The sequence below is a fragment of the Streptomyces sp. NPDC026377 genome, from assembly GCF_055567715.1.
In genome coordinates this window covers 109746-223238 of record NZ_JBVHPV010000003.1, presented here as the reverse complement: position 1 = coordinate 223238, position 113493 = coordinate 109746, and the positions used below count along the sequence as shown (strand labels likewise).

103 protein-coding genes and 1 pseudogene (2 of these 104 running past the window's edge) are annotated in these 113493 nt (G+C 72.1%); 44 read left to right on the top strand and 60 right to left on the bottom strand.

Going from position 1 to position 113493, the window contains the following annotated elements; genetic code table 11:
- From ACZ4MU_RS08695 to gap, 5 genes are all read left to right on the top strand, one after another.
- Positions 1-801, top strand: partial view of a serine/threonine-protein kinase gene (locus ACZ4MU_RS08695; RefSeq protein WP_467872754.1) — the 3' portion only. 654 nt of this gene lie to the left of the window's left edge; only the last 801 of its 1455 coding nucleotides appear in the window; its start codon lies beyond the left edge, outside the window; its stop codon occupies positions 799-801.
- Between the two features lie 82 nt (positions 802-883).
- Positions 884-1306: a DUF6003 family protein gene (locus ACZ4MU_RS08690; RefSeq protein ID WP_467872752.1), complete on the top strand. Its 423-nt coding sequence runs from the start codon at positions 884-886 to the stop codon at positions 1304-1306.
- Positions 1307-1484: 178 nt separating this feature from the next.
- Positions 1485-2294 carry an SDR family oxidoreductase gene (locus ACZ4MU_RS08685; RefSeq protein ID WP_467872749.1) on the top strand — a complete coding sequence of 270 codons (810 nt, stop codon included), beginning with the start codon at positions 1485-1487 and terminating at the stop codon, positions 2292-2294.
- A 194-nt stretch (positions 2295-2488) separates the two neighbouring features.
- The gene (locus ACZ4MU_RS08680; protein ID WP_467872746.1) at positions 2489-3448 is read left to right on the top strand and encodes a GlxA family transcriptional regulator; all 960 of its coding nucleotides are present in this window, start codon (positions 2489-2491) and stop codon (positions 3446-3448) included.
- A gap of 145 nt (positions 3449-3593) precedes the next feature.
- Entirely contained in the window at positions 3594-4592 is a 999-nt protein-coding gene (gene gap, locus ACZ4MU_RS08675; RefSeq protein ID WP_467872743.1) for a type I glyceraldehyde-3-phosphate dehydrogenase, read from the top strand.
- A gap of 161 nt (positions 4593-4753) precedes the next feature.
- Here gap and ACZ4MU_RS08670 read toward each other — a convergent pair whose 3' ends face one another.
- The 3 genes from ACZ4MU_RS08670 to ctaD form a co-directional block, all read right to left on the bottom strand.
- Positions 4754-5341 (bottom strand): hemerythrin domain-containing protein, encoded by a 588-nt coding sequence (locus ACZ4MU_RS08670; RefSeq protein ID WP_467872741.1) that lies wholly within the window; start codon positions 5339-5341, stop codon positions 4754-4756.
- Positions 5342-5351: 10 nt separating this feature from the next.
- A complete protein-coding gene (locus ACZ4MU_RS08665; protein WP_467872739.1) occupies positions 5352-6551 on the bottom strand; it encodes a hypothetical protein in 1200 nt (399 codons plus the stop codon).
- Positions 6552-6662: 111 nt separating this feature from the next.
- Entirely contained in the window at positions 6663-8387 is a 1725-nt protein-coding gene (gene ctaD / locus ACZ4MU_RS08660) for an aa3-type cytochrome oxidase subunit I (protein ID WP_467872737.1), read from the bottom strand.
- Between the two features lie 283 nt (positions 8388-8670).
- On the opposite strand from ctaD, the gene ACZ4MU_RS08655 reads away from it, so the two are divergent.
- Positions 8671-9144, top strand: coding sequence for a DUF1360 domain-containing protein (locus ACZ4MU_RS08655; protein ID WP_467872734.1), 474 nt, complete (start codon positions 8671-8673; stop codon positions 9142-9144).
- A 64-nt stretch (positions 9145-9208) separates the two neighbouring features.
- Here the strand turns inward: ACZ4MU_RS08655 and ACZ4MU_RS08650 are convergent, their stop codons facing one another.
- A complete protein-coding gene (locus ACZ4MU_RS08650; protein ID WP_467872731.1) occupies positions 9209-9667 on the bottom strand; it encodes a DUF6098 family protein in 459 nt (152 codons plus the stop codon).
- Between the two features lie 20 nt (positions 9668-9687).
- The gene (locus tag ACZ4MU_RS08645; protein ID WP_467872728.1) at positions 9688-9915 is read right to left on the bottom strand and encodes a DUF5133 domain-containing protein; all 228 of its coding nucleotides are present in this window, start codon (positions 9913-9915) and stop codon (positions 9688-9690) included.
- Between the two features lie 284 nt (positions 9916-10199).
- On the opposite strand from ACZ4MU_RS08645, the gene ACZ4MU_RS08640 reads away from it, so the two are divergent.
- From ACZ4MU_RS08640 to ACZ4MU_RS08620, 5 genes are all read left to right on the top strand, one after another.
- A complete protein-coding gene (locus tag ACZ4MU_RS08640; protein ID WP_467872726.1) occupies positions 10200-10652 on the top strand; it encodes an SRPBCC family protein in 453 nt (150 codons plus the stop codon).
- Positions 10645-12234, top strand: coding sequence for a phytoene desaturase family protein (locus ACZ4MU_RS08635; RefSeq protein ID WP_467872723.1), 1590 nt, complete (start codon positions 10645-10647; stop codon positions 12232-12234). The genes ACZ4MU_RS08640 and ACZ4MU_RS08635 overlap by 8 nt, the downstream gene beginning before the upstream one ends.
- 114 nt (positions 12235-12348) lie before the next feature.
- Positions 12349-12723, top strand: coding sequence for a PadR family transcriptional regulator (locus ACZ4MU_RS08630; RefSeq protein ID WP_467872721.1), 375 nt, complete (start codon positions 12349-12351; stop codon positions 12721-12723).
- The gene (locus tag ACZ4MU_RS08625; protein WP_467872718.1) at positions 12720-13778 is read left to right on the top strand and encodes a hypothetical protein; all 1059 of its coding nucleotides are present in this window, start codon (positions 12720-12722) and stop codon (positions 13776-13778) included. Before ACZ4MU_RS08630 ends, ACZ4MU_RS08625 begins: the two co-directional genes overlap by 4 nt.
- Before the next feature lie 124 nt (positions 13779-13902).
- The gene (locus ACZ4MU_RS08620; RefSeq protein WP_467872715.1) at positions 13903-14430 is read left to right on the top strand and encodes a phospholipase A2; all 528 of its coding nucleotides are present in this window, start codon (positions 13903-13905) and stop codon (positions 14428-14430) included.
- A 60-nt stretch (positions 14431-14490) separates the two neighbouring features.
- Here ACZ4MU_RS08620 and ACZ4MU_RS08615 read toward each other — a convergent pair whose 3' ends face one another.
- The 21 genes from ACZ4MU_RS08615 to ACZ4MU_RS08515 form a co-directional block, all read right to left on the bottom strand.
- Positions 14491-18099 carry a glycosyltransferase gene (locus ACZ4MU_RS08615; protein ID WP_467872713.1) on the bottom strand — a complete coding sequence of 1203 codons (3609 nt, stop codon included), beginning with the start codon at positions 18097-18099 and terminating at the stop codon, positions 14491-14493.
- Between the two features lie 239 nt (positions 18100-18338).
- A complete protein-coding gene (locus ACZ4MU_RS08610; protein WP_467872711.1) occupies positions 18339-18953 on the bottom strand; it encodes a dihydrofolate reductase family protein in 615 nt (204 codons plus the stop codon).
- A 127-nt stretch (positions 18954-19080) separates the two neighbouring features.
- On the bottom strand, positions 19081-19452 hold the full coding sequence (locus ACZ4MU_RS08605) for a phosphopantetheine-binding protein (RefSeq protein ID WP_467872709.1): 372 nt from the start codon (positions 19450-19452) through the stop codon (positions 19081-19083).
- A gap of 232 nt (positions 19453-19684) precedes the next feature.
- Positions 19685-22954 (bottom strand): amino acid adenylation domain-containing protein, encoded by a 3270-nt coding sequence (locus tag ACZ4MU_RS08600; protein WP_467872706.1) that lies wholly within the window; start codon positions 22952-22954, stop codon positions 19685-19687.
- The gene (locus ACZ4MU_RS08595; protein ID WP_467872704.1) at positions 22951-23997 is read right to left on the bottom strand and encodes an alcohol dehydrogenase catalytic domain-containing protein; all 1047 of its coding nucleotides are present in this window, start codon (positions 23995-23997) and stop codon (positions 22951-22953) included. The genes ACZ4MU_RS08600 and ACZ4MU_RS08595 overlap by 4 nt, the downstream gene beginning before the upstream one ends.
- Complete coding sequence (locus tag ACZ4MU_RS08590) at positions 23994-25364, bottom strand: condensation domain-containing protein (RefSeq protein WP_467872701.1); 1371 nt, start codon at positions 25362-25364, stop codon at positions 23994-23996. The genes ACZ4MU_RS08595 and ACZ4MU_RS08590 overlap by 4 nt, the downstream gene beginning before the upstream one ends.
- On the bottom strand, positions 25361-26176 hold the full coding sequence (locus tag ACZ4MU_RS08585; protein WP_467872699.1) for a class I SAM-dependent methyltransferase: 816 nt from the start codon (positions 26174-26176) through the stop codon (positions 25361-25363). Before ACZ4MU_RS08585 ends, ACZ4MU_RS08590 begins: the two co-directional genes overlap by 4 nt.
- Positions 26177-26183: 7 nt before the next feature.
- Positions 26184-27047: an amidohydrolase family protein gene (locus tag ACZ4MU_RS08580; RefSeq protein WP_467872697.1), complete on the bottom strand. Its 864-nt coding sequence runs from the start codon at positions 27045-27047 to the stop codon at positions 26184-26186.
- On the bottom strand, positions 27044-28957 hold the full coding sequence (locus ACZ4MU_RS08575) for a beta-galactosidase trimerization domain-containing protein (protein ID WP_467872694.1): 1914 nt from the start codon (positions 28955-28957) through the stop codon (positions 27044-27046). Before ACZ4MU_RS08575 ends, ACZ4MU_RS08580 begins: the two co-directional genes overlap by 4 nt.
- The gene (locus tag ACZ4MU_RS08570; RefSeq protein ID WP_467872692.1) at positions 28939-30090 is read right to left on the bottom strand and encodes a DegT/DnrJ/EryC1/StrS family aminotransferase; all 1152 of its coding nucleotides are present in this window, start codon (positions 30088-30090) and stop codon (positions 28939-28941) included. The genes ACZ4MU_RS08575 and ACZ4MU_RS08570 overlap by 19 nt, the downstream gene beginning before the upstream one ends.
- Positions 30087-30845, bottom strand: a complete 759-nt coding sequence (locus tag ACZ4MU_RS08565) for a nucleotidyltransferase family protein (RefSeq protein ID WP_467872689.1) — start codon at positions 30843-30845, stop codon at positions 30087-30089. The genes ACZ4MU_RS08570 and ACZ4MU_RS08565 overlap by 4 nt, the downstream gene beginning before the upstream one ends.
- Positions 30846-30859: 14 nt before the next feature.
- Positions 30860-31924 carry a glycosyltransferase family 4 protein gene (locus ACZ4MU_RS08560; RefSeq protein WP_467872687.1) on the bottom strand — a complete coding sequence of 355 codons (1065 nt, stop codon included), beginning with the start codon at positions 31922-31924 and terminating at the stop codon, positions 30860-30862.
- Positions 31921-32913, bottom strand: coding sequence for an NAD-dependent epimerase/dehydratase family protein (locus tag ACZ4MU_RS08555; RefSeq protein ID WP_467872685.1), 993 nt, complete (start codon positions 32911-32913; stop codon positions 31921-31923). The genes ACZ4MU_RS08560 and ACZ4MU_RS08555 overlap by 4 nt, the downstream gene beginning before the upstream one ends.
- Positions 32906-34219: a nucleotide sugar dehydrogenase gene (locus tag ACZ4MU_RS08550; protein ID WP_467872683.1), complete on the bottom strand. Its 1314-nt coding sequence runs from the start codon at positions 34217-34219 to the stop codon at positions 32906-32908. The genes ACZ4MU_RS08555 and ACZ4MU_RS08550 overlap by 8 nt, the downstream gene beginning before the upstream one ends.
- A 47-nt stretch (positions 34220-34266) precedes the next feature.
- The gene (locus ACZ4MU_RS08545) at positions 34267-35400 is read right to left on the bottom strand and encodes a hypothetical protein (RefSeq protein WP_467872681.1); all 1134 of its coding nucleotides are present in this window, start codon (positions 35398-35400) and stop codon (positions 34267-34269) included.
- 23 nt (positions 35401-35423) lie between these two features.
- Positions 35424-36215, bottom strand: a complete 792-nt coding sequence (locus ACZ4MU_RS08540) for a creatininase family protein (protein ID WP_467872679.1) — start codon at positions 36213-36215, stop codon at positions 35424-35426.
- Positions 36178-37137, bottom strand: a complete 960-nt coding sequence (locus tag ACZ4MU_RS08535) for an alpha-hydroxy-acid oxidizing protein (RefSeq protein WP_467872676.1) — start codon at positions 37135-37137, stop codon at positions 36178-36180. The genes ACZ4MU_RS08540 and ACZ4MU_RS08535 overlap by 38 nt, the downstream gene beginning before the upstream one ends.
- Positions 37134-37682 carry a nucleoside 2-deoxyribosyltransferase gene (locus ACZ4MU_RS08530; protein WP_467872673.1) on the bottom strand — a complete coding sequence of 183 codons (549 nt, stop codon included), beginning with the start codon at positions 37680-37682 and terminating at the stop codon, positions 37134-37136. Before ACZ4MU_RS08530 ends, ACZ4MU_RS08535 begins: the two co-directional genes overlap by 4 nt.
- On the bottom strand, positions 37679-39085 hold the full coding sequence (locus tag ACZ4MU_RS08525) for an aldehyde dehydrogenase family protein (protein WP_467872672.1): 1407 nt from the start codon (positions 39083-39085) through the stop codon (positions 37679-37681). The genes ACZ4MU_RS08530 and ACZ4MU_RS08525 overlap by 4 nt, the downstream gene beginning before the upstream one ends.
- Positions 39086-39219: 134 nt before the next feature.
- Positions 39220-40656, bottom strand: a complete 1437-nt coding sequence (locus ACZ4MU_RS08520; protein ID WP_467872670.1) for a condensation domain-containing protein — start codon at positions 40654-40656, stop codon at positions 39220-39222.
- Positions 40657-40848: 192 nt separating this feature from the next.
- Complete coding sequence (locus ACZ4MU_RS08515; RefSeq protein WP_467872668.1) at positions 40849-41676, bottom strand: LuxR C-terminal-related transcriptional regulator; 828 nt, start codon at positions 41674-41676, stop codon at positions 40849-40851.
- 593 nt (positions 41677-42269) lie between these two features.
- Here ACZ4MU_RS08515 and ACZ4MU_RS08510 point away from each other — a divergent pair.
- The 4 genes from ACZ4MU_RS08510 to ACZ4MU_RS08495 all read left to right on the top strand — a co-directional run bounded on the left by ACZ4MU_RS08510 (position 42270) and on the right by ACZ4MU_RS08495 (position 48187).
- Complete coding sequence (locus ACZ4MU_RS08510) at positions 42270-44141, top strand: ABC transporter ATP-binding protein (protein WP_467872666.1); 1872 nt, start codon at positions 42270-42272, stop codon at positions 44139-44141.
- Positions 44141-46021 (top strand): ABC transporter ATP-binding protein, encoded by a 1881-nt coding sequence (locus tag ACZ4MU_RS08505; RefSeq protein ID WP_467872663.1) that lies wholly within the window; start codon positions 44141-44143, stop codon positions 46019-46021. Before ACZ4MU_RS08510 ends, ACZ4MU_RS08505 begins: the two co-directional genes overlap by 1 nt.
- Entirely contained in the window at positions 46005-47558 is a 1554-nt protein-coding gene (locus ACZ4MU_RS08500; RefSeq protein ID WP_467872661.1) for a class I adenylate-forming enzyme family protein, read from the top strand. Before ACZ4MU_RS08505 ends, ACZ4MU_RS08500 begins: the two co-directional genes overlap by 17 nt.
- A 128-nt stretch (positions 47559-47686) precedes the next feature.
- Positions 47687-48187 carry a VOC family protein gene (locus ACZ4MU_RS08495; RefSeq protein ID WP_467872658.1) on the top strand — a complete coding sequence of 167 codons (501 nt, stop codon included), beginning with the start codon at positions 47687-47689 and terminating at the stop codon, positions 48185-48187.
- A gap of 51 nt (positions 48188-48238) precedes the next feature.
- Here ACZ4MU_RS08495 and ACZ4MU_RS08490 read toward each other — a convergent pair whose 3' ends face one another.
- From ACZ4MU_RS08490 to ACZ4MU_RS08480, 3 genes and pseudogenes are all read right to left on the bottom strand, one after another.
- Positions 48239-48667, bottom strand: a complete 429-nt coding sequence (locus ACZ4MU_RS08490; protein WP_467872656.1) for a DUF3592 domain-containing protein — start codon at positions 48665-48667, stop codon at positions 48239-48241.
- A 114-nt stretch (positions 48668-48781) separates the two neighbouring features.
- Complete coding sequence (locus ACZ4MU_RS08485) at positions 48782-49696, bottom strand: phosphotransferase (RefSeq protein WP_467873580.1); 915 nt, start codon at positions 49694-49696, stop codon at positions 48782-48784.
- 150 nt (positions 49697-49846) lie between these two features.
- Positions 49847-50217: pseudogene (locus ACZ4MU_RS08480) on the bottom strand (rhomboid family intramembrane serine protease); the annotation flags it as partial.
- Between ACZ4MU_RS08480 and ACZ4MU_RS08475 the strand changes: the two are divergent.
- From ACZ4MU_RS08475 to ACZ4MU_RS08460, 4 genes are all read left to right on the top strand, one after another.
- Complete coding sequence (locus ACZ4MU_RS08475; RefSeq protein WP_467873609.1) at positions 50128-50520, top strand: hypothetical protein; 393 nt, start codon at positions 50128-50130, stop codon at positions 50518-50520. The pseudogene ACZ4MU_RS08480 and the gene ACZ4MU_RS08475 sit on opposite strands and share 90 nt — an antisense overlap.
- A 290-nt stretch (positions 50521-50810) precedes the next feature.
- Positions 50811-51335, top strand: a complete 525-nt coding sequence (locus tag ACZ4MU_RS08470) for a hypothetical protein (protein ID WP_467872654.1) — start codon at positions 50811-50813, stop codon at positions 51333-51335.
- Between the two features lie 643 nt (positions 51336-51978).
- Entirely contained in the window at positions 51979-52503 is a 525-nt protein-coding gene (locus tag ACZ4MU_RS08465) for a SigE family RNA polymerase sigma factor (RefSeq protein ID WP_467872652.1), read from the top strand.
- Complete coding sequence (locus ACZ4MU_RS08460) at positions 52503-53318, top strand: hypothetical protein (RefSeq protein ID WP_467872651.1); 816 nt, start codon at positions 52503-52505, stop codon at positions 53316-53318. Before ACZ4MU_RS08465 ends, ACZ4MU_RS08460 begins: the two co-directional genes overlap by 1 nt.
- A gap of 105 nt (positions 53319-53423) precedes the next feature.
- Here the strand turns inward: ACZ4MU_RS08460 and ACZ4MU_RS08455 are convergent, their stop codons facing one another.
- The 3 genes from ACZ4MU_RS08455 to ACZ4MU_RS08445 form a co-directional block, all read right to left on the bottom strand.
- Positions 53424-55478 carry a pectinesterase family protein gene (locus tag ACZ4MU_RS08455; RefSeq protein ID WP_467872648.1) on the bottom strand — a complete coding sequence of 685 codons (2055 nt, stop codon included), beginning with the start codon at positions 55476-55478 and terminating at the stop codon, positions 53424-53426.
- A gap of 128 nt (positions 55479-55606) precedes the next feature.
- Positions 55607-57061, bottom strand: a complete 1455-nt coding sequence (locus ACZ4MU_RS08450; RefSeq protein WP_467872646.1) for an amidase — start codon at positions 57059-57061, stop codon at positions 55607-55609.
- Positions 57062-57141: 80 nt separating this feature from the next.
- Complete coding sequence (locus ACZ4MU_RS08445) at positions 57142-57915, bottom strand: polysaccharide deacetylase family protein (RefSeq protein ID WP_467872644.1); 774 nt, start codon at positions 57913-57915, stop codon at positions 57142-57144.
- Between the two features lie 457 nt (positions 57916-58372).
- Between ACZ4MU_RS08445 and ACZ4MU_RS08440 the strand changes: the two genes are divergently transcribed.
- Positions 58373-60022, top strand: a complete 1650-nt coding sequence (locus tag ACZ4MU_RS08440) for a PP2C family protein-serine/threonine phosphatase (protein WP_467872641.1) — start codon at positions 58373-58375, stop codon at positions 60020-60022.
- A 39-nt stretch (positions 60023-60061) separates the two neighbouring features.
- Here ACZ4MU_RS08440 and ACZ4MU_RS08435 read toward each other — a convergent pair whose 3' ends face one another.
- Entirely contained in the window at positions 60062-61090 is a 1029-nt protein-coding gene (locus ACZ4MU_RS08435) for a C40 family peptidase (RefSeq protein ID WP_467872639.1), read from the bottom strand.
- 349 nt (positions 61091-61439) lie between these two features.
- On the opposite strand from ACZ4MU_RS08435, the gene ACZ4MU_RS08430 reads away from it, so the two are divergent.
- On the top strand, positions 61440-61811 hold the full coding sequence (locus ACZ4MU_RS08430; protein WP_467872637.1) for a hypothetical protein: 372 nt from the start codon (positions 61440-61442) through the stop codon (positions 61809-61811).
- On the opposite strand, the gene ACZ4MU_RS08425 is transcribed toward ACZ4MU_RS08430, so the two are convergent.
- From ACZ4MU_RS08425 to ACZ4MU_RS08410, 4 genes are all read right to left on the bottom strand, one after another.
- Positions 61808-62080, bottom strand: a complete 273-nt coding sequence (locus ACZ4MU_RS08425; protein WP_467872634.1) for a hypothetical protein — start codon at positions 62078-62080, stop codon at positions 61808-61810. The genes ACZ4MU_RS08430 and ACZ4MU_RS08425 overlap by 4 nt on opposite strands.
- Positions 62080-62313 carry a hypothetical protein gene (locus ACZ4MU_RS08420; RefSeq protein ID WP_467872631.1) on the bottom strand — a complete coding sequence of 78 codons (234 nt, stop codon included), beginning with the start codon at positions 62311-62313 and terminating at the stop codon, positions 62080-62082. Before ACZ4MU_RS08420 ends, ACZ4MU_RS08425 begins: the two co-directional genes overlap by 1 nt.
- Positions 62314-62594: 281 nt before the next feature.
- Positions 62595-63536 (bottom strand): class A beta-lactamase, encoded by a 942-nt coding sequence (gene bla / locus ACZ4MU_RS08415; protein WP_467872629.1) that lies wholly within the window; start codon positions 63534-63536, stop codon positions 62595-62597.
- A 179-nt stretch (positions 63537-63715) separates the two neighbouring features.
- On the bottom strand, positions 63716-64579 hold the full coding sequence (locus tag ACZ4MU_RS08410) for a LysR family transcriptional regulator (protein ID WP_467872627.1): 864 nt from the start codon (positions 64577-64579) through the stop codon (positions 63716-63718).
- Positions 64580-64740: 161 nt separating this feature from the next.
- Here ACZ4MU_RS08410 and ACZ4MU_RS08405 point away from each other — a divergent pair, with 161 nt between their 5' ends.
- Positions 64741-65340 (top strand): short chain dehydrogenase, encoded by a 600-nt coding sequence (locus ACZ4MU_RS08405; protein WP_467872624.1) that lies wholly within the window; start codon positions 64741-64743, stop codon positions 65338-65340.
- 104 nt (positions 65341-65444) lie between these two features.
- On the opposite strand, the gene ACZ4MU_RS08400 is transcribed toward ACZ4MU_RS08405, so the two are convergent.
- The gene (locus tag ACZ4MU_RS08400) at positions 65445-65759 is read right to left on the bottom strand and encodes a hypothetical protein (protein WP_467872621.1); all 315 of its coding nucleotides are present in this window, start codon (positions 65757-65759) and stop codon (positions 65445-65447) included.
- A gap of 200 nt (positions 65760-65959) precedes the next feature.
- Between ACZ4MU_RS08400 and ACZ4MU_RS08395 the strand changes: the two genes are divergently transcribed.
- A complete protein-coding gene (locus ACZ4MU_RS08395) occupies positions 65960-67819 on the top strand; it encodes a tetratricopeptide repeat protein (RefSeq protein WP_467872619.1) in 1860 nt (619 codons plus the stop codon).
- Between the two features lie 16 nt (positions 67820-67835).
- Here ACZ4MU_RS08395 and lanL read toward each other — a convergent pair whose 3' ends face one another.
- Positions 67836-70598 (bottom strand): class IV lanthionine synthetase LanL, encoded by a 2763-nt coding sequence (gene lanL, locus ACZ4MU_RS08390; protein WP_467872616.1) that lies wholly within the window; start codon positions 70596-70598, stop codon positions 67836-67838.
- A 13-nt stretch (positions 70599-70611) separates the two neighbouring features.
- Entirely contained in the window at positions 70612-70773 is a 162-nt protein-coding gene (locus ACZ4MU_RS08385; RefSeq protein ID WP_467872614.1) for an SflA family class IV lanthipeptide, read from the bottom strand.
- Between the two features lie 189 nt (positions 70774-70962).
- On the opposite strand from ACZ4MU_RS08385, the gene ACZ4MU_RS08380 reads away from it, so the two are divergent.
- Positions 70963-72276: an MFS transporter gene (locus ACZ4MU_RS08380; protein ID WP_467872612.1), complete on the top strand. Its 1314-nt coding sequence runs from the start codon at positions 70963-70965 to the stop codon at positions 72274-72276.
- A 24-nt stretch (positions 72277-72300) separates the two neighbouring features.
- Here ACZ4MU_RS08380 and ACZ4MU_RS08375 read toward each other — a convergent pair whose 3' ends face one another.
- Positions 72301-72846 (bottom strand): GNAT family N-acetyltransferase, encoded by a 546-nt coding sequence (locus ACZ4MU_RS08375; RefSeq protein ID WP_467873578.1) that lies wholly within the window; start codon positions 72844-72846, stop codon positions 72301-72303.
- Positions 72847-73027: 181 nt separating this feature from the next.
- Between ACZ4MU_RS08375 and ACZ4MU_RS08370 the strand changes: the two genes are divergently transcribed.
- Complete coding sequence (locus ACZ4MU_RS08370; RefSeq protein WP_467872610.1) at positions 73028-73927, top strand: NAD-dependent protein deacetylase; 900 nt, start codon at positions 73028-73030, stop codon at positions 73925-73927.
- A 173-nt stretch (positions 73928-74100) separates the two neighbouring features.
- Here the strand turns inward: ACZ4MU_RS08370 and ACZ4MU_RS08365 are convergent, their stop codons facing one another.
- Positions 74101-74841: a VOC family protein gene (locus ACZ4MU_RS08365; RefSeq protein WP_467872608.1), complete on the bottom strand. Its 741-nt coding sequence runs from the start codon at positions 74839-74841 to the stop codon at positions 74101-74103.
- Positions 74842-74990: 149 nt separating this feature from the next.
- A complete protein-coding gene (locus ACZ4MU_RS08360) occupies positions 74991-75221 on the bottom strand; it encodes a hypothetical protein (protein WP_467872606.1) in 231 nt (76 codons plus the stop codon).
- 162 nt (positions 75222-75383) lie between these two features.
- Between ACZ4MU_RS08360 and ACZ4MU_RS08355 the strand changes: the two genes are divergently transcribed.
- A complete protein-coding gene (locus ACZ4MU_RS08355) occupies positions 75384-75608 on the top strand; it encodes a hypothetical protein (RefSeq protein ID WP_467872603.1) in 225 nt (74 codons plus the stop codon).
- Positions 75609-75737: 129 nt separating this feature from the next.
- On the opposite strand, the gene ACZ4MU_RS08350 is transcribed toward ACZ4MU_RS08355, so the two are convergent.
- The 6 genes from ACZ4MU_RS08350 to ACZ4MU_RS08325 form a co-directional block, all read right to left on the bottom strand.
- Positions 75738-76154 (bottom strand): hypothetical protein, encoded by a 417-nt coding sequence (locus ACZ4MU_RS08350; RefSeq protein WP_467872601.1) that lies wholly within the window; start codon positions 76152-76154, stop codon positions 75738-75740.
- A 268-nt stretch (positions 76155-76422) separates the two neighbouring features.
- Positions 76423-78948, bottom strand: coding sequence for a collagenase (locus ACZ4MU_RS08345; RefSeq protein WP_467872599.1), 2526 nt, complete (start codon positions 78946-78948; stop codon positions 76423-76425).
- A gap of 404 nt (positions 78949-79352) precedes the next feature.
- Positions 79353-79913, bottom strand: coding sequence for a CGNR zinc finger domain-containing protein (locus tag ACZ4MU_RS08340; protein WP_467872597.1), 561 nt, complete (start codon positions 79911-79913; stop codon positions 79353-79355).
- Positions 79914-79977: 64 nt separating this feature from the next.
- Entirely contained in the window at positions 79978-80172 is a 195-nt protein-coding gene (locus tag ACZ4MU_RS08335; protein WP_467872595.1) for a hypothetical protein, read from the bottom strand.
- A gap of 169 nt (positions 80173-80341) precedes the next feature.
- Complete coding sequence (locus ACZ4MU_RS08330; protein WP_467872593.1) at positions 80342-81148, bottom strand: VOC family protein; 807 nt, start codon at positions 81146-81148, stop codon at positions 80342-80344.
- A 237-nt stretch (positions 81149-81385) separates the two neighbouring features.
- Positions 81386-82318: a hypothetical protein gene (locus tag ACZ4MU_RS08325; protein ID WP_365102194.1), complete on the bottom strand. Its 933-nt coding sequence runs from the start codon at positions 82316-82318 to the stop codon at positions 81386-81388.
- A gap of 283 nt (positions 82319-82601) precedes the next feature.
- On the opposite strand from ACZ4MU_RS08325, the gene ACZ4MU_RS08320 reads away from it, so the two are divergent.
- Positions 82602-84740 (top strand): M4 family metallopeptidase, encoded by a 2139-nt coding sequence (locus ACZ4MU_RS08320; protein WP_467872591.1) that lies wholly within the window; start codon positions 82602-82604, stop codon positions 84738-84740.
- Between the two features lie 227 nt (positions 84741-84967).
- The gene (locus tag ACZ4MU_RS08315; RefSeq protein WP_467872589.1) at positions 84968-85627 is read left to right on the top strand and encodes an anthrone oxygenase family protein; all 660 of its coding nucleotides are present in this window, start codon (positions 84968-84970) and stop codon (positions 85625-85627) included.
- A gap of 80 nt (positions 85628-85707) precedes the next feature.
- Here the strand turns inward: ACZ4MU_RS08315 and ACZ4MU_RS08310 are convergent, their stop codons facing one another.
- Together ACZ4MU_RS08310 and ACZ4MU_RS08305 are read right to left on the bottom strand one after the other, a co-directional pair.
- Positions 85708-86748 carry a vWA domain-containing protein gene (locus tag ACZ4MU_RS08310; protein WP_467872586.1) on the bottom strand — a complete coding sequence of 347 codons (1041 nt, stop codon included), beginning with the start codon at positions 86746-86748 and terminating at the stop codon, positions 85708-85710.
- A 92-nt stretch (positions 86749-86840) separates the two neighbouring features.
- Positions 86841-88631 (bottom strand): sugar-binding protein, encoded by a 1791-nt coding sequence (locus tag ACZ4MU_RS08305; protein ID WP_467872584.1) that lies wholly within the window; start codon positions 88629-88631, stop codon positions 86841-86843.
- A 270-nt stretch (positions 88632-88901) separates the two neighbouring features.
- On the opposite strand from ACZ4MU_RS08305, the gene ACZ4MU_RS08300 reads away from it, so the two are divergent.
- A complete protein-coding gene (locus tag ACZ4MU_RS08300) occupies positions 88902-89549 on the top strand; it encodes a class I SAM-dependent DNA methyltransferase (protein WP_467872582.1) in 648 nt (215 codons plus the stop codon).
- A 46-nt stretch (positions 89550-89595) separates the two neighbouring features.
- On the opposite strand, the gene ACZ4MU_RS08295 is transcribed toward ACZ4MU_RS08300, so the two are convergent.
- Both ACZ4MU_RS08295 and pgfA read right to left on the bottom strand, forming a co-directional pair.
- The gene (locus tag ACZ4MU_RS08295; RefSeq protein ID WP_467872579.1) at positions 89596-90933 is read right to left on the bottom strand and encodes a (2,3-dihydroxybenzoyl)adenylate synthase; all 1338 of its coding nucleotides are present in this window, start codon (positions 90931-90933) and stop codon (positions 89596-89598) included.
- A 363-nt stretch (positions 90934-91296) separates the two neighbouring features.
- Entirely contained in the window at positions 91297-92301 is a 1005-nt protein-coding gene (gene pgfA, locus ACZ4MU_RS08290) for a cell envelope lipid trafficking protein PgfA (protein ID WP_467872577.1), read from the bottom strand.
- A 189-nt stretch (positions 92302-92490) separates the two neighbouring features.
- Between pgfA and ACZ4MU_RS08285 the strand changes: the two genes are divergently transcribed.
- From ACZ4MU_RS08285 to ACZ4MU_RS08250, 8 genes are all read left to right on the top strand, one after another.
- Positions 92491-92655 (top strand): hypothetical protein, encoded by a 165-nt coding sequence (locus ACZ4MU_RS08285; RefSeq protein ID WP_467872574.1) that lies wholly within the window; start codon positions 92491-92493, stop codon positions 92653-92655.
- Between the two features lie 47 nt (positions 92656-92702).
- Positions 92703-93875 (top strand): PucR family transcriptional regulator, encoded by a 1173-nt coding sequence (locus tag ACZ4MU_RS08280; protein WP_467872572.1) that lies wholly within the window; start codon positions 92703-92705, stop codon positions 93873-93875.
- A 102-nt stretch (positions 93876-93977) separates the two neighbouring features.
- On the top strand, positions 93978-95018 hold the full coding sequence (locus ACZ4MU_RS08275) for a YihY/virulence factor BrkB family protein (protein WP_467872570.1): 1041 nt from the start codon (positions 93978-93980) through the stop codon (positions 95016-95018).
- A gap of 522 nt (positions 95019-95540) precedes the next feature.
- Entirely contained in the window at positions 95541-95651 is a 111-nt protein-coding gene (locus ACZ4MU_RS08270; RefSeq protein ID WP_467872567.1) for a keywimysin-related RiPP, read from the top strand.
- A 27-nt stretch (positions 95652-95678) separates the two neighbouring features.
- The gene (locus ACZ4MU_RS08265) at positions 95679-97535 is read left to right on the top strand and encodes a lasso peptide isopeptide bond-forming cyclase (protein ID WP_467872564.1); all 1857 of its coding nucleotides are present in this window, start codon (positions 95679-95681) and stop codon (positions 97533-97535) included.
- 25 nt (positions 97536-97560) lie between these two features.
- Positions 97561-97815 (top strand): lasso peptide biosynthesis PqqD family chaperone, encoded by a 255-nt coding sequence (locus tag ACZ4MU_RS08260; RefSeq protein WP_467872561.1) that lies wholly within the window; start codon positions 97561-97563, stop codon positions 97813-97815.
- Positions 97812-98246, top strand: coding sequence for a lasso peptide biosynthesis B2 protein (locus tag ACZ4MU_RS08255; protein WP_467872559.1), 435 nt, complete (start codon positions 97812-97814; stop codon positions 98244-98246). The genes ACZ4MU_RS08260 and ACZ4MU_RS08255 overlap by 4 nt, the downstream gene beginning before the upstream one ends.
- Positions 98243-100195, top strand: coding sequence for an ABC transporter ATP-binding protein (locus ACZ4MU_RS08250; RefSeq protein WP_467872557.1), 1953 nt, complete (start codon positions 98243-98245; stop codon positions 100193-100195). Before ACZ4MU_RS08255 ends, ACZ4MU_RS08250 begins: the two co-directional genes overlap by 4 nt.
- A gap of 14 nt (positions 100196-100209) precedes the next feature.
- Here ACZ4MU_RS08250 and ligD read toward each other — a convergent pair whose 3' ends face one another.
- Both ligD and ACZ4MU_RS08240 read right to left on the bottom strand, forming a co-directional pair.
- A complete protein-coding gene (gene ligD / locus ACZ4MU_RS08245; RefSeq protein ID WP_467872555.1) occupies positions 100210-101121 on the bottom strand; it encodes a non-homologous end-joining DNA ligase in 912 nt (303 codons plus the stop codon).
- Positions 101122-101188: 67 nt separating this feature from the next.
- A complete protein-coding gene (locus ACZ4MU_RS08240) occupies positions 101189-101896 on the bottom strand; it encodes a DNA polymerase ligase N-terminal domain-containing protein (protein ID WP_467872552.1) in 708 nt (235 codons plus the stop codon).
- A gap of 414 nt (positions 101897-102310) precedes the next feature.
- Here ACZ4MU_RS08240 and ACZ4MU_RS08235 point away from each other — a divergent pair, with 414 nt between their 5' ends.
- From ACZ4MU_RS08235 to ACZ4MU_RS08220, 4 genes are all read left to right on the top strand, one after another.
- Complete coding sequence (locus ACZ4MU_RS08235; protein ID WP_467872550.1) at positions 102311-103816, top strand: extracellular catalytic domain type 2 short-chain-length polyhydroxyalkanoate depolymerase; 1506 nt, start codon at positions 102311-102313, stop codon at positions 103814-103816.
- A gap of 112 nt (positions 103817-103928) precedes the next feature.
- Positions 103929-105203, top strand: a complete 1275-nt coding sequence (locus ACZ4MU_RS08230) for a MalY/PatB family protein (RefSeq protein WP_467872548.1) — start codon at positions 103929-103931, stop codon at positions 105201-105203.
- Positions 105204-105294: 91 nt separating this feature from the next.
- On the top strand, positions 105295-106227 hold the full coding sequence (locus tag ACZ4MU_RS08225) for an aminoglycoside phosphotransferase family protein (RefSeq protein ID WP_467872545.1): 933 nt from the start codon (positions 105295-105297) through the stop codon (positions 106225-106227).
- Positions 106228-106255: 28 nt separating this feature from the next.
- A complete protein-coding gene (locus ACZ4MU_RS08220) occupies positions 106256-106459 on the top strand; it encodes a hypothetical protein (protein WP_467872543.1) in 204 nt (67 codons plus the stop codon).
- 56 nt (positions 106460-106515) lie between these two features.
- Here ACZ4MU_RS08220 and ACZ4MU_RS08215 read toward each other — a convergent pair whose 3' ends face one another.
- A complete protein-coding gene (locus tag ACZ4MU_RS08215) occupies positions 106516-107424 on the bottom strand; it encodes a hypothetical protein (RefSeq protein ID WP_467872540.1) in 909 nt (302 codons plus the stop codon).
- Between the two features lie 456 nt (positions 107425-107880).
- Here ACZ4MU_RS08215 and ACZ4MU_RS08210 point away from each other — a divergent pair, with 456 nt between their 5' ends.
- A complete protein-coding gene (locus tag ACZ4MU_RS08210) occupies positions 107881-108627 on the top strand; it encodes a class I SAM-dependent methyltransferase (RefSeq protein WP_467872537.1) in 747 nt (248 codons plus the stop codon).
- Between the two features lie 89 nt (positions 108628-108716).
- Here ACZ4MU_RS08210 and ACZ4MU_RS08205 read toward each other — a convergent pair whose 3' ends face one another.
- A complete protein-coding gene (locus ACZ4MU_RS08205; protein ID WP_467873576.1) occupies positions 108717-109118 on the bottom strand; it encodes a discoidin domain-containing protein in 402 nt (133 codons plus the stop codon).
- Here ACZ4MU_RS08205 and ACZ4MU_RS08200 point away from each other — a divergent pair.
- Together ACZ4MU_RS08200 and ACZ4MU_RS08195 are read left to right on the top strand one after the other, a co-directional pair.
- Positions 109002-109490, top strand: a complete 489-nt coding sequence (locus tag ACZ4MU_RS08200) for an ROK family protein (RefSeq protein ID WP_467873574.1) — start codon at positions 109002-109004, stop codon at positions 109488-109490. The genes ACZ4MU_RS08205 and ACZ4MU_RS08200 overlap by 117 nt on opposite strands.
- A gap of 106 nt (positions 109491-109596) precedes the next feature.
- Entirely contained in the window at positions 109597-110067 is a 471-nt protein-coding gene (locus ACZ4MU_RS08195; RefSeq protein ID WP_467872534.1) for a hypothetical protein, read from the top strand.
- Positions 110068-110215: 148 nt separating this feature from the next.
- Here ACZ4MU_RS08195 and ACZ4MU_RS08190 read toward each other — a convergent pair whose 3' ends face one another.
- The 3 genes from ACZ4MU_RS08190 to ACZ4MU_RS08180 all read right to left on the bottom strand — a co-directional run.
- On the bottom strand, positions 110216-111628 hold the full coding sequence (locus ACZ4MU_RS08190) for a family 2B encapsulin nanocompartment shell protein (protein WP_467872532.1): 1413 nt from the start codon (positions 111626-111628) through the stop codon (positions 110216-110218).
- 336 nt (positions 111629-111964) lie between these two features.
- Entirely contained in the window at positions 111965-112864 is a 900-nt protein-coding gene (locus ACZ4MU_RS08185; protein WP_467872530.1) for a methyltransferase domain-containing protein, read from the bottom strand.
- A gap of 319 nt (positions 112865-113183) precedes the next feature.
- On the bottom strand, positions 113184-113493 hold the end of the coding sequence (locus tag ACZ4MU_RS08180; RefSeq protein ID WP_467872527.1) for a MerR family transcriptional regulator. 641 nt of this gene lie beyond the right edge of the window; only the last 310 of its 951 coding nucleotides appear in the window; the start codon falls outside the window, past its right edge; its stop codon occupies positions 113184-113186.

The window sequence follows — 113493 nt, the reverse complement described above, 5'->3', positions numbered from 1 at the left end:
CGGTGGCACGAGCCGCTCGCGGAGCGCGGCATCCAGATGCGTCCCAGCGCCGACATCTGGGCGCTCGGCATCGTCGTCCACGAGGTGTTCGCCCAGGGTTCCTATCCCTTCCCCGGCGCCACACCGACGGCGCGCGGCGCGGCCGTTCAGGAGTACGCCGAGGGCCGCGCGGCGTTACGGATGGACGGTGCCCTGCCCGGCTTCTGGCGGGACCTCGCCGCCGACTGCCTCGCCCCCACCCACGCGGAGCGCGCCCCGCACACCGCCGAAAGCCTCCTCGAACGCATCCGGGCGCATACCGCCGACGGCGGCACCGGGCCCTCCCGCACCGCACTCCCCCGCCGGTCCAGCGCCAGGCGCCGTCTGCGCCGAACCGTCCTGCTCGCCGTCGCCGGATGCGCGGCGGCGGGCGCCGCGCTCTGGGCGTACGCGGCGGGCGGCAACGGATCCGGCCAAGGGACCGCCCACGTACGGGTGTTCAACGCCGAGCGGGGCTGCCAGGAGCGTTCGGACCGCGAACGCCAGTGCAGCCTGGGCCTGGCGATCGACCCGCTGCGGCCCTACACCGCCGGCAACGTCGTGCCCACCCGGGTGTGGCACGGTGATGTCCTCGCCGCGGAATGCCAGTTGCCGCGGGGCCTGCCCGTCATCGACGAGGAGGACCTGAGCTCCACCCTCTGGTTCCGCGTCCGCCTGCCGAGCACCGGGACCGCAGCGGCGCGGCCCGTCACCGCGTGGCTGCCCGCCGTCCGTACGAAGGACCGCCCCTCTCTCCCCCACTGCCCCGCGCCCACACGGTGAGGACCATGGCGGCAAAGAGGCGGACACCACGGGGCGTAGCATCGTGCGAGGTTGTGTCCGTTAGAGAAAGCGATTGCCCCCGATGGCCGACGACGCCTACCTCTTCCTCCTTCCCGAGCGGCACCCCCGGCTGGGGGCCGCCCTGGCCTCCGTCGGAGAGCTCGAATGCTCACAGACGCCGGCCGTCCACGGCTGGCTCCAGGCGCACGGGGTCTCCGCCTCGTCCGAACACGTCCGGATCCTGCCCGCCGGGGCTGAGGGGTTCATCCCGGAGGAAGCCGAACGCCTGCCGGTGCCACTGAGCGAGGAGGAGACCGTACGGGTGCAGCAGGAGTGCGCGCCCCAGTCCGTCACGGAGCTGGAGAGCGAACTGCTGGAGTTCCGTGAGACGACCGAGGACTGGGAGGCACTCGTCCACCGGGCCCTGACCGCGGGCGTGCCGGCCGCGCGCGTCGCTCAGCTCACCGGGCTCGATCCACGGGACATCGCGCATCTGACCGTGTGACGTCTCGAGAAAGCGCTTCGCCCCGGTAGGCGCTGCACGCCCGCCGGGGCGCCGTGCCGACGTGCGACGGCCCGGCCCCGCCCTTCGACACCGTGCCGCGTTTGCCCCGTATGCCTGCCGGGTACAGCGATGCATCACGTGAGAAGTGAGGCCGAAGCACGACCACGAGGAGATCCGGATGTCCGCCCCCACCCCGACCGCTTCCAAGACCGCCCTGGTGACCGGATCCGACTCCGGGATCGGCCGCGCCACGGCCGTCCGCCTGGCCGAGGCGGGTCTGGATGTCGCCATCACCTGGCACAGTGACGAGAAGGGCGCCCAGGAGACCGCCGAGGAGGTCCGTGCCACGGGCCGCCGGGCGGTGGTGGGCCGCATGGACCTCACCCGGCTGCCGGACGCCCTCGACACGATGGACGACCTGTGTTCCCAACTCGGCCGTCTGGACGTCCTCGTGAACAACGCCGGTACGGGCACCGCCACGCCGTTCCTCGACCTCAGCGAGCACGATCTGCGCCGGGTCCTGGACGTGGACCTGGTGGGTCCGTTCCTGTGCGGGCAGAAGGCGGCCCGCAGGATGATCGAGCAGGGTGACGGAGGCCGGATCATCAACGTGACCTCGGTGCACGAACACCAGCCCCGGGTGGGAGCGGCCCCCTACTGCGCGGCCAAGGGCGGCCTGGGACTGCTCACCCAGACCATGGCCCTGGAACTCGCCGAGCACGGCATCACGGTGAACGCGGTCGCCCCGGGCGAGATCGCCACCCCGATGACCGGCCAGGAGGACGCGGACGTCCACTCCACGCACCGTCCCGGCGTTCCGCTCGGCCGCCCCGGGGACGCCCGGGAGGTCGCCGCCGTCATCGCCTTCCTCGCGGGGCCCGACGCCTCCTACGTCACCGGCGCGTCCTACAGCGTGGACGGCGGCATGCTCCGGATGGGCCCGATGGCCGGATCCCACCTCACCAGCGACGACTGGCGCCGCCCCTGAGAGCCGGGGCGGCACGACCCCGCGCGCGCCGGACGCACGGAGCGCACGGCACCGCCCGCACGCCTCCCGATACGAAGCCAGCCCCTCCCGCACCTCCACGCACCCCCGCAAGCCCTTTCCGCCATCCGCGCGCGGGCCGCGCGCCGAGGGACGCCGTAGCCGTCCGGCGCCAACCGCCCTCGTACGCTTGTCCCGTGCCACCCTCCTCCCCGCTGCGGCGCGTCGCCGTCCTCGTGCTCGAAGGCGCCAAGCCGCTCGATGTCGGCATTCCCGCGCAGGTGTTCACGACCCGCGCCAGCATGCCGTACGAAGTACGGGTGTGCGGGGCGGCCCCCGGGCTCGTGACCGGGGGCGACGGACTGTCCTACTCCGTCGCCCACGGCCTCTCCGCGCTCGCCTGGGCCGATCTCGTCTTCGTCCCCGGCTACCGGTTCCCGGGCCGTGAGGATCCGCCCCGGGACGTCCTGGACGCGCTGGTCGCCGCCCACGCCCGGGGCGCCCGGCTCGCCGCGATCTCCACGGGCGCCTTCGCGCTCGCCGCCACGGGGCTCCTCGACGGCAGGCGCGCCACCACGCACTGGCATTACACCCGGGCGCTGGCCGAGAAGCACCCCCGGGTACGGGTGGACGAGAACGTCCTGTTCGTGGACGAGGGCAGGGTGCTCACCTCGGCGGGTGCCGCCTCGGGCATCGACCTGTGCCTGCACATCCTGCGCGGGGACCTCGGTGTGGCCGCGTCCAACCACGCGGCCCGGCGCCTGGTCGCGGCACCGTACCGCAGTGGCGGGCAGGCGCAGTACGTGCCGCGCAGTGTGCCCGAGCCGCTGGGCGAGCGGTTCGCCGCCACCCGGGAGTGGGCGCTGCACCGCCTGGACGAGCCCCTCACCCTGGAGGCGCTGGCCCGGCACGCGGCGGTGTCGGCGCGGACGTTCTCACGGCGGTTCGCCGAGGACACCGGGTACACCCCGATGCAGTGGGTCATGCGCGCCCGCATCGACCGGGCACGTGAGCTGCTGGAGCGTTCGGAGCGCGGCGTCGAGCAGATCGCGACGGACGTGGGACTGGGGACGGGCGCGAATCTGCGGCTGCACTTCCAGCGCGTGCTCGGGACCACGCCCACCGAGTACCGGCGGACCTTCACGCGTGGGCAGTAAGGGGCCCGGCACCAGTGGAGTCCGCGCTTCCGGGACCACTGACGCCCCATTGGCGAGATCCTTGCGAACCGTGGCGCTCACGCCACTGCCATCGTCGTTCCTGCCGCGCGAGGCTGGTGGCGAACCGAAGGGACGGACATCACTCATGACTCGCATCGCCATCAACGGATTCGGCCGTATCGGACGCAACGTGCTGCGCGCGCTGCTCGAACGCGACAGTGATCTGGAGGTCGTCGCCGTCAACGACCTCACCGAGCCCGCCGCCCTCGCGCGCCTGCTCGCCTTCGACTCCACCTCCGGCCGGCTCGGCCGCCCGGTGACCGTGGACGGGGACACGCTCGTCGTCGACGGCCACCGCATCAAGGTGCTGGCCGAGCGCGAGCCCGCGTCCCTGCCGTGGGCCGAGCTGAACGTGGACCTCGTACTGGAGGCGACGGGCCGTTTCACCTCGGCCAAGGCCGCCCGCGCCCACCTGGACGCGGGCGCGCGGAAGGTCCTGGTCAGCGCGCCGTCCGAGGGGGCGGACGTCACCCTGGCGTTCGGGGTCAACACCGACGCGTACGACCCCGGGACGCACACGATCGTCTCGAACGCCTCCTGCACCACGAACGCCCTCGCCCCGCTGGCCTCGGTGCTCGACGAACTCGCGGGCATCGAGCACGGGTTCATGACGACCGTGCACGCGTACACCCAGGAGCAGAACCTCCAGGACGGCCCGCACCGCGACCCCCGCCGCGCCCGCGCCGCCGGGGTCAACATCGTGCCGACCACCACGGGTGCGGCCAAGGCGATCGGCCATGTCCTGCCCAACCTCGACGGCAAGCTGTCGGGCGACTCGATCCGGGTGCCGGTGCCGGTGGGCTCTATCGTCGAGCTGAACACGACCGTCGCCCGTGATGTGACGCGCGAGGACGTGCTGGCCGCCTACCGCGCGGCGGCCGAGGGGCCGCTCGCGGGCGTGCTGGAGTACTCGCAGGACCCGCTGGTGTCCTCGGACATCACCGGCAACCCGGCCTCCTCGATCTTCGACTCCGCCCTGACGCGGGTGGACGGCCGCCACATCAAGGTGGTCGCCTGGTACGACAACGAGTGGGGCTTCTCCAACCGGGTCATCGACACGCTGGAGCTGCTCGCCAGGCCGTGACGTACGGCGGTTGACGGTCCGGACCGGTGGCGGGCGCCCCGGCCCGGACCGTCAACCGTGCCGTCGCCGTCACTGTCGCCGTCGCCGTCACTGTCGCCGTCAGGAGACCGGGCGGAGAGGACCGAGGCGGACGGGACCCACTCCCGGTGACACGGGCCGGTTCAGCCGTCCATGGCCTTGCGCACGGCGTCCCTGGTGCGGTCCACCAAGGCCGCGACGGGCCCCAGGGCCAGGTTGGCCGCGCGTGACTCCACCCCCGGGTGAGGGCGGGTGGGCGCCACGGCCTCGGCGGCCTTGACGGCTTTGGCCATCGCCACCAGCTGGGTGACGTCGGTGCTGCGGCGGAGGTGGGTGAACTCGTAGCGCTCCTCCGCGCGTGCGTGTTTCTGGACGTCCTGGCGCAGCTTCAGTAGTTGCGGCAGGAACTTCGGGTCGTCGGTGTCGTAGTCGTCCAGTTCCGAGAGCGTCTCCTTGGCCGCCCTCTCCTCGGCGAGCCGGTCTTCCATGATCTGCCTGCCGCCGACGATTCCCCCAAGGAGGAAGGGGTGCACGACCTCCTCCTCGGCCGTCTCGTGCACCGCGAGCAGCCGCACCAGGCGGCGGAACGCCTCGCGCCGCTCCTCTCCGGTACCGGCCTCGACCTCGTCGAACAGATTGCGAATGTCACCGTGCTGACGCATCAGCAATGACACCACGTCGGTGTCGGAAGCCCGGTCGTCTCCGGCGTGCGGGGTGGTGAGCTCACTCATCCGCCGTGCCTCACTTCTCGCGCTGGGAGGGATCGGGGTGCTCGCCCTCGGTCTGGAGGCGGTACTCACGGCCGAACATCGCCTCGTGTTCCACCATGACGCGATCGCTCGGGGGCGCCTCACCGCCGTGGATCCGCTCCTGCATCCGCTCGAACCGCTCGTGTGCCTCGCGGACATATCCCGCGCCCAGCGTCGTCAGATCCATCTGGGTGTCCAGCAGCTCGCGCAGATAGCCCTTGTTGGGCTCGAAGGTCAGCACGTTCGGCAGCTCGGGCGCCAGCACCGACTCCGGGTCACGGCCGTCGTGACGGCGCATCAGGTCGCAGGCGATGTGCAGATGCTCCAGCTCCATGTTCAGATGCAGCTCCCAGACCGCCTTGACCCGGGGGTCGCTCTCCTGCTCCATGAACGAGTAGTAGAGGTAGCACTCGTTGTACTCGTGGTTGACCAACTGCTCCCACCACGTCTCCCCCGGATCGACCAGCGACTCGTAGTGGGTGACGTGCTCCTCCTCGATCAGCCCGATCTCCTGGTAGAGCCGGCGCGCGATCGGCTCCATGTAGGTGGGGCCGGTGTTCATGTAGAAGTTCATCGTCTGCTGCTCCGCCGACATGACCGTCAACGCGTGCAGCTTCGACAGCGGATTCGTCTCGTCCTTGGCGTAGGGGTCGCGGACGTTGTCGACGGGGTCGCGGTGGTGGAAGCGGGTGGGCCGGCCGGGCATGACCTCGGTCAGCCCGTCCACGATCGACTCCGCCTTGCGGTGCTCGATCATCTCGTACAGGTTCGCGTACCGGTACAGATGGTCGAAGTCCTCCAGCACACCGAACTGGTACGCCTGGCGCAGATACGGATCCGGCTCCATCCGCGCGATCCACGCCGTCAGATCCACCGCCACCTGCTCGTACGCGATGGTCGTCTCCAGCACCGACGACACCCCCGGCAGCAGCCAGTTCACGACCTTCTGCTGCTGCGCCTCGATGTAGCGGGTCCGGGCCAGCTGCCGCTTCACCTCGGGATCCTTGGTGTGGCGCGCCAGTTGGTGGCTGAACATGATCGCTTCGACCTCGATGCCGTTCATGGTGATGATGCGGCAGCGGGTGTACGGGTGGCAGTGGTCGGGGTCGATGGGCTTGACGTCGAGCTCACGCCAGTTGCGCAACTGGCGGTCCAGCGGGATGCCGCGCTGTTCGAGCGGGTTGAAGGTCACTCCGGTCCTCCTCATCGGGGGTGAGTGGGCGAAGTACCCCCGCGGTCACGCTCCATGTCCGTCCTGGACGTGTCCGGGCGCGCACTCACGTCAACGGCGCGTTTTCACCCCTCACTTGCCGTGGTCCGGGCCGGACGCGGGCCGGACGGCGTCGTCCTCGTCGATGATGTCCCGCCCGCTGTGGCGCGCCGGGTCCAGGGCGGTGATCTCCGGGTGGTGGAGGTCGAAGGCCGGGGACTCGGAGCGGACCCTGGGCAGGGTGGAGAAGTTGTGCCGTGGCGGCGGGCAGGAGGTGGCCCACTCCAGGGAACGGCCGAATCCCCATGGGTCGTCGACCGTGACGCGGGGCGCGTACTTCGCCGTCTTCCACACGTTGTAGAAGAACGGCAGCGTGGAGGCGCCGAGCAGGAAGGCGCCGATGGACGAAAGGGTGTTCAGGGCCGTGAACCCGTCGGCGGCCAGATAGTCGGCATACCGTCGCGGCATTCCTTCGGCGCCCAGCCAGTGCTGGACGAGGAACGTGGTGTGGAATCCGACGAAAAGCGTCCAGAAATGAATCTTCCCCAGGCGTTCGTCGAGCATGGTGCCGGTGAACTTCGGCCACCAGAAGTAGAAACCGGCGAATGTGGCGAAGACGACCGTCCCGAAGACCACGTAGTGGAAATGGGCCACCACGAAGTACGAGTCGGTGACGTGGAAGTCCATGGGCGGGGAGGCCAGGATGATGCCGGTGAGACCGCCGAAGAGGAAGGTGACGAGGAATCCGATCGACCACAGCATGGGTGTCTCGAACGACAGCGATCCGTTCCACATCGTGCCGATCCAGTTGAAGAACTTCACCCCCGTGGGCACGGCGATCAGGAATGTCATGAAGGAGAAGAACGGCAGAAGGACGGCCTGGGTGGCGAACATGTGGTGGGCCCACACGGTCACGGAGAGACCGGCGATCGAGACGGTGGCACCGACCAGCCCGATGTATCCGAAGATGGGTTTGCGGGAGAACACCGGGATGATTTCGGTGATGATGCCGAAGAACGGCAGCGCGATGATGTAGACCTCCGGGTGCCCGAAGAACCAGAACAGGTGCTGCCACAGGACGGCGCCGCCGTTCTCCGCGTTGAACACCTGGGCCCCGAAACGCCGGTCGGCCTCCAGCACCAGGAGCGCCGCCGCGAGCACGGGGAAGGCGAACAGCACCAGCACCGAGGTGAGCAGGACGTTCCAGGTGAAGATGGGCATCCGAAACATGGTCATACCGGGCATGCGCATACAGATGATGGTGGTCACGAAGTTGACCGAACCGAGGATCGTCCCGAACCCGGACAGCGCGAGACCCATGATCCACAGATCGCCGCCCACGAACGGCGTACGCTCACCGCCGCTGAGGGGCGTATAGGCGGTCCAGCCGAAGTCGGCGGCTCCCTCCGACGTGAGCAGACTGCCCACCACGATCAGCCCGCCGAACAGGAACAGCCAGAAAGCAAGCATGTTCAGCCGGGGAAACGCCACATCGGGTGCGCCGATCTGCAAAGGCATGATCGCGTTGGCGAAGCCCGCGAAGGTCGGGGTCGCGAAGAAGAGCAGCATGATCGTGCCGTGCAGGGTGAACACCTGGTTGTACTGCTCGCTGGAAACGATCTGCAGGCCGGGGCGGGCCAGCTCGGCGCGCAGCACCAGCGCCATGACTCCGCCGATGAGGAAGAACCCGAACGACGCGATCAGATACAGATGACCGATCTTCTTGTGGTCGGTGGTGGTCAGCCACGAAACCAGCACCTGGCCGCGCGTACGGCCCCTTACCGGGATCGGCGCGACGGGCTCGGTTGTAGTCCCCATTGACGCTTCCTTTGGTCGGATCTGCCGCCTGGGTGCCTGGGCGGAGGCGTCAGTACCCACCACAGCGGGTCCTACGCGCGGCCTACAGATGTACTACGGAAACTGACGCGAAACGAAGGCTTCGCGCCGCGGATAACTCAGTTGGCTCTCACCCCGCGTCAAACGATGTGACGCCACGGAGAAGGCGCGTGCGGGGAACCGGACCGGGTACACGAGGTCTGCGCGTGTCACAGGGCCGCGCAGACGATCGACTGGCCCACCGGGCAGAACGAGGCGGGGTTCGATGGGAAAACTCCAGGACCTGCGGTCCCATGGCGGGCATCTGGGTGCTCTGGCCGCGTGGGGCGGATACACGGCCGGCTGGGCCGTGCTGCTGCGGCGCCGGGGGCGACCGCTGCCGGCCGCCCCCGAACCCTGGGACGTCCTGCTCACCGCGGCGGCGACGTTCCGCCTCAGTCGTCTGATCGGCAAGGCGACGGTCACCCGGCCGCTGCGCGCCCCGTTCACCGAAGTGGACGGCGCCGGCGCGCCCAGCGAGCTCAACGAGACCCCGAGCGACGAACCCGGCAGGCAGACCATCGGCGAGCTGATCAGCTGCCCGTTCTGCCTGAGCGTGTGGATCGTGACCACCCTCACCGGTGCCAAGGGGGTGTGGCCCCGGGCCACGCGGACGGTGACCGGGGGCCTGACCGCTCTGGCCGTGGCGGACGCCTTGCAGTTCGCGCACGCGGCCCTGGTCCAGCAGACGGAGGAGTGAGGACGGGGTCCAGCAGACGGAAGGGCGGCAACGGAAGGGTGACCGTTACCGGGCTGCCGTCCGTCTACTGCGCCTGGTTCGCGATGTCCCGGTCGAGGGGACCCCATCGGCCGGGCAGGCTCCTGATGATGTCCACCGCTTCGACGATCACGTCGTCGGTGATCCAGGCGAGCGGTTCCACGTCGATGACCAGGGGCTCGTTGTCCGGGCCCCGGCCCACCTCCCTGCCGCGCAGGATCCAGGGCCGGGTGGCCGGGTCCTTCACGGCGGGCAGGTGGCAGTAGTCGTACAGACGCCGGGCGACCCACACGCGAGCGGGACGGTCGCCCCACCACTCCTCGACACCCAGCGCGCTGGCGGACAGACCCGGCAGCTGGATGCCGGTCAGGTCATCCGTGCTGGAGACGCTGGTGAGGTCCCACTGGGGCCCGCACGACCAGCGCACATAGAGGTCCCGGCGACCGGCCACCAGCGAGGTGACGGCATCCAGGCCGGTGAGGGTCGGCAGCGGGACGACGTCCATGACGAGCGAGCGGGGACGGTTCAGCCGACGAGCGCGAAGTCGCCCTCGGCGCGGGCGCTGCTCAGCCGGCGGTGGGCCGCGGCCAGGGCGGCCTCGATGTCGCGGGTGCCCGTGGACACGCACAGGGTGTAGGTGACGTCCTCGATGCGCCGCCCCACCTCGGCCGAGCCCTCCTGCGCGTACAGCGTCCGCAGCGTCTCGTACCGCTCGACCAGGTCCTTCAGTACCGCGGGGTGCGCCATCAGCATGGGGCTTCTCCTTACCTGAGCCACGGAACGTGTACGGAGGTATGTTCGATGTCACGCATGTGCCCCGGAACGCACGGGGTAATCGTGCGGCAGCCGACACCCGTTTGCACCAACTGCTCGACCTCCTCCACACAGTGCATCCAAGCCCGGATCACGGCAACCGGACCTGGTGACCGGGCCTCGGCTCCCCTTCTCCCGCCCGGTCGGACCCCGTCGGACCGCTGATCACACCACCTCCCCGGGTGCTTCACTGGCCGGAGATCCCCTCGTGAAAGGACTCCCTCATGGCCGTCCGTCACCGGTTGGTCCGACGTCCCCCGCAGGCGGTGTGGGCCGTGCTGTGCGATCCGAGGCGCTATGGCGAGTGGGTGGTGGGGCCCTCCCACTCCACACCGCTCGACCACACGTGGCCCGAGGTGGGGTCGCGGCTGGGCTTCACCCTGAAGCTGGGTCCGTGGTCCCTGAAGGGCGTCACGGTCGTCCGCCACCAGGAACCGGTGAAAGAGCTGGAGATGGAGGCGGTGGTCAAGAACCTGGGCACGGCGAGGATCCTGCTCCAGCTGCGGCCCTGGGGCGAGGAGACGCTGCTCGTCTGCGACGAACACCCCCTGCACGGCCTCGGCGGCACCTTCCACAACCCCGCGGTCGAGGCAGTGCTCCAGCTCCGGCACCGGGGCATGCTGGGCCGCCTGGCCACGCTCGTGGAGAAGAACCACGCCGAAGCACGCCATGCCTGACGCCGTGGTGATCGGCGCCGGCCCCAACGGGCTGGTGGCGGCCAACCTGCTGGTCGACGCCGGGTGGAGCGTGGAGGTCCTGGAGACGCAGAGCGAGCCGGGCGGCGCGGTCCGCAGCGACCGGGGCGTCCATCCCGACTACGTCTCGGACCTCTTCAGCGCCTTCTACCCCCTGGCCGCCGCCTCTCCGGTACTCGCCCGGCTCGATCTCGCCGCCGAGGGCCTGCGCTGGAGCCACGCCCCGCGCGTGCTGGCCCACCCTCTGAGCGACGGCCGGTGTGCCGTGCTGGAGCGCCGCGCGCAGGACACCTGCGCCGGCCTGGCGGAGTTCGCCGCGGGGGACGCGGACGCCTGGCGGGACATGTACACGATGTGGCGCCGGGTGGGGCCGGATCTCGTACGGACCCTGTTCACGCCCTTCCCGCCGGTCCGCTCCGGGCTGCGGCTGGCCGCGCGGCTGCGGGGGCCCAGTGGCTTGCGGCTCGCCCGTAACCTCGCTCTTCCCGTACGCCGGCTGGGAGAGGAGCAGTTCCAGGGCGAGGGGGGCCGGCTGCTGCTGGCCGGGAACGCCCTGCACGCGGACCTGGGGCCGGAGGCCGCGGGAAGCGGCGGGTTCGGCTGGCTGATGTCGATGCTGGCGCAGAGCCACGGTTTTCCCGTGCCCGTCGGAGGGGCCGGGGCGCTCACCGGCGCGCTCGTCCGCCGTCTGCGGCGCCACGGCGGTGTGCTGCGCTGCGGGGAGCGCGTTGCGACGGTCGTCGTGCGCGGCGGAACGGCGGTGGGCGTCAGGACCGTCGCCGGGGAGAAGATCGGCGCGCGCCGGGCGGTGCTGGCCGATGTCTCGGCACCGGCCCTGTACCGGGATCTGGTGGGTGAGGAGCACCTGCCGTCCCGGCTGCTGCGGGACCTGGAGCGCTTCCAGTGGGACTTCGCGACCTTCAAGGTCGACTGGGCGCTGTCCGGGCCCGTGCCCTGGACGGCGCCGCAGGCGGCCGGGGCCGGGACGGTCCACCTCAGCGACGGCGTGGACGCCCTGACCCGGTACGCCTGCCAGCTCGCGGTCGGACAGGTGCCGGACGAACCCTTCGCCCTCTTCGGCCAGATGACCACGGCGGACCCCAGCCGCTCCCCCGCGGGCACGGAGTCGGCATGGGCCTATACGCACCTCCCGCAGCGCATCACCGGCGACGCCGGGCCGGACGGCATCACCGGCCGCTGGGACGCCCACGAGCAGGAGGCCATGGCCGACCGGGTCGAGGCCCAGGTGGAGCGCTTCGCCCCCGGCTTCCGCGCCCTCGTCCGCGCCCGCCGGATCCTGGCCCCCACCACGCTCCAGGCCATGAACGAGAACCTGCACAACGGGGCCATCAACAACGGCACCACCGCCCTGCACCAGCAGGCGATCTTCCGGCCCGTACCCGGAACCGGCCGCCCGGAGACCCCCGTCAAGCGGCTGTATCTCGCCTCCGCGGCCGCCCATCCCGGCGGCGGGGTGCACGGAGCGCCGGGCGCCAACGCGGCGCGGGCAGCGCTGCGGCCCGAGGCCCTGCGCACCCTGCTCCACCGCGCGCAGCTTCTGTGAACCGCCGGCCGCGCGGCGCGGTGGCGGAGTGTGCTCTCTCCCCCGCCCCTGGACAGCTCTTCCGATTCTTCGACTATTCTCAGTACTCAACTAGTCGGGTGCTGGGGAGGGATCGTGCCGGACGTCCAAGCCGCGTGGCTGCGCGCGTCGTTGCCGTTGTGCCTGCTCGGCGTGCTGGCCACCGAGGGCGAGAGCTACGGCTACGCCCTGATCCAGCGCCTCGGTGAGGCCGGGCTCGGGGGCCTCAAGGCGGCCACCCTCTACCCGGCTCTGGGCAGGCTGGAGGAAGAGGGTGCGGTCGAGGTGCGGTGGAGCGCGGGCGACGGCGGACCGGGGCGGAAGTACTACCACCTCACCGCCGCCGGACACACCCGGCTCGCCCAGGAGTACCGGTCCTGGCGCGCCCTGGACGACGTGGTGAGCGCGCTGGCCGGGGACCGCTCCCCCGCACCGAGGACACCCGCGGACCAGAAGGGTGAGGGCCGATGAGGCGCGGTACCGGGCAGCGGCCGGTGTGGACGCACCAGGACGACGAACGGTGGGCGGCGGAGTTTCAACTGGCGCTGGTCCGCCGCCACAACCCGCCGCGCACACTGGCGGACGAGGTACTCGCCGAGGTGCGGGAGATCGCGGCGGAGGCGGGCGTGCCCGTACGGGAGGCGGTCGGCGAACCGGACGCCTACGCCGACGCGGTCGCGGCGGAGCGCATCAGCGAGAAGCTGCGCAGCGCCGACGGGCTGGACGGGATGGCGGCCGGCGGCCGGTTCACGGCCGGGTTGATCATGGCGGGTTTCCACGCCGCGCTGTTCGGCATCGTGCTCTGGGTGGGCGACGGGTTCTGGCTCACGGCGGGGTGGCCCGAACTGACGGGCGGGGCGCTGCTGGTGGTGCTGTCCGTGACGGTGTCCGGGGTGCTGCCCGAACTGCGGGCGGCCGCGCGGCCGCGGGCCTGGCGCATCGCGCTGACAGCCGTGTTCCTGCTCGTCGTGACGGCCGCCGTCCTGTTCACCTCCGTCCCCTCCGAGCCGCTGGCCGAGGTGCCCGCGCCCGCGTTGTTCGGCGTCGGGACGCTACTGGTGGTCGCGGGCTTCCGGCTCTCCGAGGAGCGGGCCGGGCGCTGGTTCCTCGGGCGGCGTGCGGCGCGGGAGCCGGTCGGTGACGACGCCTGGCTGGCGCGCCTCGAAACGCTGTTGCGAGGGCGGCACGGCTTCCCGCGCGCCGCCGCGGCCCGCTGCCGGGAGGAGGCCCGGGACCATCTGCGGGCGTCCGGCGGTGGCGCGGCCGACGAGTTCGGTCCGGTCGAGGTGTACGCGCTGCGGCTGGCGGACACCCCGGGGCGCACGGGCCGCGCGGCGCGCACCCGGCTGGTCCCGACCGTGGCCGTGTGCGCGATCGGAGTCGGGTGGGTGTACGACCTGCTCGCCCACCCGGAGCCCGGCTCGGTGTGGTTCTGGCTGAAGGCAGGGGTGGTGCTGCCGGTCATCTGGACGGGCGTCTCCTCGCTGCGCCAGGTCCGTACGGCGCTGCGCCACCGGTCGGGATAGGGGCGGGCGACGGCTGACGACAGACGCGGCCGGGCAACCGCCCACGGGGGTCACCCACAGCTACCATCGTCCACGCCAGGTAGCCGCCTGTCACCCCCGCGCCCGCTCCCCGGACAGGACCCGCATGAGACCGCACACCCCCCGCCGCGCCGCGGCCCGCATGCTCGCCGGGCTCGCCCTCTGCGGATCGTTCCTGCTCGGCGCCGTGCCGAATGCCGCGTACGGGGCGGTGGACACCCCTCCCGGGACGGCATCCCGGGAGCCACAGACCACGTACACCGAACAGGTGCGCAGGCGAGCCGACTTCCTTCAGGCGAGGAACTACCGCGAGTTCCCCGCCTACGCACGACGGCACGAGAAGCCCTTCGACTGGAGCACCGACGGTTGTTCGCCCCCCACTCCCCGCCTGTGGGCGCAGTTCTTCCACCGCGCCTGCGTCATCCACGACTTCGGCTACCACAACTACGGCGGGCAGCGGCTGCGACTGGATCCCACCGAAGCCCGGCGCAGGCACGTCGACGACCGGTTCCTGGAGGAAATGCTCCGGATCTGCGCCGACCACCCGGACGCCCTCGCGAACTGCGCCGGCACCGCGCGGCTGATGCACCGGGCCGTACGGCGCTTCGGAGGCCCCGCCTACTACGGGGCGTAGGCGCTACCCGGGACTGCCGGGGGGCGCCCCGGGCAGCCGGCCTGCGGGCAGGGCATCCCGTCACCCGGTCCAGGACGGGACCTCGCCGGTCCGGGGCGGGACTTCGGACAGGACCTGACGGGCGGCGGCGTCCCAGGTGACCGCGGCGGCGAGACGGCCGCGTACGAAGTGCATCCGCTCGAACGCCTCGTCCCGGCCGGTCAGGCACTTCTCGATCCGCGCTGCCCACTCCCGGCTGTCGTCCTCGAAGTCGCCCGTGACGGGAACGATCAGGTGGTCGGCGTCGGCGCGCAGTTGCTCGCGCAGGAGCTGCGCGAGTCCGCTCTGGTCGCTCACGAGCACCGGTACGCCCCGCAGGATGGCCTCCTGCCCGACCAGGCCGAAGCCCTCGGAGCGGGACGGCATCACCACCAGTCCGGCGCGCAGCATGTCGGACTCCAGCTTGCGCGGGTCGGCGGAGTAGGGCCGTACGACAACGCGCAGGCCGGGACAGCCCGACCAGTCGCGGATGAGCTGCTGCTGTTCGTCGGCCTTCTCCGGTGGAGCACCGCGCACGAACAGCTCGACGGGCTCCCCCGCTGTTCTGGCCCGCAGTTCGTGCACCATGCCGCAGGCCCGGGCGGCGAGGTCGACGCCCTTGAGCCGGACGTCCTCGGTGCGGCCGACGAACAGCACCTTGTGCAGCCCGGCCGGCGGGGGCCTGCGGCGGGCGAAAGCGGTCGAAGGGCCCGCCGCGCCGGGCTGTCCGGTGGACAGGGGCGAATCGAAGCCCGGGTCCAGGCGCAGCGGTTCGGGCACTCCCGCGTCCCAGAGCTCGTTGCTGAAGCGGCGTTGCAGAGCGGGGCCGACCGTGACGACCCGGTGGGCCGTCGCCCCCAGCTCCCGCTCGATGTCGGTGCGCTCCTCCGCCTGCCGGGCGCGGTCGACGCCCTCACCCAGCTTGTGCCATTCGATCTCGTCCGGGGCCATGTGGACGAAGTGCAGCCGACGGGCGCGCGGGAAGAAGTCCTCCGTGAGGTGGGCGGCGGCCGGTCCGGTGATACGGGCGTGTCCGATGACCAGATCGGGCTGGACGCCGTGCGGGAGCGTGGGCCGACGGGTGAGCCGGCCGTAGTCCGGGGCCCCCGGCGCTCCCGGGTGGGTGAGCAGGGTGACGCCCTTCTCCTTGGCGTCGGTCACCTCCGAGGCGTCCGCGTCCAGCACGATGCAGAAGACCTGGGCGCCGGCCGTCGCCATCGCCACGCACAGGTGCCGGTTGAAGGTGCTCAGCCCCCCGCGGCCCGAGGACCATTCGGTGGCGACGACCAGGACGCGGGGCCGCTCCGAGAGCACCTGGGCGGCGGCCAGTTCGGCGGCGGCCACCGAGCCGAAGTCGTCCTCGAGGTCGTGGACGTCGCGGTAAGAGACGTCGCTGTCGAAGCCCTCGTCCTCGGTCCCGTAGACGTCGGTCCCGTAGGCGTCGGTGCCCACGTCCTCGTCCGTGCTCATGTCCTCGTCGGCGGCGTCCTCGACACCCAGGTCCTCGTCCGCGGTCGGCGCGGGCCGGGCGGTGACGGCCAGGCCCTGCTCCGCGGGTGCCGCGGCCGCCGGGTCGTCGGCGCCGCTGTCCGCGAGCGCCCGCAGCAGCGGTCCCGGCACCGCATGGCCCAGGTAGGCGCTGTCCCGCACCAGTTCGCCGAGGATCCGTCCTGCCGCGGCATGGGTGGCGAGGTGTTCGAGGATGTACGGGTCCGCCGCGGCCCAGTCGCGCCGTCCGTCGGTCGTGCGCGGCACCAGACGGGTCAGTCCCCGTGCCATGCGCCGCTGTTGTTCCCGCTCGTCGTCGGATGCCCGCAGGAACTCCATGAGCGCGACGTGGAAGAGCCGGTGGACCGGGGTGCCGTCGGGGCGAGTGCTGTCGACCACGAGGTCGTCCGCCCGGTCGCGGAATCCCTCGAGCTCCCCGGGCGCGCACACCTCGCCGGTGAGGGCTTCCGCCAACGGCGCCCACAGCCCGTACGGAAGGCCCGTTCCCTGCGCGTAGGCGAGCGGCGACAGCAGGCGCAGCGAGCGGGCCTCGTCCGGGCCGAGACGCCGGAGCAGACCCCGGAACAGCGCCGGGAGGTCCCCGGCGTCCTGCGGTATGCCGTCGGCCGTCAGCGCACCCGCCGCCAGCAGGTGCAGCATCAGGAAGGAGTGCTCCCTGTCGCGGGTGGCGTCGCGCCTGAGCTCCGCGAGGGCGTCCGGCACCTGGCGGGGGTCCCGGGCCAGGCGGTGGGCCACCTGGTGCAGGGCGTCCTCGTCGCGGTACTCGGGCGAGTCGAGGTCGAGGACCTCGACTTCCGCGCCCAGCGACCCCAGGCGCTCCGCGCGGGTCGCGACGAGGAGCCGCACCGCCGGGACACGGCCGAGCCCGCGCACGAAGCCGGCGAGCGGCTCGTCGTAGGAGGAAGGCGCGATCTCGTCGAGGCCGTCGAGGACGACGACGACGGGGTCGGTCCGCGCGCTCAGCGCCCCCAACACGTCCCACGGGGCCGCGCCGGGGCGTCGGCCCAGGGCGGCGGCCAGGTCGTCGCAGAGGGACCGCAGACCGCTGACACCGTGGCCGCTGACCGGAATGACGGCCAGCCCCGGCGGCGGCAGCGTCTCGGGCGCGGTGTTCATCCTGGCGGGGCTGTCGGGGTCGGTCAGCGCCAGGAAGCGGCCGAGCAGGGCGGACTTGCCGGCGCCGGGCTCGCCCACGACCACGAGCGGGGGCACCGCGGTGCCGGGGGCCGTCCGCACCCACGAGGCGATCCGCGCCAGGGCTTCGGTCCGCCCCACGAAGAAGTCGCCCGGTTCGGCGGCGTGCGCGACGCCACGGCCGCGCGGCTCGAAATGGTCGCGGTACTTGTGCCGCAGCCGGGCCAAGCCCTCGGGGTCGAGGGTGTCTGGCGGAAGATTCGGTACGTATCGGGGGTTGGGGAAGAAGGGTTCCGTCTCCCCCGTCCGGTGCCCGGCATAGAGCGGCCCCTCGTCCGTCCCCCCGTCGGACGAGAGGTGGTGGCGCATGTCCTGGAGCACGTCGGTGACGAGGAGGTAGCGCTGCCTCGTCCCGGCGCTGGGATGGGTGAGCGCGTACGTCCAGGCGTCCGCCAGGGACCCGGTGCCGTCGTGGGGGTGCCGGTGGTGCGTGATCAAGTGGTAGGCGCGGTACGGGTGTTGCGCCGGTAGGTGCGGCATGGGCCAACCGGCCTCGCCGGGGACGTCGGCCCGGGCCGTGCACACGTCGAGAACGGTCAGGGCGCTTCCCGCACCGCTCTCGGCGACCAGGGCGGTGAGGTCGTCGGCGGCCGGCGACGCGAAGACGCGCCGCGGTTCACTGTCCGAGGCGAGCAGACGCAGACGCTGCCCGTCACCGGCACCGTGGCCGTTGAAGTACACGACCAGCACGTCGTCCAGGCCGAGCCGGGCCTGTCGTGTCCAGCGAGTCACGCCGGACCACAGTTGCTCGGTGGTGGGCGAGGTTCCCAGTTCGGCGAGGACGCGCTCGTACCCGAAGCCCGCGAGCACTTCGGCCACGCGGTCCGCGTCCGCCCCGGCACGGGGAAGGTCCGCCAGGACGGGCGACCGGTACTGGGAGACGCCGATGGCCAGGAGGTAGCGGCGCCCCGTGTCCGTGCCCCGGGGGCCCACTTCGCCTGCGCTCACGCCCGATCCCCTCGCTCCGGCGGCCGGGCGGGGCTCCCGCCACCGCCCCCGGCCTGCCGCCCCTGAGGCCCGCGCCCCGCTCCCCGCGGGCGGAGGGCCGCCGATGCAGGTCCGACCTTAGGGCAAACAGCCTGGCCGCCGGGGCACTTCGCCGGGAACGCGCGCCGGATCAGGACCGGACCGGGCCGGGCGCGGTGGGCCCGGCCCGGTCCCACCCGGTCCGGTCCCGTCCCGTCCCGTCAGAGGACGTCGTAGGTCAGGTGGGTCGCGGTCGATGTCGCGATCACGCTCCGCCGCACCAGCGAGCGCGGCGCTCCCCCGGTGAACAGGGGCGTCCCGGCCCCCAGCATGACAGGCGCGAGATGAAGCGACAGCACATCGACCAGTCCGGCTTCCAGCGCCGAGGCGACCGTGGCGCCGCCGCCCATGACGACGACGTCGAGGTCCCTGCCGCTCTGCGCCGACGCGGCCTCGGCACGCTCGCGCGCGGCGGCGACGGCGTCGGGCAGCCCGGTGGTGACGAACGTCCAGTCGAGGTTGCTGGTCCGCACCGACCGGGGCCGCGTGCTCGTCACGACGACGAACGCGGGCTTGCCCACCTCTCCGGCGCCGTAGCCGGTGGTGTCGTCCCAGCCGTTCGGACCGTCGACCACATCGAAGAGCCGACGGCCCAGGACGACGGCGCCCGAGCGGGCGGTCGCCTCGCTCAGGAGCCCGCGGTCCTCGGGGTCCTCGGAGAACGCCCAGAGGTGAAGGGCCTCGCCTCCGGTGCCCAGACCGTTGTCCGGGCCGGGGTCGGGGCCGGTGACGAAGCCGTCGAGGGAGAGCGAGATGTCGGCGATGATGCGTGTCATACCGGGTAGACCCGGTCCGCGGTACGAACTCATCGCTTCCGGGGTGACGTACCGCTCGCCGCCCGGCGGGGGCGGTGACCCCTCGCCCGGCGTCGCCCATGCTCCTGGTCGCGGGCGGGGGTGGCTGTCAGGCGCGCGCCGAGCCGTCGGCCGGCGCGGACACCAGGCACTCCGCCTGGGCCAGGGCCGTCGGATCCTCGAAGAGACGGTTGAGCAGCGCGCCCTCCAGCTCCGCCGCCTCGAACTCGTCGAGGCCCCGCTCCTCCAGCAGCCTGCCGATGGCCTGGAGGGCGAGCAGGGAGTAGCCGCCGAGCTCGAAGAAGTCGCTGCGGCGCACGTCGATGGTTTCGGCGTCGATCTGCAGGAGTTCGGCCCAGATCCGGCGAACCGATTCGGCCACCCGGACCGACGCGGCCTCGGATGTCTGGGGCGCGTCGCCGTTCGGCGTGGTCGCGGCGGCCGGGGATTCAGTGGTGCGGGCGGTCGATTCTGTGGACACGTCTCCCCCAGGGGATCGGATGGGTCTGTGCGGGTCGGGGCCGCCGCCGTGTCGGGGCGGCGGTGTGGTGCGAGGGGCGCGCCGGGCGGGCGGCCGTCGAAGGGAACTCGTACGACCACGCGTACGCGCGGAGGGATCTCCACGTGCTCACGCGCTACGGAGCGCGCGCCCTCGACGCGGGCCCCTTCGCCGTGCGCCTCCTCACCGCGGGCCTGCACGCCACGGGTCTCATTCACACCACCGCTTCCGGTCGGTCCGCGGCGCGTTCCAGCAGGGCCCGGAACGCAGCGGTGTGGCGGTGGGCGGTCGTCTCGTCGTACAGGGCGAGGTCGTAGGCGAGGTCGATGGTGTACCCGCCGTGCCGGTCCTCCTCGACCATGACGGTCACGTCGAACTTGGCGAAGGGCACGGCGACCTCCACGGGCGTCACGCTCAGGCCGCGCAGCCGCGGGGCCGGGGCGGACGCGGCGCCGTGGCAGAACACCATCTGGAACACCGGGTTGTGCCGGGGATCGCGTGGCGGGCCCAGGTGCGCCACGATGTCCTCGAACGGCACGTCCTGGCCCGCCACCGCGCCCAGGACCGTCTCGCGCACCCGCCGTACGAGTTGGCGGAAGGTCGTGCCCTCGGGCACTCTCGTGCGCAGCGGGACGGTGTGGGTGAACAGGCCGATCAGGTCGGCGGTCTCCGGGCTGTCCCGGCCCGCCAGCAGCGTGCCCAGCACGACGTCCCGGGTACCGGTGCCGCGGTGGACGAGCGCCGTGAAGACGGCGAGCAGCACCATGAACGGGGTGGCGCCCTCCTCCACGGCCAGCTCCCGCAGCCGCGCCGCCGAGGCGGCCGGGACCGCGAACGGGCAGCGCACCGTGCCCTGTCGGCCCGTGGGCCGTCCCACCGGCAGCCGGGTGACGGGCGGCGCCCCCTCCAACTGCCGTTCCCAGTAAGCACGCTGCTCGCGCATCCGGCGCTCGGCGTCCGGATCGTCGGCGGGCGGGTGCGGTCGGCCGTGCGGCGGGAAGGGCAGGGACGACAGGGAGGGCAGGGGCGGCAGCACCGCGGCGGCTCCGGTCGCGGCCTCGTCGTGGAAAGCGGCCAGGTCCCGGAAGAGCACGTCCATCGACCAGCCGTCGAAGACGATGTGGTGCAGGACCAGCACCAGGACGTGGTCGTCGGCTGCGAGCCGCAGCAGATGCGCACGGATCAGGGGGCCACGCCGCAGGTCGAAGGGTGCGACGGCCAACTTTTGGAGCACACCCTCCAGTTCGTCATCGCCGCGGCCGCTCAGATCCCGACGGGCCAGGGGGAACGCCTCGGCCGTGTCGGGCGTCGCCACCCGCTGGACCGGTCGGCCCGCCGACGTGGTGATGGTGGTGCGCAGGGCGGCGTGCCGGGCCACCGTCCGTCGCAGGGCCCGCTGAAGGTGCCCGGCGTCGAGCGGGCCCCGCAGCCGCAGCGCCACCGGCTCGTGGTACGCGGCGCTCGCCGGGTCCCTGCGGTGGTGCAGCCACATGCGCCACTGCGCCGACGACAACGGCGTCTGCGCGACCGTGTCCACCGCCTTCACCGCGTCGTCCGCGCGCGGGCTCCGGCGCAGGCGTGAGATCACGTCGGCCATGGCCCGTACGGTCGGCGCGTCGAAGACGGTCCGCTGCCGTACGTCCGCTCCCAGGACCTCCCGCAGCCGGGCCGCCAGCCGGGTGGCGGTGAGGGAGTCGCCGCCCCGGTCGAAGAGGCTGTCCTCGACGCCCACCGACGGTACGTCGAGGACCCATGCCCAGAGCGCGGCGAGGGCGGCCTCCAGCGCGGTGCGCGGTGTGTCGCCCGGCGGCCCGGCCGGGTCGCCGTCCCAGCGCATCTCCCGCAGCGCCCGCCGGTCCACCTTGCCGTGGGGCGTGCGCGGCAGTTCGGGCAGGGCCGTCAGACGGGCGGGGACGAGCGCGGGCGGGAGTGTGGTGCGCAGATGGGCGCGCAGCCCCGTCTCGTCGCGCTCGCTGTGCCACACCACGCACGCGCAGAGCTGCTCGTCCCCCCGTGCGGTGGCGCGGGCGAGTACGGCGCTCTCGGTGACGCCCGGATAGCGGCCGATCGCCGCCTCCACCTCGCCCGGCTCGATGCGTACACCCCGCAGGGTGATCTGGTGGTCGACGCGTCCCAGGAACTCGATGTTGCCGTCGGCGCGCTGCCGGGCGAGGTCGCCCGTGCGGTACATGCGCGCGTCCGGCCGGTCGGTGAACGGGTCGGGCGGGAAGCGCTCGGCGGTGAGCGCCTCCTGCCCCATGTAGCCGCGCGCCAGCGTGTCACCGGCGAGGTGGAGTTCGCCGGGCTCGCCCGGAGTGACCGGCCGGCCCCGGGCGTCGAGGATGTGGACGCGTACGCCGGGCAGCGGCGTCCCGATGGGCAGGCGCGGCCAGGTCCGCAGCTCGTCCGGGGAGACGTCGGGTTCGTACAGGAGCTGGGAGACCGTGCCCTCGGTGGCGCCGTACTCGTGCACCAGGCGCACCCCGGTGGCCAGCCAGTCCGCCGCCCGGTCGGGGGCGGCCTGCTCACTGCCCACCACGAGCAGCCGCAGCGAGGCGGGCGGGCGCAGGGCGCCGTCCCGGCTCAGCTCGCGCAGCCACTCGTACCAGAGGGTGGGGGTGAGCTGGAGGACGGTGACGGCGTGGGTGTCCACGACGGTACGCAGTCCCGCGCTGTCGGCGAGGGTGTCGTCGGGGTCGATGACGAGGCAGGCTCCGGCGGCCCAGGTGGAGAACATCTCCTCGGCGGCGACGGAGAATCCGGGGGAGGCGAATTGCAGGACGCGGTCCTCGGGCCCCAGGTCGAGCCGGCGGCCGATCTGCACGGCGAGGTTGGCGAGCGGCCCGTGTTCGAGTCCGACGGGCTTGGGCCGGCCGGTGGACCCGGAGGTGTACGCGACCCACGCGAGGCGGCGGGCGAGCGGCGGGTGCGGGGGCGTCCCGGCGTCCGCGGGCAGCCGTGCCGCGGTGTCCCGTGGCGGATGGATGCCCGGCTCCGGGGAGGCCGCCGGGCTGCCGTCGGCTCCCTGCTTCCGTGCTGCGGAGTCGTCGCCTTCCGCGTCCACGTACAGGACGGTTGCCGCGTGCGGGCCCAGGCCCGGCGCCAGTGCGCGGCGGCTCAGGACCAGCGGGGCGCCGGCGTCACCGACGGCCTGGGCCAGCCGGCCGGGTGGATGGGCGGGGTCCAGCGGGACGCAGGCCCCGCCCGCCTTGAGCACCGCCAGACAGGCCACCGCGAGTTCGGGCGAGCGCGGCAGATGCACGCCCACCGGGACCTCGGGGCCCACTCCGTGGTGGCGCAGACGGCGGGCGAGCTGCTCGGCACGCCGGTCCAGCAGCGCGTAGCTGAGGCGTTCGGTGCCGCAGAGCACGGCGTCGGCGTGCGGTGTGCGCGCGGCCCGCTCCTCGACGAGTAGGTGGACGGCACCGGCGAGCGGATCCGTGGCGGGCGGAGGGGCCGGGTGGGCGAGGGGGCGGGTGGTCATGGGACGAGCACCACCTTGAGGGCTTCGCCGGCGTCGAACAGCCGGAAGGCCTCGGGGGCTTCGGCGAGCGGCAGACGGTGGGTGATCACGAAGGAGGGGTCGAGGCGGCCCTGGCGGACGAGTTCCATCAGCGGCTCACGGGTGGCTATGGGGTCGCCGACGGCGAACCGCAGGGTCACTTCCTTGGCGAAGGCGGTGAGCGTCGGCAGAGGCATCGCCGTGGACGCGTGGGCGCCGACCGCGCACACCACCCCGCGCGGCCGCACGATCTCCAGGGCGCTGAGCAGGGCGGCGTCCGTGCCGACCGCCTCCAGCACGGCGTCGGCCCCGCGTCCCCGTGTCAGCTCGCGGACCTGCCGCGTGAGGCCGTCGCCGGGGGCCAAGGCGTGGGCGCCGCGTTCGGCGGCCGCTTCGCGGCGGGCGGCGACGGGGTCCACGGCGAGGACGCGGGCGGCCCCCAGCAGCCGGGCGGCCTCGGCGGCCAGCAGGCCCACCGCGCCGCACCCGATCACCGCGACGGTGTCGCCGGGGCGGACCTGAGCGCCGAGGGCGCAGGCGTACCCGGTGGCCAGGGCGTCCCCGATGAGCAGGGCCCGTTCGTCGCCGACGTCGTCGGGGATCGGGAAGAGGACCGTGTCGGCGAAGGGGACGCGGACGGACTCGGCGTGGCCGCCCGCGAACGGGCGTGCGCCCACGACCGTGTCGTAGCCGAACAGCCCCACCTGCTCGCACTGGTAGTGCCCGCCCTGCCGGCACCACCAGCAGCGGCCGCAGGCGATGATGTCCGAGGCGAGGACCCGCTGCCCCACCCGCAGCCCGCGCACCTCGGGACCGACGGCCTCGACGACTCCGGTGAACTCGTGGCCGGTGACGGTGCCCGGGGTGAAGGAGGCGATCTCGCCCCGGTAAGGGTGCAGGTCGGTGCCGCAGATCGCGCTTGTGACGACCCGTACGACCGCGTCGTCCGGGGCCTCGACGCGCGGGGGCGGCACGTCGTCGGCCAGGGCCACCCGGTGGGCGCCGTGCCACTGCAAAGCCCTCATACGGGGGTCTCCTTCGCGTCGTCGGGGCGCGGGGGCCCGGCCGTGCGGTGGGTGTCCGCCGGGCGGGTGGCGTCCTCCAGCTCCCGGCGCAGCGCGTCCAGCAGGTGGCGGACCGCTTCGGGGCTGTACCGGGCCGGGTTGTAGATCATCAGCGCGCGCAGCCCGCCGTCCTCGGTGTAGAAGCCGAGATCGAGGTCGAAGGGCGAGTAGGGGTCGTGGTTGACCAACGTGACCTCCAGGCCCGGCAGTCGCGGCATGACCTCGGGAGTGGTCTGGAAGGAGACGCACACGTTGATCACCGGGTGGGGCCCGCCGCGGCGCAGGCCCAGCTCGGCCACCAGGCGTTCGAAGGGCAGGTCCCGGTTTAGGTAGGTGCCCAGGAGGGTGTCGCGCACCTGGGGCAGCAGTTCGCCGAAGCCGGTGTCCTTGGTGACACGCGCGCGGATGGGCAGCATGTTGACGAAGAGGCCGACGGTCTTCTCGAACTCGGGTCTGCTGCGGAAGCCGCCCCGGGTGCCGACCAGGATGTCGTCCCCCGGCACATGGCGGCGCAGCACCCGGGTGAAGGCGGTCAGGAGCAGCATGTACAGGGTGGCGTGTTCACGGCGGCCGAGGGCGCGCAGCCGGTCGTACAGCGGCTGCGGGAAGGCCGTCCACTCGGTCGCGCAGGAGGTGTGCGGCACCGGCGCGGTGGTGCGGGCCAGGGTGAGCTCGGGCAGGGGGGTGGCACCGGCGAGGGCCCGGCGCCAGTGGGCTGTCTGCCGGGTGTGCGCGGGGCTCCGCAGCCAGCGCTCCTGCCAGTCGACGAAGTCCGCGTAATGGGTGCGGACAGGCTCCAGGGGTGTCCGTCCGCCGCTCACCCGCCGGGCGTAGAGCTGTTCCAGTTCGCGCAGGACGACCATCCACCACGACCAGGCGTCGCAGACGAGGTGGTGCAGGGTGAGGCGGAAGACGTGGTCGTGCGGGGCGAGCCGGATCAGTGTGGCACGCACCAGCGGTCCCGATGCGAGGTCGATGGGACGGCCGAGTTCGGCGCGCAGGAGCCGCTCGGCGCGCCGGTGACGCCGGTCGGGGGGCAGGTACGCCAGGTCGATCCTGGCCAGCGGCACCCGCGCGTCGGGGACCACGTACTGGCGGGGTGCCCCGTCCACCACGGCGAAGCGGGTGCGCAGCGCGTCGTGGCGGCGCACCACGTCCTCGACGGCGGCGTGCAGGGCGGGCACGTCCACCTCGCCGGTCAGGCGGAAGGTCATCGGTTCGGCGTACAGCGTGCTTCCCGCGCGTCGTTCCAGGAACCACATGCCCAGCTGGGCTTGGGACAGTGGCCCGGTGGCGGCGGCCACCGTGCGCCGGGTGGCCGCGATCACCGCTGCCTCGTGCCGTGGACGAACAGCCAGCGCCGTGGCACCTGGCTCAGCCCCAGCTCGTCGAAGACGGTGTGCAGGGCGGCGGTCAGCGCCCGCGAGCCGAGTTCGACGTCCGTCAGGCCGGTGGCACCCTCGACGAAGACCGAGTACCCGCACAGGGCCTGCCAGTCCTCCAGGGTCCATGGGTAGACGTCCTCCTCGGAGGTGACGGAGACGAATCCCGCCTCGGTCATGAGGGCTTCGTGGTCGGCCGGGGTCAGCGTCTCCAGTGCGACGGGCGCCTCGCGCTCCAGGACCAGGTCGCCGCCGTGGCGGCGCAGCCAGGTGCGGGTGGCGTGCAGCCACGCGGCGTAGAAGCGGCGGCTCTCGGGCAGCACGGCCCCTTCGTAGAACAGCGTGTTCAGGGCGAGCCGGCCGCCGGGCTTGAGCAGATCGTGGCAGCCGCGCAGCACCGAGGGGCGCTCGGACCGGGGGATCTGGTGCATGACGTTGCTGAGCACCACCGCGTCCACCGGCCCCACGACGGCGCCCACGTCCTGGGCGCGGCCGGTGACGAAGCGGGCGCGGGGGTTGTCGCGCAGCCGTTCCTCGGCCAGGGCCAGTTCATGGGCGGAGGGGTCGATGCCCACGACGGAGCCGAGCTGCGGGAAGCGTTCGAGCAGCAGCTCGGTGGCCCGGCCGGAGCCGCAGCCGACGTCCGCGACGACGGCGCCGGGGGCGCACGCGCACAGGTCGACGAGTCGCTGGGTCACGTCCCCGTACAGGGGGCGGCGCGACATGGCGTCGAATTCGTATCCCTGGATGAAGGCCACCGTCTCCTCATTTCTGGGTCAGTCGTGCGGCGGTGCCGCCCATGACCGCCCGGTGTTCGTCTGGTGTCAGCGGGGCGCTGTCCGACGGCCACGGCGCGGCGTCGGTGGTGAGCCGGGCCATCCGGGCCACGGCGGCGGACATGGTGGCGAAGGGGAAGTCGGTGCCCCACAGCAGGCGGTCCAGCACGCCCCGTGCGCGGGCGTGGGCGAGCGCCGCGGCCACCGTGGCGGGCGACTGGTAGGAGCCGAAGATCGACAGGTCCGCGTACAGGTTGGGGTGCCGGGCCAGCAGGTCGATGCAGGGGGTCGTCCACGGGGTGCCCAGGTGCGCCAGGATCAGGCGCAGCCGGGGGAAGCGCCGTGCGACCGGTTCCAGCAGCAGGGGGGAGAAGAAGCGGGGGTCGGCGTTCTTGGCGGGGGTGTAGCCGGTGTGGACGAGGACCGGGATGTCCAGGTCCTGAGCCACCTCGTACACGTCGAACCAGCGGGGGTCCGCCGGCGACATCCGCAGGTAGCAGGGGGCGGTCTTCAGTCCGCGCAGGCCCAGTTCGGTCACGGCGTGCCGCAGGTCCTCGGCGGCGTCCGGCAGGCCGGCGTCGACGGAGGCGAAGCCGGTGAACCGCTGGGGGTGGCGGGCGCACAGCTCGGCGACGAAGGTGTTCGGCACCGAGAACCCCTCGACGCGCCGTACGTCGAAGGCGAGCAGGAAGGCGTGGTCGACCCCGGCGGCGTCCATCTCGGCGAGGAGCTTGTCCTCCGGGGCGGACAGCGCCTCGGGGGGCAGTCCGGTGGTGGCCATCATCTCGTCCGCGAAGCGGGCGGTGAAGTGGCGGTAGTACTCGCCGGCGTGGACATGGGCGTCGATGATCACGGCTGTCCGTCCTCTCCGGCGTCGGCGTGCGGGGACGGTTCGCCGGGCCGGTGTACGAGCGCGACGCCCTTGGGCTCCAGGCTCAGGTGGCGTACGGCCCGCGGGGCGCCGGAGGGAGTCGTGCCGTACACGGTCGTCGTCACCGGCTCGGTGGAGTGGTTGACGACCACCGCGCAGCGTTCGTCGCCGCGCGCCAGGACGGTGGTCTCCACCAGCGGCTCGTCGGCGAACACCTCGGGCCGTACCCCCTCCTTCTCGGCGATCGCCGCGTACAGCCGGTACCAGGGCGTCTCCGCGAGCCGGTAGGGGGCGTTGAGCAGCGCCTCCAGCGGGGCGTTGAGGAAATACGCGACGCCTCCGCCGCGCTGCTGCCGGGTCAGCGCGGGCGCGCCGTTGGGATAGCGGGCGAGGGTCTCGGCGATCGTGCTGTCGACCACCGGGATCCGCCCGGCGGGCCAGTGCACCGGGAAGGAGGTGTCGGCCCAGGTGAAGCGGTCCTGTTCGGCCCGGTCCAGGGTGAAGTCCCGCAGGTGTACGCCGAAGAGCTCCTCCAGGCCCGCCGACCCCAGCACATCGCCCGTGGAGTACAGCAGGACCCCGCCCGCGACCGTGTACTCGCCCAGTCGGCGTTGGGCGGCCAGCGGCAGCGGCCGTGCGGAGGGGCAGATCACCATCGCGTACCGCTCCAGGTCCTCGGTCCCGGTGAACTCGTAGGGCAGATGGGCCTGTTGGAGCAGGCAGTGCGTGTAGAAGGCGGCGGCCTCCGTGTCCGCATCCGACGCCAGGTATCCGCCGTCGTGGTCCGGGGCCCGCTCCGGCAGGAACACGCCCACCGGGGCCGGCACGGGACGGAAGCCGGCGAGTTCCCCGCTCACGCGGCGGGCGAAGCCCCGGAAGGCGTCCATGGCGGGTTTCTCGCGGCCGTCCATGTCCAGCAGTCCCACGAAGCGTTCGCCGGGCCGCAGCGCGTACGGCTTGCTCTCGGAGGTGAAGTCCTGCCAGCACCACACGACGATGCCGACGGCCCCGGCGGCGAAGGCGCTGTGGGCCGCGGCCCGCAGGTAGCGGGCGGCGGTGGCCTCGTCGCACCCGTAGCTGCCCATCTCGTCGACGAGCACCGGTGCGTGGGCCCGCCCGCGCCGCACCAGGTAGGGCAGGTAGGCGGTGGCCTTCACGGCGGCGGCCGACTCGATGTGGAAGGGGGTCCACAGCGGGAAGCCGTGCAGCGCGACCAGGTCCAGCGGCCGGGCGTGCTCGGGCCGGAAGGCGTGGTCGCCGAAGACGGCCGAGCCCTCGTTGGCCTGAAGGACCAGGGCCCCGGGGTCGGCTGCCCGGATCGCCCCGGCGAGACCGGCCCACCACGCCCGTACCTCGTGCGCGTCCAGCGAACCGGACGCGGCCGGATCGACGTGCGGGATCTCGTCGCCGATGTCGTAGGCGAGGACGTTGGGCGCGTGGCGCAGCGCGCCCGCGATGTGGCCGACGAAGGCGCGCTGGCGCACGGCCATCGCCGGATCGCGCCACAGGTCCCGGCCGCCCCGCCACGGCGGATCGAAGAGCTGGCCGTTCATCCAGATGGTCAGCAGGGAGGGCAGACACAGCAGATGGTGCCGCTGCGCGAGGGCCGCGAGTTCGCGCAGCCGCTCGGTCATCCTGGGGTCGTAGACCCCCTCGGACGGTTCGAAGTCGGCCCAGAAGACGAAGATCCGCACGGTGTTGAAGCCGAGCGCGGCCATACGCGCGAAGTCGGCGTCGATGACCTCGGGGTCCCAGTCACGCCAGAGGTCGCAACCCGCCCGCGAGGGGAAGTAGTTGACGCCCAGGCAGAACAGCGGGCGTCCGTCGCGGTGCGGCATCCCCTCGACGAGACGGGTGCCGCCACCGGCCGGGTTCACCGCGTCGGTGCCCATGTCCGGCTCACCGCCTCGGCCACCTGATGGACGTCCTGGACCTCGATCGCGCCGTGCAGGGGCAGCGACAACTGGCGGGCGGCGACGCTCTCGGTGACCGGGAGGTCGCCGGGGCGGGTGCCGTAGCGCTCGCGGTAGGCGGTGAAGAGATGGGTGGGCGGATAGTGGACCCCGCTCTGGACACCGGCCGCCCGCAGCCCCGTCTGAAGGTCCTCCCGGCCGAGCCCGTCGGGCAGCACGATCGGGAACAGGTGGTGCGCGCCCTCCTCCACCGGCCGGTCCGCGTACGGCACTCGCAGACCCGGCAGCCCCGACAGCAGCTCGCGATAGGCCCGCACCGCCTCCTGGCGCACGACGCGTCGCTCCGCAAGCGCCTCCAACTGCACGCGCCCGAGCGCGCAGGCGATCTCTGTGGGGCGGTAGTTGAGGCCGAACCCGTCCACGTCGTACGCCGAGGGCCCGCCGCGGTGGCGCTGCTCGGCACCCACGGTCAGCGCGTGCGAGCGCAGCCGTCTGATGCGGGCGCGCACCTCGGGATCGCGGGCGACGACGGCGCCGCCCTCCCCCATGGCGAGATTCTTGGTCGCGAAGAAGCTGTAGCAGCCGATGTCGCCGACGGTGCCCAGGACGCCGTACGCGGTCCTGGTGGCCGGGGCGTGGGCGGCGTCCTCGATGAGGGCCAGGCCGTGCCGCCGGGCCAGCGCGGTCAGGGCCGGCAGATCGGCCGCGTGGCCGCCGTAGTGCACGGCCACCAGGGCGCGGGTGCGCGAAGTGATCCGGGCGGCCACGTCCGCCGGGTCCACACCGAGGTCGTGGGCGCCGTTGACCTCGGCGAAGACCGGCGTGGCCCCGCACAGGGCGACCACGGCGGCGGCCGAGACGAAGCTCAGCGACGGCAGGACCACCTCGTCGCCGGGCCCGATCCCCAGGGCGAGGACGGCCAGGTGCAGCGCCGCGGTCCCACTGCTGACGGCGACCGCGTCCTCGACCTCCAGCGCGCTCGCGTAGCGCTCCTCGAAGTCCTCGGTCACCCGGCCCACGGACAGCCAGTTGGCGCGCAACACCTCGGCGACCGCGCGGGCCTCGGCCTCCCCGGTGTGCGGGGCGTACAGGGGGATCTTCCAGTCGGTCATCCGCGCACCGCCTCCTGCGTGGAGTCGGCGCCGGGGCCGCGTTGTTCGAGGGTGCCCAGATAGCGCGCCCGGTCGGCGCGCAGCGCGGCGTCGGCGGCGGCGAGCTGCGCGGGGGTGCCGATGTCGTGCCAGGCGGCGTCGAAGACATGGCCCTCGACGCGGGCGCCCCGGTTGGCGGCGTCCGTGAGCAGGGCGGGCATGTCGTAGCGGGTACGCGGGGGCAGCAGGCGCGGGACGGCGGGCTCCAGGACGTAGATGCCGGTGCTGGCCAGGAAGCTCATGCGCGGTTTCTCCCGGAAGCGGGCCACCCGGTTCTCGCCGTCGACCTCCACCACCCCGTGCGCGAGGTCGACATGGCGCGGCACCAGGGCGATCGTCGCCGCCGCCTCGGACTTCTTGTGCCGCCTCCACAGGTCGGCGAAGTCGATGTCAGTGAGCAGGTCCGCGTTCATCACCAGGGTGGAGTCCTCCAGGGGTTCGAGCAGGCCCAGCGGTCCCGCGGTCCCCAGCGGCTCGTGCTCCAGGGAGAAGCGCAGGTCGAGCCCCGCCCAGCGGGGTCCGTCGAAGCTGGCCTCGATCATTTGGGCGCGGTAGCCGAGGGAGAGCGTGACCTGGGTGAATCCGGCGCTCTGGAGCTGTCGGAGGATGATGTGCAGGATCGGGGTGCCGTCGACCTCGATGAGGGGTTTGGGGACGGTGAAGGTGGCGGGCCGCAGGCGCCGCCCCTCGCCGCCGGCCAGTATCACTGCTTTCACGGGACTTCCTCCGCTCAACTCCGGGCCGGGACCAGTTCGGTGTAGACGCGGTGCACCTGTGCGGCGACGGCGTCCCAGGTGAGTTCGCGGCGTGCCCTGGCGTGGCCCGCGCGCCCCATCCGCTCCCGTTCGGCCGGGTCGGCGAGCAGGCGGCTCACCGCGTCCGCCACCGGGCGGGCGGCGGCCGGGACGATCAGCCCGTCCCGGCCGTCGGCGATCACCTCCGCGCTGCCCATGAACGCGGATCCGATCACCGGCTTGCCGCACATCCACGCCTCCACGAACACCAGCGGGAAGACATCGACCGTCGACGGCAGACAGACCAGGTCACTGGCCATGAGGGCGCTGAGTTTGGTGTCCTCGTCCACCCGGTCCAGCTCGGTGACGCGGGGATCGGCGTGGGCGGCGAACCGCTGCCCGCTGTCCTCGTCCCAGCGCGGGCCGAGGAAGACGAAGTGCGCCTCGGGGTGGCGCGCCCACACGTGCCGGGTCGCCTCCAGCAGCACCCCGTACCCCTTGGAGCGCATCTTGCGGCCCAGGAAGAGCACCATCGGCCCGGTGATGCCGTGCGCGGCACGGAAACCCTCCGGGTCGGCGGTGCCGGGCAGGTGGGCTCCCTGGCCGATCCGGTGCAGGACGGAGTCCGCCACGCCGTCGGCGCGCAGCATCTCGCGCTCGGCGTCGGTCAGGACGAACACGGCGTCCGCCCGGCGGCAGCCCTCCACCACGGCCGCCCGGTCGGGCCACACGTCCGGGGCCGAGGCCGGTGTCACGGCGAAGGGCACGCCCCAGGCCCGGGCCAGACGCAGGCCGGTGCGGATGTTCTCCGGCTGGAAGGCGTCGACGGCGTGCACCAGGTCCGCCGCGCGCGCCCGGCCGTCGCCCGTCGGCAGCGGCTCGACGCCGATTCCGGCGGCCTTCATCAGCCGCGCGTCCTCGGGGTCGCCCTCGCCGCCGTACATCCCCACCCGCAGTCCCCGGCGGCTCATGGCCACGGCGAGGGAGCGGGTCATCAGCTCGGCGCCCGCGCGGGCGGGGAAGTACCCCTGGTGCACGTACCGCACCCGTATGGCGGTCACCGCTCGGCCCCTCGGGTGGCGAGGTCCTGGGCGTACCAGGCGTAGGTGCGGCGCAGACCTTCGCGCAGGTCGACCGCGGGGCGGTAGCCGGTCAGCTCGCGCAGCCGGGTCAGGTCGGGCAGGCGGCGCGCCGGGGAGAGGGGCGGCGCCGGGTGGGCGGCGATGCGGGGCGTCCGCCCGGCCGTCTCGAAGACCATCCGGGCGAGGTCGTCCATGCGGACCTCCTCGCTGTCGTTGCCGATGTTGACGAGCAGCGTCTCCTTGGTGGGCAGACCGGCCAGCGCGATCAGGGCGGCCACCGCGTCGTCGACGTGGCAGAAGGCCCGGGTCTGTTCACCGCCGTAGACGGCGAAGGGGTCGGCGCCGCCCAGGACCCGTTCGATGAACTGCGGGATGACGTGGTCGTAGCCCATGCGCGGCCCGTAGACGTTGTGGAAGCGCACCATGCGCAGGGCGAAGCCGTGGACGCGCGCGTAGGTGCGGCACAGCAGCTCTCCGGTGATCTTGCTGAAGCCGTACGAGGAGCGGGGCACCTCGGGGTCGGGGACCAGCAGGGGGACGTCCTCGCCGGTGGGCAGGGCGGCGAGTCCGGCGGCGACGCTTCCCGCGTACGCCTCGCTGGAGGAGGCGAAGCAGAAGGTGGCGCCCGACATGCCGGGCCGCCCGGCGAACCAGTCCAGCACGTGCACGGTGGACAGGAGGTTGGTCCTGAGCACCCGCTGGGGTTCCTCGTTGGAGTGGACGACGCCGACGACGGCGGCCAGATGGTGGACGGTGTCGAAGTCGTCGGGCAGGAGGGTGTCGGGGATGGGGGTGGTCAGGTCGTGCTCGACGAGGGTGACACGGTCGAGCAGGGAGTCGAGGAGCGCGTCGCGCCGGCCCCTGCTGAAGTCGTCGAGGAGGGTGACGTCGTGGCGGGAGGCGAGTTCCGCGGCCAGGTGCAGCCCGATGAACCCCGCTCCCCCGGTGATCAGGATCTTCTCAGGCACTGCCGAGCCTCATTGTCTTCGTCGTCCGCGGGAGCACCCGCCAGGCGTCGTACACCAGCGCGGGCGGGCTCATCCGGGCGATGAGCTCGTCGGCGGGCAGGTCGCCGTATTGGGCGTGGTCGTTGAGGAGGATGGCGGCGTGGGCGCCGGTGAAGCCGTCGGTGAGGGTGACGGAGGGCACCCCCAGCGCCTCGATGCGTTCGGGCGCGATCACGAAGTCGTGTCCGACCACCCGGGCGACCTTGCCGCGCAGGAAGTCGAGGAGCGGCACACAGGGGGCGCCGCGCATGTCGTCCGTCTCGGGCCGCCCCTTGTAGGCGAACCCGGACACCAGGACGGTGGAGTCCCGCGGGTCCTGGCCGGCCCGGCGCAGCGCGTCGAGCACGCGCTCGCCGACCCTTTCCGGCAGGGACTCGTTGAGGGTGCGGGCCGCCATGACCATCCGCGGGGTGTGGTGGTACCGGGCCAGGGAGTGGCTCAGCAGGTAGGGGTCCTTGGTGAGGCAGCTGCCGCCGACGAAGCCGGGCCTGCTCAGATCGGGGCGCGGATAGTCCGCGTTGGCGGAGTTGATGACCTCCATGGCGTCCAGGCCCAGCTTCTCGGCCATGAGGGCGATCTCGTTGCCGAAGCCGTAGATGAGGTCGGTGTGGCAGTTGTTGACGAGTTTGACCAGTTCGGCGGCCTCCAGCGAGGAGACGGGGACCACGCGCCCACTGATGGTGGTGAAGAACCCGGCCGCCAGCTTCGTCGCCTCCTCGTTCAGCCCGCCGACGATCTGCGGCAGGGACAGCAGCTCCGCGAGCGCCTGGCCCTGGATGGTGCGTTCGGGGCAGAAGGCGAGCAGCGGCTCGGGGGTGTGGCGGGCCAGGGCGGGCAGGACCAGTTCCCGGGTGGTGCCGACGGGGACGGTGCTGCGCACGATGACCAGGGTGTTGTCGTCCACCCCCGCCGCGACGGCCTCGGCGGCGGCCGACAGGTGGCCGAGCTCGGGTGTCGTGCCCCCGGGCGTGATGGGGGTGCCGACGCAGATGACGACGACGGGTGGCAGCCGGTGCCCGGCGATGTCGGCCGTGACCGCGAGCGTGCCGTCGCCGGCTCCGCGTTCGATCAGCTCGGCGACGCCGGGCTCCGCCAGTTGCAGGCGCCCTTGTGCCAGGGCGCCCGCGACCGCCGGGTCCTTCTCGTAGCCGAGCACCCGCTTGCCGGTGGACAGGAGGGCGGCGGCGAGGGTGACGCCGACGTATCCCATCCCCACGACGCAGACGTCGAACCGGGTGAAGTCCTCGTGATCGGTGGGCGATTGCATGTACGTACCCCCTGGGCGCGACTTGGGAAGGTCCGGGTCGGGGCGGTTCAGCCCACGACCCAGTAGGTCTTTTCGGGCCGTCCGCCCAACTGCCGTTTCTGGTCGTCGAGGCCCTTGACCTCGGATCCGCCCGCGTCGACCTCGCGGATGCCGTGGTCCATGAGCTTCTTGAACACCGTCAGCCAGATGTACTGCGGTATGGCGGTGAAACCGGTGGCGTCCTTGAACAGCCCGCTGAGGCGGTCCGCGAAACGCATCGACATCGTGCAGTAGAGCGAGGCCCGCTCCGGGGCGGTGCGCTCACCCGCGAAGAACATCACCGGCACCTCCTCGCCGCCGCTGTGCGCCAGGACACCGAGGTAGGCGAAGTAGTCGTGCTCGTTGCGGCCTCCCGGCCGCTGGGTGACGATCGCGGTGTAGTCCTCGGGCGTGGAGCCGACGACCTCGCCCTGTTCGCGGCGGGCCTCGAAGTAGCCCTCGACGACGGACCTGGCCATCTTCACCTCGTCCGGGCCGTACCCGTAGGGGCGGATGCGCAGCTCCAGATGGTCGTTGCGGGCGAGGAAGTTCTCGAAGCGCCGGTAGGCGAGCCGGTTCTTGTTCCGGTGCCGCCGGTTGCCCTCGCCCTCCAGGTTCTTCACCACCAGGCCGCCCCCGTCGTCCACCGCCAGCAGGTCGTCCAGGCGGTAGACCCGGTTGGGATACGTCTCGTCCTCCTCCGGGGCCTCGGGGTGCCACGGGTCGGCCGTCACCGGGGCGAAGCCGGCGGCCAGGAACAGCGCGTGGTCGCGCGGCGAGAGGTGGCGGACGTATACGGAGCTCCGGGCCAGGCCCGCCTCGCGCGTCGCGGAGATGAAGGACTTGACCGCGGTGATGCGGCCCTCCCCCTTGGGCGCGACGATGTGCAGGTGTTTGCGCTCGTCGTGCTCCTTGCTGAAGTACCCCACGCCGAAGAGGTTCTGCCCGTCGTGGAAGACCATGCCGTTGGGGTGGCGGGTGCTGGTGCCCCGCAGGTTGTATCCGTTGGTGTAGAGCATCAGCCCGAGCTGCCCCACCGCGAAGGACCCGTCCTTGAAGTTCTGGATGGCCTCGAAACACTCCTCCACGGGCCGGAGTTTGTCGCCGAAGAGGCTTTGCAGGCGGGCTTCGAAGGCGTCGCGTTCGGTCGTCGGCAGGCGCATGGATCCCCTTCCGCTGGAATTCGTCACTCGCTTGCGCGCCGCTCGGGGCGCGGGGACGGGCCGTCCGCGAGGGTCCGCGCCACTCCGTCCATCACATGCCAGAACAGCTCTTCGCCCAGTTCGCCGCTGGCGCCCGAGGTCGTGGTGAGCACCCCCTGGGTGGACATGCGGTCCGCGTCGACGGGGTGGCGGTACACCCCCGCGGCGGGCGGGGTGGGATGGTCCACCCGTATCGGGCGCACCACCTCGGGACGCAGGTACATCATCAGACTGGTCTCGGTCACCCCGGCGTGTTCGGCGTGCCAGCCCGGGAACAGGGGGAGCCGTTTGCGCAGCCACTCCTCCTCCACCAGGCTCCACCAGCTGAAGGCGACGATCTCGGTGGCGGGGAAGGTGCGCGCCGGGTCGAGTCCGTCGATCGCCTCGAACAGCAGGGCCTCGTTCTCGTAGTGCCCGTTGACCACCACCAGACGGGCGGGGGCGAGCCGGGCCAGTCCCCGCAGACACTGGGCGACGTAGTCGATGAAGGTCCCCCCGTCGATGTGGACGGTGCCGGGGAAGCGCAGTCCGCCACCGCTGTGCGGCAGCGATCTGGCGGACAGCGGCTGCCCGGGGAAGAGCACCCCGTCGACGTCGGCCACCAGTTGCCGGGCGAGCGCGTCGGGGATGTCGTAGTCCACCGACAGCGGCAGGTGGGGGCCGTGCTGCTCCAGTCCGCCCACCGGCCACACCAGGGTGGCGCCGCTGAGCGCCGCCGGTGCCTCGGGGCTGGTCAGATCACCGTACGCCGTGACGTTCGTGGTCCGCTGCCGCACGCGCCTCACCCCTTCCGCCGTCGAGGGCCCGCCCCACCACGTCGGCGACGGATCCGCCGCGTGCGCCGAGCCAGGTGTCGAAGCCTTGGCGGATCTCCGCCAGGGTCTGGTGCATGTGTGTGTGCAGCGCGGTGTAGACCTGTACGGCGTCGGCGCCCACGGTGAGGTACTCCGCCACGTCGGTGCCGCTGCGCACCCCGCCGCTGCCCATCACCGGAACGGAGAGGCCGCCGCGCCGCAGTTCGTAGATCGCGGCGAGCACCAGCGGTTTGATCCCGGGCCCCGAGTAGCCGAAGGGGCGGCCCAGGAGCACTTCCCCGGTGTCGGCGGAGACCGCGAGCCCGGCGATGGTGTCGCTGAGGGTGATCGCGTCCGCGCCCGCCTCCACCGCGGCGGCGACGCGCTCGCCCACCTGCTCCCCCACCGCCAGTTTCACGCTGAACGGCAGGGCGGTGGCCCGGCGTACCGCACTGGTGTAGTCGGCGACCCGCCGGGCGCTGTCGGCCAGTCCGCCGTCCTCGTTCAGACACGAGATGCCGAGCTCCAGTGCGCGGCAGCCGGTGTCGGTGACCCGTGCGGCCAGGTCCGCCAGCGCGGCCGGGGAGTCGGCGTGCAGGGAGGCGATGACCGGCAGGTCGTCCTCGGCGAACCGGCCCAGCATGGCGCACCAGGCGTCCAGTCCGCGCCGGGAGTACGTGGTGCTGTTGATCATCCCGATGGGCAGGTGCAGCAGGCGCTCGTCGCCGCCGGGGAGCGGTCCCGGATGGATGGTCTTGGTGACCACGGCGCCGGCGCCGCCGGAGAGCAGGCGGCGTATGTTGCGCTCCTGGTCGGTGAGCAGGCCCGAGCCGACGACGAGGGGGCTGAGGAGCCGCAGCCCGAGGATCTCGGTGGCCGACGCGGTGTGCTCGACGGTCGTCATGGCGTCACCACCGCGTCGCGGCCGAGCTTGCCCAGCCGCAGCAGCAGTTCGCCCGGGCCGCCGCGGCGCAGCTCGGCCAGGTCGACATGGCCGACGTCGGCCACGGACGGCAGTCCGCGCAGCAGATGGCTGGCCGCGTCCGGGACCGGCAGGGTGGTCACCATGATGATGGGGCGGCCCAGGGCCGAGGCCCAGCCCAGTTCGATGTGGGTGCCGTCGGTGCGCATCGGTCTGCCGTCGGCGTCCGTCGGCAGGACGGGGACGAACACGTCGCAGCGGCGCATCCACTCCAGGTCCCGTGCGCTGACGTCCTCCGGTGAGTAGAGCGGTGTCTCCTGGCCGAACTTCTCCACGACATGGGCGGAGAAGACGGTCGCCCCGGCCTGTGCGACCGCGGTGACGATGGTCTGGAGCGTCTCGCGCAACGGCCGGTGGAAGCTGTTGTGTCCCAGCGCGTACTGGATGGGACCGCCGACGAACACACGCAGCCCCGACAGATCGACCAGGCCGGTGCCGGGGTCGCCGCCGGAAACGGTATCGCTCATGCCTTCCCCTCATCTTTCCCGCGGAGCGCGAGGTGGTGGATGGTGATCTGGGTGTATTCCACAAGGCCCCACGGGCCGTACTCGACGCCCGTGCCCGAGTGGCGGTGGCCGCCGAACGGCACGTCGTGCCGGAGGTCGCCGTGGGTGTTGATCCACACCGTTCCGCAGTGCAGGCGCCGGGCCACCGCGGCGCCCTGTTCCGGATCGCCCCACAGGGAGGCGCCCAGGCCGTAGGGCGAGGCGTTGACCCGGGCCGTCACGGTGTCGAGGTCGTCGTAGGGGATCACGGGGATCACGGGGCCGAACTGCTCCTCGTCCTCCAGGCGCGTTCCCTCCGGCAAGTCCGTGACGACGGTGGGCGGATAGAAGTGTCCGGCCCGTTCCAGGGCCCGGCCGCCGGTGACGAGCCGTGCGCCGCGGCGCACCGCGTCGGCCACCAGGGTCTCCACGTGGCCGAGTTGGTCACGGCTGACCAGCGGGCCGAGCTCTGTCGCGGCGTCCAGGCCGTCACCGACGACGGCGGCCTCGGCGAGTGCGGCCAGTGCCGCGGTGAGCGGGGCGTGCTGCTCGCGCGGCACGTAGACGCGTTTGACCGCGGCGCAGAACTGCCCGCTGTTGACCATCGCCCGGTCGAACAGGGACCGTGCCAGGTCCTGTACGTCGGTACCGGGGAGCACGACGGCCGGGTCGTTGCCGCCGAGTTCGAGGACGGTCCTCTTGAAGTCCGCGGCGGCGGAGCGGGCGATGGCGCGGCCGGCGGCGATCGAGCCGGTGAAGGAGATCAGCCGGACCGCGGGGTGCGCGGTGAGCCGGGCGCCCAGCTCGGCGTCGCCGCTGACCACCCGCAGGACGTCGGGCGGCAGGACCCGGCCCAGCGCCTCGGCCATGAGCAGGCTGGAGAGCGGGGTGGCGGGCGAGGGTTTCAGGACGACCGTGTTGCCCGCCAGGAGTGCGGGGGCGATCTTGCACACGGCCAGCAGGACGGGGTAGTTGGACGGGGCGATGGCCGCGACGACGCCGTGCGGCACGCGCTCCAGGGTGACGCGGGCCGCGGGTTCGTCCACGATGCGGTCCGGGTGCAGGGTGAGACCGGCGGTGTGGGCGAACCAGTCGGCGGCCAGACGCACTTCGGCTCGGGCGTGCCGCAGCGGCTTGCCCTGTTCCCGGGTCAGCAGGTCCGCCATGGCGTCCTCCGTGTCCCGCAGCGCGTCCCGGCAGGCCAGCAGATGCCGGCGGCGGCTCTCCCACGGCAGCGCCGCCCACCCGGGGAAGGCCCGGGCCGCGTCGGCCACCACCGCGTCGAGTTCGTCGGCGGTGCAGCGGGGGGCGTGAGCGAACACCGTGCCGTGCGCGGGGTTCTCCACGCCCATCGCGGTCCCGCTGGCCCGTGCTTGTGTGAACACAGTCGACTCCCCCGTCACCCGGTGCCGCGGCATCCCCGCACCCTTGATCGGACAGGTCCCAGTCTCACCACGTGCAAGTGCCCGAGGCATCCTCCGCTTTGGGGCATGCCCGTTCGGCTACGGCCAAGATCCGGTCACCTCCGGGCGGTCGGTCGCGGGGGCCGGGCGGTATGCGGCCACTGCCCCTGGTCGAGCCGGGGCCAGGGGCGTTCGGGCTGCTCGGCGCAGTCCACGAGGAACCTTTCGAGCCGCCGCAGGAAGGTGTGCACCTCTTCCGGCGGCAGGGCGGCGCTCTCGGCGCAGAGAACGAATCTCAGCCATCCGGGGTCGGTGTCGACGACGACCAGGAAGAAGGTCTCCGCCTCCTCGAAGTCGGCAGGGGCGACGACGGTACGGGCCAGAGCGGCACGTATCTCCTCCGCGGGCGCCGTCGCGCCCAGGGTCCGCAGATCGTGGTCGGTGCGGATGTCGTTGAAGCAGCAGGACAGGTGGAGCGGCTCGCCCCTCCTGTCGCCTTCGGCCCGGATCAGCTCATTCGCCCCGTCGGGGTCGAACAGGCCGTTGGCGTACGCGAGGGTGCCCGCGGCGAAGGCGCGGCGTGCGACGGTCCGTACGTCGTCCGCCCGCAGGTCGAGGGTGGTGAGGATCTCTTGGTGCAAGTTGGCCACGGTCCGCTGGAGGGCGGGGTGCGTGCGGTTGGCGGCCAGCAGCCGCAGGGCGCAGACCGGTTGCCCGGAGCGGGCGCCGAGCAGGAGCGCGACCGCCGTCAGGAGCACCGCGGAGGTGCTCACGCGCCAGTGTCCGGCCAGGGCGCGGACGGCCAGGAAGGCGGCCGAGGAGTCCATGGCCGCGCTGTAGCGGTCCGGGCGGCCGGGTCCCCGCGGGGCGGGACGGCCGGGGAACATCGTCAGGGGGGCGCTCGCCAGTTGACGCCGCCAGTGCGTATGGGCCCGGGCCAGCAGGGCACGGCCCTGCGGGGAGCGCTCGAAGGCGGCCTGTTCGACCGGCTGGCGGGTCACGGCGGGCGGCGGGGCCGCGGTGCGGGCGGTCCGCGCGGCCAGCAGGGTCAGGGCTTCCGCGGCGAGGGTACGCATGGACATGAGGTCCGCGGCGAGGTGCGAGACGCAGAAGGCCGCCAGCACGGGCACGTGGTCGGTGACGACGATCAGCGCCCGCAGCGGCGGCCCGTTCCGCAGGTCGAACGTCCTGTCCCTCATCCGCCGTCGCCAGGCGTCGTAGACGAATTGCGCGTTCTCCCCGGGCCCGGTGGAGCATATCTGCGCCTCAAAGGAACCGGACCGTGCGACGCTCTGGACGAGGGTCCCGTCCGGGCCGCAGAAAAAGGCCGTGCGCAGGGACTCGTGTCGGCTGACGAGTTCTCCGCACACGGCGAGAGCGTCTTCCACGGTTCCTTCGCCGGGAAGAAAAACCTCTTGGCAGAAATCGTAGAAGGAACCGTCGGGCATTTCACGGCGGATCAGGTCCCACATGTGCCGCTGAGCACAGGTGGCCGGCGCCGTGACCGACCGGCGACCAAAAAAGGGGACGTCACGTGTCTCGAATTTTTTCACGGCAGGATTTCCTCCGGTCAGCGCCCTCGGACTTTCGCGCTTTCACGCTAGCCGGGGAATCCGGTGAGGAAGACCTGCCCTTTTGGGCATGGCCGGACGGGCAGGCCGCCGGTCCACGGGGGCAGGTAGGCCGCCCGCGACGCGGCCGCGCCGGCGCCCGTCGGGAGTGCCGGTCGTCGGCAGTGCCCTTCGTCAGCAGTGCTGTTCGTCGGCCAGGAAGTGCGCTCCCGGCTCCGCCTCCTCACCCGCGATGCGCCCGGCGGGGACCGGGAGGCGGACATCGGCTCCGCTGCCGGCGAGCTGCACCCGTACGACGCGGCGGTCCGCGGTGGTCCGGTCCGGGAGGGCCGTACGGATCAGGCCGGCGTGGATGGCCAGGACAACCGCGGCCGTCCGGTTCGGCGCGCCGAGTTTGAGCAACAGACTGGCCACCAGCCGTTTGACGCCGTGGCTGGTGATGTCCAGGCGCCGGGCCATCTGTTTGTTGCTCAGTCCTTCGGCGAGCAGCAGCAGCGCCTCGGTCTCGCGGGCGGTGACAGCGATGTCACGTCTTTCCCGCGGAAGCCGGGTGGCACCGGCGCGATCCATCAGGGCGCGGGCGAGCGGGGCAGGCATGGGCACTTCACCTGCTGCCATGCGGCGCAGGGTGCTGTCCACGGCCTCCGCGCTCAGACCTCCCCGCATCAGGAACCCGTCGGCCGCCGGTGGTCCGGTCAGCATCGCCTCGTCCGGATCGGCCTGGCTCAGCAGGACGAGCGTGCTCGGCGGAGGGTAACGGAAGTCGTCAAGCAGATCGGCGTGGGCGTCGTAGTCGGTCTTGGCGACGACGAACACGTCGATCCGGCCGGAGCCCAGCACCTGGCGCGCCTCGCGCCGGTCGGCGCAGTGCCGGGCCTCGCGCACCAGGGCGGACTGGGACAGGGCGGCCCGCAGCTCTTGGCGCGCCACGCGGTCGTGGACAAGAGTCGCGACGACCAGCCGTCGCGACGGGGTGGGGGGTTTGCATGCTAAATCGCTCACCGTACTCCTCCGGATCAAGGCTGTAAGTGGGCATTCCCCGGACGCGGCGACCGTATGCGTCCGGACTAATTCGCTACCGTCGACTCGTGTCGCGAATTTGCCTTGACTATAACAACAGGGACTCAGGAGAACCAGTACCATCCGGCCAATTGCCCCACCAACGAGCCATCATTAAATTTTACAGACCAACAAAGTTAATAAAGCGAGCGAAGCGTAACATTCAGGACATGGCGTGGACATGACCGTCCGGGTCGAGATCTCGAACTTTCCCAGCCACCCGGCCACCCGATCGCCGGTTTCGTTTTTCCGAAAAAACAGCTAACTTCCCCTCTTGACGCACCAGTTGCCCGCCCAGGCTCCCGCCTGCCCGAAAGGGCATGCCACCGGAGCCGGAAAAAACCGGAAGCCCGCCCGGAAAAAGCCGGGGCGGCTCCCGTCGCGGCGTCGTATTCCCGTGGGCAATTCACCGCCCCTCGCGGCAGCCCACGGGAACAGGCCGAGCAACAGACCGAAACAACCCCCGGGAACAAAGGGAGCACCGAACCGTTGACCGCCCACCCCGCCGGCTCCGTGACACCGCACGGGAGAGACCGATGACGACCGACACCGCCGCGCAGACCCGCCCCGCGTCCGCACCGGCGCCGGCCACCGGACCCGAGATGAGCGTGGGCCCCTGGCTCCGCCTGCACATGCGTCACTTCCGCCGGCACATCGCCGTCCATCTGGCGGGCAGTCTGCTCTGGCAGACCCTCACCGCGGCCCTCCCCCTGGTCATCGGGCTCGCCTTCGACGCCGTCCTGAAGACGAACGGGCGGGATCCGGACCTCGGGGCCCTGCACGTGGTGTGCGCCGTGCTCCTCGGCCTGGTCCTCGTCCGGGGCGTCTGCGGCATCGCCTCCACCTACGCCCTGGAGGCCTTCGCCAGCGGCCTGGAACGCGACGCGCGGGCCGGTGTCTTCGCCAGCATGCTCCGCAAGAAACAGGGTTTCTTCAACCGGCACCGCACCGGCGACCTGTCCACCCGCGCCACCGGCGACGCCGAAGCCCTCGGACTGATGGTGTCGCCGGGGTTCGACATGACCCTGGACATGGCGCTCAACACCCTCATTCCCCTGGTCTTCATCGCGGCCGTCGACTGGCGGCTCCTGCTCTTCCCCGGCATCTTCGTCGTCCTGTTCGTCGTCGCCCTCATGGATCACGGGCGCCGCCTCGAACCGGTCTCCGACCTCACCCGCGAGGAGTTCGGCGCGATGTCCGCGCAGGCCACCGAGAGCATCACCGGGATCGAGGCGGTCGAGGCGACCGACGGAGCCGAACGCGAGCAGGACCGCTTCCGCGAGGCCGCCACCGCCTACCGGGACGCCGCCGTGCGCCAGGCACACGTCCAGGCCCTGTCCTTCCCCCCGCTGCTGCTGGCCGTGGCCACCGCGGGCACGCTCCTCCATGCCGCCTTCCTGCTGCGCGACGGCTCACTGAGCGTCGGCCAACTGGTCGCCGTCCTGGGCCTGATGAGCAGCCTGCGGGCCCCCACCCAGCTCGCCTCCTTCAGCATCGGGCTCATCTTCTTCGGCTTCTCCGGAGCCCAGCGCATTCTGGAGATCATCAACGACCGGGCGGGGGAGGACGAGGAAGGCGGCCGGCACACGGCGGCCATCACCGGCGAAGTCGTCTTCGACAACGTCACCTTCGCCTACGGCGACGGCAAACCCGTCCTGCACGACATCTCCTTCCGAGCCGCCCCCGGCACCACCGTCGCGGTCGTGGGCGCCACCGGCAGCGGCAAGTCCACCCTGCTGCACCTGCTCAACCGCACCTATGTGCCCAGCGAGGGACGCGTCCTCGTCGACGGTGTGGCCACCACCGCCTGGGACCCGCGGTCCCTGCGCGGCCAGGTCGCGGTCGTCGAGCAGGACGTGGTCCTGTTCTCCCGCACCATCGCCGAGAACCTCGCCTTCGGCGCCGCGCCGGGAACCGGCCGGGCCCAGCTGGAGGAGGCGGCCCGCACCGCCCAGGCACACGACTTCGTCATGGCGAGCGAGCACGGTTACGACACGGTCCTGGGCGAGCGCGGTATCACCCTCTCCGGTGGCCAGCGCCAACGCCTGGCCATCGCCCGCGCGTTGGTGACCGACCCGCGCATCCTCGCCGTGGACGACGCGACCAGCGCCGTCGACAGCGTGACCGAGCACGAACTGCAGCTCGCGATGCGGCGCGCCGCCACGGGCCGCACCACCTTCCTCGTCACCCCCCGGCTCTCCCGGATCCGCGCCGCCGACCACATCGTCGTCCTCGACGCCGGCCGGATCGTCGGCCAGGGCACCCACGAGCACCTTCTGCACACCTGCGCGCTCTACCGCACCGTCTTCGCGCCGTACACGGCCACCGCCGTGAAAGGAACCGCCACCGCCGCGAAGGGAATCACCACCGCGCCGGTCCAGGCCGGAGCAGAGGAAGGAACCGGCTGATGGCACTCCTGGAAGGCATCGAGGCGGGTGCCGAGGACACGTATGACCGCCACTACGGCGACCGGCAGCTGCTGCGCCGCATCACCCCCTACTTCCAGGGCCGCGGCGGAGCGGTCGCCTTCGTCACCGCCGCAGTGGTCGTGGCCGCCGCCGCGGGCAGTGCCGTACCGGTCCTGCTGGCCCGCACCGTCGACTCCGCCCTGGACGACGACACCCGCTCCGCGATGGCGCTGCTGGCCTCGGCCGTGCTCCTGGCCGGCGCCGCAGCCTGGCTGTTCACCGTCCTCCAGCAGCGCCTCACCGGCACACTGGTCGGCGACGTGGTGCTGAGACTGCGCGAAGACGCCTTCGCCGCGGCCATGCGCCAGGACCTGGCGTTCTACGACACCCACCCCACCGGTCTGGTGGTCAGCCGCGTCACCAACGACACCCAGACGTTCGGGGCACTGCTCTCCCTGGTGCTCTCCCTCATCGGCCAGGTCCTCGTCGTCCTGCTGATCCTGACGGCCCTGTTCGTGATCAACGTGCCGCTGGCGCTGCTCACCACCGCGGTCGCCGCCCTGATCGTCGCGGTCAGCCTCGCCTTCAGGAAACGCGCGCGGACCGCCTCCACCCGCCAGCAGCAAGCCCTCGCCGAGGTCAGCGGATTCGTCCAGGAGACCCTGCGCGGGATCACCGTGGCCCGCAACCACCGCGGCGAGGCGGCGGCCGAGGCGGGGCTGCGGACGGTCAACGACCGCTGGTACCAGGCCAGTGTGCGCCTCAACCGCCTCTTCAGCGGCATCTTCCCGCTGCTCATCTCCCTGACCGGACTGGGCACGGCGGCCGTCGTGCTGGTCGGTGGCCACAAGGTCGCCTCCGGCGACCTCTCGGCCGGTGAATGGGTCCTCTTCCTCGAGGCCCTGGCCCTCTTCTGGTCCCCGGTCGCCGCCATCGCCTCCTTCTGGCAGCAGCTCCAGCAGGGATTGTCGGCCGGCGAGCGCATCTTCGCGCTGATCGACCGGGAACCGGCCGTCCACCAGAGCGCCCAGCTGCCCCCGCCCCGGCTGCGCGGCGCACTGGAGCTGCGCGGTGTCAGCTTCCACTACACCCCCGAGCGCCCCGTGCTGCGCGGCATCGACCTGACGGTGGCCGCCGGGGAGACCGTCGCGCTGGTCGGTCACACCGGGGCGGGCAAGTCCACCCTGGTGCGTCTGCTGACCCGCTCGTACGACTTCCAGGAGGGCAGCCTGCTCGTCGACGGCCAGGATGTGCGCACCTTCGACCTGGCGCGGTACCGGCGGTGCCTCGGGGTGGTCACCCAGACACCCTTCCTCTTCTCGGGCACCGTCGCGGAGAACATCGCGCTGGGCCGGCCGGGCGCCGACCGCGCGGCGATCGAGGCGGCGGCCCACGCGGTGGCCTCCGGCGCCTGGCTGCGGCAGCTGCCCGACGGCCTGGACACACCCACCGACGAAGGCGGACGCAACCTGTCGACCGGCCAGCGGCAGATCGTGGCACTGGCCCGCGTCTTCCTCCAGGACGCCCCGGTCTTCATCCTCGACGAGGCCACCGCCAGTATCGACCCGCTCACCGAGGCCCAGATCCAGGAGGGGCTCGACGCGCTCGCGGCGGGACGCACCACGATCGTCGTGGCGCACCGGCTCCCCACCGTCCGCAAGGCCGACCGCATCGTCGTCGTCGACGGCGGACGGCTGGTCGAGCAGGGCGACCACGCCACGCTCATGCGGCGCGACGGCGCCTACAGCCGCCTCTACCGGCAGTACTTCCACCACCAGCACCCCGACCACGACCCCGCCGACGAGCCCTTCGGCAGCGAACGGGCACCGGCCGGCGCGGGGGCGCACCCAGCGGAGGCCAGCGATGCCGTCGACCACTGAATCCCCCGCCACGCCGTGGGAGCTCATCGAGTGCGCCGCCCACCTCTCCCCCGACGCCACCGCCGTACGTCAGGGGGCCCGGACGCTCACCTTCCGCGAACTCGCCGAGCGCGTGCGGACCGCTGCGCACCGCCTGCGCACCCGGCTTCCGGCCGACGGCGAGGGAACCGTCGGGCTGCTCTTCGACAACACGCTCGAAGGCACGGTGGCCTTCCTGGGCACGCTGCGCGCGGGCGTCCCCCTCACGCCGCTCGAACCCGACAGCGCGGAGTCCGCCCTGCTACGCGTCCACCGGGACCTCGGCCCCCTCCACCTCGTCGGCCAACAGGCCGGACTGCGCCCCCTGGCCCGTGCCGACGCCGCCTCGGCCGACCGGTGGCAGGGCGGTGTCCTCATCGACGTGGACGAGCTGACCGCCCCGCCGGGCACGGCCGGAAACCCGGCGCCGCTGCCCGTGGCGGTTCCCGATGCCCCCGCGCTCCACCAGTACACCTCCGGCTCCACCGGCGAGCCGAGGGCCGCCGTGCACTCCCAGCGCGACCTGGTGCTCGGCGGCGGGATCTACGCGCACACCTATGCCGTCACCCCGGCCGACCGCGTTCTGGCCGCGGTGCCCCTGCTGCACTCCTTCGGCATGGTCGCCGCGCTCACCACCGCGCTGTACGCCCGCGCCGAGCTCGTCCTGCTCGGCCGGTTCACCCCGGCCGACATGCTGCGGACCATGCGGGGACGCGCCTGCACCATCGTGGTGGGAACCCCGCTCGCGTACGACCTGGCGGCCCGCTCCGCGGCCTCGTGGCGCGAGACGTCCCGCCCCGGCGAGACCGTACGGCTGTGTCTGTCCTCCGGGGCGCCCCTGCCCGCGGAGGTGGCCGGCCGTTTCGCCCAGCACTGCGGCCCGGCCGTCCAGCAGATCTACGGAAGCACCGAGGCGGGTGTCATCGCCGCACAGCTCCCCCGGCCGGACGGCGCGGCCGACGCCGGCGTGGGAAAGCCAGTGCGGGGGGTGCGGATCCGGCTCGTGGACGAGGAGGGCAGGCCCGTCCCCTTCGGCGGCACGGGCGCCCTGCTGGTGCGCACCCCTGCCATGTTCAGCCGCTACCTGGGTCACCCGGGGCCTTCCGAACGGGCCTTCCGCGACGGCTGGTACGTCACCGGCGACCTGGCGCGCCTCGACCGCGAGGGCCGGCTGCACCTGGTGGGCCGCAAGGAGTCCTTCGTCAACGTCGGTGGCAAGAAGGTCAATCCCCTGGAGGTCGAAGCGGTCCTGCTGGCCCACCCGGGCATCGCGGAGGCCGTGGTCTGGGGGGAGCCGGTGGAGGGGCGGACCAGCGAACGCGTACGGGCCGCCGTCGTGCCGCGCTCCCCCCTCAGCGCCGCCGCGATCGCCGCGCACTGCCGGGAGCGGCTCCTGGCCCACCAGGTGCCCGCGAAGATCGAATTCGTGGCGTCCCTGCCCAGGACGTCCCTGGGAAAGATCCGCCGCGCGGCCGTGGCCGCAGCCGCCCCCGTGCCGCATCAGGACGACCCGGCCTGATCCGACGGGCAGGATCCGGCCGTACGCGCACCCACGGCATCCGAGGTGTTTACTTGAAGTCTCACATTGTTTTATCGTCGCACCCGAGGCCGTCACCCCGCGCCTCGCCGCCCCTCAGGGAGAGCCCCATGCCGGTACGCCGCCTCAACCACGCGGTGCTGTACGTACGCGACGTCGCGCGAGCCGTCGAGTTCTACACGGACGTCTTCGGCTTCCACCTCGACGTCGACATCCCCGGCCGCGCCGCGTTCCTCAGCGCCGAGGGCACCCTCAACGACCACGACCTCGGCCTGTTCTCCGTCGGCCCGGACGCGCCCGGGCCCGAGCAGGGCCGGGTCGGCCTCTACCACCTGGCCTGGGAGGTGGGCACACTCGGCGAACTCGTGGAGATCGCCGAGAAGCTCACCGGGCGAGCTGCCCTGGTCGGCTCCACCGACCACCTCGTGTCGAAGTCCCTCTACGCCAAGGACCCCGACGGCAACGAATTCGAGATCATGTGGCGCGTACCGCGTGAGGACTGGCCGGCCCCGGCCGAGAAGGCCCGCCTCGGCGCACTCGACCTCGACGCGTCGCTCAGGCGCTGGGGCCCCGACCTCAAGACGGGCGCGGCGGCCGGATCCGCGACCTGATACGCCCGGACCTCCGGGCGCGGAGTCCCAGGCGCCGACCCGGAGGGTGTGTCAGAGGGTGCAGAGCCACCCGAGCAGGACGGTTGTCACGGTCCCCCCGGTGAACACGGCCCCCAGTACGGCAAACAGCCGGTCGACGACCGTCGAGTCCCAGCCCACGATCTCGAACCGGTGCGGCGCCCGCGGGTCGTAGAGAACCGTGACGTTCGCCCCCACGTGGAAACGGTTCTCGACGCGCGCCCGGCCGAAGCGGGACGAGTGCTCGCAGGCGCGCCCGTCCCCGGTCGTCCAGGCCGCGACCGGGTGGTAGAACTTGCCGCCCTCGTCGCTGCGCGCGAGCTGGTGGCGGACGATCCTGCCCCGGGCAGTGACACCGTTCAGCCGCAGCGCCTTGGCGCGGCGGAGCCCGTATACGCCGATGCTGAGGAAACTCACGCCGAGCGTCAGCGGGATGAGGGCGATGAACCATTCGCGTCGCATGTGTGGCGTGACGCCTGAGCTGGGGTTTTGGTTGCGGGAAACACTGTGGGAATCCCCATGCCGTGCGGGCGGCTTCCCCTCTCCCGACGCGACGCGCGAGAAGCGGTCCTCCCGTCAGGGGCGGGCCGTCGCGATGAGGCGTCTCAGCGCGGCGCGGGCGGGCGGCCCCCAGGTGGGCTTGCCCCCGGGGTGGCCCCGCACGCCCGCCTCTCCGATGAGAGCGCAGCTGAGGGCCTTCAGAACCGCCCAGCCCCGCGCGCGGCGCCGCGTCGCCGCGTCCGCGGCCGGCTGATAGGCGTCGTGGAAGCGGTCGACGGCGCCGTCCGGCAGCAGGAGCCACGCGCCGGCCAGGTCGCAGGCCGGATCGCCCGCGAAGAGGTCACCGAAGTCGATGACACCGCAGAACGTGCTGGCGTCGGTGAGGACGTTGGCGGGGTGCAGATCGCCGTGGAGCCAGAGTGCCGGCCCGGTCCAGTCGGGCGCCGCGAGGGCGTCCGCCCAGACGGCTCGGACGGCGTCGGGGTCGGGAACCAGCCCGAACCCGGTCGCCGAGGCCAGCGCCCGGTCGAACCCCTCGGCCTGGTCGATCAGCGGGCCGCCACGGCCGCGGCCTGCCGGAGCCCCGTCCGGGGCCGGATGGTGAAGAGCCGTCAGAAACCCGGCCAGGACGTCCACCGCCCCGGCGCGCGTGGCAGGGGCGCGGTCGGCGGGTGTTCCCGGCACCCATGTGGTGACGATCCACGGCCGCGGAAACCGGTCGGTCGGCTCGCCGAGGTGCTGTGGGACGGGCACCGGCAGAGGAAGACGCGGGGCCAGCACGGGCAACCAGGTGTGCTCCTTGCGCAGCAGCTCGTCCGCCGACTCCGTCGCCCAGGGCAGACGGACGGCGAGGTCGTCGCCGACGCGCCACAGCTGGTTGTCCCAGCCGCGCGCGCCAAGCCGCACAGGGCGGTCGGCCAGGTCGGGGTGGTGGTCACGCAGCAGATCGCGGACCAGCTCCGCGGTGACGTCCGTGGTGGTGTGACTCATGCGGCGCCACGATAGCCGGACGCCGACAGGCCGTTCTTGACGCCTGCCCGCCGGGATCCCCTCGGGCTCGGGTGGCGGGATCGTCCCCCGCCTCAGCGGCAGGGCGAGGACCACGCCGGTCACGAATCCCACCACGTGCGCGAGGTAGGCCACGGTTCCCGCGTCGGAGACACCGCCGCCGTACGAGTAGAGGGCCTGGAGCGCGAACCAGAACCCCAGGACCGCCCAGGCGGGCAGCCGCAGCGGCAGGAAGACCAGAAACGGGACGAGCACCCAGACCCTGGCCGTGGGACAGAGGACCAGATGGGCGCCCAGCACCCCCGCGATCGCTCCCGACGCCCCGATCAGCGGGGCGGACGAGGAGGGGTTGACCAGCGCGAAGCCGTAGGCGGCCGTGTACCCGCACACAGGTAGAACAGCGCGTACCGGACGTGACCCAGCCGGTCCTCGATGTTGTTCCCGAAGATCCACAGGAACAGCGTGTTGCCAAGCAGATGCAGCCAGCTTCCCTGCGGGAACATCACCGTCAGCACGGACAGCGCCGGTTCCTTGGTGCAGTCCGCTGGGCCGACCACGCATCCGGGGCCCGCCGCGCCCCCTCCGGTCTGTCCGGTGGCCACCAGCGCGGGCACACGACCGTGGATCAGCTCCTGCGGTACGGCCGCCCAGCGATCCAGGAACGCCTGCAGGTGGCACAGCTGGGACAGGCTGTCGTCCCGGCCGGTGACCCGGCCATTCCGGGCGTTCGCAGGAACACCACGAGGTTCGCCGCCACCAGCGCGTACGTCACCCAGGGCGTACGCCTGACCGGGTTGATGTCATGAACCGGGACCACCACCCGCCCGGCCTCCTCTCCGGCGACGACGTACCCCAGGCGCCCCGCTGTCCACCGTCACGCAGGACGGGCTTCCGGGCCGCCCGCCCCTGGCCGCGAGCGTCGCCCCCGGTGACGGCCGGGGGCGGCCGGGGGGGTGTCGAGCGGCACTCCCCCGGGTACTCGTGACGCGCTCGGACACCCCCGAAACCGTCGGAGTGGAGCGGTACGGCTGTCACCGCGCGCCGCGGGACCACCAACCGCTCGCTCCGGCTCGCACCGCATTGAAGGGACACCCTGATGAGCACCCGTGCAACGCGCTCGCGTCAGGCACACGGCACAGGCTCCGACCTGCTCGCCATCTACCTCAACGATCACCTGCTCGGTGCCACCGTGGGCGTCGAACGCGCCCGCTACCTCGCCGAGCAGTGCACGGACCCGGAGGTCACCAAGAGCCTGGCGCCCATCGCGAAGGAGATCGCGGAGGACCGCAAGAGCCTGGTGGACATCATGCGGCGACTCGACATCCCCATCCGCCGCTACAAGGTCTACACGGGACGGCTGGCCGAACGGGTGGGACGGCTGAAGAGCAACGGCAGCCTGGTGCGCCGGTCCCCCCTGAGCACCATGGTGGAGCTGGAGTTCCTCCGCCTGGGAGTGGAGGGCAAAGCCGCCTGCTGGCAGACCTTGCGAGAGCTGACCGACACCGAGGAGCGTCTCGAAGCCCAGCGCCTCGACGTCCTGGCCGACCGGGCGACCCGTCAGCTGAGCAATCTGGAGGAGCTGCGCCGGCGCCAGGCCAGGAAGGTCTTCGCCGACAAGTGAGCGCCCCGCGGGCACCGGCCACGCGCGCTGCTCGCCACCGTTCTCCAAGTCGGGCCCGACGGAGGGCTGTCAGGGCTCCGTCCGTCGGCCCTCGGAGGCGCACGTGAGCCGGAGGAACCTGTGGTGCACGCACTACCCGGCCCTGGATCCCCCCAGGGCCGGGGCTCCTGGACCGGGGTCGACGAGGTGTGACCCAGATCGCAGGGCTTTCCCTCTTTCACCGGCAACCCCGCGACCTGCGGCGGCAACTGAGGGGGCGACAGAGCGGTACTCCGCACTCCACCTCCGCACAGGGACCCCCGACCGATGACCCCTTCCTCCCTCCGCCGCCTCCTCCCCGCCCGACGTGAAGCGGAAGCCGGTCCTGTCCAAGGGGCCGGAGTCGTCCGCCGCGGGCCTGCCCGCCTCCCTGGCCCGGCGCGCGGGTCCGGGTGTCCTGCACTGACCCCCCGCCCCGATGCCCGCTCGGGCGTGCCCGTCCCGCCCGGGCGGCGGGGCAGATCCCAGGACGAAGCGGCCCCCGCACCCCATGGAGAGAGCTGACCGAATGCTTGGTATGCTCACCGGCCCCGCCCCCAACGGCGGGCAAGAACACCGGCGCTGGCTCGGGCCGAGCACGAGCACACCCCACGGAGACTCCCGTATGGCCCTTGACGACGCGTCCGCGGAGTTCCACGACTTCTTCGAGCGCCACCACGCGGAACTCGCCCGCCTCGCCTACTTGTTGACCGGCGAGGCGGACACCGCCGACGACCTGGCCGCCGACGCCTTCGTCGCGCTCTGGCACCGCTGGGACCGGGTCCGGAGCGCCGACCACCCGGTGGCGTACGCCCGCGGCGTGGTCGCCAACATGGCGCGTGGCCGCATCCGCGCCCTCACCCGTGAACGGCGCCGCATCCACCTCTTCTGGGCGTCCCTGCCCGGCCGCGCGCACCACCCCGACGTGGAGGCGGTCGTGGACGTGCGCCGCGCGCTGGCGCGGCTGCCGTTCCGCAAGCGCGCGTGTGTCGTGCTGCGCCACGCCCTGGACCTGTCGGAGAAGGACACCGCCCTCGCCCTCGGGACCTCGGTCGGTACGGTGAAGAGCCAGACCTCCAAGGGCATGGCCGAGCTGCAGCGCCTCCTCGGGGCGCAGGCCGCCGAGGAACTGAGCGGAACGAGGAACTGATGGAGGACCTGAAGCGCCGCCTCCGGGAGGCCGCGGCGGCCCACGAGCCCGACCGGGACGCCATGCTGGCGCGTGTGCGGCACGGCATGTCCCGCGACCGCGCCCCCAGCCGCCGTGCCGGCGGGCCGCTGTCCTGGTCCCGCGTCACCCTCGCCACCCTCGCCTCGGCGACCGCGCTGGTGGCGGGTGGCTATGCGATCGCCACGACCGTCCCCACCGGGGGCCCGGGGCGCGAGGTCGCCTCCGTCCCGGCGGCACCCTCACCGCCGTCCACGACGGACGGCCCCCGCACTCCTTCCGCCCCGCCCTCACCCCCGCGCGCGACGGACAGCGGCCGCACCCCTTCCGGGCCGGCCTCACCCCCGGCGACGAAGGGCGCTACCCACGACCCGTCCGCCCAGGACGCATCGCCCCGCCCTCAGGACGGCCCGCTGCGGTCCGAGGGCGCGGTCGACCCGCACGCCAACGCCTACTGGGCGCAGAGCAACCTCACCTTCCACACCGGCGTGCCCCTGACGGCACTCACGGTGGAGGTCCGCATCGCGCAGACGGGCGGCGTGGCCTCCACCGGCGCGTGGCGGACCCTGCCCGCGAACGACTTCACGCTCACCACCGTCGACAAGGGCGGCGCCCTCACCTACCGGTGGACCCTCAAGCCGGGCCGGACCGTACCGCCGGGGCGGCACGTCTTCGCCGTGCAGTACAACCACGCGCCCGGCCCGCGAACGGCGACCGGCGATGTCTACACCGCCTCGGCCACGACGGCGCAGGGGCAGCGGCACACCGTCACGGGCCGGTTCGGCGCGGCGCGCTGAGGCAGGCCCGACCACGGCGCGCCCGCCGCGCCGGCAAGAGACCGGGGAGCCCGGCAGTCGTACGAGGACACGGCTGCCCGGCTCCCTCCTTGTCTTCCCGACGGTTTACGGAGTCCAGTCGCCCAGCCAGTCCGAGACCTGCTGGTTGGCGGCCTGAGCGTCGGTCAGATGGGGGCGGTCGGCGCTCTTGGGACCGGCGCCGGGGCCGGTGTTCATGTACTCGGCGAAGCGGTCCTGCTTCCAGGAGAAGCCGCCCATGTCGCTCCAGGGAGTGCGCTTGATCGCGGCGCTCAGGGTGGAGTCGCGGACGGTGGCCTGGGGGTCGACGGTCGTGTCCCCGCCGGGATGCCAGTTCCGGCCGAGGGAGAAGGAGGAGGCGGTCACATCGCCGTTGACCGTGGAGCGGTTGATGAGGATGCCGTGGCGGCCCGCCGGGGTGCTCGGGGCGGTGATGTATCCGGCCGAGCTGCCGTTCCAGCGCTTCTTGAGCGTGATGACCGACTGGTCGACCACGGCGGTGGCACGGCCGAAGATGAAGTCGACGTTGCCGACGATGTAGGAGTGGGTGACGTACACACGGCCGGGCTTGTCCTTCGCCGCGGTCTCCATCTCCAGGGTGTCCTGGTCGCCGGTGACGATGAGACCGTTCAGTACGATCCTGTCCCCGGTCGTGAGCAGGGCGACGGCCTGGTGGTCCTTGAGGGACTGGTGCGCGGCCTCGTCGAAGTCGTTGGAGACGGTCAGGTTGCGCATCTGGGAGTCGTCCGAGCGGATGGCGACCGTGGCACTGCCCGGCGTGCCGTACGTGCCCGAGCCGTCCGGCTTGCGCATACCGGCCGCGTTGCCGTACACGATCACCGTGTCCTTGCGGCTCTTGCCCGAGCCCTGGATGGTGACGTGCGGCTTGTTCGCCGGAACGTCGACCGTCTCGCGGTACGTACCGGGCTTGACGGAGATGACGACGCGAGAGGTGTTGCCGACGGGCACGGCGTCCACCGCGGCCTGGACCGTCCTGTACTGGCCGGTGTTGTCCTTGGCGACGGTGAGCGTCTTGACGGCGGCGGCGTTGGTGACGGCCGCCTTGCCCCAGGATCCGCGCGGGCCGGCGCCGGACTTCACGAGCGCGGGCACGTCGCCGGCCGCGTCGGCGGTGTAGCGGTAGTACTTCTTCGGGTCGAAGGCCGTACCGCCGCCGCTCTCGTTGCGCCCGCTCGTGCCCGAGAAGAGGTTGCCGCGCTGGACGAGGGCTGCGCCGGAGTCCCTGATCACCGGGTTGTTCATGCCCTGGAAGTAGGAGTTCTCCAGCACCATCCGCGTCCTGCCGCGTGCGTAGTTGCCGTAGGCGGACTTGATGGTCGTGCCGGGGACGTCTTCCAGGAAGTTGTTGTAGAGGTGTGCGTGGGCGGCGTTGTCCGTCGAGGGGTTGCGCTGCTCGGTCTCGCGGATCCAGTTGTGGTGGACCGTGATGTCGGTGACGACGTTCGGCGTCCATCCGATACCGAAGGCCTTGTTGGCGTTGCCGAGCCTGTTCCAGGACACCGTCACACAGGTGCTGTCCTTGCGGACGTCGATCAGGCCGTCCGCGGTGTGCCGCAGGTCGTTGTGGTCGATCCACACATGGTGGGCGCCGTCCATCTGGACGGCGTCGAAGTCGTGCTCCTTGTCGTTCCAGACGCCCTGGTAGGAGTCCCGGATCGTCAGGTTGCGGATGATGACGTTGTGCACGCCCTGACCGAGGAAGAAGCCACCGCCGACGATGTGCCCCAGCGTCCCGGAGCCGATGATCGTCTTGTGCGAGGCGACCTTGATCTCCTTGCCGACGGGCGCCATGTTGATCGTGCCGGCGACGACGATGACGTACGGCTCCGGGGCGGTGGCGTACTTCTCCAGGTCGGCGAGCGTCCTGACGGTGACGGTCTTGCCGTCGCGACCGCCGTAGGTGCCGTTCTGCCCGAGAGCGTTGACGGAGGCGAACCCGTCGGCGGCGGCGGTCGCCCACGTCGGGGCGTCCGCCGCCGCGGCCTTCTCCTCGTCACCCAGTCCCAGTCCGAACACGGACCCGTACGCCAGAACGCCGGAAGCGGCCAGTGCCAGCGGCACGCCGATGGCCAGGGCCTTGTGCGGTCTGCGGTGCCGGGACGTGCGGCGGGTCGAACTCATATGCGGCTTCCGTTCCTTGAAGAGGGAGGATCGGTGTGTGGTCGCCGCCGGAGTTCAAAAGGTTGCCGTGTTCGGCCAGAAGATTGTCCCCTCCACGGGGTGACACCGCCCTCACTCCCGTCGGCTCTCTACCGCGGCGGTGCCTGGAAACCCCCGATCTCGCGTTCGAGCAGTTCGGCCAGGCGAAGCGGGGTGCGGTCCTCGAACATCGGGCCGATGAGCTGCACTCCCACGGGCAGCCCCTCGGGGGACCGGCCCGCGGGCACGGCAGTGGCCGGCAGACCGGGCATGGTGGCCACACCGGCCCAGACGAGCTGGTCCAAGTACGGGTGGTCGACGCCGTCGATGTCGAGCCGGCGCTCCAGTGAGTCGGGGTGGTGGTCGTGCGGGAACGCGGGAGTGGGCGTGACGGGACACACCACGGCGTCGTACTCCGCGAAGAGCCGCCGCCAGGCGTGGCGGTGGAGTTCGCGGCGGCCGTTCGCCTCCATCCAGTCGCGGTGGCTGAACACCATCGCGCGCAGCCGCTCCGCGCCGAGGCTTCGGTCCTCCGCGTCCAGCCGGGCGGTGTCGGCGCGCAGCCGCTCGTACTCCTCGTCGGGGAAACGCGCGACGACGCTGGAGAACAGCAACTGCGTGTACACCCTCGCGCCTTCCGCCAGGTCGGGCAGCAGCGGACTGTGCCGCTCGACGCGGGCGCCAGCCCCGGTCAGGGCGTCGGCCACCCGCTTGACCCCCGCCCGTACGGCGGACCCGGTGGGGATGAGCGGGTGCTCCTCCAGCACCAGGACCCGGAAGTCGCCGAGCCGCTCGTGGCGCGCGGGCGGCAGTGCCACGTCGTAGGCCGTGCCGAGCGTCAGTGGGTCCGCACCGGCCATGACGTCCAGCAGGAGCGCGAGGTCGCGGGCGGTGCGCGCCATGGGGCCGACGACGGCGAGGTCGTGGGTGACCGGCAGGGCCGGAGCGGGCGGCGGGGTCATACCGCGGTCGGCCACCAGTCCGAGCGACGGCTTGTGCGCGTAGACACCGCAGAAGTGCGCGGGCGTGCGCAGCGAACCGGCGATGTCGGAGCCGATGGACAGCGGACCGAACCCGGCGGCCAGGGCCGCCGCCGATCCGCCGGAGGAGCCACCCGCCGTGCGGGCGTGGTCCCAGGGGTTGTTGGTCGTGCCGTAGATCTCGTTGAAGGACTGCACGTCCTGGAGCGCCACGGGCACGTTGGTCTTGCCGAGGACCACCGCGCCCGCCGCCTTGAGCCGCGCCACTTGGACCGCGTCCTCGTCCGGTATGAAGTCCCGGTGGGGCGTCATGCCCCAGGTCGTGGGCAGTCCGGCGATGTTGTAGGACTCCTTGACCGTCACCGGGACACCGAGCAGCGGGCGGTCCTCGCCGCGGGCGCGCGCCTGGTCGGCGGCGCGCGCGGCGGCCCGGGCACGGTCGAAGTCCGGCACGCAGATCGCGTTGATGGTCTTGTCGTCCCGCTCGATACGGGCGATCGCGTCGTCGGTCAGTTCCGCCGAGGTCACGTCACCGGCACGCAGGGAGGCCGTGAGTTGCTCGGCCGTCGCATAGGTCCACTCCATGAATCCGACCGTACCGGCCCCCCTGCGAGGGCATGAAATACCGTTTCGTACAACAGGTTCGAGGGCCGGACCGGGTGCCGTCAGTGCACCGGGAAGCCGAAGGAGTATCCCTGTTCCTTGAGCCGGGGAAGAATGCGGCGCAGGGCTTGGACCGTCTGGGTACGGTCTCCTCCGGCGTCGTGGAAGAGGAGCGTCGGGCCGTTGTGCAGTTCCCGTTCGACGGTGGCGACGATGGCGTTGGTGCCGGGGCGCTCGAAGTCCTTGCTGTCCACGTTCCAGCCCAGCGGCCGCATGCCCCGGGAGGCGGCGAGCTCGCGGCTGTAGGGGGTGAAGGCCCCGCCGGGCGCCCGGTAGTACATCGGCCGTACGCCCCCGGACGCCTTGGTGATCATGCGTTCGGCGTCGAGGATCTGTTGCGACTGATAGGCCTGGGACTTCTTGTCCATGGCGGTGTTGTGCGACACCGAGTGGTCGCAGAGGCGGTGTCCGGCCGCGACGACCTTCTTCACGAGGTCGGGGTGGGCCTGCGCCTGCGTGCCCACCATGCAGAAGGTGGCCTTAACCCCGTACTCCCGCAGCACGTCGAGGACTTGCGGGGTCCAGCGGGGGTCGGGGCCGTCGTCGATGGTGATGTTGACGCCGTGCGCCCCCGCCTCGGAGGAGTGCGCGATGGTCGTAGCGACCCGCTTGGCCTCACTCGTCCGTGTGGCGGAGGCGGACACCTTGGGGGACGGTTCGTCCGCGGGGCCGGCCTGGGCGGTCCAGACGGAAGCACCGGTGGCGAGCACCGTCACCCCGATCGCCGCCCCGATCATCTTGCCGTACCAAGCCCGCCCGCCGCCGTGCCGTGCCATGTCCGCCCCTTTGCGCAGTGCCTCGCCCTACCCCGGTCGCCCTGCGACCAACTGGCAGGACGAGAAACCGAGGTTAAGGGATGCGCCCGTTACGGATCACGGACATTTCCGGGATGGATCGCGGACAACTCCTCGCGAACGGCGGCCAGGAGTGCACGACTTAACCGCTATTGTCCTATTTGTCCGCATGCTCGCGGCCCGCCAGCCACCGGCCGGTCGCGCAAACCGGAGGACCGGCGCTCGAAGAGGCATTGGCCACAGTCGGCCGACCCCCTCCGCACCCTCTTCGACCACGCTCTCGGGCTTCGCTTCGTCGCGGAAACCACGTAATCTCCTCGCATCCCGGGAGCGAGGGCCCGGGGTGGCCCGCACGGTCCCTGGGCAGCCCGCGTCCGGGACGCCCGGCAGCCGATTCATGGTGGCGGGAGCAGGTTCTGAGGCGTGCCATGCTCGTTGCATGAAGGACCACGAGGAGCTGGTGGTGGCGAGGACGAGCGGCTTCGGCGCGGCGGGCGGCGACCCCGTCTTCGCGCTGAGCCGGTACACGGTCCCCGGCGCACCGGCTGCCGGGGACGACCCGGCACCCGCCGCGCGGCTCTCCGTCGTGCAGCAGATCCTCGACGGCCTGCCCGGTTCGGCGATCTTCCTGATGCCCGAGTACGGGGACGACGGCCGGGTCGCGGACTTCCGGATCATGGCGGCGGCGCCCGAATCGGTCGACATCGGGGCCCGCCGGGGCAAGGAACTGGTCGGGCTGAGCGTCCTGGAGACCTACCCGAGCGTGGCCGGAACCGAGCTGTGGCTGGGGTACCTCCAGGTCCTGGAGAGCGGCGTCCGCTACGAGGGCGACCCGTTCGAGTACGAAGAGGTCCTCGCCGGCATACCGCGCCTGTCCCGCTTCTCCGTCCGGGCGGCCGCCTGCCAGGGCGGCCTGCTCGTCTCGTGGGTCCGCCTGGACAGCGGGGAGCGCGAGCAGCGCCGGCTGACCGTGATGCAGCGGCTGGGCCGGATGGGATGGGCCGACTGGGACCTGGGCCAGTCGGTGATCACCTGGTCGGACGAGGTCTACGCCATGTTCGGCAGGGGCCGGTCCACGGAGCCAATGACGCTGGAGGATCTGGCCGCCCAGGTCGTCACCGAGGACCGTGCGGCCCTGGCCCGGGCCGTGCGGCGGCTGCTGCGCGAGGGCAGGCCCGCCGACCACACCTTCCGGATCACCACGCCCGGCGGGGAGGTCCGGCACGTACGGATCGTCGCGGAAGCCGAGCTGGACGTGGAGGAGAACCCCGTCGAGGTCCACGGGTTCTTCCAGGACCTCACCCCGGAGAAGCGGACCCAGCAGCAGCTCCTGGAGCATCAGCAGGCCGCCTTGGCCCAGCAGAGCCTCCTGACCGCCGAGCGCGACCTCGCAGGCCGCCTCCAGCACGCCCTGCTGCCCCTGCCGCAACAGTCGCTGCGCCTGGCGGGGCTCACCGTGGAGGTGGCCTACCAGCCCCTCCAGGAAGGCCTCAACGTGGGCGGCGACTGGTACAGCGCCATCGAGCTGCCCAACGGCAGCGCCCTGCTGGTCATCGGTGACGTCGCCGGCCATGGGCTGGACGCGGTCGCCACCATGGCCCAGCTGCGCTTCACCGCCAAGGGCATGGCGATCACCGGTATGCCCCTGGCGGCGATCCTGACCCGGCTCAACACCCTGCTGCTGCACACCTCCGAGCGGAACTTCGGCACGGCCACCATGATCATGGCCCACTTCGATCCCGCCCTGTCGCAGCTGACCTGGGTGCAGGCCGGCCATCTGCCGCCCCTGCTGCTGCGTGAGGGCGAGGCCAGCCATCTGCCCGCCCCCCGCGGCATCCTCCTGGGTGCCACGGCCACGCCCCGTTACGAAGCCGCCACGCTGCGCCTGTTCCCCGGCGACCAGCTGCTGCTGTACACCGACGGCCTGGTCGAGAGGCCGGGCGAGGACCTCACCGAAGGTCTGGCGCGCCTGGTGCGCGCCGCGGCGGGGGGCGCCCGGAGCCCCCGTGTCCTGGACGGCATCCTGGACGCCCTCGTCACTCCCGAGGGCCGCCGCGACGACATCTGCGCCCTGCACATCAGCCTGTGAGGGGCCGGCCGCTCGCGGCGGTCGGGCAGGCGTGAGCGGTCAGATCCTGCGGGCGCCGTCGAAGCTGCCGAGGTAGCTCATCTTCTCGTAACGGACGAAGGCTCCGGGCTTGGGGGCGTGCAGCACCATGCCGTTGCCCGCGTAGATGCCGACGTGCTGGAGGTTGTTGAAGAAGACCAGGTCGCCGGGGGCGAGCTGGCTGAAGCCGACCGGGCTGCCGTCGTTGATCTGCGTATAGGTGACCCGCGATATGTGGACGTTCACCTGGGCGAAGGCCCACTGGGTCAGGCCGGAGCAGTCGTAGGAGTCGGGGCCCTCGTGGCCGGACTGGTACGGCTTGCCGATCTGGGTCGCGGCGGCCTGCAGCGCGGCGTAACCGCGCCCGGAACCCGGCTTCTCCTGGCCCAGGTTCACCCGCGCGCCCGCGTCGCGGCTGGCGCGGTTGTCGTCCTGCTGGATCCTGGCGCGCTCGGCGGTGGTGAGGGTGTTGAGGAGCTTCTGCGCCTCGGCGAGCTTGCCCTGGAAGGCCTTCTTCTTCTCACCGGCCGTCTTGCGGACGTCCGCGAGGGCGGCGAGCTTGCGCGCGGCCTCGGCGCGCTTCTGTGCCAGGGCGCGCTGCTTGGACTGGATGGTCTGGAGGGCCTCGGCCTGCCTCCCGCCCAACTGGTCGATCGCGGAGGCCTTGTCGAGGTAGCTGTCCGGGTCGGCGGAGAGGAAGAGGGCGACGGAGGGGTCGAGGCCGCCGGAGCGGTACTGGGCGCTGGCGAGCGAGCCGATGCCGTTGCGCAGGACGTTGAGTTCGGCCTGGCCGCGGGCCACCTGGTCCTGGAGGGCCGTCACCTCCTTCTGGAGGGCGGTCTGCTTCTCGTTGGCCCCGTTGTACTCCTCGGTGGCCTTCTCCGCCTGGTGGTAGAGCTCGTCGACCTTCGACTTCACCTCGTCCTTGCCCGGCTTGGCGGGCGCGGCGTTGGCGGCCTGGGAGCTGAGCGCCACGGCTGCGGCGGCCGTCGCGGTGAACACGCTGACGCGGGCGCGGCTCGGATTCCTGGGACGGCGGTGGGACCCCACGGTAGGCAGCTCCTTCTTCCTCAGAGCCGCCGAACTGCGCAGACATGGCGGCCGCTTCGCCGGCACCCCGATGGAGTGAACGACCGCGCGAAGGTTCGAGACCTGACCCTAGTGACCAAGTTGTGATCTGTTCAAATCCTCGTGTGCAAAATCTGGATCACAGGGCACAGTTTCCCCGCATATCGCATCCCTGCTGAGTGGTTCGGGCGGCCAGCTGCGCTCAAAGGGCGGGTACGGCAGGAGCGTTGAGCCCGTACCAAGTTTTTACGGAGACTTCCGGCCCGCGTCCGTAGGATGCGGCCAGATCTTCCGGATCGACGGACACTCGGACACTCAGACGGGGGAAAGCGTGTCGTTCGAACAGGAGTGGACGCAGCTGAAGACCACCGCTGCGCAGAGGCAGGACGCCGCGCGGACGCGGCTGAACCACGTCCCCGACGACGAGGGCCGGGGCACTGGTGCGACCGAAGGTGACCTCGTGGTGAGCCGGCGCGATCTGGCCGCCGTCGGGGACGAGGCGTTCAAGCTCCACCAGCGGCTCGACACCGACGGGGACCACGCCAAACAGAGCACCACCGCCGCCGGAGCCGCGATGAAGGCGCTGCCGGAGGTAGGACAGGCGAAGGGCCGCCGGAGGTGGGGGGGCGGTCGAAGGACTGCCGGAGGTGGTGACGGGGGCGGCCGTCTGCCGCCGGACCGCGCCCGGGCTCCTCGCTCCTAGATCTCGACGTACGCGACGACCACGACGGTCTTGAGGGCGGTCACGTAGTACAGGACGCGCACGGCTTCGACCTCGTCGATGTACTGCCGCAGCCGGGGCCCGGCGCTGCCGCCCGGGAGCGGTTCACCGAGGTCGGGGTCGACGGAGATGACGACCAGGGCACGGTCGAGGGCATGCACCTCGGCCTCGCTGGTGACGTTCTCCACCTGCTTGGCGGCGGCGTCGGAGAAGGCTGTCCGGGCGCGGCGCGGCCCGTGTCGCGGCGCCATCAGGCCGGGCCCGGACGCTGTGCGGCGAGGCGGGTCAGGAGCGCCTCGCGCAGCTCCTCCCAGGGGGTGCAGCCCTCGACCGGCGGCAGCCCGTTCTCCGCGATGTCCTCCAGGACGGCGGCGAGCTGATCGGCGGTGGCGCGGGCCTTGGCCGCGTACGCGCGCACCGCGTCGGCGGCCGCGGGCTCCAACTGCTGCCGTGCGGCGGTACCGGGGGCCGGCTGTTCGCTCATCAAGGGCTCCAGAGGCGCGGAACGGGCCTGGTTCACGCACCACGGTAGCGCCGACGGCCGGGTATCCGGGCCCGCTCCGGCGAAGCGGATCCCGGGGGCTTGTGGGACCGCGTGAGCGCCTACGCCTGGTCCGCCCGGGAGCTGCCGAGCGAGAGGGTCCTGCTGATGTTCCGGCGGTGACGCGCGGAGGGGGCGCGGGGTGGGGCACGCGGGCGACGACGGTTATCCACGCGGGTGCGTGGGCTCGCGGCCGACGGGCCTGCGCGCCCGGCCCCCGCTGTCTACGACACCGCCCGGGAAACCACCTCCGCCGCCTCCGCGATCAGTTTGTTGTCGTAGTCGGCGTCCTTGGCTGCGCGGTTCGATACGATCGCCATGACGATGGGCGCGGTGTCGGGGGGCCACACCACCGCGATGTCGTTGCGGATGCCGTAGACGCCGCCCGCACCGGTCTTGTCACCGACGGCCCAGCCCTTGGGGACTCCGGCACGGATGAGCTCGTCCCCGGTGGTGTTGGTGCGCAGCCACCGCGTCAACTGCGCGCGCTCGCCCGTACGGAGGCGGTCGCCCAGCGCGAAGGCACGCAGGTCCTGGGCCAGCGCGCGGGGCGTCGTCGTGTCCCGTACCGAACCGGGGATCCACTGGTTCAGGTCCGGCTCGCGCCGCTCGACCCGGGTCACCGTGTCGCCCGCCTCCCGCAGCGCACGCTCCAGGCCCTTGGGTCCGCCGAGCGCGTCCAACAGCAGGTTCCCGGCCGTGTTGTCGCTGTAGCGGACGGCGGCGTCGCACAGTTCACCGAGGGTCATCCCGGTGTCGACGTGTTTCTCGGTGACGGGTGAGTTGGCCACCAGGTCGTCGTTGGAGTACCTGATCACCTTGCCCATACCGTCCAGGGAGTACTTCCGCAGGACGGCTCCGGCGGCGAGCGCCTTGAACGTGGAGGCGTAGGCGAACCGTTCGCCGTCGCGGTACGTGACCTCGCGTCCGTCGCCGGTGTTCACCGCGTACACGCCGAGCCGGGCGCCGTACTTGCGCTCCAGCTCCCTGAACGCGGCCACGGGCGGTTTCGTATGCGTCCGCTGGTGTGTCGCCGCTGTGGGACGCGCCGAAACAGCGGTGGTGGACGAGGTCTTGCCGCCGGCCTGGGCGCAGGCCAGCAGGGGAAGGGTGGCGAGCAGGGCGAACCCGCCCAGGGCCGCACGTCGTGCGCGTGAGTACTGCATGCTCCAACCTCCAAGTGCCGGGAAAACGTGTGCACATCAGCGACGACGGGCACATCCAGTGATCCTCTCCGGGCAACCCGGCGGTCCTCGGTTCCGGCACGGCGGGGAAACGGTGGCGAAGGTCACTTCTCCCAGCGCGTTCCGGGCCACACCCGCGCACGCCACATCCACGGTTCCGCTCAGGCGCTGACGACCTCCCGCACCGCCGCGAGGAACTCCTCCGTCCGCGGGTGCGTCGGATGGGCCGGGCGGGCGAGGTAGACCGTGGTCGGCGGTGCGTCCGCGAGCCCGACGAAACGCACCCCGGGATGGCCGTAGCTCTCGGCCGTGCTCAGGGCCCCCACGCCGAACGCGCCGCCGGTGGCGATGAGGTTCAGCCACTCGTCGACGTTGTGCACCTCCACCGTGCGGTGCGGGCGCTGCGCCGGGGGCCACAGGTCCACCGAGCCGGTGCCGGCGTCCGGCCACAGGGCGAGCGGAAGGGGCGGGCCGGAGGTGAGCTCCGCCAGCCGCACCCGGTCGCGGCCCGCGAGCGGGTGGTCGTCGGGCAGGGCGGCGACCCGGTCCTCGGTGTAGAGGGCTTCGGTGCGGATACGCGGGTCGGCGGGCACGGTCCGCAGCACCGCCACATCCGTGTCACCGGTGGCCAGACCCGCGGTGATGTTGTCCTGGCGGACCACTTCGAGGGGTGCGTGCGGATGGCCCTGGCGCCAGGTACGCAGCAGCGGTACGGTCTGCTGCCCCAGAACCGCGCAGGTGTAGCCCAGGCGCAGCGGCCGGTCCACCGCCCGGGTGTCGGCCAGCGCCGCGTCGACATGGGCGAGAATGGCGCGCCCGTGCCCCAGGAGGGTCGCGCCCGCCTCCGTGAGGTCCAGGTGCCGGGAGGAGCGGTCGACCAGGCTGACGCCCACCCGCGCCTCCAGCTGGGCGAGCGTGCGGGAGAGGGCGGGCTGCGTCATGTGCAGCCGGGCGGCCGCGGCGGTGACCGTACCGGCCTCGGCGATGGCGGCCAGAGCCCTGAGGTGCCGCAGTTCCACATCCATGCCTGTAGAGCATAGTCCCTGCCCAAATGGCATTTCCGGACGGTGAGCGCGCCCCGTAGCGTCGGGGGCGCCGGGTGATCGCCCGGATGACCTCCCGGGGACCTCCCCGGGGCCGCCCGGTACTCGTCGGGCGTTCGTTCTTCAGGCATGGACGGTGAGTTGTGAGGATTCTTCTGGTCGGCGCCGCCGGCACGCTGGGCTCCGCGGTACACAAGGCGCTCGCGGAGCGTGGCCACGAGGTGATCGGTGTGGGCCGCACGAGCGGGGACCTGGTCGCCGACGTCACCGACCCGCAGGCCGTGACCCGCCTGTACGAGCAGGCCGGACCGCTGGACGCGGTGGCCGTCGCGGCGGGCGACGCCGTGTTCAAGCCGCTCGCCGATCTGACCGTCGACGACTTCGCGGCCACCCTGCGCGGCAAGACGCTCAGCCAGGTCGAGCTCGTGCGTCAGGGCGTCCGGCACGTGGCGCCGACCGGCTCGTTCTCGCTGATCAGCGGGATCCTCACGGAAGAGCCGATCGTGGCGGGAGCGGCCGCGTCGACCGCCAACGGCGCGGTCGAGGCGTTCGTCCGCGCCGCCGCCATCGAGCTCGCGCCGCAGCGGATCAACGCGGTCAGCCCGACGGTGGTCGAGGAGTCCCTGCCCTCCTACGGCCCGTTCTTCGCGGGCATGGAGGCCGTCCCCGCGGCGCGCGCCGCGACGGCGTACGTCCGCTCCATCGAGGGGGCGCAGACGGGGCGGATATACCGCGTGCACTAGAAGCCGAGGCGGGCGGGGGTTGACCGTACGGCGGGACGAGACCAGGCCGTACGGTCGGCACTTGCTCTCGACAGCCGCCGGACGCCCGCCCCGGCGGCGGCCCGTCATTCACGCTCACCACGTCCCCGCCAGGTGGCGAACAGGCCCGCGCCCACGGCGGTCACGGCGGCGAAGGCCTCCGGGCCCGTGGTCACGTACACCAGCGTCGCCACACCCAGCAGGCAGAGGAGGCCCAGCAGATCGGCCATCCGCTCCCGCAGGGGTCGGCTCACACCGCCGCGCCCCTCGCCCACCGTGCCCTCGCCGGTCCCGGGGACCGGACGCACCCCGGCTGCCCCGGTCGGCCGCTTCCCCTGCGCCCGGACCCCCGGCTCGTTACCGAACCCGTCGCTCACCGTGTCGCTCATCTCGTTCTCCATGGGGCCAGTGCACTGCGGAACCTCCCGCCTCCCCCCACGGGACGAACGCTGTCGGCGCAAGTCGTACGACGCGGAACAAGGCCGCACCGCGAGGGAATCGGCCGGACGGCGCCGGACACGTCCGGGGGTGTTCGGGCAATCCCGTCGCCGTCCGCCGACACGGCCCCTAGCCTGGAGTCCCAAGGCGCTAGGGGGCGGAAGTGACCAGCACGGACGGCAGCGGAGCGGGTCGGTCGGACGAGGGGTTCCAAAGCGCCCTGGCCGCCTTCGCCAAGGACTTGGAGGCGCTGCGCATCGACCACGGGAAGCCCTCGCTGCGGGAGATAGAGAAGAACGCGCCCGTGGCGCGGCCCCTGTCGGTCTCCGCGGTCAGTGAGGTGCTGAACGGCAAGCGGCTGCCCGGCCGCGACTTTCTCATCGCCCTGGTCCAGACCCTCCTCGCCCACGACGACCCCCGCCGCCGGCCCGTCTCCCTGGGCGACCCGCGCCTCGATCCGTGGCGGGTGCGCTGGCGCGAACTGCAGCTCCTCAAGAGCGACGGGCGCCGCGCCCGGACCACGGCCGACAGCCAGGCACCGGCGGACACGGCCCCGGACCCGTCGCGCGAGGCGGCCACGGGTGCCACGGGTGAGGAGGAGCCGTACGACATCGGGACGCTGGAGGAGCCGTTTCCGGCGACCGGTCCGGACGGACGCCGGATCGTACGGATCTTCGTGGCCATGCCGGGCTCCACCATGGGGGACCAGGCGGTCTGGAGCAGCATCCCCGAGATCAAACGGAACCTCCTCGAACCCGTCGCCGAGCGCATCGCGCAGAAGATGGGATGCCACACCGAACTCGCCATCGAGAAGGAGAAGACCGCGACCGGCGCGATCCACCGGTCCATGTTCTCCGAGGCCTTCGCCGCCGACGTGTACATCGCGGACCTCAGCAGCGCGAACCCGAACGTCTACTTGGAGCTCGGTGTGCGCTGGGCCCTGCGGGACGGCGTCACCATCCCGATCTGCCAGAACGTCAGCGAGGTGCGGTACAACGCCTCGTCGAGCCGGGTCATCCCGTACGGGCCGATGCCGGACGAGCTGGAGCGCTCGATCCGCCAGATCACCGAGGCGGCCGTCACCGGTCTGCGGAGTCCCTGGCGGGTGGACAGTCCGGTCCGCGACGGCGCCGCCTTCATGCTCATTTCCCGGCAGGAGTACGACTTCCTCCGGGAGGAGACGCGCAGGCTGCGTGAGCAGCAGGCCGAGGACCTGATCAACGCGGCCCGCGCCGAGACCTCGCAGACGGGCCGCATCGCCCTGCTCCGGGAGGCCGTGACCCGCAACCCGGCCAGCGCACCGGCCCACTTCGAGCTGGGCGTGGTCCTGCGCAAGGAGGGGCAGTACGGCGAGGCCGAGCAGCTCCTGAGGACGTCCGTCCGCCTCAGGGACGGTTTCGCTCCCGCCTGGCGCGAGCTGGGGATCACCCTCAGCAAGAGGGGAGCCTCCGACGAAGCGGCCATCGAGGCGTTCGACCGTGCCGTCTCCCTCGACGACCAGGACTCCGAGACCTGGGCCACCCTCGGCGGTCTCCACCGCAGGCTCGCCCGCCATGGACGGCCCCCCGGTTCCTTCGACCTCCTCCAGCTGGAGCGGTCCCTCAGTTGCTACCAGCGGGCCGGTCTGCTCAGCGGCAACAAACCGTATCCGCTGATGAACGTGGCAAGGATCAACCTGCTGCTCGCCGGACTGCGCGGCACCGACACCGCGCCCGCGATCCAGCAGTTCCGCGACCTGGAGCTGCTGGCCCTGTTCGAAGCCCGCAGTACGGGGTGGGCGGACGCGTGGACGCTGTTCGACCTGGCCGACACCATGCTGCTGACCGGGCGGGGCCCGGAAGGACTGGCCGAGCTGCGCAAGGCCATCGCCCTGATCCCGTCCGAGGAGCGCCGAACGGTCCTGACGTCGGTGATCGAGCCGCTCCAGGACATGCTGTCCATCGAGGGCCTGCTCGCCCGCGAGGCGGTGGACGCGGTGGAGCGGGCCGTCGAGGAGTTGCGGCGCTCCCTGCCCGCGCTCTGAGTCCGCCGCCCGCTCGTCAGGATGACAACAGCGTCCCGGCCTCCCCGGTCACGGGTGTGCCGTCGCTCCACAGGCGCGGGCCTCCGTGGTCGCGCAGGCGGCGCAGGAAGGACAGGACGCCCGCGCTGCCGGTGGCCCACCCGGGCCCCGACGCGGCCAGGGTGTTGTCGGGGAACAGCGGCCGGCGTGGGGTGCCGCCGCTGCGGCACAGGATCAGGGCCAGCACGTCCTCGGCGGCGCGGTGGAGTGTGCCGTCGCCGGTGGCGGCCGCGGCGTCGATGAGCAGTTCGCCGACGCCCGCCAGTCCGCAGCACTGCGAGACGGGGCTCATACGGGGAGCGAGGTCGCGGCAGGCCCGGGCGCACCGCACCCCCAGGTCGGTCAGGCGCGGGTCACGCTCATGGCCGCCCGTCTCGATCAGCAGCGTTCCTATCCCGGCGAGTCCACGGCACCAGGAACCGTAGCGCCGGTGGGCCTCGGGACGTGCTGCCCGTTCCAGCAAGTGTGTTGTGTGACCGGCGAGCTCGGCCAGTCCCGCGCGGGCGGCCGTGCCGGTGTCCGGGTCGCCGGTGAAGCGGTGGTAGGCGTGCAGGAAGTGGAGGACACCCGCCCGGCCGTGGGCGAAGCCGAAGGGGAAGGCCGCCTCGGACGCCGCCGCCGATCGCTGCGGTCGCGGGCGCTCCCGTTCGCCCTCCGCGGCGAGCAGGGCGCGGGCGCACTCCCCCGCGGCCGCCAGGCGGGCGTCGCCCTCTTCGCTGCGCCCGGCCGCGTACGCACGCCGCGCCAGCACCAGCAGCCCCGTCCCGGCGCCCGCCGCGCCACCGATCTGGTCGCCGGAATCGTCGTAGGGGCGGGAGGCGGGCCGCCCGCTCAACGCCCCTGCTTTGCCCGCCAGTTCAGAAGCCGCGTCCAGGAACAGGTCGACGCCGGTTCGGCCGGTGTACAGCGACGCCGTCAGCGTGGACAGCGCCGCGTGGCGGGCGGTGCGCCGGGCGAGGTCCGCCACGGCCTCGGTGACGCCCGCCCGCTCCAGGTGGTGCAGCAGCTCCAGGCCCACGCCTGCCGCACCGTCGTACAGAGTCAGCCCGAAGTGCAGTTGTCCGGATCGGGGTTGCCGCCCCGCGGGCAGTTCGGCGGTGGCCGTCACGCAGACCGCGACCGTGTGCGCGATCAGGTCGTCCAGCAGGCCGTGGGTGATCCTCGGGGGTGCGGGGAGCAGCTGACGGGTGGCCGCGGAGGGCCGCTGCCCGGACCAGCCCTTCGCGTGGGCCGCACGCCGTACCGGGTCGGGGTCCAGGAGTCCGGCGACGAGTTCGCGTGCCGGGCGGTGCGGCGTGCCCGGCAGCATGGCGGCCAGGCAGGCGAGGGTCCTGTTCCGGTTCACCTCGTCGTCGCGGTCGACGATCACCGGGTCCATGCCGGTCAGCGCGAAGTACAGCGTCGCGCCGAGCGCGTACAGATCGTCGGCGGGGCCTGGCGGCTCACCCGGGCGGTACACCGGCATCGAGTAGCCCGGTGTCGCACCGGCGGGCCGGTCCCCGCGCAGGGCGCTCACACCGAAGTCCACGAGGTACGCGGTGCCGTCCTCGGCAAGCACCACGTTGGACGGTTTGAGGTCGCCCACCACGACACCCCGGGCGTGCACCGCTTCGAGCACGGCCAGCAGACGACGCGCGAGCGCGCCGATCCCACGGCCGGCCGCGGGAGTGCCGAAGGCTTGCCGGTCGGCCGGGGCGGTCGTGGAGGCGTACGGCCCGTGGCCGAGCACGTCGCGGCGGAGGTCGCGGGGCCCGCAGTCGGTGATGACCAGGTACTCGTCGTCGCCGTGCCGGAGGTGGTCGCGCACCAGGGGCACACCGTCGGCATCCGCCAGCGCCTCCAGCACGGTGTGTTCGTGGCGCAGGCGGCCACGGGCGTCGACACCGTCCGGGCCCTCGCCGACGTACGCCCTGGCCTGTTTGACGATCACGCGCTCGCCACAGGCGTCGTCCACGGCGCGGTAGACGTCTCCGTGAGGGGAACGGGCGATGCCCGAGGTGAGCCGGTACCGGCCGCCGATCAAGGGTGCGGGGCGCGCCGGAGGCGGTGTGGCGGTCCTGAACGGGTCGGCGGCCCAAGGCGGTTGGCGGTATCGGGTGCCCGCGCGCCCCCGGAAGCGTTCCCCGCCGGGGCCGGTCATGACGAGGGAGGCGTCGTCGGCGCCCGTGGCCCGGAACGGTCCGTAACGGTAGTAGACGGGGGCGTCGGAGCGGATCTGCCGGTCGCTGAGCACCCGCGGCCCCGTTCGACCGGCCAGGAGGTCCGCCAGCGCATGGCCGAGCGCCGCCGCGTCCCGGGGGCGCGGATAGACCGTGACCGCCTTCCCGACGAGCGCGGCATCGAGCGCTCCGCTGTTCATCAGCCCCAGTGTCGCCGCGTCGCGGGCGAATTTCGCGTCGCAGACACAGCGCAGCAGCACCGGGACGATCAGCTTCGCGACCTGGGAAAGGTCCTCCGCGCGGGCGGAAATGTGGAGCTTCCAGCCGTGCGCCGGGAGTTCGGCCACCTGCGAGCGGGGCGCGAACAGATAGAGCCACTGATCGTCGGCGACGAGTCGCCGGTCGCGGCCGGCCAACAGGTTTTCGAGCTGCTCGTCGAGGCCCTGTTCGGGGCCGGATCCAGCCGAGTCGGGCAGCGGGGCCGCCTGCCCGCGCCGAGCCCTCCGGGGGCCCGTGCCGTGCACGCCGGTGGCGGCCGTACCGGACCCGTCCTCACCGGCCCGCACCGGTCCGTCCGCCACCCGCGCTCCTCGCCTAGTCGCAGGCGAAACGGGTCGTCGCCGTCACCCAGGGATCCGCCAGACACGCCTGGAGGCCGCGGCCGGGGTCTGTCTGCTCCTCGAAGGCGATCTCTTCTTCCTCCACGGCCACGTCGAGCGGGCCGGCGTCGCGAATCTCCAGTGCCACAGGGCTCATGACGATCCTTTCTGTGCACAAAAAGGGAAGGTTCGGTGGAGAGATTGTCAAGCGCATGCCAGTTTCACCGAAGTCGAACGGCGGGGCAAGAGGCAGGACTTGAGACGTACGGCGATCGACGGGCTCACCCAACAGGTCTTCGCTCGGAACACTGGATTCAGGCCATTGGTCCAGTCCAATATAGGGACGGTGACCACCGCACAGACGCAGAACCAGACCACCCGGGCCGAACCGGCAACCGAGCGCCCCGCGTTGTGGGACCGGCGCTTCACGCTCTACTTCACCGCCCGCTCCGTCTCCCTGGTCGGCGACGCGATGATGCCGGTCGCCACGGCACTCGCGGTCGGCGCGGTGTACGGGGTGTCCGGCGTCGGCTACGTCCTGGGCACCTGGACCGGGACGTTCGTTCTCCTGGTCCTGTTCGGCGGGGTCTTCGCCGACCGGTTCGGCGCGCGCCGGATGATGGTCGGCGCGGATCTGGCGAGAGTGCTCACCCAAGGGACACTGGCGGCGGCGTTCTTCACCGGGACGCCGCCCTTCTGGCTGCTGCTGTCCATGGCCGCCCTCGCCGGTGCGGCCGTGGCGATGTTCCTGCCCGGGGTGAACGGGATGGTTCCGCTCGTCGCCCGGGACCCCCAGCGGGCCAACGGCACGCTCAAGGTCGCCGACGCACTCGCCCACCTGCTCGGACCGACGCTGGCCGGTGTGCTGATCACGCTGACGGGCGCCGGGACCGTGTACACCATCGACGCCGGAACCTTCCTGCTCAGCGCCGTGTGCCTGGGCCTCGTCCCGCTGTCCCCGTCCGGCGCCCCCGCGAAAACCCCGGCCGCCCCCGACTCCCCCGCCCGCACCGGCCGTTCACTCCGACGCGAACTGCACCAGGGGTGGCAGGAGTTCCGCGCCCGCACCTGGATGTGGGCGGTGATCCTGATCTGGGTGGGCTACGGCGTCCTGCTCTTCGGCCCCCTCGTACCACTCGGCTCGACACTGATCAGTGCCCGGCACGGCTCCGACGCGTACGGCCTGGCGGTGTCCTCCCTGGGCGCCGGAACGGTCGTGGGCGGTCTGCTGGCCCTGCGGCTGCGCCCCGCCCGGCCACTGGCCGCCGGGGCGGCGGCGATGGTGCTGTACACGGCGCTGCCGCTCTGCGTGGCGCTCGGCGCCGGCCTGCCCGTACTGCTCGCGGGACATGTCCTGGGCGGCGGCGCCTGGGCGTTCTGGTCGGTGATGTGGGCGACCAGTGTCCAGACCCACACCCCGCCCGTGGTGCTCAACCGCGTCACGGCGTACGAGCAGGCGGGGTCGGTGTCCGGTATGGCGCTCGGCCAGATACTGGCGGGGCCTGCCACCGCCCTGGTCGCTCCGGAGCGGCTGCTGCTGGTGTCTGCGGGCGCCTGCCTGGCGGGTTGCGTGGCGCTGTTCGCCATCCCGGCGATCCGCACCCTGGGCCGCGCCGCTCCGGTGGACGGGGGCGCGCCCCGGGCGGCCGGCGCGCAGTGAACGGGCGCCCCCGCTCCACCGCGGTCAGGGAGGGGGCGGGTCGTCGTGCAGCAACCGCTGGAAGAGGTGGTGGTCGCGCCAAGCGCCGTTGATGTGCAGGTACTTGGGCGCGGTGCCGAACCCCTCGAAACCGGCCTTGGCGAGTACGCGCCGCGAGGCGATGTTGTCGACCAGGGTGGCGGCCTCCACCCGGTGCAGACCCAGTTCCTCGCGGGCGATGCGGCAGACCTCCCGTACCGCGGCCGTCGCCAGTCCCCGGCCCGCCCAGGCCTGGTCCACCCAGTAACCCAGTCCGCCGCTGCGGAACGGGCCGAGGGCGATACTGCCGAGGTTGATGGACCCCACGGGTATACCGGTGGCCGTCTCGATCAGTACGTACGGCCGCAGCCGCCCGGCCTCGCGCTCCGCGAGCAGTCCGGTGATCCTGTCGCGCTGACCGTGCTCGGTGTAGAACTCCTCCGGCCGGTACGGCTCGAAGGGCCGCATCGCCGCCCGGTTGCGCCGCAGCATCTCCGCCAGGCCCGCCGCGTCCCCCGGTGAGACCTCACGCATCGCCACCCCGTCGATCATCACGGGCGCAGCATACCGAGCGGGGGTGCGGGGCGGCCGGGGCTGCTGAGCGCCCGCGTCCGCGGCGGCCACCGGTGCCCGGGCAGCGTCCGCGGCGGCCACTCCGCGCCCGGGCAGCGGGGACAACCCCCGGACAGAACGGCTGCGTGCCGATGCCCCGCCCGTTTCGTACGCTGGCGGCATGCGCATGCGACCCACGCTGAGCTGGACCCCCGACGCCAGCCTCCCGCCCGGCACCACCGATCCGGGGCCGGTCGCCGACGCGCTGCGCACCGGCGGCGTACTGGTGCTCAGCGGGGCCGGCCTCTCCACGGAGTCGGGCATCCCCGACTACCGGGGCGAGGGCGGAAGCCTCAGCCGGCACACGCCGATGACGTACCAGGATTTCACCGGCGGCGCCCGGGCCCGGCGCCGCTACTGGGCACGCAGCCACCTCGGCTGGCGCACCTTCGGCCGCGCGCGGCCCAACGCCGGGCACCGCGCCGTGGCCGCGTTCGGGCGCCACGGCCTGCTCAGCGGTGTGATCACCCAGAACGTCGACGGGCTGCACCAGGCCGCGGGCAGCGAGGGCGTGGTCGAGCTCCACGGCGGCCTCGACCGTGTCGTCTGCCTTTCCTGCGGCGACGTCAGCCCACGCCGCGAGCTCGCGCGGCGGCTGGAGGAGGCCAACGCGGGCTTCGCGCCGGTGGCCGCCGGAATCAACCCCGACGGCGACGCCGACCTCACCGACGAGCAGGTCGCGGGCTTTCACGTGGTGCCCTGCACCGTCTGCGGCGGCATCCTCAAACCGGACGTGGTGTTCTTCGGCGAAACCGTCCCTCCCGAGCGGGTCGCGCGCTGCCGCGCGCTGGTGGCCGGGGCGACCTCCCTGCTCGTCCTCGGCTCATCGCTGACCGTGATGTCCGGGCTGCGTTTCGTACGCCAGGCCGCGCAGGCCGGGACCCCCGTCGTGATCATCAACCGGGACCCGACGCGCGGGGACCAGCACGCGGTCACCCGGGTCGCCCTCCCCCTGGGAGCGGCCCTCACCGCCGTCGCCGAGGACCTGGGCATCCCGGTGGACGACCCGGCCGCTGTCTGACGCGATCCATGGGGGGACGTGGCGCAGCCGTCGGGAGGGCCGGGTCTCAGACGAGGTACTGAGCCTCGCCGTTGCCCAGCGACCAGACGGCGTCCGTGTTCTCGGTCGGCACGACGAACACGCCGCGGGTCTCCGTTCCGGCGTATGCCTCGCCACTCCTGATGCCCGACCCCCTACCGGGCCCTCAGCAAGGCGAACTCGTTGCCGTCGGGGTCGAGCATCAGCGTCCGGCCACCGTCCGGCCCGCCGGCAGCGGCGTCGGCCGCACCGTCGGGGCAGGTCGCGCCGAGCGCGGCCAAACGGTCCACCTCCGCCTGCCAGTCGGCGTCCACGGGAAGCGTCAGCTCCAAGTACACCCGGTTCGCACCCTTCTTCGGTGCCACCGGAGGACCACCCCAGGTGATCTTCGTGCCGCCGTCCGGCGACTGGATGGCGGTCTCCTCGTCCTGGTCCCAGACCAGCGGCCACCGCAGCGCCCGGCTCCAGAAGTAGCCGACCTCCTGGGTCCCGTCACAGGCCAGCGCTCCGATGGCGCCGGTGCCTGCGAGGAACGCGTTGCCCGGCTCGATCACACAGAACTCGTTGCCGTCCGGATCGGCGAGCACCACATGGCCGTGGTCCGGGAGTTGACCCACATCGATGTGCTTTCCGCCCAGCTCCAACGCCCTGGCAACCGTCTGCCGCTGATCCTCCGGGGAGGTGCTCGTCAGGTCGAAGTGCGCCCGGTTCTGCCCGATCTTCGGCTCCTGGCCCGGCAGGAAGCGGATGCGGAACCCGGCCGGGCCGGGAGACTGGATGGCGACACCCTCGCCCGGCTCGTCCGTCGGCTTCCAGCCCAGGACCCCGGCCCAGAACCGCGCGAGGTCCGACGGCCGGGTCGCGTTGAAGCAGATCGCGGACAGATGGCTGGTCATACCCCGTGCATCTCCGATCCTTGACGGTCGATACGGCCTCACCCGCGCCGCGAGCCGCAGCCTAGGGGTGGCCGCGCGGCCCCCGCATCCGGATTTCCGCGCCGCCCGCGAGCCCGACCGGCCAGGGCTCGCCAGCACGGCGCGCCCGGTCAGCCAGGGTCCGGGAACGGACCGTCGACAGGGGTACCGGGGCCACTTCCCAGCGAGCGGCGGCGGCCACCGCGCGAGGGGCTCGGCTTCGACGGCGGGAGCGGGACACCGGCGGCACCGCGCTCGACGGCCGTGCCGCGCTCGTCGGTAGGGGACTGCTCATCGGTACGGGAGTGCTCGTCGTCGGCTGTACGGGGACCGGTGCCCAGGGGGCGGCGCGTGGTGCTCACGGGGCCGAGTCTTCCAGGGTGCGGGGCGCAGCACGGCCCGAGCCGGAGATCGTCGCCGCCGGGGAAGCGGGCCTGCCTGCCTCCCCCACCCACCTGCGCTTCCTCCGCACGCCTCCACCTGCGTTTTTGCCTACTAATTCGAACACGCGGTCTAATACCCGCATGGCAACCTCCCCCTTCCCCCGTGACCTCGTGATGGCCCAGGTGGCGTGGTACGACGCGTACCGGCGGCTGACCGATATCCCGGGCGGGACGGCGGTCGCCCGGCGCAGGCTCCAGCGGCTCTCCGTCCTCATCGCCGCCCACCCGCACTGGGGGCCGGAGGGGCCGTCGCCCGCGGCCCGGATGGCACTGCGTGAACACGCGCGACGGGAGGCGCGGCCGTAGCCGTACGGGCAGCCCGCACGGCAGCCCAGAAGGCGAGGGGCCCCCGGGTCGGCACCGCTGCCGACCGGGGGCACTTCCGTCGTTCGCGTTCCACTGACCGTCGGCACGACCGCACGAGGCGGAAGAAGGTCAGCGAACGCCCACGGTGAACACCGGCGAGACAGTGTTCCCGTTCACGATGCGCAGGCTGTTCTTGCCCTTCAGCCCCAGCATGACGCCCAGCGAGTAGGTGCCCTTGGACTTGAGCGGGGTCATGGCGGGCAGGCTGACCCACTTCTTGCCCTGCTTCTGCTGGAGGACCATCTTGCTGCCCGGCTTCACACCGGTCGCGGTGCCGGTGACCCGGAACAGATGCCAGGCCCTCACCGAGGTCACCGAGGACTGGGTGGTGATGACACCGGCCTTCGCGGCCGTAGCCCGCGCGGCGGGGGCACCGGCCGAGGCCGAGGTGGTGGCAGAGGCGACGGTTCCCGCGAGAACGATGGACGCCGCGCTGGCGACGCCCACGGCAGCGATGCCCAGGGAGTGCGGCTTGGTGATGGCCATGGAGATCCCTCTCAGTCGAAAAGCCCCAGATCTCACACTTCAGCGAGTTGGGTTTGTTCGCTCGCTTCTTACCTGATGAGATGCTTTTCATCCTGAATGTGTAATCCTGCGCGTGTCACAGCCGGACGGCAGCCGTCCCTTGGCCCCCGGGCCGCCGCCGTCCCCCGCCGACCACTCCACCGCGCGCCCCCCACTCGTCCATCAGGGTGTGTACACGCGGCACTCCCTGATGGACGAGTCGCTGCCTCCTGGGGCCTCCTGGGGCGGATCAGTAGGCCGTGGTGACCGTGACGCCGCTGAACGCCGTCTGCGCGTACAGGCTGACGTAGCGGTATCCGGCCGTGGTGTTGGTGACGGTGACGCTTTCGGTGGTGTCCGTGTTCGTCGAGCGGACGGTGTACGCCGACGGTCCCGCCCAGGTGGTGGGGTTGTAGTACAGGTCGGCGTTGCCCGTGCCCCCGGCGGTGGTGATGCGCAGGGTGACGGTGCCGGCCGGCATGTACAGGTACAGGTAGTCCAGGTCACCCGCCTGCGCGGAGCGTCCGGAGCGGGAGCAGTTGCGGCCGAGGACGCGGGTGTCGGCGTCGGCGCAGGTGGGCAGGGCGCCGCTGAGCGTCACGGGCCTGGTGCTGGTGGAGGTCAGGCCCTTGGCGTCGGTCACGGTCAGGGCGATCGTGTACGTGCCGGGGGCGGTGTAGGTCTTCGACGGGTTGGCCGCGGTGGACGTGGTGCCGTCGCCGAAGCTCCACGAGCGGGTGGTGATGGTGCTGCCGGTGTCGGTGGAGCGGTCCGTGAGGTTCACGGTCAGGCCGGAGACGGCCGCGTCGAAGGCGGCGGTGGGGCCGTTGCCCGTACTGCCGCAGGCTCCGGCGGCACAGGCGTCGAGCCAGGTGGTGAAGTCGGCGTCGTAGCGGGTGCCGATGCCACTGTGGTAAACCGCGTAGCCCCCGGTGTAGTCACCGGCACGGAACCTGGCCAGCATGTTCCGCACATCGGCGGGGTGCTTCTCGATCATGTAGCGGGTGGCCAGATAGCCCCACGGATAGGTGCGGGACAGGTCCGCGTTGTCGTAGGTGCTCTCCCACAGGGTGCTCAGCGCGTAGGTGTGCCGGGCGGCGTCGGCGATGGCCTCGGTGTCGGGCAGGCCGCGGTAGCTGTACGAGACGTACTCGGCGAAGCCCTCGACCCACCAGATGTCCGGCACGGCCTCTCCCGCCTCGAAGTCTCCGGCCATGTCGTAGCGCCCGTCGAGGTAGTGGGTGTACTCGTGGTTGAGGTTCCAGATGTCGCCGGGGAAGCCGTCGTTCACGCTCTTGACGTACGAGAGGAAGCGGGCCTGGTTGGCCGGGTCGGAGGGGTTGCCCTCCAGGTACTCTCCGCCGTTGTCGGTGCTGTTGCCGAAGATCCAGCCGGAGTAGGTCCGGTAGTCCTTGGGGCTGGCGAACGTGACGATCTCGATGTTGGTGTTGTGGTCGTCGGCGACGGGCCCGCTGTCCTTGACGATGCTGTGGAAGTAGGCGTCCTGACCCTGGAGGCTGGTGCAGGCCGCGGCGAGGGCCGCGGCGGTCAGGGACTGGGCGCGGAAGGTGTGGGCGGCGTCGCACCGGTAGGTGATGGGCAGTGCGGCGGCGGTGAGCCGGCCGACGAAGTCGCAGGTCCCGTAGTACGAGCACTGGGCCCGGTCGTAGGTGTCGGTCATGGCGGCGACGCCGACCCACAGGGGCGCCGTCGCACCGGTGATGGCCGCGTCATCGAGGAGCCCTTTGGCCAGCGGCCTCACCTTGGCCTGGAGCGCCGGGGTGTCGAGGAAGCGCGCGGTTTCGGTGCCGGCGTTGGAGTCGAGGTAGAACCAGGTGTCGTTCAGCTTGTCGCGGTGGTTGTGCGCGAACGCGCCGAGCGTGTCGATGAGGCTCGGGTCGGCGGTCACGGCCCTGAGGAAGGCGGGGTTCCAGTGGCCGCGGAAGATCGGGGTGAACACGTTGTTGACGGCGGTGTCCATGCTCCAGTACGCGTCGTAGGAGCTGTTGTAGCCGTTGAGCACCCGCTGGTACGTCTTCAGATAGCGGGCCTGGGCGTCGGCGCTGTCCGTCAGGATGATGACCTCACCCATGACGTCGCCGTGGGCGGAGCTGACGTCCATGAAGTGCGGGGACGCGAAGAAGGTGTCCAGCGCGGCCTCGGTCGCCGAGGAGAGGGCGCTGCCGTAAGGTCCGACGTCCGCGGGGTGGTTGAACCGAACGTAATACCCGGCGCGCAGGAACAGCACGAGCTGCCACACGTGGGTGGAGTTGTCGCCCGGGTAGGTCCGTGCCGTGCTCTGGAACGCGTTGGCGATGGTGACCATCTGCGCTTCGCGGAACGCGTTGCGGGCGTCGGTGCCGGTGAGGGCGAACAGAGTGTTCACGCAGTCCGTGGTGGACGCCTGGACGAACGTGACCAGGGCCGATCCGGTGCGGCTGCCGAAGTCGCCCGGGGTGCAGGAGGCTGCGGTCAGGCCCTCCTTGCCGCTCGGCGTGGACGGAGTGGTGCGGGACGGGACCGGGTTCTGCGGCGGCCGATGCGTGGCGTTGAGCGGGATACGGCGTTCGTCGGCGCGGTCGGACACGGCCGCCTTCGACCCGACCGGCGGCGGAGCGGTGCGCGCGCCGGCCGCGGGCCGCGGGGCCGGCCCGTGCTGCTGAAGCGCGGTGGCGTGACCGGCCGGGGTGAGCACGGCCATCGACAGACACAGTGCGAGCGCGAGTATGAACAGGGCGCCGAGACTTCGTCCTGATCTGAATGTCGGGGTCTTCACGTGCCGCCTCCCAGCGGAGTGAAAGCCGCGCTGCCGCGCGCGGCGGTGGGGGGGTACCGCGGGCCGCCGGGGGGCCTCCTCCGGGCCGCCCGGTACGTACGGGCGTCTCGGCGCAGGCGCGGATGACCCACGGGCCGTGCTGTTCCGTTGGCCTGAACGCGACTTGCGGTGGTCGCAGCCAGAAAAATTGCACATGTCACATGGCTTGGGAAGGGAGCGCGAGTAAAGCGCCCGCAATTCGCGGCAGTTGGGAATACCCGGGACGCCCATGGGGCACCCGTGGCGCCCGGGGACGGGGGGGCACGTCGTGGGGGCGCAGCTGGGTTTTTGGTTGCGGAAGGGTGCGGCAGCGGCAGGGCCGGGCTGGGGGAACCGCTACCGCAGGACCCGTTTCGAGCGCCGGGTCAGTGGGGCGGGGCAGGGGTGGTCTTCTTGCGGGCTCGGTAGGCCGCTGCCTTGATCTTGTTGCCGCAGGACTCCATCCCGCACCACTGCCGACGCATGCCCCGCGAGCGGTCGATGTAGGTACGGGTGCACTCCGGGTTGCCGCACTCCTTGAGCAGGGGAACGTCCGGTCCGTTCAGGAGCCCGATGGCATGGCGGGCCACCAGGGAAAGGGCTTCTTCCGGTGTTGCCTGCGTCCATCGCCCGGCGGGGGTCAGCTGGGGCACGGCCGACGGTTTGCGCGCCGCGTTGTTGAGTACGGTCAGCGCCGCACCGTCGTAGTCTTCCGCGAGCCTACGGGCGGTGACCAGCTGATACATGGCCTCCCGTACGGTGATCGCCTCCTCGACGTCGGCCTCTCCGCAGGGGGATACCGCGTCGACGATGCCGGATTCCACGTACCACGCACTCAGCCTGTCGGGGGCGGCGAACATCTCGAAGCGCAGCGAACGGCGCGCTCGGAGTGTGGCGACGAAGTCGAGCGCCGGATTTCCGCAGACGAAGACGTGATCGAGGTTCACATCACCAGTTTGACAGGTGACGTTCTGCCTCCGCAACTCTCACCGACCGCCGGGCCGCGGACGCTCACAGACCCAGGTCGACGGCGAGGCAGGAGAAGGACCTCCAGGAAGCCTCGGAGTTGAAGGCATACCGTGCCGGGTCGTTCGGCGTGGCCGCCTTCTCCTCGACCATGTCCTCCGGGCGGATCCGATCGGGCAGACTGCCGAACCGCGCTCGGCGTATCACCCCGGCGCTGTCCGTGGCGGGTGCGCTCTCCATGACTGGACTCCGTTCGGTTGCAGGGCGGTGGAGACGGCGGATCCGGCGGCACTCTTCGGAGCCGCGGGGTTCGCGCCCCGGGGCAAGCTCGACTGTGACACAGGATGCGTCACCGGTCAAACCGGTGACGCATCCTGGCCCGATTCCCTCGTCGAGCTAGCCCGCGGGACTATTCGGGTGGTTCCGGCGCGCTCGCCTTGATCACGGCGAACCCCCCGCCCTGCGGGTCCGTAAGCACCGCCATCCGGCCCGCGGCCATGTCGAAGGCCGGGGCGAGCACCGATCCGCCCGCGCGCACGGTGGCAGCCTGGATGCTGTCGACGTCGTCCACGCCGAAGTACGGCATCCAGTGCGGCCGCACACCTGGCGGGAGAGCCGCGAGGTCCATCATTCCGCCGATCGCGCGCCCGCCGGCCTTGAACTCCACGTACCCCTCGGCGCCGGGCATCTGCGTGGGCGCGGCCTCGAGCGGCAGGACGGCGCTGTAGAAGTCGGCGGCGGCGCGGGTGTCGCCGGTGTTCAGTTCGTTCCAGATGAGGGCGCCGTGCTCGTTGACGATGCCCGCGCCGTCGAACGTGTCGGCCTGCCACAGGCCGACGACGGCACCGGTCGGGTCGGTGATGAGGGCCATCCGGCCGAGGTCCATGACGTCCTGCGGGCCCATCACGACCGTGCCGCCGGCGTCGGTGACCGCTTTGAGTGCGGCGTCGACGGAGTCGGTGGCCAGATACGTCGTCCACGCGGTCGGCGGCAGCGGGTCGGGCACGGTGCCGTCCGGGTTCATCGCCTTCATGATCCCGGCGACGGGCTTGCCCTTGAGGTGGCACACCGAGTAGCCGCCGGTCTCCGGTGGGCCGATCTCGCCCTGCCAGCCGAAGAGGTCGCAGTAGAAGTCGAGGGTGGCCTGCTGGTCGGGGACCATCAGGTCGACCCAACAAGGGGTGCCGGGTTTGTAGGGGCCGGTTTTGTCGGGCACGGGTGCCTCCGGGGGAGGTTCGGTGGGGTCGGACGGGGCGTTCTGTACCCGACTCCCGAACCGCCAACCGAGCCGAACGGATGAACGGTGGCGATGGAGCACCGCTGGCGGACCTGGCCTACTGGCCGCGCCCCGGCCGAAGCGCACCGGGCCCCGGAACAGCCCGTATCAGCTGCCCCGGCCGAGGGCACCAGGCCCCGGACCAGCCGTATCAGTCCCCCGGCCGAGGCACATCGACTACTCCCACTCCCAGCGCATCGCCTGAAACCCCGGCCCCGGGTCCTCGACCGTGAACGCGGCACGGCCCGACGCGCTGATCCAGACCTGCTCGGCGGGGTGCATCGGGCCCCCGGCGGTGGTGCCCGAGTAGCGGTGGCAGCGGACCGGGACGGCGTCGGGGTGGAACTGGACTTCGAGGGTGTAGAGCCGGGCGGGCGCGCGGAAGCCGGTGCCGACCTCGCTGGTGCGGGCACCGGTGGTCGAGAAGGCGTAGGTGTACTCGATCACGTCGGTCTCGCCTTTGGTGAGCACTCGATCGAGGAGCAGCTCCGCGACGGACAGCGGGACGGAAGTATCCGAACGCACCCGCCCTTTACGGGCATTACGGATACCGACGATCTCGGGAAGGTCGCGCTGCGGGTCGTCGCCCCGGCTGATCAGCACCAGCCGGTCCACCCGCTCGCGTTCGGCGCGCAGCACCATGGTGACGGTCAGCCGTCGCTCGGCGCCGTTCTCGTCGATCTCGTACCGGTCGTGCACGGCGAGCCGGGTCAGACCGTCGTCGGTGGAGCCCATCGCGTCGAGCAGGCCGGGCAGGCTCTTGTACTGCTGCCACAGATGCTCGGTGTCCAGGGTCTGGGGCGCGCGGTTGACCCAGCGTCCGCGCGGACGCTGCGGTCCGAGCAGGGAGACCAGGGAGTCGGTGGGCAGGCCGAGCAGTTCTTCGAGGAGGCGCACGGCCTGGCGGGACTGGGGGCGTTCCGGGCGGCTCCGGCCGCGCCGCCAGTAGCTGAGCGTAGTCACGCTGACGGCGACCCCCCGGGCCGCGAGCCGGTGCTGGATGCGTTCCAGACTGAGGCCGCTGGCGCGCACCGCACAGTCGAGCGCGGTCTCGAACGGGCCGTGGCGCAGTGCGTCGGCCAGTTCGGGCAGGGGGGCTTGAGTGGGCACAGGTGATCCGTCCTGCATGCCGTGCGGGGTTATCACATGCTAGCGACTTCCAGCCAAACACCGGGTGACGCACGTCACGATCTGAACAGTCTTGACCAAGGCGCCGGTTGCGCGAAGGCGGGCACCGACCGTTCGGTCAGGCTTGCGTACGGCCGCCCATCAGCGCAGGAAACAGCGGGGACACACGCCCGTTACTTGTCATGGCCGTTTCACAGGGATGCTTATTAAACAGTATTGGCATCTCATTGCCCTGGAGACCCAAATCCCGCCATTCTCCGGCCTCATGAAACGATCTGTGTTCGTCGGCACGCTGTCCCTCGCGGTCAGCGGCCTTCTGATAGCCGGTGCGGGCACCCCCGCCTCCGCCGCCAAGGGCCCCCGAGCCGTCTCGCCGAAGGTGAGCAAGGCGCAGGCCCTGCGGGATGCCACCGCCGAGGTCGCCGCCAGCCCCCACGTGGCCCGGGCCGGAGCCCACGACACCTTCCTGTCGCACGACGTGACCGTCGACAAGGACGGCACCCGCCACGTCCACCTGGACCGGCGCTACCAGGGCCTCCCGGTCCTGGGCGGCGACGTCATCGTGCACTCGGCGCCCAACGGTGAGCTGCGCTCGACCTCGCTCACCCTCAAGGCCCCGCTGTCGCTCTCGGTGACGCCGAAGATCAACAAGCAGCGCGCGGTGGCCGTGGCCGTCGCGAAGTTCAAGGGCACCAGGAAGGGCAGCAGGGCCGACCTCGTCGTCGACGCGACGGCGGCCACGCCGACGCTCGCCTGGCAGGTCGTCGTCGACGGCACCGCCCCCGACGGCTCGCCCAGCCACGTCCACACGCTGGTCGACGCGACGACCGGCAAGGCGGGGAAGTCCTGGAACACCTTCCACAGCACCGTGGTCCCGGGCCAGACCGCCACCGCGCCGCAGAGCTCCGCCCTCGCCGGCGCCGCCGCCTCGGGCACCGGCCACGGCTACCAGGTCGGCGACGTGACGCTCGGCACGAGCAGTGTCTCCGGCGGCTACGAGCTCAAGGACCCGACCCGCGGCAACGGGGAGACGCGGGACGCCCAGAACAAGACCGTCACCAACGACTCGCCGCCGGCCGGCTGGGGCGTCGCCTTCACCGACACGGACAACGTGTGGGGCAACGGCGCCCTCAGCGACCGCGCCACGGTCGCCGTGGACGCCCACTACGGCATCCAGGCCACCTGGGACTACTACAAGAACGTCCACGGCCGCAACGGCATCAAGAACGACGGTGTCGGCGCCCGCTCCTTCGTCCACTACGGCGTCAACTACGCCAACGCGGGCTGGGACGACGACAGCTTCAGCATGATCTACGGCGACGGTGCCTCCGGCCAGAAGCCGTTCACCGAGCTGGACGTGGCCGGCCACGAGATGAGCCACGGCGTCACCGCCGCCACCGCGGGCCTGAACTACTTCGGTGACGCGGGCGGCATGAACGAGTCCACCTCGGACATCTTCGGCACGCTGGTCGAGTTCAACGCCAAGAGCCCCGCGGACACGCCCGACTACCTCATCGGCGAGAAGATCAGCTCCACGCCGCTGCGGTACATGGACGACCCGAAGAAGGACGGCGTCTCCCAGAGCTGCTGGACCACCAACACCAAGAACCTGGACCCGCACTACTCCTCGGGCGTCGGCAACCACTGGTTCTACCTGATGGCGGTCGGTTCCGGCTCCTCCAGCTACGGCAACAGCCCGACCTGCGACGGCGGTACGGTCACCGGGCTCGGCAACGACGCCGCCGGCAAGATCTGGTACCGCGCGCTCACCACGTACCTGACGGCCGCCTCCACGTACGCGGACGCCCGTACCGCGACCATCAAGGCCGCGACCGACCTGTACGGCGCCAGCAGCACTCAGTGCACCACCGTGGAGAAGGCCTGGAGCGGCGTCGCCGTCGCCCCCACGGGCACCACCTGCGGCGGGGGAACCACGCAGCCGCCGAGCGGCTCCAACCTGCTGCTCAACCCCGGCTTCGAGTCGGGCGCGACGAAGTGGTCCGCCACCTCCGGTGCCATCACCAACGACACCGGCGCCACCGCCCACGCCGGCTCGTACTACGCCTGGCTCGACGGCTACGGCTCCGCCCACACCGACACGCTGTCCCAGTCGGTGACCATCCCGGCGACGGCCGCGGCCCCGAAGCTCTCCTTCTGGCTCGCGATCGACACCAAGGAGACCGGCAGCACCGCGTACGACACCCTCAAGGCGCAGGTCGTCTCCGGCACCACGACGACCACCCTGGCGACGTACTCCAACACCACGCCGAGCGGCTACGTCCAGCGCACCCTCGACCTGTCCGCCTTCAAGGGCAAGACGGTCACCATCAAGTTCACGGGCGTCGAGGACTCCTCGGCGGCCACCAGCTTCCTGATCGACGACACCTCGGTCACCACCGGCTGATCCGGCACGCCATACGGCACCGGCCCTGATCAACGGCCCGGACGGGATGCCCCCAACGCCCCGTCCGGGCCGTTTCGTGTTGCGAGACTCGCGTATGCGGCCGAGCGTCCGGACCATGGTCGCGTACGGGTCCTGCGCGATGAGATGACCACGTCACCCGGTCCTACGGGTCACACGGTCGGAGCGTCACGTGAATGCACGCGGAGGGTTTGATGAGTCATCCGGAGATGTCTGCCGGCACTGGTGCGTCCGGCGGTGGGTCCGTACGGGGACCGGCCGGTCAGCCGTCCACCCGGCCCCGCTCCCCCGAGAACCCCGCACACCCCTCCCGGGGCGGCCGGGATCGGCTGACGGGGCTGCTTCTGGGCGCGGCCGCCGTCGCGATGGGCCTGATGGCGGGGCTCTTCTTCGCCTTCGATGTCTCCGTGATGCCGGGCCTGGCGCGAGGCGACGACCGTACGTACGCCACGGCCATGGGGAACATCAACGCCGTCATCGACGGCAGCGCTCCGTTCGTCCTGGTCTTCCTCGGCGCACTGGTCGTCACCGCGTGGGCGGCGTTCCGCGCCTTCCGCAAGGGGCAACGGGCGATGGGGTGGTGGCTCCTGGCGGCGACGCTCTGCTATCTGGCCGTGCTCGCCCTGACCGTCGGGGTCAACATCCCTCTCAACAACCGGCTGGCCGGCCTGGGCCGCCCCGGGCCCTCCACCGACTACGCCGTCATCGAGGACTTCAAGGGCACCTGGGAGACGGCCAACATCTTCCGGACCCTTCTGTGCCTCGGCGCCCTGAGCGGCATCGTGCGCGCCCTGCTGCTGCACGGCCGCGCCACGGGCCGACCCGTCACCCGCGACGGCTTCCCGCAGCTATGGGGCTCCGGCGGCTGACCGCGACTGCCCGCACTCCGGTGGAGCTCGGGCAGTCCGGCAATCAGGCGGGGGGCGCGGGTGCGGGAGCCTTCCGGGCGTCAGATCATCAGCAGCAGCCGCGTGTTGGGCACGAGCTTGCGGTTCACACTGGTGCTCTGGACGAAGATGGTGAAGTCGTCGTTGTGGTCGGGCTTCACGCGGGCCTCCGCGTCCGGAAGACCGAGCAGGGCGCGGGCCTGGGGCCCCGTGTACACCCGGTCCGTCTTCTTCTCCAGCACCGCTATCTGCTTGCGCGCCTGGATCTTCTCCGACTTGCTCAGCTGGTAGAACGCGCCACCCGTACGGTAGGTGTGTCCGCACTCGACGACCCAGTCACGTATCGCCGCCTCGCGCGCCACCGGGATCAGCTGGTACGTGGACGGGTCCACCGGTGCGAGACCTGCCGCCTCGATGGTGTCCTTGTTGACCGCGTCGGCGCCCGTGGAGAACACCGCCCGCGAACCCCGGATGCCCTGGGCCCGGCCCACCATGAAGTTCTCGGTGGCCTGCTGGATGACCTGCCCGGCCTCCTCCAGGCCCCGGGTGCTGGTGGCGTCCCAGATGGCGATGTTGTCCTTGGGGAAGCCGCACTGCATGGCCTCGCGCTTGCCCATCTGGTCCGGCACCAGAACGGCCAGTGTCCAGTTGTCCAGCTGCGTCCGCATCATCTCGGCGACGGCCTTCACCAGGGCGCGCGGGTCCTGGCTGGGGGCGTCGGGGCCGCGATGGCTCGCGTTCTCCTGTCCGTCGGTCAGGACGAACGTCAGGAAGCTGTGGTCGCCGTACAGTTGCGCTGTCTGCGCGAGCTCCCGCTGCGACTTCAGAGCGGCCGCCAGCAGGGCCGTCATCCCGCCCACCCGGTACAACTGCTTCAGGGACGGCATCCGCAGCACGTCCTTGTCGTAGATGACACACTCGACCGTGTCCGCGAACACGTACACCGTGACGCGGGTCTCCTGCTCCAACTCCCTCGACCGGCGCGCCAGATAAGCGATCTGCTGGTCGGCGACCTCGACGACCTTGCCGCTCAGGTGCGACATGGACGAGCTGGCATCCAGCACGAGAGCGACGTGGTTGATGTAGTTCTGGTTTCCGGACATGACGAGTCCCCCCTCTTTCTCGGATTCGATACGTCGATCCTCCCACCCACCACTGACAATCGATCTTGGTCCGGCTCCCGCCGCGTCGCTCCTCAGCCGGCTCGGCCCGGGTGGCGGGGGCCTGCGGCGAGGGGGACGCCGGTGCGTCGGGCCTGTTCCACGGATGCCCGGGAGTCCACACTGCGGGCCGCCTCCTGGGGGATCCGGGCGGGCTGTGCCGGGTGGTCCGGCGGCGGGACGTAGCCGGGCAGGCGCAGGGTGCCCCAGACATAGGGGTCGGCCTGGGCGCTGCCGAAGGGGGACCGGGCAAGGCGCGTCTGGCCGGTCCGGTCCCCGCTGTCGGAGTCGTAGAGGAGGACGTTGACGGCGAGGTGCTCGGGATCGACGGGGGCGGGCAGGCCGGCGAGCGGAATCCTGACCTCGACCGTGTAGCCCCGGTACGGGCCGGTCACCGAGGAGGCGACGGCCATGCCGGGGGCGGTGCTGCGCGCGGGTCCCTGGTGGTTGTCCGCGTCGCGCTCCGCGCAGGGGCCCCTGCCGCCCCGGGTGAAAGGCAGGATGCCGGTCTTGAAGGTGGCCGAGGTGTCGTCGGCGTTGCCCCGCGGGTCGAGGGCGATCTCGACGGCGTCGGTGCGCCAGTGGCGTTTGCAGTCGTTCACGGCGTCCAGGGCGTAGCCCTTCACGTCGTCCGTGACGCGGATCAGCACGTACAGGTCGTCGGACCACCGCGAGAAGCGGACGTCTGCCGCGCAGTCCCGCTCGTCGGCGCACCGCTCGCCCTCCCACTGGGTGAGCCCCGACGCCGGGCCGGGGTACTCGCCCGGGCCCGACCTGCCGTCCACCACGGGAGCCCGGGCCGGTACGGGCGCGCTGGTGGACGGGGTGGCCGGGTAGGCGGGCTGGGCGTCGTTGGCGAGCCACGGCATCCGCATCCGCCGCGCCCAGGCGCGGAAGTCGGCATACAGCGGGCGCAGACCGGGCTGGTCACGGGTGACGGGGCTCTGCGGTGCGCGGCTGTCGGCCAGGACGGTCAGCCACTCGCAGGGCAGTTCGCGCCGGGGGGTCTCGACCGTCGGCGGCAGGGAGGCGAACCCCTGGGTGACGTACTCGCGGGCGGCGTCCCGCTCGATCTGGGCCCACGTCCTGCCGGGGTGCCGACGAGAGGTGGTCCCTGTCCACACGCCGATGACGGGAAGACCGGTGTGCGGGTCGCGCACCGGGTGCCGGGCACACCGCTCCCCCACCGGCCCCTGGTAGCCGCTGTTCTGGGCGAGCAGGCGGGACGGCTTCCAGGCCCGGTACTTCTCCCGGCGGATCTGCTCGGGGAAGGCCTTCGGGTCACCGGCGATACGGAACGCCTCGACGGCGAGACGCGCCGCCTCCTGGTGGCCACCGTGCTGGCGGAACGGACGCGGGTCCATGACCACCACCTCCCGCGGAGTGGTGGCCCGGATCAGCCGGACGAGCCGCGCGAGGGTGTCCGTGGGCGGTCGCGGCGACGGGTTCCAGACGGTGGCGGTCAGCGGGGCGGACAGCGTGTACCAGAAGTCGGGCTTGTCGAGATAGAAGACGTTGCGGATACCGGCTTTGCGTACCGCCCTGCGCTCCTCGTCCTCACGGATCATGCCGAGGGCGGCCCCCTCCTCGGTGCCGACGGCGTTCCCCCCGCCCTCGCCCCGGGTGATGGTGACCACTCCCGTGCTGAGCCCGCGCCGCTCCCGCCATTGTCCGAAAGTGGCCAGCAGCGAGGACTCGTCATCCGGGTGGGCTCCGACGAACAGGACATCGGTGTGCGCCGGACCCGTCCTGCCGGAGGCGATGGCGGCCGACGCCGGAACCGCTCCCGCCGCGTCCGCGCCCAGGGGCAGCATGCTTGCGGCCAACCCGAGGGCCGTACACGCCACCCACAGCACCTGTCGGAGCCTCGATCGCGGCACGGCAGCCCCTTTCTTCCCGCTCAGTGTGCGGCGGTCGGCATCGCCTGTCACCGACGACCGCATGTGTCCGGCCAGCCTGCCGGACGGCGGCTGCCTCTTCCCGTAGGGCGGGGAGGAGTTCCGTACGCGTCGGGAATCGGCCGGATCCGTGCGCGTGACCGTCCGCCGGCGCAGGCCGCGTAGAAGGCTCGGCGCTCCGCCCGTTACCGTCGTCGGGTGACCGGACCCGACACCTTGCACGCCACCCGCGAGGCCTACGACGCCATCGCCCCCACCTACGCGGAACTGTTCCACGACTCCCTGCGCGACCGCCCCCTGGAGCGCGCTCTCCTCAGTGCCTTCGCGGAGCTGGCGCGGACGGACGGGGAGGGCCGGGTCGCGGACCTCGGGTGCGGGCCCGGCCATGTCACGGCTCATCTGCACGAGCTGGGGCTCAGCGCCTTCGGTGTCGACGCCTCCCCGGTGATGGTCGAGCTCGCTCGCGCGGCCCATCCCGGGCTGCGGTTCGAGATCGGCTCGATGGCCGCACTGGACGTCGGGGACGGCGCGCTCGACGGTGTGCTCGCGCGGTGGTCCATCATCCACACCCCGCCGCGGGAGCTGCCCGCCGTCTTCGCCGAGATCGCCCGGGTCCTGGCGCCCGGCGGGCACGTGCTGATCGCGTTCCCCGCCACGGAGGGCCCGCAGCAGCAGACGCAGGCGTACGACCACACCGTGGCCACGGCCTACCGTTGGTCCCCCGACCGCCTCGCCGGGCTCCTGGGCGACCAGGGGCTGGTCGAGTCGGCCCGTCTGGTGATGGAACCCAAGCCCACTGACAAGCGGCAGTTCCAGGAGGTCCAGCTCCTCGCGCACAAGGTGTAGCGCAGCGGAGGCGACGGGCGGGGTCAGCGGTTCGAGTAGCGCACGTTCACCTCGTCATCACCAGGTCGCCGTCCGGGGTGCGCCGTGCGAGGACGCCGGTGCGGAAGTAGCCGTCGGGGGTGAAGAAGCGGGCATTGTGGCCGGGTGCACGGTAGTAGCCCCGGAGGGTGGACGGGCCGCGTGCGAGGAGTTCGCCCGGCTCCCCGTCCGGTACCTCCCCGCCGTCGGCGCCGACGAGACGGATCTCGTCGTCGGGTGAGAGCGGACGGCCCTGTGTGGTGAGTACGGTCTCCTGAGCATCCGCGGGCCGGGTGAGGGTGAGCGGGCCCTCCGCCATGGCGAAGACCTGCTGGAGACGGCAGCCCAGTTCGGGGCCGATCCGTGCGGCGGTGGCCCTGGGCAGGGGCGCGTCGCCGATCTGTACGAGCCGCAGACTGCTCAGGTCCGCGTCGGCGCTGGGAAGGGCGTCGAGCCACAGGTGGGCGGTGGCAGGGTCCACCGAGGTGAGGGTCACCCGTTCTTGAGCGATGAGCGGCAAGCAGGCGGCGGGCCCCTGGTCCTCGGCCAGGACCGCGGTGCCACCGACGCGAAGGGTGCCGATGATGCCGGGGCAGCCGAGCGTCAAGGTGGATGCGGCGGGCAGCACGGCGAGATACACGTCGTCCTGGGTGAGCGACACCAGCTCCGCGGTGGCCCGCGCCTGGTAGACGTAGTCGTTGTGGGTCCGCGGAATGATCTCCGGGGCCGTGGTGGTGTCCGGGGAGACGAGGAGGAACGCCACCTGGTCGGCGCTCTGCGCGAGCACGGGCTCGGGCGGTGCGTCGACGGAGGCCAGCGGCCAGTAGTGGCAGCCCGACGGATCTGTCCTCATACCGCCGTACGGGGACGAGGTGCCCGGTGCCTCGAAGGTGAAAACTCGCCGCAGGAAAGGACCTTGGGCAGCGATGTCCGCGGCCATCGCCGTGTGGTCGAAGCCCCGGTAAGTCGAGGGGCCCACGTACCCGACCGCCTGGGTGGCCCGGGCGACGTGGGACACCTCGGGTGCTCGGTGCGCGACAGGGCAGAGCACCGGAACGGCGCCCGCCCGCACCAGGGCGAACACCGTGCTGACGCACTCGGGCACGTTCGGCAGTTGGACGACGACCCGCTGTCCGGGCCGCAGTCCCCGCAGCCGGAATCCGGCGGCCATCCGGTCCACCCGCCGGTTCAGCTGCGCGTACGTGAAGCGGGTGGCGCCATGGACGAGCGCGGTGCGCTGCCCGTATTCCAGGGCGCTACCGCGCAGCAGCGTGTCGAGCGTGTCACCGCGCCAGTGGCCGGCCCGCCAGTAGCGGTCGACGAACTCCTCGGGCCAGGGCGTGCACCCGTCGAGCATGGTTGCCATGCGCCTCCTTCCGCGTCGGTTCCTGGACAGGAAGCGGTGCGGGTCGCGGGGAGCGGACCCGCGGTCCTGACCTGGCCATCCAAAGCGCCAACCCGGCCGTACGCAAGGTGTCTTCCCGACCATGGAGGTTGAAGGTCCATGGCGGAAAGTCCAATGCGTGGCGCTGACCAGGGAGCTGAACACCGGCGCTGACCGGGAGAGTGGTCGGCGCCGGTGTTCTGGACGGGTACGTCGTCGAAGGGAGACGGGGGTCGGGGATGTGGGAGGTACGGGGTCGGGGATGCAGGGGGGTGCCGGGCCGGGGTGTGCGTGCTGGGTGAGGTACGGAGTGCCAGTGTCAGCGGTCGTCCGCCGGCCGGCTACTCACCGGGATGACACATCAGGCCCGTGTGCGGCCGAGGGGTCAGCACCTTCCGCCAACCGGCGCGGATTGCGCCACCGCAGTGCCGTCAGGCCCGCGCCCGCCACGGCGAGGACGGCGCCCGCGCCACCGGCGGTCAGCGGCAGGACGGTGCCGAGGAGGAGCAGCTTGCGGCCGTCCTTCCGCGCCAGGTCCACCTGCTGCCGCTGGGTGGCCCGGGTGAATTCCAGCCCGTCGCCCCGCAGGAGGGTCATCGCGTCGGAGGTCTCCCCGGGGCGGCGCAGCGTCACCCTGGGCGAGGTCGAGGCGTCCAGTACACGGCCGGTGCGCCGGTCGACGACCAGGTCGATGTCCGGGTTGGCGTACCACTGCTCGGCCTGGACCGGCCGGGGGCCCGGGCGTCCTACCACCATGGCCGGCACCGGCCGCGTTCCGACCCGGGTGGGGGCCACGGTACCGGTGTAGCGGTAGCCCTCGTGGCCGAGGATCTGGCGGGTGCCGGCATAGTGCAGGGGTATGGCGGCGGCCAGGGTGGCGTCCCACCAACGGTAGGTGCCTTTGCGCAGGTCGAAGGGGAACTTCAGGTAGGCGTCGCCCTCGTGGTGCGGCCGTGACTCGGCGCAGCAGTGCACGGGGGTGTTGGTGCGGCGGTCGGTGACCCAGCGCTCGGTGCTCCACTGGAGCGACTTGCGCGGGTCCGCCAGGGGCAGCGTGCGCGGGGTGTCGACCGTCGTCGAGATGTCCCAGACCGCACGGCCGCTGCGCTCGCTCTCGGCGACGTTTCCCAGGACATGCCGGGTGATGGTGATCGTCTGGCCGTGACGGACGGCGAGCGAACCGGCGTCGAAGTAGCTTCCCCTGCCGGTGGAGACGGTGGTGGTGTGCACGTCGATGGGGGTGCGTTTGGCATGGGGTGTGACGTACCAGGCGAGCAGGGGCGCCAGGGTCAGCAGGAAGACACCTGCCGCGAGGAGCGCGAGTGCCGGACGTGAGGGGAGTCGGCGCATGGGTGTGCCTCCGGGGGGCGTGAGGGGGATCGCCGGTGTGCGGTGCGCGTTCACCGAGGGGTTGCCGAGGACGGCGACCTCGGGGCGGGGAAACGTAGAGCCGTTCTTGACGCGGTGTCAATGGCGGGCTCATGCTTGGCAGTTGTCGAACCGGGATGGTGCGCCGCCAGTTGGAAGGGGCCCCGCGCCATGCCCAGAATGCTCTTCGCCGCCCTGGTCGTCGCCCTCGCCGCCGTGCTCGCGGTCGCGGTGGCCGTCGGCATCGTCGCCCTGCTCGATGTCACACCGAAGCAGCCTCACGACCCCTTGGCCACCTTCCCCTCGGGACCCGCCACGCCCGCGCCGGCTCCCTAGTGGCGAGCGTGCCCGAGTCCGCCTGGCGGAAGGTGCCCAGGTCGCAGGTGGCCGAGTTCGCGAAGGCGGCGCGGGGCGAGGTGCCCGGTCTCGCCGAGGTGATCCTGCGCCGGATCCGCCGCGCGTACCCGGCGCTGCCGATGAGCCTCGGCGCATCCGGCGAGCCGCTGGCACTCGTCGGTGTCCGGTCGGCGCTGGAACAGTTCATCGCCGGGATGACGGACGGCGACGACCGCCCGTTCGAACTTCCCTACGTCTTTCGGGAGTTCGGCCGTGGACAGGTGCTCAGCGGCCGCGGCCTCGATCCGCTCCAGGCCATGTACCGGCTCGGCGTACGGCTCGCCTGGCGGCGCCTGGCCGAGATCGGCGACGAGCTGGGCATTCCCGCTCCCGCCATGTACGAGCTGGCGGGGTCCGGCTTCGAGTACCTCGACGGCCTTGTCGCGGAGACCGTGCGCGGCTACGCCGAAGCCGCGGCGTGCCAGGCCAGTGACCGCCTGCGGCTGCAACGCCGGTTGCTGGACCTGCTGCTCACGGAGCGGGCGGCCACGGACCGGTCCGGGCTGCTCGCCGAACGCGCCGCCCGGATCGGCTGGCCCCTCCCCCGCCGGGTGGCCGTCGCCGTACTGCTGCGTCCGGCGCGCGAGGCCGTGGCCCCGGCCGCCGGCCACGACGTCCTGATCGACATGGAGCACGAGCAGCCTCGCATGGTCGTCCCCGAGCCGGACGCGGCCGGGCGCGCCGGCCTGCTGCGCCGTGCCACCGCCGGCTGGTCCGGCGCGCTCGGTCCCGCCGTGCCGCCGGCCCACGCGGCGAGGTCGCTGCGCTGGGCGACCGTGGCCGTCCAGCTCATCGAGGCGGGACTACTGCCGGGCGGTGAGCTGGTGCGGTGCACGGACCACGCCGAGGCCCTGCTCCTGCTCCCGGCGGCGGAACTCCTGGGTGACCTCGACCGGCGCCGGCTGGCCCCCTTGGACCGCTGCGGCGCGGCCCACGCCCGCCACCTCGCCCTGACGCTGCTGAGCTGGCTCGAGACCCGGGGCGGCGCCACCGAGATCGCGACCGCGCTCGGCGTGCACCCGCAGACGGTGCGGTACCGGCTGCGCCAGATCAGGGAGCTGTGGGGCGAAGACGTCACCGACCCCGACGTGCGCTTCGAGCTGGAACTGGTCCTCAGGGCCCGACGCCTGCGCGGCGAACTGGCCCTGCCCGACACCTGAGGACCTCAACGCCGCCCGCCCCGGGGTCGGCCGCAGTACGACCGTGCCGGTCAGGAGGGTGTCGTACCGTGAGTCGCGCCCTGCCCGGGGTATCCGCCCCGCATGGCGAGCTGGCAGCTTCACGGGCGACAGGACGACGGCGACGACGCGGCACCGCAGGAGACCGGCCCGGGGCCGGAGGTGGAGGAGGCGGCGCCGGACACCCCGGCGAAGCTGCCCGGGCGCGCGTGGATCGCCGTGCTCAAAGGCAGCCTGCGGGAGTTCCAGGACGACGAGCTCAGCGACCGCGCCGCGGCGCTCACGTACTACAGCGTGCTGTGCTTCTTCCCCGCGCTGCTGGTCCTGGTCTCGCTGCTCGGCGTCACGGGCAGGTCGACCACCGACAAGGTCCTGCACAACGTCCAGCGGTTCGCGCCCGGCTCCACCCGGGACCTCCTCACCGACGCGGTGCGCACACTGCAGGACAGCGCGGGCCTGGGCTCGGTGATGGCCGTCGTCGGCCTCGTCCTCGCGGTGTGGGCGGCGTCGGGCTATGTGGCGGCCTTCATCCGCGCGGCGAACGCGGTCTACGAGATGCCCGAGGGCCGGCCCGTGTGGAAGATCCTTCCCGTACGGATCGGGCTGACCGTGGTCCTGATGGTGCTTGCGGTCATCAGCGCGCTGATCGTGGTGTTCACCGGCAGCGTGGCCCGCCATGTGGGCGCAGCCCTCGGGGTCGGCGACGCCGGTCTGGCGGTGTGGTCGATCGCCAAGTGGCCCGTGCTGGCGGCCCTGGTCACCCTCATGATCACGCTCCTGTACTGGGCGGCTCCGAACACCAAGGCCAAGGGCCTCAAGTGGGTCACCCCCGGCAGCTTCCTGGCCCTGCTGATCTGGATGGTCGCTTCGGCCGTGTTCGCGTTCTACGTCGCCCACTTCGCTTCGTACAACAAGACCTACGGCGCGATGGCGGGCGTGATCGTCTTTCTGGTGTGGCTGTGGATCACCAACCTGGCGATCCTGCTGGGGCTGGAAGTCGACGCGGAGACCGTGCGCCAGCGGGCGATCGCCGGGGGCATGCCGCCGGACGAGGAGCCGTACGCGCAGCCGCGTGACACCAGGAAGTGGGACGCGAAGGACCGGCGCCGCCTGCGCAACGCCTGACCGCCACCGCACCGCTCGTCCGTCGCGGCCGGGCGGAGCGCGCCGGGCCGTGGGTGAGCCGCGACGGATCCGGTACAGCACATATCGGCCGAAATTCCCTCCGGCCACGCTCGTGCGCTCGCGACCCGGGAGCCCCCAGGAGCCGCCGGCATGTCACAAGCGGGGGCGCACGATGGCCGGGCGCAGTGCGGCAAAGGCGTGAGACGGCATCACGGGCGCCCCTTCTCCGGAAAGCGCCGCGGTAGTGCGCCCCATTCCGTCTTTGGGCGAGAGTCCACCAAGCGTGCTGATGGAATCGTTCCGCTCATCGAGCGAAAGGGAACGTGTTCCTGTTCTGCCCTGGTCGTGGTCCGGACCGGAAATGACCCCGCATTCGCCTCATAGCCCGACGGTCGGATAATCATATAAAGTTCGGCGACCTTGCCTTCCCTCACTGACCTGCGGATACCGTTGGACCTGGCCGCCTCCCGGATCTCCGGGCGGTGGTGACGTTCAGTCAGAGAAAAAAGAGAAGGAGTCGTCATGAAGAAGACGTACGAAGCTCCGACGCTCGTCCGACTGGGTTCTTTCCGGAAGGAGACGGGACTTCTGCAGTTCCGCGGGAACGACCGCCTCATTCTCAGCAAGAACTGACGGTCGACGGTACGTCCCTTCGACGTCATGACTGACACGCACGCAGGTGCGAGTCCGGGCCGCGGCGACGCGCACTTCGTGGTCCTTCCGGACCGCGAGGACGCGGCCGCCGCGGCCCGCCTCTTCACCCGCCCCGGAACCCGTACCCTGCCCCACGCCTCGGGACGTCCCTGGCTGATCGGCCGGTGGCACGACGACGAGATCGTGACCGCACAGGCGGGCTCGACAGCCCTCGCCGCCGTCGGCTGCTGCCCCCTCGACGTCCCCCGACTGCGCCGCCACGCCGCCCGGTTGCGCGACCTCACCCAGCTCGACGCCCTCGCCCGCTCCACCTCCGGCAGCTTCCATCTGGTGGCCGCGCTCGACGGCCGCCTCCGCGTCCAGGGCACCGCCTCCGGACTGCGGCTCGTCTTCCACGCGGAGATCGGCGGCGTACGCGTCGCCGCGACCCGGGCCGACATCCTCGCCACCGCCCTCGGCCGGGAACCGGATGTGGAGCAGGTGGCGGTCAGGCTGCTGTGGCCGGTCCCCCATCCGTTGCAGGAGACACCCCTGTGGAGGGACGTCACCGCGGTGTCGCCGCAGGACGCCGTGATCGTCGCGGCGGACGGCCGGTCCACCCGCCACTCGCGCTGGTGGACACCGCCCGAGCCGGTACGCACGCTCACCGCCGGCGCGGCCCTGGCGCGCGACGCACTCGCCGACGCCGTCCAGGCCCGTACCCATCAGGGCGGCACGGTCAGCTGCGACCTGTCGGGAGGGCTGGACTCCACGTCCATCTGCTTCCTCGCCGACCGCTCGCCCGCCCACGTGGTGGCCAGCACCTGGCCGGGACGCGATCCCGCCGACACGGATCTCCACTGGGCCCGGCAGGCCGCCCAGTTCCTGCCCGACGTCGAACACGTCGTCTGGGACGCAGAGGCCTCACCGCTCGTCTACACCGATCTGCTCACCATCGACGACCTGCTCGACGAGCCGACCATCGGCGTCATGGACCGCTCGCGGGTGCTGCACCATCTGCCCGCGATGGCCGAGCGGGGCAGCCGTCTGCATCTGACGGGCATCGGCGGCGACCATGTGGCCTGGTGCTCAGAGGCGTACTACCACCGCCTGCTGCGCACCCGCCCGCTGTTCGCCGTGCGCCAGCTCCGGGGCTTCCGTGCCCTGTGGCAGTGGCCGCTCGGCGGGATGGCACGCGTCCTGAGCGACTCCCGGCCGTACGGGAGGTGGCTGGCCGACTCCGTCGGACAGCTGCGCGGCCCCCTTCCCACCACCGTCAGCGGCGCCCTCGGCTGGGGCGGGGAGCCACGCCTGTTCGACTGGGTGACACCCGAGGGCGAGCGACTGGCCGCACGGGCGCTGCGCGACGCCGCCCAGGACGCGCGGCCCCTGCACCGCGACCGCGGGCTGCACGCCGATCTGGAACAGATCCGCTCCTGCACCCGCATCATCCGGCAGTGGGACGCCATGGCCGCCAGGGCGGGGGTCCCGATGGCATCACCGTTCCTGGACGACCGCGTCATCGAGGCGTTCCTCTCGGTCCGGCCCAGTGAGCGCGTGTCGCCCTGGCAGTACAAACCCCTGCTGGCCGCCGCGATGCGGGACGTCGTCCCGCAGGTGTGTCTGCGGCGCAGCAACAAGGCAGCGGCCTCCATGGACGCCTCCAACGGGCTGCGCGAGCACCGGGCCGATCTGCTCGCCCTGTGGGAGGACTCCCGGCTGGAACGCCTCGGCCTGGTGAACGGTGACGCGCTGCGCGATCTCGCCCAGCGTCCCGCCACGCCCGGACTGCGGCAGGCCATCCTCTACTCCACGATCGCCGCCGAGGTGTGGCTGCGCGGTCTGCCGCACGCCGCGAAGGCCGGGGCCATCACCTCCATCTGAACCCTGAGCGAAAGGTAGACACACCATGGCACTGCGGCTCGCCGCCGACATCTCCACCGCCCAGACCGACTACGGCACCGTCCTCCTCGACGAACGCAGCGGCCAGTACTGGGAGTTGAATCCCACCGCCACACTGATCATCGAGACGCTCCTCGCGGGCAAGGACGAGACGGCGGCGGCCGACGCGGTCGTCGCCGAGTTCGACATCGACCGCGAGCGGGCGCGGCGGGACGTCACCCAGCTGGTCGGCGAACTGCGCGCCTCGGGACTCGCCGCATGACCACGCCCAGCGCGCTCGAACGCCCCACCGATGTGCCCTTCGCACGGAAGCTGGGCGCGCGGCTGGTCCTGGTGCCCGCCGTCGTGCTCTCCCTGCTGCCGCCCCGCCGCATCCGCCGCGTCCTGAACGTGCTGCGCCGCGGCGCCCCGCCCGCGACGGCCATCCAGGCGAAGAACGCGCGCGACGCGGTGTGCGCCGTGAGCCTGCGCTGCGCCGGACCCCGCGGATGCCTGCCGCGCTCCCTGGGCGCCGCGCTGCTGTGCCGACTGGGCGGCACCTGGCCGACCTGGTGCACGGGGGCACGTGTCGTACCGCCCTTCACCGCCCACGCCTGGATCGAGGCCGACGGGCATCCCATCGACGAAGGAGTGCCCGACGACTACTTCACCCGGCTGATGGCGGTCACCCCAGTGAGCCAGCGCGCTCGATGACCCGCCCCCATGGACAGGGCCCCGACCGTACGACACGGGGCGCGATCGCCACCATGTTCCGTCTCACCGCCGGGCACCGCGGCGCCATGGCCGTCGCCACGGCCCTGACACTGGCGGGCTCGGCCCTGGGGCTGGCCCAGCCGCTCGTCGCCAAACACATCGTGGACGCGAGCGGCGCGGACGCGGCCTTCTGGTCGACGCTTGCGCTCCTGGGCGCGCTGTTCGCCCTGGAGGCGGTCACCGGGGCGGTGGGCCGGTACCTGCTGGAGCGCATGGGCGAGGGCATCGTGTGCCGCCTGCGGCACGGCCTGGTCCGGCATCTGCTCCGGCTGGAGATGAAGGAGTACGACCGCCACCGCAGCGGCGACCTCATCTCCCGGGTCACCTCCGACACCACCCTGCTGCGGGAGGTGGTGGCCCAGGCGCTGGTGGACCTCGGGACGGGCGCCGTCGCCGCGGCGGGCGCGATCGCCCTGATGATGTGGCTGGACCCGCTCCTGCTCCTGCTGGTCACCCTCACGGTGGCCGGCGCCGCGGTGATCGTCGCGTCCCTGCTCAAGGGCATCAGGGCCGCGTCCGAGCACATGCAGAACGCGGTCGGCGCCATCGCCGCCGAACTGGAGCGCGCCCTGGGCGCGTTGCCGATGGTCCGTGTGCACCGGGCGGAGGACCGCGAGGCGGCGCGGATCGGTGAGCGGGTCGACGACGCCTACCGCGCGGGGGTACGCACCGCACAGCTCGCCTCGGTGATGAGTCCCGCTGTCGAACTGGCCGTCCAGGGCTCCTTCCTGCTCGTCCTGGTCATCGGCGGCCTGCGGGTGAACGGCCACACCGGCTCGCTCGGCGACCTGGTCGCCTTCCTGCTGTACGCCTCGTACCTGGTCCTGCCCCTGTCCTCGGTCTTCCGGGCCGTCGGCCTCATCCAGCGCGGCATGGGCGCCTATCAACGCGTCGCGGAGGCCCACAGCCTCCCCACCGAACCCGAACCCGAACCCGAACCCCAACCCGAGCTCGAACCCACACCCGCACCCGCACCCGCACCCGGTTCCGCATACGCCCAACCGCCCGCCCCCGCCCGCGTGCACGCGCGCCCCGCACCCCCTGCCGCGCACACCACCCGGCGGCCGTCGGCAGCCCTCGCCCTCCAGGACGTCCACTTCGGCTACCAGCCGGACCGGCCCGTGCTGCGCGGGGTCACCTTCACCGTCCCCCACCGTCAGCAGGTCGCGCTGGTCGGACGGTCGGGAGCGGGCAAGAGCACACTCTTCGCGCTGGTCGCACGGTTCTACGAACCCGACGCGGGAACCCTCCTGTTCGACGGCCGGCCCACGGCCGAGCTGAGCCGCGACCGGTGCCGGGCGAGCATCGCCGTCGTCGATCAGAACACCCACGTCGTCCACGGCACCCTGCGCGACAACATCACCTACGCCGTACCGCACGCGGGCGACGCCGAGATCCGCCGCGTCATCGAACTCGCCCAGCTCGACGGGGTCGTCCGGCGCCTGCCCGGCGGTCTGTCGGGGATGCTCGGCGAGCGCGGCGCCACGCTCTCCGCCGGGGAACGCCAGCGCGTCGCCCTCGCCCGCGCCCTGCTCGCCCGGCCCTCCCTGCTCCTGCTCGACGAACCGACCTCGCACCTCGACGCCATCAACGAGGCCGCGCTCACCACGGTCATGCGGGAGGCCGCCCAGGAGTGCGCACTGCTGGTCATCGCGCACCGCATGTCCACCGTCCGCCACGCGGACCGGATCGTGGTCCTGGAGGGCGGCCGGGCCATCGGGTGCGGGCGGCACGAGGACCTGCTGACGACCAGCCCCGCCTACCGCGAACTCGCCGCCGGACAGATGCTCGCCCCCGGGCCTCCCCTGCCCTCAGCCGTACGGAACGGCGGCCCGCACGGGTATGCCGACGGCGCGGGTCCCCGCGCCGGGCACCTCGGCAGCGACTGACGGCTCGCGGCCCCTCACTTCCCGTCGCCCAGCGCCGCGAGGCGCTTGCGGGCCGCGTGCAGGGAACGGCCGCGCGGGGCGTTGTGCCACGGGTCGTCCTTGAGGAGCCGGTCGACGTCCGAGACCGTCCAGCGGCGCGCGGTGAGGTCCGGGTCGTCCAGGTCCTCCCAGGCCAGCGGGGCGGCGACCGGGGCGCCGGGGAGGGCTCGTACGGCATAGGGGGCGACCGCGGTCTGGGCGTAGCCGTTGCGCTGGATGTCGAGGTAGAGACGGTCTCCCCGGGCCTGCTTGCGGGCCTGGGTGGTCAGGTGGCCGGGGTGGCGGGCGGCGAGGAGTTCGGCCGCGTCCCGGGCGAACGCGCGCACCTCGTCGAAGGACGCGCGCCGGTCCAGGGGCACCGTGACGTGCAGACCCCGCGAGCCGGTGGTCATCACGGTGGCGGGCAGCTCCAGCTCGTCCAGCAGCTCGCGGGTCCACCGGGCCGCCTCCCGCACGGAAGCGAAATCGTCACCGTGCGGGTCCAGGTCGAAGACGAGCCGGTCGGGGTGGTCGGGGCGATCGGCCCGGGAGAGGAAACGGTGGGGTGTCACGCACGCCTGGTTGGCCAGGTAGACCAGGGTCGCGGTGTCGTCGCAGACCGTGTACGTGACGGTGCCGTCCTCCTTGGGCAGCTCCGCCCGGTGGATCCAGTCGGGGAAGTGGTCCGACACCTCCTTCTGCATGAAGGCCGGTCCGTCGATGCCGTCCGGGTGGCGTTCGAGCATGAGCGGGCGGCCACGCAGATGCGGCAGCATGCGCCGGGACACCGTGCGGTAGTACTCGACCAGGTCGGCCTTGGTGATGCCGTCCCCGGGGAACAGCACCTTGTCGGGCCGGCTGATCTCCACCGTGTGTCCGCCGAGGCGGACGCTCCTGCTCGTGGTCATCGCGTACTCCCGCCGGGTTGTTCGCGGATCTTCGTCGGTGAACGGTGTGCGTGTACGGACGCGGTGCTCATACGCCGTCACCGTTGGCCCCGGCCGCTTCGGCCGCTTCGGCCGCGACCTGCCGGAGGGTGTGGCCGGTGCGCACCGAACGCGCGCGGTGGGGGTCGGGGGTGCCCGCGCCGGAGGCCCGTTCGTCGGAGCGCTTCACCAGCAGCCACGCCTCGCGTTCACCCCGGATGCGGGTGAGCGAGTAACCGCCGTGCAGCTTGCGGCCCTCCAGCCAGAACGAGGCGTGCCCGCGCTCCAGCGCGGTGCCGAAGTCGATCTCCGCGCCACGGCGGTCCTTCGAGAGGTTCCGGTAGGTTCCCTCGTCCCAGACGATCACCGTGCCGCCCCCGTACTCGCCCGCCGCGATCACGCCCTCGAACTCCCGGTACTCCAGCGGATGGTCCTCGGTCGGCATCGCCAGCCGCTTGTCGTGGGGGTCGGTGGACGGCCCCTTCGGTACGGCCCACGACTTCAGGACACCGCCGACCTCCAGACGGAAGTCGAAGTGCATGGCGGTCGCCTCATGGATCTGCACCACGAACACGGGCCGCCGCGCCTGTGCCCCGTCACCGGTGCCCTTGGGCTCGGCGGTCTTGGAGAAGTCACGCCGACGGTGGTACTCCGCCAGCGCGTCCGTGGACGCATCGTCCGCCGGCGCGTCCCCCGACGTGCCCCTCGATGCGTCGTCCTTGGATGTGCCGTCCCTCGATGCGTCCGTGGATGTCATGGCCACCTCCTGACGGCGGACGTCGTTGCGGGGCCGGTCGCGTGGAGCGGCTTGCCCGGCCTCCGGGGGCGGCTACCCCGTGGTCACGCCCGTACCCGCCTCGGGAGCCACCGCCCACCTCCGCCATTCTCCGGCTCCTCGACGTACGACGCAGACCCGGCGGCTCCCCCTGTCGTTACGCACAGTAACGACAGGGGTCGGTCGGTGCCCGCCCAGGTCGTCCGGAACGGGGCCCCGCTGCCCCAGCCGGCGCCCGTACCCCCTGACCGGACGCCTCCGGAAACGCGCCGCCGCCCGCAATGGAGACGTGCGCCATCCGAGGACCGCGCAATGTGTCGTGGCCCCACGTCGAAACGGCCGATGGCCGCTCCCACACTTGCGGCACCTGCCCCCACCCGCATGTGGAGCCCTGCTATGCGCGACCTCAAACGCCTCCGCGTCAAAAGCCTGCTCGTGGCCGTCTCGGCGGCACTCGCCCTGGCCGTGAGCCCGGTCCCCGACGCCGTCGCCACCGTCCCCTCCCCCACCCCGGGATCCCTGCCGCCCCTCACCATCAACTCCGCCTATGTGTCCGGCGTTTCGTCCGGAGGGTTCCTCGCCAACCAGCTGCACGTCGCGCACTCCGAGATCTTCAAGGGTGTCGGGATCTTCGCAGCGGGACCGTACGACTGCTCCCAGGGCAACCTCTCCACCGCGCTGTACGGCTGCATGGACACGCTCCTCGCGCGCAAGAGCCCCGCACAACTGGAGCAGGAGACCCGTGCCCGGGCCGCGTCCGGCGGTGTCGACGCGGTCACGCACCTGTCCGGCGCCCCCGTCTGGCTCTCCCACGGGAGCGCCGACCAGACCGTGGACCGCGCGGTGAACGACGACCTCGCGACCTACTACCGCGACTTCGGGGCGAACGTCACCTACGACACCACCTCCAGGGCCGGACACGGCTGGGTCAGCCCGCTCGGCGAGGTGTCCTGCGCCTCGACGGCCGCGCCGTACATGAACAGCTGCGGCGGTGATCCCGAGAAGGACATGCTCACCCACCTCTTCGGCTCCGTACGACCCGCCACCACCTCCGCGCTGACCGGCCGGCTCGTCCGGTTCGACCAGAACGCCCACGCCCCCGGCGGCAGCGCGTCCGCGATCAGCATGGGCAACGAGGGATTCGCCTACATCCCGCACTCCTGCGCGACGGGTGCGTCCTGCCGGTTGATGGTGGCCCTGCACGGCTGCTACCAGTACTACGGACTCATCGGCGACACGTTCATGGCCGAGGCCAACCTGAACGAGTACGCCGACACGAACGACATGGTCGTCCTGTACCCCCAGGCCACCACGGCGAGCGACAACCCGCGCGGCTGCTGGAACTGGTGGGCGTACGGCGGCGACACCCACTACGCCGAGAAGGGCGGCCGGCAGATCACCGCGATCACGAACATGGTGAACGCGATCGCCCAGGCGCCCACGACACCGGCCCTCCCCGCCCCGACCGGCCTCACCGCCACCGGCGCCACCACGACCACGATCTCCCTGGCCTGGAACCCGGTCACGGGCGCGGCCTCGTACATCGTCCACCGCGACGGCGGCACGGCCAACACCGTCCCGCTCGACGGCACGACCTTCACCGACAGCGGTCTGGCGTCCGGCACCACCCACACCTACACCGTCGCCGCCGTCGACGGTTCCGGTGCGGTGGGGGCGCGTTCGGCCCCGGTGACGGCGACGACCACCCCGTCGACCACTCCGCTGCCGAACTGCTGGACCACCGACAACGTCGCGCACAACCTGGCGGGCCGGTCGTACTTCATCGGTGGCAGGAGCTACGCCGTCGGTACCGGCCAGTACATGGGCCCGTACACCTCCACCGCCCTCAGCAGCCTGCACCTGCGCTCGCCCGGCTCCTGGGAGGTCGTGCCGCACTGCTGAGGCCGTCCACGGCCGGTGTGCGCGCCAGGCGGCCGCCGCGACCTCGGCGGCCGCCGTCCTCGCGTCGTCCCGGCACTTGCGCCGGGATCGCCATGGGGGTCCAATGCTGAAGATGACTGCTGTCGGTGGGCACGGCCTCCCGGACGCCGGGGCCGAAGAGGGGGCGAACCCCCTTGAGGAGCTCTCGCTCGATCAGCTCCGTCGGCGCGCGAGCATGAAGTGGCGCACCTACCCGGCCGACGTCCTGCCCCTGTGGGTGGCGGAGATGGACGTGCCGCTCGCGCCGCCCGTCGCCGACGCGCTGCGCGAGGCCATCGACACCGGGGACACCGGATATCCCGCCGGAACCGCGTTCGCCGAGGCGCTGGCCGGTTTCGCCCGGCGCCGCTGGAAGTGGGACGGCGTGGCCGTCGACCGCACCACGATGGTCCCCGACGTGATGACGGGCGCGGTGCAGGTGCTGCGGCTGATCACCGATCCCGGCGACCCGGTCGTCGTCAACCCCCCGGTGTACGCGCCCTTCTACGCCTTCATCGCCCACGACGACCGCAGGATCGTGGAGGCGCCGCTCGGGCAGGATCTGCGGATCAGCATGGAGACGTTGGAGGAGGCGTTCCGGCGTGCCCGGGAGCGGAGCGGCCGGGGGAAGATCGGCTATCTCCTCAGCAATCCGCACAACCCCACCGGAACGGTCCACACCGCCGAGGAGCTCGCCGCGGTGGCGCGGCTGGCCCGCCGCTACGGAGTCCGTGTCGTCGCCGACGAGATCCACGCGCCACTCGTCCTGCCGGGCGCCGGGTTCACGCCCTATCTGAGCCTGCCCGGGGCCGAGGACGCCTTCTCCCTCATGTCGGCCAGCAAGGGCTGGAACCTCGCCGGAATCAAGGCGGCGCTCGCCGTCGCCGGACCCGGGGCGGCGGCCGATCTGCGCCGCGTCCCCGAGGAGGTCCACCACGGTGCGAGCTTCCTGGGGGTCATCGCCCACACGGCGGCCTACCGCCACGGGGAGCCGTGGCTCGACACCCTGCTGAGGGGACTCGACGCGAACCGGAGCCTGCTGGGCCGGCTCGTCGCGGAACACCTGCCCGGGATCGGGTACGCCCGGCCGGAGGGCACCTATCTGGCCTGGCTGGACTGCCGTTCGCTCGGGCCGGCCCCGGAAGCGGGGCCCGATCGCCCTACGGGCCCCGCGGACCTCGCCGTCGTCACCGACCTGGCGGGCCCGGCCCGGCTGTTCCTGGATTACGCCGGGGTGGCCCTCTCCTCCGGCCACATCTTCGGCACAGGAGGAGCCGGGCACGTCCGCCTGAACTTCGCGACCTCCCGGTCCGTCCTGACCGAGGCGGTCACCCGCATGGGACGCGCGGTGGCCCGCCACACGCGCTGACCCTCACACACGCCGACCGTCCCGGCGGGCAGGACCCGGACGACGGACGACGGCGGACCGCCTCACGCCCGGGGCCGCGTATGGTGCCGGGATGATGGCGATGCCGGAAGAGTTCGTACGGACCACCGTCGAGCGCGAGGGAGAGCCGGGGGCGGCATGGCTCGCCGCGCTGCCGGGGCTCGTGGAGGACCTGCTGGGGCGTTGGGAGTGTGTACCGGACGGGCCGGTCATGCACGGCGGCGTCGGCGTGATCGTCCCCGTACGGCAGGGAGCTGAGCTGCCTGCCGTGCTGAAGGTGTCGTTCCCGCATCCCGGCAACGTCCACGAGCCGGACGCGTTCGTGGCGTGGGGCGGGCGCGGTGCCGTAACTCTGCACGAGCGCGACGACGAGCGGTTCGCGATGCTGCTGGAGCGGGTCCGGCCGTCGACGCTGGAAGAGGTCCAGGACGACGACGAGGTGGTGCGGGTGGCCGGGCGCCTCAACCGCCGTCTGGCCGTCCCCGCGCCGCCCTGCCTGCCGCGGCTGCGTGAGCGGACGGGCGCCTGGGAGGAACAGCTCCGCAGGGACGCCGAGGAGATGCCTCACGCGCTGCCGCGCGACGTACTGGACGCGGCCGTGGCGACGTTACGCGAACTGGGCCCCGTCCAGCCCGACACCCTCGTCCACGGGGACCTCCACGCCCGGAACATCCTGCGCGCCGACCGCGAGCCGTGGCTGGCGGTCGACCCCAAGGGGTACGCGGGCGATCCGGCCTACGACGGCGGCACGCTGCTCAAGTCGCGCGCGCTGACGCTTCTCGGGGCGGACGATCCGGGCAAGGCGGTCGACCGCGTCCTGGACGTCTTCGCCGAGGCCGCGGAGCTCGACCGGGAACGTGTGCGGCGGTGGGCGCAGCTCCACGCCGTACAGGCCGCGTTCTGGGGCCGCCGCCACGGGTTCCGTGTCGCCCGAGGCGGACCGCTGCTTGACTGGATCACCGAGTTCGCCGGCCATGTGGCGGGATTGCTGACGAGGCGCCCGTGAACTCTCTCCCCTTCAGGGGCGCCCGCCGGTGTTGGCAAACACACGGGCGGCCGGACCGGTTCCGCCTGGTCGACGTCGGCTGCGCCCGCTCGCCGTCGCCGCCGCCTGCCTCGGCGCGCCGATCAACGGCGGCGGCGCGCCCGCGCTGCTGGTCGGTGCGGTCGCGGCCGCGATGCTGTGCGTCGAACCCGCGGTGCACCGCCGGTGGTACCGCCAGGTGCTCGGGACGTAGTCCTGCCCGGGAGGGGGCGGGCGTCGACCTCGCCGCTTCGGGGGGGGCGAGGGTGGTCAGACACCGCCCTCGATGAGCGTCCAGCCCGACGACACCTCGGGGAGCGAGCCGACGTTCGCATAGCGGCCGTGGGACAGCGTCGATGTCCACGCCGTGCCGTCGTCCTTGTAGAAGAAGAGGCTGTCCGAGGTTCGGCCCGTCTTCTCCCAGATACCGGAGCTGCCGATCTTGTTGAAGTCGATGTTCGAGCCGTTGGCCGCCCTCGACACCCGGAACTCGAGTTCGTCATCGGCCCTCGCCAGGGACAGCACGGAATCCCTGGTCGCGGTCAGCTCCCCGAGGAAGTCGTCTTTCGGGATGCCGCCCTTGTCGTGGTAGACACCGCCGGAGAGGGTGCCGTATCCCACGTTGCTCCAGGGCGCATCGCCCGAGCCGTGCCTGGCCGCGGAGATCAGCGTGTCGCAGGAGGCGGCCATGGTCCCCCAGCCCGTGCTGAAGTTGTCGTACACACGCACCTGCCGGAACACGCCGTGCTTGAGGGTGCCGGTGACGCCGTGGCCGGTGTCTCCGTTGTAGAAGATCACGGAGTCGCCGGAGGCCTTCACAAAGGTCCAGTCCGTGGAGAAGTTGTCGTAGGAGTGGGTGCGGTGGTAGCGCCCGCCCTGGAGGGTGCCGACCTCCCCGGCACCGGTGTCCTTGTTGTACAGCACCAGCGTGTCGCGGCTCGCCGCGCCGTGCGTGTACCCGGTCGGCAGGTGGAACTCCGCCTTCTGCCGCCAGTGGCCGGCGGAGAGGGTGCCGGTCGCGGCCGAGCCGCTGTCGGCGTTGTAGAAGAGGATCGAGCTGCTCGGCCTCGTCTGGTCGCAGTACGACGAGGTGGCGCTCGCGGGTGACACCGGGCCGGCCAGCAGGACGGCCGTGGCGGAAGTGACCGCGGCGAGCGCGGCCACCAGGGTTTTCCTCATGGTTTTCCCCATTTCCTCGCACCGGGGTGCCTGCGGCACCGGGGCGCGGGGCCGACCGCCGGGCGCACCGGGACCTCGCGCCACAGGCATGCAGGCGTGGGAGGGAAGACGGACGTACTCACGGGCGTCGCCGCCCGCCCTCGCGGCGTCGGCCTGCCGTGCTGCCGAGTGGGCCGCACGCCCGCGCCCGTACGCAGACGTCCTTTCCCATCGTGCGCCGCCCGGACCCGCCTCGCATCTCGGTGCGGCGGCGGGTCGACACCACGACGCGGCCGGGTGCCCCGGAGGTGTTGGTTGATACGAGGTCCACCCACCCAACTTCTCTGTGTCATCTGCCAGTACGGCCCTCGGACCAGCCAGGAGCAGACTTCTGGCACGACCGCGAGGCCGGTGATCCTCCGGTTCCGGAGGTCCGGCGTGGCCGCGTACAAGTCGATCCACACAAGGGGGCAGCACGTGAGCGTGCAGCAGCAGTACGACGAGATCGGTGAGGCGTTCGAGGGGTTCAAGTCCCTGCCACTGATCCGTTACGGGGAGGTGCCGAGCGTCCTGGGCCTGGTCGGCGACGTTCGGGGCAAGTCGGTTCTGGACCTGGCGTGCGGCACCGGTTTCTACAGCAGGGAGCTCAGGCGCCGCGGCGCCGCGGACGTCTTCGGTGTCGACATCTCCGGCGAGATGATCGCCGTCGCGCGCAGGATCGAGCAGGGCGAACCGCTGGGTGTGCGCTACGAGGTCGGTGACGTGGCCGAACTCCCGGCGCTCGACCGGCCTTTCGATCTGGCCCTGGGCGTGCAGTGCCTCAACTACGCCAAGGACATCGCGGAGATGGAGCGGATGTGCCGCGGCATCCACCGCAACCTGGTACCGGGAGGATCGTTCTACCTGTTCTGCCAGAAGCCCGACTACCGGTTCGGCAACCCGCCGCTGGACAAGTACGGATTCCGCTGCGAGCCCACCGGCGAGGAGAGCGAGACGGGGCCGCGGGTGCGGGTCACCGCTCTTCTCGACCCGGAGCCGGTCAGCATCCTCGCCGCGGCCCCGCGCCGCGAGGTCTATGAGCAGTGTCTGCGGGCTGCCGGGTTCAGCGAGGTGGAGTGGGTGCCGCTGGAGATCTCCGAGGCCGGCGTGCGCGAGTACGGAGCGGACTTCTGGGCGGACCTCCTCGCGAACCCGCCGCTGGAGATGCTGCGCTGCCGCGCCTGACCGGCCCGGCGGCGGATCCGTAGCCGGACCTCTCTTCACGGGACCGGGGTGGAGTCACCTCTGCCGACGCGAAGAGAGGTCCACAGCGGTCACCTCTCCTCCTGCGCCCCCGCCCGGTTCACCGTCAGCTCCGCGATGCCCGGGTACTCCTTGGCGTTCGGGGCACCGTGCACCGTGACCCGTACGTACCGCGCCAGTCGTACGCCGTCCCGCACCGCACTCGTCCAGTGCCGGCCGTCGAGGGACAGCTCGACGCTGTAGGCGATGGGCTTGGCCGCGGTCCAGGCAGGGGTGACGTTCTTGACGCGGACGGGCCCGGCGAGGTCCGTCGTCAGCCGGCCGCTCGCGCCGTCCGGGACCCAGGCCGTGGCCGCATTGCCGTCCACCGCGGCACCCGCGTACATGCCGGGCTGCTGGGAGGAGGCCGTGGCGCCACGGTCGTCGACAACGATGCCAACACCGCCTGCTGGGCCGAGTACCGCCTCGGCCACCGCGCCCCGTACATGGCGTTCCTCACCGTCGGCACCGGCGTCGGCGGCGTCGTCGTTCTGGGCGACCGGCTGTTTCGCGGGAGCTCCGGTATCGGTACGGAGATCGGCCACAGATCGTCGATCCGTACGGGCCGGAGCGGTGCGGCTGCGGAACGGTGGGCTGCCTGGAGTCCCTGGCGTCCGGGACAGCGCTGGGCCGCTACGGCGCCGGGGCCGCCGCCCTCGACCCGGGCGGAACGCTGGCCACTCTCTCGGGGGGCGCCTCCCGGGTCACGGGCCGGGCCCGTACACCCGGGCCGGCGTGGGGCGGCCGCTCGCCCGGCGTACACCCGAACGGTGGTCTCGTCGGGTCACGCTGCGCATTCGGCGTAGGAGCGGTGGCTGAGGTGGCGGTCGTGGCGCACGGTGTGGTTGAGGAAGTGCGGCGTCATGCCTGTCTCCCTGATCCACCGCCCTCTCGAACGGAGAACCGTCTCTGATGCGTGCCACATGGACCGCTGCCGCCCTGACGGCAGCGCTCACCCTCACCCCGGTCGCCTCGGCCGCCGCCGCCCCGCGTCCCGGTGCCGACACCCCGCAGCCGATCACGGCGTCGGCCCTGCCCATGGTTCCGACCGGGTCGGCCGTCCCGGCGGGACCGGCGGCCGACCTGGTCCCCCAGGGGAAGACGCAGACGCCGCTGGCACCGCAGATCGCGCCTGCGGCGCCCGCCGACGACGGAGGCGCCGGCGGACTGGTGTCGATCGTGACGAACCTGGTGAAGACCCTCCAGAACGTGCTGTCCAGCCTCACCGGTGGTCTGTCGTCGGCCAAGCCTCCCGCGGCGCCGAGCGCGCTCAACGAGCAGGCCACGACGAACCAGGTGGTCCCCCCGGCCACACTGGCGGAGCTCGTCAAGACGGTGAACGCCCTGCAGGCCGCCGGGCCCGCCCCCCGTTCGGCTCACTAGCCGCCCGAGGTCCCCGTCCGGGGCGGGCGGCAACCGCTCCGGACACGGCGCCCGACGCGGCGCCGCACGCGGGCCGGCGGTCCGGAAGCGGTCCCGGGCCCAGACATGACGGGCCGGGACGGACGACGCGTCCGGACAGGGAGCGGCATCAGCTCCAGCGGCTGACTTCCACGTTCTCCAGGACACCGAGGGCGTCGGGGACCAGGATCGCGGCCGAGTAGTAGGCGGTGACGAGGTACGAGATGATCGCCTGCTCGTCGATGCCCATGAACCGGACCGACAGACCCGGCTCGATCTCGTCCGGGATCCCCTCCTGGCGCAGACCGATCACCCCCTGCTCGTCCTCACCCGTACGCATGCACAGGATCGAGGTGGTGCGTTGGGGGGTGACGGGGATCTTGCCGCACGGGAAGAGGGGCACACCGCGCCACGCCGGAATCCGGTGGCCGTTGAAGTCCACCGACTCCGGAACCAGGCCGCGTTTGCTGCACTCGCGGCCGAATGCGGCGATGGCCTTGGGGTGGGCGAGGAAGAACTTGTTGCCGCGGCGACGCGCGAGCAGTTCGTCCATGTCGTCGGGGCTGGGGACGCCGTCGTGGGGCTGGAGGCGCTGGTCGTAGTCGCAGTTGGCGAGCAGTCCGAACTCGCGGTTGTTGATGAGTTCGTCCTCCTGGCGCTCGCGCAGCGCCTCGACGGTGAGCCGCAACTGCTGCTCGGTCTGGTTCATCGGCTGGTTGTAGAGGTCGGCGACCCGGCTGTGGACCTTCAGCACGGTCTGGGCGACGGAGAGTTCGTACTCGCGGGGCGCGCTCTCGTAGTCCACGTACGTGTGCGGGATCACGGCTTCGCCGACATGGCCGGCCGACAGGTCGATGGCGGCTTCGCCGTGCTTGTTGGTGCGCTGCTCCGGGATCGCGGCATAGGCGGTCAGATGATCGCTCAGCGGGGTCGCGCGCTCGGCGAGGTTGAGCACGTCCGCACGGCTCAGCGCCAGAACAGTACAGGCCGTCGCCGCCCGGGCCGAGGCGTCCCAGGTGGCATCGCCCGAGACCAGCGCCTGCTCACCGAGGTACGCCCCGTCGGCCAGGACGTCCAGCACCGCCTCGCCTCCGTAGGGGCCCGGGCCGACGCGCTCAACCCGGCCGTGGGCCAGCAGATACACCGTGTCCACGACGTCCCCGGCGGTGGCGATGACCTCTCCGGCGGCGAACTCGCGCTGCTCGCAGCGGTTCGCCAGCTCCCCCAGCACCGCCTCGTCCGTGAAGCCGCGCAGCGCGGGCAGCTCTCCGAGCTCGGCGGGAATGACCTCGACCCGCTCACCGGTCTGCACAAAGGTGACCTGCCCATCACCCACCGCGTGGCTCAGCCGCCGGTTGACCCGGTACGTACCACCCTTGACCTGCACCCACGGCAGCATGCGCAGCAGCCACCGGGAGCTGATCTCCTGCATCTGGGGAGCGGACTTGGTGGTGGTCGCCAGATTCCGCGCGGCTGCGGTACCGAGACTCTGTTGTTCGCGTTCCCGGTCCACCGACTCCTGCGGACTTGCGTCAACCGACATGAAGGTCCTTCCTTGGAACGGAGAGCAGTCAGGGACAGCCTGACCGCAAGGAAGGTGAGTTCGCTATTACACGAACGAGTTAAAGAATGTGCCAACTCGCGGGCACGGGGCGGGATCCAGCCAAACTCGGACGCGTGCCGCGCAAACTTTGGGCGGGCGATTTCCTTATTCCCCGCGCAATTCGGGGAAGCGGCACTTTTGTCTTCCTCTTTCCTGCGGCGACGGGCGTGAACGGGCAATCCGCGCTCACCCGATCCCCCCTCACCGCCGATACCGTGGACATGACCTGCCGATGAATCAGGGACGGGGTGCTTGTCGGGGTCCGGACCCGAGTCCTCACTCCACCAGGGAGATCCGCTGGTGTCCGTCGCGCACGGTGACGCGGTATTCGACCTCGGTGTAGGCGGGCCACGGCCCCCGCACCGTTGGCCAGCCGAGTTCGCTGTAGGGGAGCTCGTCGCGTTGCCCGCGCATCTTCATGAACGCCACGCCCGTCACGAGCCGGCCCTGGGCACCGCCTTCGCCGTCGGCGACCAGGCGCAGCAGGGCGTCGTGGCCGAACGGGCCATTGAGCGGGGTGATGACGACGGCGCCCGGGGCGGCCTGGTCGAGCCAGGCCTGCGGAACGCGGCGCACCGCGGCGGTCGAGATGATTCTCGTGTAGGGGCGTCTCTGAGGGTGCCCCTGCTCGCCGTCCGCGCAGATGACGGTCGGCCGCAGTCCCAGTCGGGCGAGCCTGTCCCGGGCCAGATCGGCGAGCCGCCGGTCTATCTCCACCGTGACGAGCCGGGCGGGCGGCACGCGTTGGGCCAGCACGGCGGTGCTGTAGCCGGTGCCGGTACCGATCTCCAGGGCCGTGTCGTCGGGGCCGGGGTCGAGGTGGTGCAGCATGTCGACCACGACGGCCGGGCACGAGGCGGCCGAGGTGAACGCCTCCCGGGTCGGGCCGTCCTGCGGCCGTACCCGCCCGTCGGCGACCTGCGTGATGAGGGATGCCTGCGCCGAGTAGACGGCCCGCAGCCACGAACGGGGCTGCCGGGTGCGGTCGATGACCGGGTGCAGCCCGTCCTCGCGGGGGTAGGGCCACCACACCTGATCGGGTACGAAGTGCTCGCGCGGCACCGCCAGGAACGCGGCACGCAACCAGGGCCGTCCATGGAAGTGGCCGAATTCCTTCCCGTCGAGTTCGGCGGCGCAGCGCGCGCGCAGCTCCTGCGGGTCGACCCGGCTCGTCATGCCGGCGTATCCGCCTAGTCGTCCTCCGGCGGCGGGGTGGGCTCGGGCTCCGGAGCGGGGTTTCCCGGGTCACCCGGTGAGCTGTGCGGTCCGCCGACCTGACCGTCCGAGTCCTGACGACTGCTCATGAGTACCTCCTGCCGAGGCGACGGCCAACTTCTGGCTGTGACCGTCCCCTTGGGAGGACGGTACCTCCGCACGGGGACGGAGATCCAGGCGGCGGGGTGGCCCGCCGCCGATCGGTCGTCCTCGGACCACCACGCCTGCGTCCGCTCGTCCGTGCCTTCCTTGCCCCGCCTCTCGCTGATGCCCGCGCGGCTCAGGCCGCCGCCTCGGCCGTCTGCGCGGACAGCGCCGCGAGCAGCCAGTCGTGTGCCACGCCGGGGGTGGGTGCCGGTCGGCCGTCCGGGGGGCCGGTCACCTCGGCCACCAGCTCCCAGTACCGGTCGAGCCGCGGGTCCGCCGCGAGCCAGGGACCCAGGGCGCTCCGGAAGCCGGGGGTGTCGCGGGTGAGCTGGGAGGCCGCGTAGGCCGCGACGAAGCAGTCCAGCGCCTCCCCCGCGCGGGGGAGGCGCCCCCGGCGCAGCTGCGCGCCCGCCAGCTCGTACGCCTCGGCCAGGCCCGCGTAC

Coding starts and splice junctions, on each gene's coding strand:
- ACZ4MU_RS08690 (WP_467872752.1), top strand. CDS start 884: ATGGCCGACGACGCCTACCTCTTCCTCCTTCCCGAGCGGCACCCCCGG.
- ACZ4MU_RS08685 (WP_467872749.1), top strand. CDS start 1,485: ATGTCCGCCCCCACCCCGACCGCTTCCAAGACCGCCCTGGTGACCGGA.
- gap (WP_467872743.1), top strand. CDS start 3,594: ATGACTCGCATCGCCATCAACGGATTCGGCCGTATCGGACGCAACGTG.
- ACZ4MU_RS08670 (WP_467872741.1), bottom strand. CDS start 5,341: ATGAGTGAGCTCACCACCCCGCACGCCGGAGACGACCGGGCTTCCGAC.
- ctaD (WP_467872737.1), bottom strand. CDS start 8,387: ATGGGGACTACAACCGAGCCCGTCGCGCCGATCCCGGTAAGGGGCCGT.
- ACZ4MU_RS08655 (WP_467872734.1), top strand. CDS start 8,671: ATGGGAAAACTCCAGGACCTGCGGTCCCATGGCGGGCATCTGGGTGCT.
- ACZ4MU_RS08650 (WP_467872731.1), bottom strand. CDS start 9,667: ATGGACGTCGTCCCGCTGCCGACCCTCACCGGCCTGGATGCCGTCACC.
- ACZ4MU_RS08645 (WP_467872728.1), bottom strand. CDS start 9,915: ATGCTGATGGCGCACCCCGCGGTACTGAAGGACCTGGTCGAGCGGTAC.
- ACZ4MU_RS08640 (WP_467872726.1), top strand. CDS start 10,200: ATGGCCGTCCGTCACCGGTTGGTCCGACGTCCCCCGCAGGCGGTGTGG.
- ACZ4MU_RS08635 (WP_467872723.1), top strand. CDS start 10,645: ATGCCTGACGCCGTGGTGATCGGCGCCGGCCCCAACGGGCTGGTGGCG.
- ACZ4MU_RS08625 (WP_467872718.1), top strand. CDS start 12,720: ATGAGGCGCGGTACCGGGCAGCGGCCGGTGTGGACGCACCAGGACGAC.
- ACZ4MU_RS08620 (WP_467872715.1), top strand. CDS start 13,903: ATGAGACCGCACACCCCCCGCCGCGCCGCGGCCCGCATGCTCGCCGGG.
- ACZ4MU_RS08610 (WP_467872711.1), bottom strand. CDS start 18,953: ATGACACGCATCATCGCCGACATCTCGCTCTCCCTCGACGGCTTCGTC.
- ACZ4MU_RS08600 (WP_467872706.1), bottom strand. CDS start 22,954: ATGACCACCCGCCCCCTCGCCCACCCGGCCCCTCCGCCCGCCACGGAT.
- ACZ4MU_RS08595 (WP_467872704.1), bottom strand. CDS start 23,997: ATGAGGGCTTTGCAGTGGCACGGCGCCCACCGGGTGGCCCTGGCCGAC.
- ACZ4MU_RS08575 (WP_467872694.1), bottom strand. CDS start 28,957: ATGGGCACCGACGCGGTGAACCCGGCCGGTGGCGGCACCCGTCTCGTC.
- ACZ4MU_RS08570 (WP_467872692.1), bottom strand. CDS start 30,090: ATGACCGACTGGAAGATCCCCCTGTACGCCCCGCACACCGGGGAGGCC.
- ACZ4MU_RS08550 (WP_467872683.1), bottom strand. CDS start 34,219: ATGCAATCGCCCACCGATCACGAGGACTTCACCCGGTTCGACGTCTGC.
- ACZ4MU_RS08545 (WP_467872681.1), bottom strand. CDS start 35,400: ATGCGCCTGCCGACGACCGAACGCGACGCCTTCGAAGCCCGCCTGCAA.
- ACZ4MU_RS08535 (WP_467872676.1), bottom strand. CDS start 37,137: ATGACGACCGTCGAGCACACCGCGTCGGCCACCGAGATCCTCGGGCTG.
- ACZ4MU_RS08530 (WP_467872673.1), bottom strand. CDS start 37,682: ATGAGCGATACCGTTTCCGGCGGCGACCCCGGCACCGGCCTGGTCGAT.
- ACZ4MU_RS08510 (WP_467872666.1), top strand. CDS start 42,270: ATGACGACCGACACCGCCGCGCAGACCCGCCCCGCGTCCGCACCGGCG.
- ACZ4MU_RS08505 (WP_467872663.1), top strand. CDS start 44,141: ATGGCACTCCTGGAAGGCATCGAGGCGGGTGCCGAGGACACGTATGAC.
- ACZ4MU_RS08500 (WP_467872661.1), top strand. CDS start 46,005: ATGCCGTCGACCACTGAATCCCCCGCCACGCCGTGGGAGCTCATCGAG.
- ACZ4MU_RS08495 (WP_467872658.1), top strand. CDS start 47,687: ATGCCGGTACGCCGCCTCAACCACGCGGTGCTGTACGTACGCGACGTC.
- ACZ4MU_RS08490 (WP_467872656.1), bottom strand. CDS start 48,667: ATGCGACGCGAATGGTTCATCGCCCTCATCCCGCTGACGCTCGGCGTG.
- ACZ4MU_RS08485 (WP_467873580.1), bottom strand. CDS start 49,696: ATGAGTCACACCACCACGGACGTCACCGCGGAGCTGGTCCGCGATCTG.
- ACZ4MU_RS08470 (WP_467872654.1), top strand. CDS start 50,811: ATGAGCACCCGTGCAACGCGCTCGCGTCAGGCACACGGCACAGGCTCC.
- ACZ4MU_RS08465 (WP_467872652.1), top strand. CDS start 51,979: ATGGCCCTTGACGACGCGTCCGCGGAGTTCCACGACTTCTTCGAGCGC.
- ACZ4MU_RS08460 (WP_467872651.1), top strand. CDS start 52,503: ATGGAGGACCTGAAGCGCCGCCTCCGGGAGGCCGCGGCGGCCCACGAG.
- ACZ4MU_RS08455 (WP_467872648.1), bottom strand. CDS start 55,478: ATGAGTTCGACCCGCCGCACGTCCCGGCACCGCAGACCGCACAAGGCC.
- ACZ4MU_RS08450 (WP_467872646.1), bottom strand. CDS start 57,061: ATGGAGTGGACCTATGCGACGGCCGAGCAACTCACGGCCTCCCTGCGT.
- ACZ4MU_RS08445 (WP_467872644.1), bottom strand. CDS start 57,915: ATGGCACGGCACGGCGGCGGGCGGGCTTGGTACGGCAAGATGATCGGG.
- ACZ4MU_RS08440 (WP_467872641.1), top strand. CDS start 58,373: ATGAAGGACCACGAGGAGCTGGTGGTGGCGAGGACGAGCGGCTTCGGC.
- ACZ4MU_RS08425 (WP_467872634.1), bottom strand. CDS start 62,080: ATGGCGCCGCGACACGGGCCGCGCCGCGCCCGGACAGCCTTCTCCGAC.
- ACZ4MU_RS08420 (WP_467872631.1), bottom strand. CDS start 62,313: ATGAGCGAACAGCCGGCCCCCGGTACCGCCGCACGGCAGCAGTTGGAG.
- bla (WP_467872629.1), bottom strand. CDS start 63,536: ATGCAGTACTCACGCGCACGACGTGCGGCCCTGGGCGGGTTCGCCCTG.
- ACZ4MU_RS08410 (WP_467872627.1), bottom strand. CDS start 64,579: ATGGATGTGGAACTGCGGCACCTCAGGGCTCTGGCCGCCATCGCCGAG.
- ACZ4MU_RS08400 (WP_467872621.1), bottom strand. CDS start 65,759: ATGGAGAACGAGATGAGCGACACGGTGAGCGACGGGTTCGGTAACGAG.
- ACZ4MU_RS08385 (WP_467872614.1), bottom strand. CDS start 70,773: ATGAGCCCTGTGGCACTGGAGATTCGCGACGCCGGCCCGCTCGACGTG.
- ACZ4MU_RS08375 (WP_467873578.1), bottom strand. CDS start 72,846: ATGATCGACGGGGTGGCGATGCGTGAGGTCTCACCGGGGGACGCGGCG.
- ACZ4MU_RS08370 (WP_467872610.1), top strand. CDS start 73,028: ATGCGCATGCGACCCACGCTGAGCTGGACCCCCGACGCCAGCCTCCCG.
- ACZ4MU_RS08365 (WP_467872608.1), bottom strand. CDS start 74,841: ATGACCAGCCATCTGTCCGCGATCTGCTTCAACGCGACCCGGCCGTCG.
- ACZ4MU_RS08355 (WP_467872603.1), top strand. CDS start 75,384: ATGGCAACCTCCCCCTTCCCCCGTGACCTCGTGATGGCCCAGGTGGCG.
- ACZ4MU_RS08350 (WP_467872601.1), bottom strand. CDS start 76,154: ATGGCCATCACCAAGCCGCACTCCCTGGGCATCGCTGCCGTGGGCGTC.
- ACZ4MU_RS08335 (WP_467872595.1), bottom strand. CDS start 80,172: ATGGAGAGCGCACCCGCCACGGACAGCGCCGGGGTGATACGCCGAGCG.
- ACZ4MU_RS08320 (WP_467872591.1), top strand. CDS start 82,602: ATGAAACGATCTGTGTTCGTCGGCACGCTGTCCCTCGCGGTCAGCGGC.
- ACZ4MU_RS08315 (WP_467872589.1), top strand. CDS start 84,968: ATGTCTGCCGGCACTGGTGCGTCCGGCGGTGGGTCCGTACGGGGACCG.
- ACZ4MU_RS08310 (WP_467872586.1), bottom strand. CDS start 86,748: ATGTCCGGAAACCAGAACTACATCAACCACGTCGCTCTCGTGCTGGAT.
- ACZ4MU_RS08295 (WP_467872579.1), bottom strand. CDS start 90,933: ATGGCAACCATGCTCGACGGGTGCACGCCCTGGCCCGAGGAGTTCGTC.
- pgfA (WP_467872577.1), bottom strand. CDS start 92,301: ATGCGCCGACTCCCCTCACGTCCGGCACTCGCGCTCCTCGCGGCAGGT.
- ACZ4MU_RS08285 (WP_467872574.1), top strand. CDS start 92,491: ATGCCCAGAATGCTCTTCGCCGCCCTGGTCGTCGCCCTCGCCGCCGTG.
- ACZ4MU_RS08275 (WP_467872570.1), top strand. CDS start 93,978: ATGGCGAGCTGGCAGCTTCACGGGCGACAGGACGACGGCGACGACGCG.
- ACZ4MU_RS08270 (WP_467872567.1), top strand. CDS start 95,541: ATGAAGAAGACGTACGAAGCTCCGACGCTCGTCCGACTGGGTTCTTTC.
- ACZ4MU_RS08265 (WP_467872564.1), top strand. CDS start 95,679: ATGACTGACACGCACGCAGGTGCGAGTCCGGGCCGCGGCGACGCGCAC.
- ACZ4MU_RS08260 (WP_467872561.1), top strand. CDS start 97,561: ATGGCACTGCGGCTCGCCGCCGACATCTCCACCGCCCAGACCGACTAC.
- ACZ4MU_RS08255 (WP_467872559.1), top strand. CDS start 97,812: ATGACCACGCCCAGCGCGCTCGAACGCCCCACCGATGTGCCCTTCGCA.
- ACZ4MU_RS08250 (WP_467872557.1), top strand. CDS start 98,243: ATGACCCGCCCCCATGGACAGGGCCCCGACCGTACGACACGGGGCGCG.
- ligD (WP_467872555.1), bottom strand. CDS start 101,121: ATGACCACGAGCAGGAGCGTCCGCCTCGGCGGACACACGGTGGAGATC.
- ACZ4MU_RS08240 (WP_467872552.1), bottom strand. CDS start 101,896: ATGACATCCACGGACGCATCGAGGGACGGCACATCCAAGGACGACGCA.
- ACZ4MU_RS08235 (WP_467872550.1), top strand. CDS start 102,311: ATGCGCGACCTCAAACGCCTCCGCGTCAAAAGCCTGCTCGTGGCCGTC.
- ACZ4MU_RS08230 (WP_467872548.1), top strand. CDS start 103,929: ATGACTGCTGTCGGTGGGCACGGCCTCCCGGACGCCGGGGCCGAAGAG.
- ACZ4MU_RS08225 (WP_467872545.1), top strand. CDS start 105,295: ATGATGGCGATGCCGGAAGAGTTCGTACGGACCACCGTCGAGCGCGAG.
- ACZ4MU_RS08215 (WP_467872540.1), bottom strand. CDS start 107,424: ATGAGGAAAACCCTGGTGGCCGCGCTCGCCGCGGTCACTTCCGCCACG.
- ACZ4MU_RS08195 (WP_467872534.1), top strand. CDS start 109,597: ATGCGTGCCACATGGACCGCTGCCGCCCTGACGGCAGCGCTCACCCTC.
- ACZ4MU_RS08190 (WP_467872532.1), bottom strand. CDS start 111,628: ATGTCGGTTGACGCAAGTCCGCAGGAGTCGGTGGACCGGGAACGCGAA.
- ACZ4MU_RS08185 (WP_467872530.1), bottom strand. CDS start 112,864: ATGACGAGCCGGGTCGACCCGCAGGAGCTGCGCGCGCGCTGCGCCGCC.